At 33.9% G+C, this 115343-nt stretch carries 126 protein-coding genes and 2 pseudogenes (2 of these 128 cut by a window edge); 90 read left to right on the forward strand and 38 right to left on the reverse strand.

From position 1 onward, the window contains the following. The 7 genes from LKACC16343_RS00290 to LKACC16343_RS00320 all read left to right on the forward strand — a co-directional run. Positions 1 to 290 carry the end of a Cof-type HAD-IIB family hydrolase gene (locus tag LKACC16343_RS00290; protein WP_056952853.1) on the forward strand. The gene continues 523 nt to the left of window position 1, outside the view, so only the last 290 of its 813 coding nucleotides appear in the window; its start codon lies off the left edge, out of view; its stop codon occupies positions 288 to 290. A 159-nt stretch (positions 291 to 449) separates the two neighbouring features. Then, positions 450 to 2741, forward strand: a complete 2292-nt coding sequence (yicI, locus tag LKACC16343_RS00295) for an alpha-xylosidase (protein ID WP_056952851.1) — start codon at positions 450 to 452, stop codon at positions 2739 to 2741. Positions 2742 to 2876: 135 nt separating this feature from the next. Further along, positions 2877 to 4031, forward strand: coding sequence for an ROK family transcriptional regulator (locus tag LKACC16343_RS00300; RefSeq protein WP_056952849.1), 1155 nt, complete (start codon positions 2877 to 2879; stop codon positions 4029 to 4031). 145 nt (positions 4032 to 4176) lie between these two features. Further along, the gene (locus tag LKACC16343_RS00305) at positions 4177 to 5475 is read left to right on the forward strand and encodes a PTS sugar transporter subunit IIC (RefSeq protein ID WP_056952847.1); all 1299 of its coding nucleotides are present in this window, start codon (positions 4177 to 4179) and stop codon (positions 5473 to 5475) included. Positions 5476 to 5478: 3 nt separating this feature from the next. After that, positions 5479 to 6936, forward strand: a complete 1458-nt coding sequence (locus tag LKACC16343_RS00310) for a glycoside hydrolase family 1 protein (RefSeq protein WP_056952845.1) — start codon at positions 5479 to 5481, stop codon at positions 6934 to 6936. Between the two features lie 253 nt (positions 6937 to 7189). Then, entirely contained in the window at positions 7190 to 8446 is a 1257-nt protein-coding gene (locus LKACC16343_RS00315) for a GH25 family lysozyme (protein WP_056952843.1), read from the forward strand. 246 nt (positions 8447 to 8692) lie between these two features. Further along, entirely contained in the window at positions 8693 to 11383 is a 2691-nt protein-coding gene (locus tag LKACC16343_RS00320; protein ID WP_056952841.1) for a cation-translocating P-type ATPase, read from the forward strand. Between the two features lie 99 nt (positions 11384 to 11482). On the opposite strand, the gene LKACC16343_RS00325 is transcribed toward LKACC16343_RS00320, so the two are convergent. From LKACC16343_RS00325 to LKACC16343_RS00345, 5 genes are all read right to left on the reverse strand, one after another. After that, on the reverse strand, positions 11483 to 12166 hold the full coding sequence (locus LKACC16343_RS00325; protein WP_056952839.1) for a YjjG family noncanonical pyrimidine nucleotidase: 684 nt from the start codon (positions 12164 to 12166) through the stop codon (positions 11483 to 11485). Positions 12167 to 12273: 107 nt separating this feature from the next. Next, on the reverse strand, positions 12274 to 12681 hold the full coding sequence (locus LKACC16343_RS00330) for an iron-sulfur cluster biosynthesis family protein (protein WP_056952836.1): 408 nt from the start codon (positions 12679 to 12681) through the stop codon (positions 12274 to 12276). Between the two features lie 159 nt (positions 12682 to 12840). Continuing rightward, complete coding sequence (locus LKACC16343_RS00335) at positions 12841 to 13248, reverse strand: iron-sulfur cluster biosynthesis family protein (RefSeq protein WP_056952835.1); 408 nt, start codon at positions 13246 to 13248, stop codon at positions 12841 to 12843. 109 nt (positions 13249 to 13357) lie between these two features. Further along, the gene (locus LKACC16343_RS00340) at positions 13358 to 14488 is read right to left on the reverse strand and encodes an MFS transporter (protein WP_056952833.1); all 1131 of its coding nucleotides are present in this window, start codon (positions 14486 to 14488) and stop codon (positions 13358 to 13360) included. A 143-nt stretch (positions 14489 to 14631) separates the two neighbouring features. Continuing rightward, a complete protein-coding gene (locus LKACC16343_RS00345) occupies positions 14632 to 15054 on the reverse strand; it encodes an SLAP domain-containing protein (protein ID WP_056952830.1) in 423 nt (140 codons plus the stop codon). Between the two features lie 242 nt (positions 15055 to 15296). On the opposite strand from LKACC16343_RS00345, the gene LKACC16343_RS00350 reads away from it, so the two are divergent. After that, the gene (locus tag LKACC16343_RS00350; RefSeq protein WP_025085655.1) at positions 15297 to 15584 is read left to right on the forward strand and encodes a bacteriocin immunity protein; all 288 of its coding nucleotides are present in this window, start codon (positions 15297 to 15299) and stop codon (positions 15582 to 15584) included. A 53-nt stretch (positions 15585 to 15637) separates the two neighbouring features. On the opposite strand, the gene LKACC16343_RS00355 is transcribed toward LKACC16343_RS00350, so the two are convergent. Beyond that, the gene (locus LKACC16343_RS00355) at positions 15638 to 16996 is read right to left on the reverse strand and encodes an FAD-dependent oxidoreductase (RefSeq protein ID WP_056952829.1); all 1359 of its coding nucleotides are present in this window, start codon (positions 16994 to 16996) and stop codon (positions 15638 to 15640) included. Positions 16997 to 17150: 154 nt separating this feature from the next. Here LKACC16343_RS00355 and LKACC16343_RS00360 point away from each other — a divergent pair, with 154 nt between their 5' ends. Continuing rightward, entirely contained in the window at positions 17151 to 17852 is a 702-nt protein-coding gene (locus LKACC16343_RS00360; protein ID WP_082604538.1) for an EAL domain-containing protein, read from the forward strand. A gap of 42 nt (positions 17853 to 17894) precedes the next feature. Here the strand turns inward: LKACC16343_RS00360 and LKACC16343_RS00365 are convergent, their stop codons facing one another. Beyond that, positions 17895 to 19070: a multidrug effflux MFS transporter gene (locus LKACC16343_RS00365; protein WP_056952827.1), complete on the reverse strand. Its 1176-nt coding sequence runs from the start codon at positions 19068 to 19070 to the stop codon at positions 17895 to 17897. A gap of 245 nt (positions 19071 to 19315) precedes the next feature. Here LKACC16343_RS00365 and LKACC16343_RS00370 point away from each other — a divergent pair, with 245 nt between their 5' ends. From LKACC16343_RS00370 to LKACC16343_RS00405, 8 genes are all read left to right on the forward strand, one after another. Next, on the forward strand, positions 19316 to 19594 hold the full coding sequence (locus LKACC16343_RS00370; RefSeq protein WP_056952825.1) for a hypothetical protein: 279 nt from the start codon (positions 19316 to 19318) through the stop codon (positions 19592 to 19594). 230 nt (positions 19595 to 19824) lie between these two features. Next, on the forward strand, positions 19825 to 21066 hold the full coding sequence (locus tag LKACC16343_RS00375; protein ID WP_056952823.1) for a PTS transporter subunit EIIC: 1242 nt from the start codon (positions 19825 to 19827) through the stop codon (positions 21064 to 21066). After that, on the forward strand, positions 21056 to 21925 hold the full coding sequence (locus LKACC16343_RS00380; RefSeq protein ID WP_056952821.1) for an alpha/beta hydrolase: 870 nt from the start codon (positions 21056 to 21058) through the stop codon (positions 21923 to 21925). Before LKACC16343_RS00375 ends, LKACC16343_RS00380 begins: the two co-directional genes overlap by 11 nt. 99 nt (positions 21926 to 22024) lie before the next feature. Next, positions 22025 to 22600, forward strand: coding sequence for a hypothetical protein (locus tag LKACC16343_RS00385; RefSeq protein WP_056952819.1), 576 nt, complete (start codon positions 22025 to 22027; stop codon positions 22598 to 22600). A 79-nt stretch (positions 22601 to 22679) separates the two neighbouring features. Next, complete coding sequence (locus tag LKACC16343_RS00390; protein WP_056952818.1) at positions 22680 to 23171, forward strand: VanZ family protein; 492 nt, start codon at positions 22680 to 22682, stop codon at positions 23169 to 23171. A gap of 45 nt (positions 23172 to 23216) precedes the next feature. Continuing rightward, complete coding sequence (locus LKACC16343_RS00395) at positions 23217 to 23948, forward strand: sulfite exporter TauE/SafE family protein (RefSeq protein WP_056952816.1); 732 nt, start codon at positions 23217 to 23219, stop codon at positions 23946 to 23948. 79 nt (positions 23949 to 24027) lie between these two features. After that, positions 24028 to 25650: an ABC-F family ATP-binding cassette domain-containing protein gene (locus LKACC16343_RS00400; RefSeq protein ID WP_056952814.1), complete on the forward strand. Its 1623-nt coding sequence runs from the start codon at positions 24028 to 24030 to the stop codon at positions 25648 to 25650. A gap of 102 nt (positions 25651 to 25752) precedes the next feature. Then, a complete protein-coding gene (locus tag LKACC16343_RS00405; RefSeq protein ID WP_056952812.1) occupies positions 25753 to 25992 on the forward strand; it encodes a type II toxin-antitoxin system Phd/YefM family antitoxin in 240 nt (79 codons plus the stop codon). Positions 25993 to 26067: 75 nt separating this feature from the next. Here LKACC16343_RS00405 and LKACC16343_RS00410 read toward each other — a convergent pair whose 3' ends face one another. From LKACC16343_RS00410 to LKACC16343_RS00420, 3 genes are read right to left on the reverse strand one after another with little or no spacing between them, the layout of a single operon-like run. After that, positions 26068 to 26886, reverse strand: a complete 819-nt coding sequence (locus LKACC16343_RS00410; RefSeq protein ID WP_054643663.1) for a PTS system mannose/fructose/sorbose family transporter subunit IID — start codon at positions 26884 to 26886, stop codon at positions 26068 to 26070. Then, on the reverse strand, positions 26861 to 27664 hold the full coding sequence (locus LKACC16343_RS00415; protein WP_056952810.1) for a PTS mannose/fructose/sorbose/N-acetylgalactosamine transporter subunit IIC: 804 nt from the start codon (positions 27662 to 27664) through the stop codon (positions 26861 to 26863). Before LKACC16343_RS00415 ends, LKACC16343_RS00410 begins: the two co-directional genes overlap by 26 nt. Positions 27665 to 27670: 6 nt before the next feature. Then, positions 27671 to 28585, reverse strand: a complete 915-nt coding sequence (locus LKACC16343_RS00420) for a PTS sugar transporter subunit IIAB (protein WP_056952808.1) — start codon at positions 28583 to 28585, stop codon at positions 27671 to 27673. Between the two features lie 200 nt (positions 28586 to 28785). On the opposite strand from LKACC16343_RS00420, the gene LKACC16343_RS00425 reads away from it, so the two are divergent. The 6 genes from LKACC16343_RS00425 to LKACC16343_RS00450 all read left to right on the forward strand — a co-directional run bounded on the left by LKACC16343_RS00425 (position 28786) and on the right by LKACC16343_RS00450 (position 33774). After that, positions 28786 to 30027 carry an alpha-L-fucosidase gene (locus tag LKACC16343_RS00425; RefSeq protein WP_056952807.1) on the forward strand — a complete coding sequence of 414 codons (1242 nt, stop codon included), beginning with the start codon at positions 28786 to 28788 and terminating at the stop codon, positions 30025 to 30027. 17 nt (positions 30028 to 30044) lie between these two features. Next, a complete protein-coding gene (locus tag LKACC16343_RS00430; protein ID WP_056952805.1) occupies positions 30045 to 30767 on the forward strand; it encodes a GntR family transcriptional regulator in 723 nt (240 codons plus the stop codon). A 148-nt stretch (positions 30768 to 30915) separates the two neighbouring features. Further along, the gene (locus LKACC16343_RS00435; protein ID WP_056952804.1) at positions 30916 to 31425 is read left to right on the forward strand and encodes a VanZ family protein; all 510 of its coding nucleotides are present in this window, start codon (positions 30916 to 30918) and stop codon (positions 31423 to 31425) included. Between the two features lie 86 nt (positions 31426 to 31511). Further along, positions 31512 to 32399, forward strand: coding sequence for an alpha/beta hydrolase (locus tag LKACC16343_RS00440; RefSeq protein WP_056952802.1), 888 nt, complete (start codon positions 31512 to 31514; stop codon positions 32397 to 32399). An 85-nt stretch (positions 32400 to 32484) separates the two neighbouring features. After that, on the forward strand, positions 32485 to 33450 hold the full coding sequence (locus tag LKACC16343_RS00445; RefSeq protein WP_056952800.1) for a 2-hydroxyacid dehydrogenase family protein: 966 nt from the start codon (positions 32485 to 32487) through the stop codon (positions 33448 to 33450). Positions 33451 to 33468: 18 nt separating this feature from the next. Then, positions 33469 to 33774 carry a hypothetical protein gene (locus LKACC16343_RS00450; protein ID WP_056952799.1) on the forward strand — a complete coding sequence of 102 codons (306 nt, stop codon included), beginning with the start codon at positions 33469 to 33471 and terminating at the stop codon, positions 33772 to 33774. 44 nt (positions 33775 to 33818) lie between these two features. Here LKACC16343_RS00450 and LKACC16343_RS00455 read toward each other — a convergent pair whose 3' ends face one another. Together LKACC16343_RS00455 and LKACC16343_RS00460 are read right to left on the reverse strand one after the other, a co-directional pair. Then, positions 33819 to 34712: a sensor histidine kinase gene (locus LKACC16343_RS00455; protein ID WP_056952797.1), complete on the reverse strand. Its 894-nt coding sequence runs from the start codon at positions 34710 to 34712 to the stop codon at positions 33819 to 33821. Between the two features lie 13 nt (positions 34713 to 34725). Continuing rightward, positions 34726 to 35397: a response regulator transcription factor gene (locus tag LKACC16343_RS00460; protein ID WP_056952795.1), complete on the reverse strand. Its 672-nt coding sequence runs from the start codon at positions 35395 to 35397 to the stop codon at positions 34726 to 34728. 142 nt (positions 35398 to 35539) lie between these two features. Between LKACC16343_RS00460 and LKACC16343_RS00465 the strand changes: the two genes are divergently transcribed. The 5 genes from LKACC16343_RS00465 to asnB all read left to right on the forward strand — a co-directional run bounded on the left by LKACC16343_RS00465 (position 35540) and on the right by asnB (position 40368). After that, complete coding sequence (locus tag LKACC16343_RS00465; RefSeq protein WP_056952793.1) at positions 35540 to 36466, forward strand: ABC transporter ATP-binding protein; 927 nt, start codon at positions 35540 to 35542, stop codon at positions 36464 to 36466. After that, the gene (locus LKACC16343_RS00470) at positions 36444 to 37211 is read left to right on the forward strand and encodes an ABC transporter permease (protein WP_082604536.1); all 768 of its coding nucleotides are present in this window, start codon (positions 36444 to 36446) and stop codon (positions 37209 to 37211) included. Before LKACC16343_RS00465 ends, LKACC16343_RS00470 begins: the two co-directional genes overlap by 23 nt. Positions 37212 to 37217: 6 nt before the next feature. Next, on the forward strand, positions 37218 to 37565 hold the full coding sequence (locus tag LKACC16343_RS00475; RefSeq protein ID WP_056952791.1) for a hypothetical protein: 348 nt from the start codon (positions 37218 to 37220) through the stop codon (positions 37563 to 37565). A 326-nt stretch (positions 37566 to 37891) separates the two neighbouring features. Further along, on the forward strand, positions 37892 to 38419 hold the full coding sequence (locus tag LKACC16343_RS00480) for an SLAP domain-containing protein (protein ID WP_056952789.1): 528 nt from the start codon (positions 37892 to 37894) through the stop codon (positions 38417 to 38419). Between the two features lie 50 nt (positions 38420 to 38469). Then, positions 38470 to 40368 (forward strand): asparagine synthase (glutamine-hydrolyzing), encoded by a 1899-nt coding sequence (asnB, locus tag LKACC16343_RS00485; RefSeq protein WP_056952788.1) that lies wholly within the window; start codon positions 38470 to 38472, stop codon positions 40366 to 40368. A 51-nt stretch (positions 40369 to 40419) separates the two neighbouring features. On the opposite strand, the gene LKACC16343_RS00490 is transcribed toward asnB, so the two are convergent. Beyond that, positions 40420 to 41172: an ABC transporter permease gene (locus LKACC16343_RS00490; protein WP_056952786.1), complete on the reverse strand. Its 753-nt coding sequence runs from the start codon at positions 41170 to 41172 to the stop codon at positions 40420 to 40422. Between the two features lie 2 nt (positions 41173 to 41174). Beyond that, positions 41175 to 42074, reverse strand: coding sequence for an ATP-binding cassette domain-containing protein (locus LKACC16343_RS00495; RefSeq protein ID WP_056952784.1), 900 nt, complete (start codon positions 42072 to 42074; stop codon positions 41175 to 41177). 175 nt (positions 42075 to 42249) lie between these two features. On the opposite strand from LKACC16343_RS00495, the gene LKACC16343_RS00500 reads away from it, so the two are divergent. From LKACC16343_RS00500 to LKACC16343_RS00565, 15 genes are all read left to right on the forward strand, one after another. Continuing rightward, a complete protein-coding gene (locus LKACC16343_RS00500; protein WP_054643679.1) occupies positions 42250 to 42666 on the forward strand; it encodes a cytidine deaminase family protein in 417 nt (138 codons plus the stop codon). Between the two features lie 9 nt (positions 42667 to 42675). Beyond that, positions 42676 to 43242 carry a hypothetical protein gene (locus LKACC16343_RS00505; protein ID WP_056952782.1) on the forward strand — a complete coding sequence of 189 codons (567 nt, stop codon included), beginning with the start codon at positions 42676 to 42678 and terminating at the stop codon, positions 43240 to 43242. A 342-nt stretch (positions 43243 to 43584) separates the two neighbouring features. Beyond that, entirely contained in the window at positions 43585 to 44022 is a 438-nt protein-coding gene (locus LKACC16343_RS00510; protein ID WP_056952780.1) for a hypothetical protein, read from the forward strand. A gap of 50 nt (positions 44023 to 44072) precedes the next feature. Further along, positions 44073 to 45347, forward strand: coding sequence for a GHKL domain-containing protein (locus LKACC16343_RS00515; RefSeq protein ID WP_056952778.1), 1275 nt, complete (start codon positions 44073 to 44075; stop codon positions 45345 to 45347). A 5-nt stretch (positions 45348 to 45352) separates the two neighbouring features. Then, a complete protein-coding gene (locus LKACC16343_RS00520; RefSeq protein ID WP_056952999.1) occupies positions 45353 to 46090 on the forward strand; it encodes a LytR/AlgR family response regulator transcription factor in 738 nt (245 codons plus the stop codon). A 101-nt stretch (positions 46091 to 46191) separates the two neighbouring features. Next, entirely contained in the window at positions 46192 to 46314 is a 123-nt protein-coding gene (locus LKACC16343_RS14450) for a hypothetical protein (RefSeq protein ID WP_256970539.1), read from the forward strand. A 6-nt stretch (positions 46315 to 46320) separates the two neighbouring features. Next, positions 46321 to 46761 carry a hypothetical protein gene (locus tag LKACC16343_RS00525; RefSeq protein ID WP_143444152.1) on the forward strand — a complete coding sequence of 147 codons (441 nt, stop codon included), beginning with the start codon at positions 46321 to 46323 and terminating at the stop codon, positions 46759 to 46761. 200 nt (positions 46762 to 46961) lie between these two features. Then, positions 46962 to 47726, forward strand: coding sequence for an ABC transporter ATP-binding protein (locus LKACC16343_RS00530; RefSeq protein WP_056952774.1), 765 nt, complete (start codon positions 46962 to 46964; stop codon positions 47724 to 47726). Further along, positions 47719 to 49296: a hypothetical protein gene (locus tag LKACC16343_RS00535; protein WP_056952772.1), complete on the forward strand. Its 1578-nt coding sequence runs from the start codon at positions 47719 to 47721 to the stop codon at positions 49294 to 49296. The genes LKACC16343_RS00530 and LKACC16343_RS00535 overlap by 8 nt, the downstream gene beginning before the upstream one ends. Positions 49297 to 49308: 12 nt before the next feature. After that, positions 49309 to 49797 carry a P-loop NTPase family protein gene (locus LKACC16343_RS00540; RefSeq protein ID WP_056952771.1) on the forward strand — a complete coding sequence of 163 codons (489 nt, stop codon included), beginning with the start codon at positions 49309 to 49311 and terminating at the stop codon, positions 49795 to 49797. 99 nt (positions 49798 to 49896) lie between these two features. Next, complete coding sequence (locus tag LKACC16343_RS00545) at positions 49897 to 50205, forward strand: PadR family transcriptional regulator (RefSeq protein ID WP_056952769.1); 309 nt, start codon at positions 49897 to 49899, stop codon at positions 50203 to 50205. Between the two features lie 9 nt (positions 50206 to 50214). Further along, the gene (locus LKACC16343_RS00550; protein ID WP_411762962.1) at positions 50215 to 50859 is read left to right on the forward strand and encodes a DUF2812 domain-containing protein; all 645 of its coding nucleotides are present in this window, start codon (positions 50215 to 50217) and stop codon (positions 50857 to 50859) included. An 87-nt stretch (positions 50860 to 50946) separates the two neighbouring features. After that, entirely contained in the window at positions 50947 to 51756 is an 810-nt protein-coding gene (locus LKACC16343_RS00555) for an aldo/keto reductase (RefSeq protein ID WP_056952767.1), read from the forward strand. Between the two features lie 128 nt (positions 51757 to 51884). Beyond that, a complete protein-coding gene (locus LKACC16343_RS00560) occupies positions 51885 to 52706 on the forward strand; it encodes a Cof-type HAD-IIB family hydrolase (protein ID WP_056952765.1) in 822 nt (273 codons plus the stop codon). An 85-nt stretch (positions 52707 to 52791) separates the two neighbouring features. Continuing rightward, complete coding sequence (locus LKACC16343_RS00565; RefSeq protein WP_056952763.1) at positions 52792 to 53514, forward strand: substrate-binding domain-containing protein; 723 nt, start codon at positions 52792 to 52794, stop codon at positions 53512 to 53514. A 38-nt stretch (positions 53515 to 53552) separates the two neighbouring features. Here LKACC16343_RS00565 and LKACC16343_RS00570 read toward each other — a convergent pair whose 3' ends face one another. After that, positions 53553 to 54116, reverse strand: coding sequence for a TetR/AcrR family transcriptional regulator (locus tag LKACC16343_RS00570; RefSeq protein ID WP_056952761.1), 564 nt, complete (start codon positions 54114 to 54116; stop codon positions 53553 to 53555). Between the two features lie 136 nt (positions 54117 to 54252). Here LKACC16343_RS00570 and LKACC16343_RS00575 point away from each other — a divergent pair, with 136 nt between their 5' ends. The 10 genes from LKACC16343_RS00575 to LKACC16343_RS00615 all read left to right on the forward strand — a co-directional run bounded on the left by LKACC16343_RS00575 (position 54253) and on the right by LKACC16343_RS00615 (position 64056). Continuing rightward, the gene (locus LKACC16343_RS00575) at positions 54253 to 55956 is read left to right on the forward strand and encodes an MFS transporter (RefSeq protein WP_056952759.1); all 1704 of its coding nucleotides are present in this window, start codon (positions 54253 to 54255) and stop codon (positions 55954 to 55956) included. Positions 55957 to 56095: 139 nt separating this feature from the next. Beyond that, positions 56096 to 56431 carry a bacteriocin immunity protein gene (locus LKACC16343_RS00580; protein ID WP_056952757.1) on the forward strand — a complete coding sequence of 112 codons (336 nt, stop codon included), beginning with the start codon at positions 56096 to 56098 and terminating at the stop codon, positions 56429 to 56431. Positions 56432 to 56654: 223 nt separating this feature from the next. Further along, positions 56655 to 57233, forward strand: a complete 579-nt coding sequence (locus tag LKACC16343_RS00585) for a hypothetical protein (protein ID WP_056952755.1) — start codon at positions 56655 to 56657, stop codon at positions 57231 to 57233. Continuing rightward, the gene (locus LKACC16343_RS00590) at positions 57230 to 57520 is read left to right on the forward strand and encodes a hypothetical protein (protein WP_056952753.1); all 291 of its coding nucleotides are present in this window, start codon (positions 57230 to 57232) and stop codon (positions 57518 to 57520) included. The genes LKACC16343_RS00585 and LKACC16343_RS00590 overlap by 4 nt, the downstream gene beginning before the upstream one ends. Positions 57521 to 57531: 11 nt before the next feature. Continuing rightward, a complete protein-coding gene (locus LKACC16343_RS14225) occupies positions 57532 to 57687 on the forward strand; it encodes a hypothetical protein (RefSeq protein ID WP_156638756.1) in 156 nt (51 codons plus the stop codon). After that, on the forward strand, positions 57677 to 58975 hold the full coding sequence (locus LKACC16343_RS00595) for a glycosyltransferase family 2 protein (protein WP_056952751.1): 1299 nt from the start codon (positions 57677 to 57679) through the stop codon (positions 58973 to 58975). The genes LKACC16343_RS14225 and LKACC16343_RS00595 overlap by 11 nt, the downstream gene beginning before the upstream one ends. Before the next feature lie 15 nt (positions 58976 to 58990). After that, positions 58991 to 60160: a family 8 glycosyl hydrolase gene (locus LKACC16343_RS00600; protein WP_056952749.1), complete on the forward strand. Its 1170-nt coding sequence runs from the start codon at positions 58991 to 58993 to the stop codon at positions 60158 to 60160. A 309-nt stretch (positions 60161 to 60469) separates the two neighbouring features. After that, positions 60470 to 62398, forward strand: coding sequence for a M13 family metallopeptidase (locus tag LKACC16343_RS00605; protein WP_056952748.1), 1929 nt, complete (start codon positions 60470 to 60472; stop codon positions 62396 to 62398). Positions 62399 to 62491: 93 nt separating this feature from the next. After that, on the forward strand, positions 62492 to 63313 hold the full coding sequence (locus tag LKACC16343_RS00610; RefSeq protein ID WP_056952746.1) for a Cof-type HAD-IIB family hydrolase: 822 nt from the start codon (positions 62492 to 62494) through the stop codon (positions 63311 to 63313). Positions 63314 to 63477: 164 nt separating this feature from the next. Then, positions 63478 to 64056, forward strand: a complete 579-nt coding sequence (locus tag LKACC16343_RS00615) for a helix-turn-helix transcriptional regulator (protein ID WP_056952744.1) — start codon at positions 63478 to 63480, stop codon at positions 64054 to 64056. Here the strand turns inward: LKACC16343_RS00615 and LKACC16343_RS00620 are convergent. The 3 genes from LKACC16343_RS00620 to LKACC16343_RS00630 all read right to left on the reverse strand — a co-directional run bounded on the left by LKACC16343_RS00620 (position 64053) and on the right by LKACC16343_RS00630 (position 67757). Further along, on the reverse strand, positions 64053 to 64829 hold the full coding sequence (locus LKACC16343_RS00620) for a Cof-type HAD-IIB family hydrolase (RefSeq protein ID WP_056952742.1): 777 nt from the start codon (positions 64827 to 64829) through the stop codon (positions 64053 to 64055). The two genes, LKACC16343_RS00615 and LKACC16343_RS00620, sit on opposite strands and share 4 nt — an antisense overlap. Positions 64830 to 65006: 177 nt before the next feature. Further along, positions 65007 to 66299 (reverse strand): SLAP domain-containing protein, encoded by a 1293-nt coding sequence (locus tag LKACC16343_RS00625; protein WP_056952741.1) that lies wholly within the window; start codon positions 66297 to 66299, stop codon positions 65007 to 65009. Between the two features lie 321 nt (positions 66300 to 66620). Further along, positions 66621 to 67757, reverse strand: coding sequence for a hypothetical protein (locus tag LKACC16343_RS00630; RefSeq protein ID WP_056952740.1), 1137 nt, complete (start codon positions 67755 to 67757; stop codon positions 66621 to 66623). A gap of 319 nt (positions 67758 to 68076) precedes the next feature. Here LKACC16343_RS00630 and LKACC16343_RS00635 point away from each other — a divergent pair, with 319 nt between their 5' ends. The 7 genes from LKACC16343_RS00635 to LKACC16343_RS00660 all read left to right on the forward strand — a co-directional run bounded on the left by LKACC16343_RS00635 (position 68077) and on the right by LKACC16343_RS00660 (position 75306). After that, complete coding sequence (locus tag LKACC16343_RS00635) at positions 68077 to 68442, forward strand: helix-turn-helix domain-containing protein (protein ID WP_056952996.1); 366 nt, start codon at positions 68077 to 68079, stop codon at positions 68440 to 68442. A gap of 233 nt (positions 68443 to 68675) precedes the next feature. Continuing rightward, complete coding sequence (locus tag LKACC16343_RS00640) at positions 68676 to 70352, forward strand: glycoside hydrolase family 13 protein (protein WP_087721241.1); 1677 nt, start codon at positions 68676 to 68678, stop codon at positions 70350 to 70352. 20 nt (positions 70353 to 70372) lie between these two features. Continuing rightward, on the forward strand, positions 70373 to 71749 hold the full coding sequence (locus LKACC16343_RS00645; RefSeq protein WP_056952738.1) for an SLC45 family MFS transporter: 1377 nt from the start codon (positions 70373 to 70375) through the stop codon (positions 71747 to 71749). A gap of 73 nt (positions 71750 to 71822) precedes the next feature. Next, positions 71823 to 72824 carry a LacI family DNA-binding transcriptional regulator gene (locus LKACC16343_RS00650; protein ID WP_056952736.1) on the forward strand — a complete coding sequence of 334 codons (1002 nt, stop codon included), beginning with the start codon at positions 71823 to 71825 and terminating at the stop codon, positions 72822 to 72824. A gap of 153 nt (positions 72825 to 72977) precedes the next feature. Then, the gene (locus LKACC16343_RS00655) at positions 72978 to 74258 is read left to right on the forward strand and encodes an MFS transporter (RefSeq protein WP_056952735.1); all 1281 of its coding nucleotides are present in this window, start codon (positions 72978 to 72980) and stop codon (positions 74256 to 74258) included. Between the two features lie 45 nt (positions 74259 to 74303). After that, positions 74304 to 74723: a hypothetical protein gene (locus LKACC16343_RS14455; protein ID WP_056952734.1), complete on the forward strand. Its 420-nt coding sequence runs from the start codon at positions 74304 to 74306 to the stop codon at positions 74721 to 74723. 52 nt (positions 74724 to 74775) lie between these two features. Continuing rightward, positions 74776 to 75306, forward strand: a complete 531-nt coding sequence (locus LKACC16343_RS00660; protein ID WP_025086134.1) for a PadR family transcriptional regulator — start codon at positions 74776 to 74778, stop codon at positions 75304 to 75306. A 48-nt stretch (positions 75307 to 75354) separates the two neighbouring features. On the opposite strand, the gene LKACC16343_RS00665 is transcribed toward LKACC16343_RS00660, so the two are convergent. Continuing rightward, positions 75355 to 75927 carry a TetR/AcrR family transcriptional regulator C-terminal domain-containing protein gene (locus tag LKACC16343_RS00665; protein WP_056952732.1) on the reverse strand — a complete coding sequence of 191 codons (573 nt, stop codon included), beginning with the start codon at positions 75925 to 75927 and terminating at the stop codon, positions 75355 to 75357. A 132-nt stretch (positions 75928 to 76059) separates the two neighbouring features. On the opposite strand from LKACC16343_RS00665, the gene LKACC16343_RS00670 reads away from it, so the two are divergent. Further along, entirely contained in the window at positions 76060 to 76908 is an 849-nt protein-coding gene (locus tag LKACC16343_RS00670) for an NAD(P)H-binding protein (RefSeq protein WP_056952730.1), read from the forward strand. Positions 76909 to 76942: 34 nt separating this feature from the next. Here LKACC16343_RS00670 and LKACC16343_RS00675 read toward each other — a convergent pair whose 3' ends face one another. Together LKACC16343_RS00675 and LKACC16343_RS14460 are read right to left on the reverse strand one after the other, a co-directional pair. Then, a complete protein-coding gene (locus LKACC16343_RS00675) occupies positions 76943 to 77326 on the reverse strand; it encodes a DUF2255 family protein (RefSeq protein WP_056952728.1) in 384 nt (127 codons plus the stop codon). Between the two features lie 12 nt (positions 77327 to 77338). Continuing rightward, positions 77339 to 77422, reverse strand: a pseudogene (locus LKACC16343_RS14460) (oxidoreductase); the annotation flags it as partial. Positions 77423 to 77572: 150 nt separating this feature from the next. On the opposite strand from LKACC16343_RS14460, the pseudogene LKACC16343_RS00680 reads away from it, so the two are divergent. The 8 genes and pseudogenes from LKACC16343_RS00680 to LKACC16343_RS00715 all read left to right on the forward strand — a co-directional run bounded on the left by LKACC16343_RS00680 (position 77573) and on the right by LKACC16343_RS00715 (position 84519). After that, positions 77573 to 78448 (forward strand): annotated as a pseudogene (locus LKACC16343_RS00680) (LysR family transcriptional regulator). A gap of 131 nt (positions 78449 to 78579) precedes the next feature. Beyond that, entirely contained in the window at positions 78580 to 79392 is an 813-nt protein-coding gene (locus LKACC16343_RS00685) for an oxidoreductase (protein WP_056952726.1), read from the forward strand. Between the two features lie 176 nt (positions 79393 to 79568). Next, positions 79569 to 80393, forward strand: coding sequence for a helix-turn-helix domain-containing protein (locus LKACC16343_RS00690; protein WP_234032572.1), 825 nt, complete (start codon positions 79569 to 79571; stop codon positions 80391 to 80393). A 117-nt stretch (positions 80394 to 80510) separates the two neighbouring features. Continuing rightward, positions 80511 to 81152, forward strand: a complete 642-nt coding sequence (locus LKACC16343_RS00695; protein WP_056952724.1) for an NAD(P)H-binding protein — start codon at positions 80511 to 80513, stop codon at positions 81150 to 81152. Between the two features lie 71 nt (positions 81153 to 81223). Further along, positions 81224 to 81739: a hypothetical protein gene (locus LKACC16343_RS00700; RefSeq protein WP_056952722.1), complete on the forward strand. Its 516-nt coding sequence runs from the start codon at positions 81224 to 81226 to the stop codon at positions 81737 to 81739. Positions 81740 to 81900: 161 nt separating this feature from the next. Continuing rightward, entirely contained in the window at positions 81901 to 82776 is an 876-nt protein-coding gene (locus tag LKACC16343_RS00705; RefSeq protein ID WP_056952720.1) for an ABC transporter ATP-binding protein, read from the forward strand. Then, a complete protein-coding gene (locus LKACC16343_RS00710) occupies positions 82766 to 83497 on the forward strand; it encodes an ABC transporter permease (protein WP_056952716.1) in 732 nt (243 codons plus the stop codon). Before LKACC16343_RS00705 ends, LKACC16343_RS00710 begins: the two co-directional genes overlap by 11 nt. A 191-nt stretch (positions 83498 to 83688) precedes the next feature. After that, complete coding sequence (locus LKACC16343_RS00715; RefSeq protein WP_056952714.1) at positions 83689 to 84519, forward strand: metallophosphoesterase family protein; 831 nt, start codon at positions 83689 to 83691, stop codon at positions 84517 to 84519. A 168-nt stretch (positions 84520 to 84687) separates the two neighbouring features. Here LKACC16343_RS00715 and LKACC16343_RS00720 read toward each other — a convergent pair whose 3' ends face one another. Next, positions 84688 to 84885: a hypothetical protein gene (locus LKACC16343_RS00720; RefSeq protein WP_087721243.1), complete on the reverse strand. Its 198-nt coding sequence runs from the start codon at positions 84883 to 84885 to the stop codon at positions 84688 to 84690. Positions 84886 to 85234: 349 nt separating this feature from the next. Further along, entirely contained in the window at positions 85235 to 86398 is a 1164-nt protein-coding gene (locus LKACC16343_RS00725) for a CAP domain-containing protein (RefSeq protein ID WP_056952712.1), read from the reverse strand. 286 nt (positions 86399 to 86684) lie between these two features. Here LKACC16343_RS00725 and LKACC16343_RS14230 point away from each other — a divergent pair, with 286 nt between their 5' ends. Then, positions 86685 to 86855: a hypothetical protein gene (locus LKACC16343_RS14230; protein ID WP_156638755.1), complete on the forward strand. Its 171-nt coding sequence runs from the start codon at positions 86685 to 86687 to the stop codon at positions 86853 to 86855. A 139-nt stretch (positions 86856 to 86994) separates the two neighbouring features. On the opposite strand, the gene LKACC16343_RS00730 is transcribed toward LKACC16343_RS14230, so the two are convergent. After that, a complete protein-coding gene (locus LKACC16343_RS00730) occupies positions 86995 to 87990 on the reverse strand; it encodes an ROK family protein (RefSeq protein WP_056952710.1) in 996 nt (331 codons plus the stop codon). A gap of 115 nt (positions 87991 to 88105) precedes the next feature. Here LKACC16343_RS00730 and LKACC16343_RS00735 point away from each other — a divergent pair, with 115 nt between their 5' ends. Then, the gene (locus LKACC16343_RS00735; RefSeq protein WP_056952708.1) at positions 88106 to 88489 is read left to right on the forward strand and encodes a VOC family protein; all 384 of its coding nucleotides are present in this window, start codon (positions 88106 to 88108) and stop codon (positions 88487 to 88489) included. Positions 88490 to 88517: 28 nt separating this feature from the next. Here LKACC16343_RS00735 and LKACC16343_RS00740 read toward each other — a convergent pair whose 3' ends face one another. After that, entirely contained in the window at positions 88518 to 89741 is a 1224-nt protein-coding gene (locus LKACC16343_RS00740; protein WP_056952706.1) for an MFS transporter, read from the reverse strand. Positions 89742 to 89855: 114 nt separating this feature from the next. Between LKACC16343_RS00740 and LKACC16343_RS00745 the strand changes: the two genes are divergently transcribed. From LKACC16343_RS00745 to LKACC16343_RS00755, 3 genes are all read left to right on the forward strand, one after another. Then, positions 89856 to 90419: a winged helix-turn-helix domain-containing protein gene (locus LKACC16343_RS00745; RefSeq protein ID WP_056952704.1), complete on the forward strand. Its 564-nt coding sequence runs from the start codon at positions 89856 to 89858 to the stop codon at positions 90417 to 90419. A 60-nt stretch (positions 90420 to 90479) separates the two neighbouring features. After that, complete coding sequence (locus tag LKACC16343_RS00750; protein ID WP_056952702.1) at positions 90480 to 90776, forward strand: ArsR/SmtB family transcription factor; 297 nt, start codon at positions 90480 to 90482, stop codon at positions 90774 to 90776. 174 nt (positions 90777 to 90950) lie between these two features. Then, positions 90951 to 92324, forward strand: coding sequence for an MFS transporter (locus LKACC16343_RS00755; protein ID WP_056952700.1), 1374 nt, complete (start codon positions 90951 to 90953; stop codon positions 92322 to 92324). A gap of 49 nt (positions 92325 to 92373) precedes the next feature. Here the strand turns inward: LKACC16343_RS00755 and LKACC16343_RS00760 are convergent, their stop codons facing one another. Then, positions 92374 to 93147 carry a hypothetical protein gene (locus LKACC16343_RS00760; RefSeq protein ID WP_056952698.1) on the reverse strand — a complete coding sequence of 258 codons (774 nt, stop codon included), beginning with the start codon at positions 93145 to 93147 and terminating at the stop codon, positions 92374 to 92376. Positions 93148 to 93334: 187 nt separating this feature from the next. Continuing rightward, positions 93335 to 93868, reverse strand: a complete 534-nt coding sequence (locus LKACC16343_RS00765; RefSeq protein ID WP_056952696.1) for a GNAT family N-acetyltransferase — start codon at positions 93866 to 93868, stop codon at positions 93335 to 93337. Positions 93869 to 94031: 163 nt separating this feature from the next. Here LKACC16343_RS00765 and LKACC16343_RS00770 point away from each other — a divergent pair, with 163 nt between their 5' ends. Then, positions 94032 to 96230, forward strand: a complete 2199-nt coding sequence (locus LKACC16343_RS00770) for a Tex family protein (RefSeq protein WP_056952694.1) — start codon at positions 94032 to 94034, stop codon at positions 96228 to 96230. 55 nt (positions 96231 to 96285) lie between these two features. Here the strand turns inward: LKACC16343_RS00770 and LKACC16343_RS00775 are convergent, their stop codons facing one another. Both LKACC16343_RS00775 and LKACC16343_RS00780 read right to left on the reverse strand, forming a co-directional pair. Then, entirely contained in the window at positions 96286 to 97062 is a 777-nt protein-coding gene (locus LKACC16343_RS00775) for an ABC transporter permease (RefSeq protein ID WP_056952692.1), read from the reverse strand. Between the two features lie 17 nt (positions 97063 to 97079). Continuing rightward, positions 97080 to 98015, reverse strand: coding sequence for an ATP-binding cassette domain-containing protein (locus LKACC16343_RS00780; RefSeq protein ID WP_056952690.1), 936 nt, complete (start codon positions 98013 to 98015; stop codon positions 97080 to 97082). Between the two features lie 147 nt (positions 98016 to 98162). Between LKACC16343_RS00780 and LKACC16343_RS00785 the strand changes: the two genes are divergently transcribed. Further along, positions 98163 to 98678, forward strand: coding sequence for a MarR family winged helix-turn-helix transcriptional regulator (locus tag LKACC16343_RS00785; protein WP_056952689.1), 516 nt, complete (start codon positions 98163 to 98165; stop codon positions 98676 to 98678). 205 nt (positions 98679 to 98883) lie between these two features. Here the strand turns inward: LKACC16343_RS00785 and LKACC16343_RS00790 are convergent, their stop codons facing one another. Further along, complete coding sequence (locus LKACC16343_RS00790) at positions 98884 to 100182, reverse strand: YhgE/Pip domain-containing protein (protein ID WP_056952687.1); 1299 nt, start codon at positions 100180 to 100182, stop codon at positions 98884 to 98886. 242 nt (positions 100183 to 100424) lie between these two features. Between LKACC16343_RS00790 and LKACC16343_RS14235 the strand changes: the two genes are divergently transcribed. Both LKACC16343_RS14235 and LKACC16343_RS00800 read left to right on the forward strand, forming a co-directional pair. Next, positions 100425 to 100994: a TetR/AcrR family transcriptional regulator C-terminal domain-containing protein gene (locus tag LKACC16343_RS14235; protein ID WP_158106704.1), complete on the forward strand. Its 570-nt coding sequence runs from the start codon at positions 100425 to 100427 to the stop codon at positions 100992 to 100994. Between the two features lie 230 nt (positions 100995 to 101224). Further along, positions 101225 to 102037 carry an alpha/beta hydrolase gene (locus LKACC16343_RS00800; protein WP_056952685.1) on the forward strand — a complete coding sequence of 271 codons (813 nt, stop codon included), beginning with the start codon at positions 101225 to 101227 and terminating at the stop codon, positions 102035 to 102037. Between the two features lie 12 nt (positions 102038 to 102049). Here the strand turns inward: LKACC16343_RS00800 and LKACC16343_RS00805 are convergent, their stop codons facing one another. Further along, entirely contained in the window at positions 102050 to 102370 is a 321-nt protein-coding gene (locus LKACC16343_RS00805) for a DUF4260 family protein (RefSeq protein ID WP_056952683.1), read from the reverse strand. A gap of 265 nt (positions 102371 to 102635) precedes the next feature. Then, positions 102636 to 103856 carry a M20/M25/M40 family metallo-hydrolase gene (locus LKACC16343_RS00810; RefSeq protein ID WP_056952682.1) on the reverse strand — a complete coding sequence of 407 codons (1221 nt, stop codon included), beginning with the start codon at positions 103854 to 103856 and terminating at the stop codon, positions 102636 to 102638. A 99-nt stretch (positions 103857 to 103955) separates the two neighbouring features. Here LKACC16343_RS00810 and LKACC16343_RS14240 point away from each other — a divergent pair, with 99 nt between their 5' ends. After that, positions 103956 to 104129, forward strand: coding sequence for a hypothetical protein (locus LKACC16343_RS14240; RefSeq protein ID WP_156638754.1), 174 nt, complete (start codon positions 103956 to 103958; stop codon positions 104127 to 104129). Between the two features lie 67 nt (positions 104130 to 104196). Here LKACC16343_RS14240 and LKACC16343_RS00815 read toward each other — a convergent pair whose 3' ends face one another. Next, positions 104197 to 104376, reverse strand: a complete 180-nt coding sequence (locus LKACC16343_RS00815) for a hypothetical protein (protein WP_056952680.1) — start codon at positions 104374 to 104376, stop codon at positions 104197 to 104199. 157 nt (positions 104377 to 104533) lie between these two features. Here LKACC16343_RS00815 and LKACC16343_RS14465 point away from each other — a divergent pair, with 157 nt between their 5' ends. After that, a complete protein-coding gene (locus LKACC16343_RS14465; RefSeq protein WP_087721244.1) occupies positions 104534 to 104665 on the forward strand; it encodes a hypothetical protein in 132 nt (43 codons plus the stop codon). Positions 104666 to 104714: 49 nt separating this feature from the next. Here the strand turns inward: LKACC16343_RS14465 and LKACC16343_RS00825 are convergent, their stop codons facing one another. Further along, entirely contained in the window at positions 104715 to 105221 is a 507-nt protein-coding gene (locus tag LKACC16343_RS00825) for an aminoacyl-tRNA deacylase (RefSeq protein ID WP_056952678.1), read from the reverse strand. A gap of 156 nt (positions 105222 to 105377) precedes the next feature. Between LKACC16343_RS00825 and LKACC16343_RS14245 the strand changes: the two genes are divergently transcribed. From LKACC16343_RS14245 to LKACC16343_RS00870, 10 genes are all read left to right on the forward strand, one after another. After that, positions 105378 to 105548: a hypothetical protein gene (locus LKACC16343_RS14245; protein ID WP_169790146.1), complete on the forward strand. Its 171-nt coding sequence runs from the start codon at positions 105378 to 105380 to the stop codon at positions 105546 to 105548. Positions 105549 to 105647: 99 nt separating this feature from the next. Then, positions 105648 to 106049, forward strand: a complete 402-nt coding sequence (locus LKACC16343_RS00830) for a hypothetical protein (RefSeq protein ID WP_056952677.1) — start codon at positions 105648 to 105650, stop codon at positions 106047 to 106049. A gap of 63 nt (positions 106050 to 106112) precedes the next feature. Next, positions 106113 to 107030: a 50S ribosomal protein L11 methyltransferase gene (prmA, locus tag LKACC16343_RS00835; protein ID WP_056952674.1), complete on the forward strand. Its 918-nt coding sequence runs from the start codon at positions 106113 to 106115 to the stop codon at positions 107028 to 107030. Further along, the gene (locus LKACC16343_RS00840; protein ID WP_056952672.1) at positions 107011 to 107760 is read left to right on the forward strand and encodes an RsmE family RNA methyltransferase; all 750 of its coding nucleotides are present in this window, start codon (positions 107011 to 107013) and stop codon (positions 107758 to 107760) included. Before prmA ends, LKACC16343_RS00840 begins: the two co-directional genes overlap by 20 nt. 11 nt (positions 107761 to 107771) lie before the next feature. Beyond that, positions 107772 to 108113, forward strand: a complete 342-nt coding sequence (locus LKACC16343_RS00845) for a hypothetical protein (RefSeq protein WP_056952670.1) — start codon at positions 107772 to 107774, stop codon at positions 108111 to 108113. 176 nt (positions 108114 to 108289) lie between these two features. Further along, on the forward strand, positions 108290 to 110521 hold the full coding sequence (locus LKACC16343_RS00850) for a RelA/SpoT family protein (protein ID WP_056952669.1): 2232 nt from the start codon (positions 108290 to 108292) through the stop codon (positions 110519 to 110521). Beyond that, positions 110522 to 110959 (forward strand): D-aminoacyl-tRNA deacylase, encoded by a 438-nt coding sequence (dtd, locus tag LKACC16343_RS00855; protein WP_056952667.1) that lies wholly within the window; start codon positions 110522 to 110524, stop codon positions 110957 to 110959. After that, complete coding sequence (locus LKACC16343_RS00860) at positions 110960 to 111586, forward strand: HAD-IA family hydrolase (protein WP_234032570.1); 627 nt, start codon at positions 110960 to 110962, stop codon at positions 111584 to 111586. It begins immediately after the preceding gene. 57 nt (positions 111587 to 111643) lie between these two features. Beyond that, on the forward strand, positions 111644 to 112507 hold the full coding sequence (locus tag LKACC16343_RS00865) for a GNAT family N-acetyltransferase (protein WP_056952666.1): 864 nt from the start codon (positions 111644 to 111646) through the stop codon (positions 112505 to 112507). Between the two features lie 46 nt (positions 112508 to 112553). Next, positions 112554 to 112952 (forward strand): hypothetical protein, encoded by a 399-nt coding sequence (locus LKACC16343_RS00870; RefSeq protein ID WP_056952664.1) that lies wholly within the window; start codon positions 112554 to 112556, stop codon positions 112950 to 112952. 106 nt (positions 112953 to 113058) lie between these two features. Here LKACC16343_RS00870 and LKACC16343_RS00875 read toward each other — a convergent pair whose 3' ends face one another. From LKACC16343_RS00875 to LKACC16343_RS00890, 4 genes are all read right to left on the reverse strand, one after another. Beyond that, positions 113059 to 113586 (reverse strand): histidine phosphatase family protein, encoded by a 528-nt coding sequence (locus LKACC16343_RS00875; RefSeq protein WP_082604532.1) that lies wholly within the window; start codon positions 113584 to 113586, stop codon positions 113059 to 113061. 13 nt (positions 113587 to 113599) lie between these two features. Continuing rightward, the gene (locus LKACC16343_RS00880) at positions 113600 to 113902 is read right to left on the reverse strand and encodes a hypothetical protein (protein WP_056952662.1); all 303 of its coding nucleotides are present in this window, start codon (positions 113900 to 113902) and stop codon (positions 113600 to 113602) included. A gap of 64 nt (positions 113903 to 113966) precedes the next feature. Then, a complete protein-coding gene (locus LKACC16343_RS00885; protein WP_082604531.1) occupies positions 113967 to 114485 on the reverse strand; it encodes a histidine phosphatase family protein in 519 nt (172 codons plus the stop codon). A gap of 86 nt (positions 114486 to 114571) precedes the next feature. Continuing rightward, positions 114572 to 115343, reverse strand: the 3' portion of a protein-coding gene (locus LKACC16343_RS00890; RefSeq protein WP_056952660.1) for an N-acetylmuramoyl-L-alanine amidase. Its footprint extends 521 nt past the window's final position; only the last 772 of its 1293 coding nucleotides appear in the window; its start codon lies off the right edge, out of view; the stop codon is at positions 114572 to 114574.

The following is a 115343-nucleotide window of genomic DNA, read 5'->3' on the forward strand; positions in this document are numbered from 1 at the left end:
AGTTGCGTCTATCATCATCAGGTCCTGACAATATTGAAATGATTCCTTTAAAGACCGATAAGGCCACTGCTATTCAACAAGTTCAGTGGGAACAACGTATTGATGCAGATCATACTTTTGTCTTTGGTGATGGAATGAATGATTTAGGAATGATGCAACAAGCTAAGTATTCGGTTGCCATGGGTAATGGTGTAAGTACAATCAAAGAACAGGCCAATTATGTGACAGAAACAAATGCTAAAGATGGTATTGCTGTATTCTTGGAAAAATTCTTTAAAGATGAATTCTAAAAAATTTTAAATATCAAAACTCACAAATATTGTATTTTGTGAGTTTTTTTGATTAAGGAATTGAATTAATGAGTTATACATGTGTATAATGTAAGCGTTATCGTTAGTTTTTTGTTTAAAAAAACTAACTAAAATTGTCTTGATAGGAGGCTGTAAATAGTGAAATTTACAAATGGTTATTGGATGAATCGTGAAGAGTATCAGATTGATTCACCAATGGAAGCTTATGATGCACAAAAAGAAGGGAATAATCTAAAAGTTTTTGCACCCTTTAAAAGAGTTCTAAGTAGGGGTGACCAACTCAATTTAGGAGCAACAACTATAACTCTGAATTCCCCTATAGAAAATGTTATTGGCGTAAAATTAGAACATTTTGATTCTGAAGATCATGGTCCTAGTTTCAAAATCAATAATTTAAATCCCAAAGTAGACATTCAAGTGAAGGATAAAATGGCCTCTCTAGAAAGCGGTGATTTAAAGGTCTCATTACCGTTAAAAGATGATTTTCTGATGAAATTTACTGCCGATAGTCATTTGATCACTGAATCAGTCCAAAAGGCTCAAGGGGTCATATACAATCGTGATAAGAAACAAAGTTTCATGCGTGAACAGCTATCAATGGATATTGAAGAAAAAATTTATGGTTTAGGAGAAAGATTTGGCAATTTCGTTAAGAATGGTCAGTCGATAGATACTTGGAACCAAGATGGTGGAACTGGTAGTGAACAAGCTTATAAAAATATTCCGTTTTACTTGAGCAGTAAAGGCTATGGTATTTTTGTGGATGAACCTCAAAGAGTTTCATTTGAAGTAGCATCAGAAAATGTTGATCGCGTGCAATTTAGTACTGAAGGTCAGTCTCTACAATATTATGTGATTTATGGGCCAACACCTAAGGAAGTATTGCATCGTTATACTCAATTAACTGGAAAAATTAATCTGCCACCAGCATGGTCGTTTGGTCTCTGGTTGAGTACTTCATTTACAACGGATTATAGTGAAAAAACCGTTCTTAAATTTATTGATGGAATGAAGAAGCACAATATTCCTTTAGATGTCTTTCACTTTGATTGTTTCTGGCAGAAAGGATTTGAGTGGTGTACTTTAGCTTGGGATAAGGAACAATTCCCAGATCCTGAGGGTTTGCTAAGAAAAATTCATGAGCGTGGCATAAAAGTATGTGTATGGTTAAATCCTTATATTGCTCAGAAGTCGCCTTTATTTAAAGAGGCTAAGGAAAAGGGCTACTTGATCAAACGTCAAAATGGCGATGTCTGGCAATGGGATTTGTGGCAAGCTGGTAATGGATTCGTTGATTTCACTAATCCAGCCGCTAAAAAATGGTATCAAGATAAATTAAAAAAATTATTGGATATCGGCGTAGATTGTTTCAAAACGGATTTTGGTGAGCGTATACCTGTTGATGACGTCAAATTTTACGATGGATCCAATCCACAACAAGAACATAATTACTATACTTTACAGTATAATCAGGCTGTTTATGATATCATTGCTGAAGTTAAGGGCAAGAAAGAGGCTGTTGTTTTTGCTCGTTCAGCGACAGCAGGTTCACAATCATATCCCGTTCATTGGGGTGGAGATTGTCTATCTAACTACAATTCGATGCGAGATACATTACGTGGTGGCTTATCATTCTTAGTATCTGGTTTTGGATTCTGGAGCCATGATATTGGAGAGTTTGAAGACGGGGATGATAGACCAACACCGGATCTATATAAACGCTGGACTCAATTTGGGTTATTATCATCTCATAGTCGATACCACGGCAGTAATGTTTATCGTGTGCCATGGAACTTTGATCAAGAGGCTGTTGAGAACACCAAACGCTATGTAAACTTGAAATTATCGTTGATGCCATATCTTTATACACAGGCTGCTTATGATGCCAAATTTGGTAATCCCTTGATGAGACCGATGTTTTTGGAATTTGGGGATGATCCTAACGTTTCGGACTTAGCTACGCAATATATGTTTGGTTCCCAAATTTTAGTTGCACCCATTTTTAATGACCAAGGAAAGGCACATTTCTATTTACCAGGTGGTAAATGGACTAGTTTGTTGAATAATAAAGTTTATCAATCGCCTAAATCAGGAGAATGGCTAAATGAAATATTTGATGAATTAAGTTTGCCAGTGTTGGTACGTGAAAATACTATTTTGGTGCGTAATGAAAAAGCTATTCATGCTGAATACGATTATGCAAAAGACGTCGATATTCACTTATATCAAATTAAGAATGGAACAGTTTCAACTAATATTGTCAGTTCTAAAGGATTAGAGACAGCTTCCATTAGAGTTCAAAGAGATGGTCAACAAATTAAAGTGTCAACTATTGGCGTTAAAGGCAAAGTAAAGGTATATTTACATGAGAATGAAAAGATTATACCAAAAGATTTAATTGATAATCAGGCTTTGTTTAATTTGGAATAAAATTATATTGGCAGATTCGTTTAAAGGATGAATCTGTCTTTTTATTACTAATAGTTGCTGACTGGTCTATACATATGTAGTATGTAACTAGGATTATTAAATTGTTTATATTAAAGCCGTTGAGAAGGAATATTTATGAATAGATTAACTATTAGAAGGATAAATGAACTGAATGTATTGCGTGAAGTATTTAATCGGACACCAACTTCTCGAGCTGATGTAGCAAAGAAATTGGGTCTGACTAAATCTACGGTCTATAACATTTTTACTAAGTTAGCCAATGATAATTTAGTATATGATATTGGTCAGGGAAACAGTACTCGTAGTGGTGGGCGCAAGCCGGTTTTGACCAATTTTAATGCTCAAGCTGGGTATACTATAAATACAAAAATTAATCAGACTACGATTAGTTGTATGACAAATTGGCTAGACGGAAGTATTGTGAATTATCAAGAATTTCCTATTGATGGCAAAGATGCTTCTAAACAACTGTTGGCGTTGTATCAAGCTATCAAATTATCTACAATTGATAATGCTGATTTAATGGGGATTTCTGTAGCGGTATATGGAGTAGTTAAGGATAATCGTATCGTCAAAGCCATGAATCGTGATTTGGTCCAGTATGATTTGGTTCAAATTTTACAAAGTAGATTTAACGTACCAGTATTACTAGAAAATGAAGCTAATCTAGCAGCTTTAGCAATAAAAGATTTTTCAGGTACTTCAATTCAGGATGCCGTAGCGCTTAGTTTGTCTGATCAAATTGGAGTTGGCTCAATTATTAATGGTCAACTTTATTCAGGAAGAAACAGTCGGGCTGGGGAAATCGGTTTTGCCAAGTATTACGGTTTGGGAAATAAAAGTCCATTGCCATTAGAAGATGTTGGTTCCGATCAAGCTGTTTTTAAGCAAATTCAGGATTTAAAACAGACTTCAGTGGTTATTGCTGACATTCGTCGTTGGTATGATTTGGGTGATGAGATTGTACAAGAAGTTCTGAAAAATTTTGAAACTAGTATAATTATAATTTTGCAAAATATCTTTTTGTTATTTGATCCCGAAAAAGTAGTTATCAACTCTCGAGTATTACAAGCCATTCCTGAAACAATGAAGTATGTTGAAAAAAAATTGTCAGAAGTGATAGATCATGAAATTAACATTGAGGTCTCCGATAATGTAGGCAGTAATAGCTTATTAGGAGGATGTTCGATGATAACTAGAAAGATATTAGAACTTCCAGATGCTAATTTACAATTCAAAAATAGAACTATACCTACGGTTGGTGATTGATGAAAAAGACTGATACTGAAATATTAGTCTTTTTTATTTACAAATTTTTCGAATAGATTTATTGAGAAGGACTTGACGTTTCTTTAGAAAACGGTTACATTCTAGTTAGTTCTTTTAATGAAAAAACTAACTAGGAGGGTTACTTATGAAAAGTATTATTTCTGGATTCCAAAATAAATTTTTGCCAGCTTTAGCAAAATTTGGAAATCTGAAGTATATGGTTGTTCTTCGTGATGGAATGATTATTACAATTCCATTCACTATTTTTGGAAGTATTTTTATGATTGTCGCTAACTTACCATTTACTTGGTGGGCCGACTTTATTAAGCCTATATCAGGTTATTTGAATGCTGCCGTTACAGTTACTTTTGGTATTTTAGCTTTAATCGTGGCTATGGGAATTAGTTATCAATCAGCTAAGGCCAATAAATTGGATACAATGACAGGGACGGTTATTCCTACTGTTGCATTCTTGTTGGCAATGTTGAACAATAAGTTGACTATTGATCCAGCCGATCTTGGATCGGGTGGTATCTTTACGGCTATTGTTATTTGTATTATTACTAGTGAAATTATTCGTTTCTGTGTTGCCCGCAATTGGACAATTGAATTACCCGATTCAGTTCCACCTGCAGTTGCCAAGTCATTTTCATCATTGATTCCTGGTTCAATTGCATTGTTCCTTGTTTGGTTAGTTAGAGTTGTATTACATGTCAATATTAATTCAGTCATCCAATTGATTTTCTCACCACTTGTTGTTGGATTAGATAGCATTTGGGGTATTGAATTGGCCATCTTCTTGGTTGTTGCATTATGGGTTGTCGGTGTTCATGGTACTAATGTTATTGGAAGTATCTATACACCAGTGTTTCTAAGTTTCTTAACAGCTAATATCAATGCTGTAGCTAAAGGTCATGCTCCAGTACATATTGCTGCTGATGGATTTTTGAACTTTGGACTAACAATTGGTGGTACAGGTGCTATTTTAGGATTAGTTCTTTGCATGTTTACTGCTAAGAGCAAACGTTACAAGGCCATGCGTAATTTAGGGTTTATGCCTTCGGTATTTAATATTAGTGAACCTATTATGTTCGGTTTACCAGTTGTTTTAAATCCTACGTTGATGGTTCCATTTATTGTTACACCAATGGTTCTAGAATTTATTACATATTATCTTATGAAATTTGGTGTTATCGGAATGATTGTTGCTCAAGTTCCTTGGACAACACCTACTGTTATTAGTGGTTTTCTTATGACCGGTGGAGATTGGCGTGCTGCCGTTTGGCAATTGATTGAATTGATTATTGCTGTAGCTGCTTACTATCCATTCTTTAAGGTTTTAGATCGTCAAGAATTAAAGGTCGAAGAGGCTGAAGAAGCCGAAAAAGAAAATATGGTTCCAGATGATTCAATGAACACTGATACTTCTGTAAAGGGAGCATAATTAATGTATTATCAAAAATTAAAAAAATTTCCTAAGAATTTTTTGTGGGGAGCAGCTTCAGCCGCTTATCAAATTGAGGGCGCATTTGATGAGGACGGTAAAGGGCCATCGATTTGGGATACGTTTTCCAAAATTCCCGGTAAGACTTTCAATGGAACTAATGGTGATATTGCAGTTGATCATTATCATCGATATAAGGAAGATGTCCGTTTGATGTCAGAGATGGGATTGAAGGCTTATCGTTTTTCAATCGCATGGTCAAGGATAATTCCCGATGGTGATGGTGAAATTAATTCAGAGGGTTTAAAGTTTTATGATAATTTAATAAATGAATTAATAAGATATCATATTGAACCAATTGTTACTTTATATCATTGGGACATTCCGCAAGCTTTGCAAGATAAATATAATGGATGGGAATCTAGAAAAAACATTCAAGCATTTAAGAAATATTGTCAAACTGTATTTAAAGCATTTGGGGATCGAGTTAAATATTGGGTAACCTTTAATGAACAGAATGTTTTTACAGCGATGGGATATCGATGGGCTTCACATCCACCTAATATTAGTGACGTTAAACGAATGTATGCGGCCAATCATATCGTTAACCTCGCAAATGCTGAGGCAATTAATCTGTTTCATCAAATGGTTCCGCAAGGTAAAATTGGTCCTAGTTTTGGTTATGGTCCGACTTATCCAATTACAGCGGATCCTAATGATGTTTTAGCAGCGGATAATGCCGATGATTTTAACAATAACTGGTGGTTAGATGTTTATTGTCGTGGAACATATCCGGCTTTGGTTATGAACCATCTAAAAGATCTTGGAATTGCTCCAGAAGTGACTTTAGATGATAAGAAATTATTGAAATCTGCCAAGCCCGACTTTTTAGGCATTAATTACTACCATGGGGGGACGTTCCAACAAAATCAAATTGAACATCCTGATAAAACTAGTCAACATGAAAAAGATTTTTCTAAGACTGATCCATATTTGATGCAACCTAAAGATACCCAAGCACAAACCCCAGAGATGGCAATGTTTAACAATGTAGAAAATCCTTATTTGCATAAGACACAGTGGGGATGGGAAATTGATTCAGTTGGTTTCAGGATAACTTTACGCCGAGTTTACGAAAAGTATCAGTTACCAATAATGGTTACTGAAAATGGTTTAGGAGCTCACGATAAGTTAGAAGGTAATAATGAGGTTAATGATCAATATCGGATTGATTATTTACAAACTCATATAACTGAGATGCAACGTGCTTTGACCGATGGTGTAGATTTATTAGGATATTGTGCGTGGTCCTTCACAGATTTATTGAGTTGGTTAAATGGGTATAAAAAGCGTTATGGATTTGTATACGTTGATCGTGATGATAATGGTCCTAAAAATTTGACGCGAATACCAAAGAAGAGTTTTTATTGGTATCGTGATTTTATACAAAAAAATTCTTAAATGAAAATCTCCTAGACTGAAAAATCTAAGAGATTTTTTTGGTTATTTGATTTTTTGTATTAATTAAAAGTTATGTTTAACATAACCAATAGTTAATGCGACAAAATATTGTCAATAATTCAATAGTTATTTTTCTCTTTTTTGTTACAGTTTAATTACTATCAGTGAACAAAACTGTAACTTTCAGTCATTGTCAAGATTTCTGCTTTATAATTTGTTTTGTTGCGATGGCAACGAAAGGGAGAAGGGAATTATGGCTTTGAAAAGAAGAATTATTGTAGCTCTTACTACAGTAATGTCGATAGTTTTGTTTTTTGTGGGTGCAACAAATGTCCAAGCTGCACGTGCTGATATGGTCGATGTGTCCAATAACAATGGGGCGATGACTGTTTCTAATTTTACTGATATGCATAATAATTATGGTATCAAGGCGATTGTCACTAAGGTTAGTGAAGGTACATCATTTAAGGACTCAACAGCTGCCGGTAATATTGCAGCCGCTAAGTCTGCTGGCTTGTATGTTAATGGATATCATTATGCTAGATACAGTACTGTCAGTGGTGCCAAAGATGAAGCTGACTATGCTGCCAAGATTGCTCAAGCTGATGGTTTACCAAGTGGAGCCGTTTTAGCAACTGATGTTGAAAGTTCAGAACAACAGAATTTATCAACAGCTCAAAACGATGCTAATAATGCAGCCTTTATGAGTGAAGTTGCTAAATATGGATATCGTTCATGTATTTACACTATGGGTTCATGGGTTGGTACAACTATGACTGTAAATCAAGGTTGGATTGCCGCATATCCATATAATGCTACAGGTGTAGAAGAGTATACAACTCAACACGCATGGCAATGGTCAAGTTCATACACATTCAATGGTAGTTATGGAAACTTTGATGTTTCAGAATTATATGATAGTTACTTTGCCAGCTATACATCACCAACTGGTTCTAGCTCAACAACTACAACAACGACTACAGATAACAGTAGCTCAAGTAGTTCAGCTTCAACCGATAGTGGTTCAAATAGTGCAGGTGCAAGTGCAGATGTAATTACTGTAAAGAATTCTTCTAGTAGTTACGTTCCTCTAATGGCACTTCAAAGTGATGGTACGATGAAGAGAATCACTAATGAAGTTTTAGGTAATAATACACCATGGAAGACAGATCAAACTAAATCAGTTAATGGCGTAACTTATTACCGTGTTGCTACAAATGAATGGGTTGCAGCAAGTTATGTAACTGGAAACAGTTCATCATCTGCAACTACTAATAATAGTAGTTCAAACAGTTCATCTAGCAGTAATGTCATTAAGGTAAAGAATCCTTCAGGATCATATGTTAAGCTTCAAGCTTTACAAAGTGATGGTACAATGAAGGACATTACTAACGAAGTCCTAGGTAACAATACACCATGGAAGACAGATCAAACTAAAGTTGTTAATGGCGTTACATATTATCGAGTTGCTACTAACGAATGGGTTAGTTCAGCTTATGTAGTTGCCTAATAAAATTTAAATTTATTCAAGATGTTGTGAGTTTTCACAACGTCTTTTTTTATAGAAAAAATAGTTAACTTGTTCTTTGCTTTAAATTTTGGATTCCTTTATAATAAAATTACAACAAGGGAGTAACTTGCAGGTTGCTGTGACAAAATCGTCAACAAGACGTAGCTCTGGTTTTGTCTTAATTAGTGAGACTTGTGCGCATATTTAGCGTGCAAGTCTCTTTTTTTATAGAAGGAAGGGATACTAATGAAACAAGTCGAAGATAAAAGATTTTCTCGATACTATGCTTTAAGTAAGGAATCCTTACTAAGTAAATTTAAAACTAGTGAGGATGGATTAAGTGACCAACAGGCCGCAAAGCTTTTGAAAGAAAACGGCCCTAATGCTCTAGCTCAAGGGAAACGGAAGAATATTGTTCAACGTTTCTTAGATCAGTTTAAGGACTTCATGATTATTGTTTTATTGGTAGCAGCTCTAATATCTGGATTAGTAGCCAAAGAATGGGCAGATGCAGCTCTGATTTTAGCAGTTGTCATTATCAATGCCATTTTTGGTGTTTTTCAGGAATCAAAAGCTGAGGAAGCTATCGATGCTTTGAAAGAAATGTCGACCCCAGAAGCTCACGTAAAACGAAATGGAAAATTGGAAACCATTAGTAGTGAGAACTTGGTCGTGGGGGATGTAGTTTTACTAGAAGCTGGTGATATCGTACCTGCCGATATTCGCTTACTCGATTCAGCCTCCATGAAGATTGAGGAGTCAGCTTTAACTGGTGAATCAGTTCCTGTAGAGAAATCTGCTGAGGTATTAACAGACGAGGATATTCCCTTGGGTGATCGTAAGAACATGGCCTATATGAATAGTAATGTGACATATGGACGAGGTGTCGGAATTGTTGTTGGCATCGGTATGGACACACAAGTTGGACAGATTGCTGGAATGATCAATCAAGCTGAAGATACTGGAACACCGTTACAGGATAATTTGAATTCTTTAGGGAAAACTTTAACATGGCTAATTTTGATTATTGCGGCAGTTATTTTTGCAGTGGGTATCTTCAATAATCACGATGGTCTACCAATGAATGAACTGGTTATTAATATGTTACTGGTAGCAATTTCATTAGCTGTTGCCGCTATTCCTGAAGGGTTACCCGCTATTGTGACAATTATTTTGGCCTTAGGAACAACAAGAATGGCCAAAAGAAAAGCTCTAGTTCGTAAGTTACCAGCTGTAGAAACATTGGGTAGTACAGAAATTGTTGCTTCAGATAAGACGGGAACATTAACACAGAATAAGATGACCGTGGAAAAAGTTTATCAATACGGTAAATTACAGGATGCTTCAGAACCAATTTCAGGTACTGATAAAGTTCTACAAGTTATGACCTTTAGTAATGATACAAAGATTCAAAGTGACGGAACTCTAGTGGGTGATCCAACTGAAACTGCTTTGATACAATTTGGTTTTGATCACGATTACCAAGTAGAGGATGAGTTGGTTAAAGAACCACGTGTTGCAGAAGTACCATTTGATTCAGAACGTAAATTGATGTCAACGATTCATCGATTACCAAATAATAAGTATTTGGTAGCCGTAAAAGGTGCACCTGATATGTTATTACAACGTATTACCAAAATTCAGGTTACACCAGATGAAGTACGAGATTTTACAGATGCCGATAAGGCTGAAATTTTGAAGCAGAATAAAGGTATGGCTGTTCAGGCTTTACGAGTATTGGCAATGGGTTATAAGATAATTGACCAGGTACCAACAACAGTTGATTCTGATACTGTCGAAAATGATTTGATTTTTGCCGGATTGATAGGAATGATCGATCCAGAACGTCCAGAAGCTGCTCAAGCTGTAGCAGAGGCTAAAAAAGCTGGTATTCGTCCAATTATGATTACTGGTGATCATCAAGATACGGCTGAAGCTATTGCCGGGCGATTAGGTATTATTAAACCAGGTGATGATAACACGGTTATTACTGGGGCTCAGTTGGATCAATTGAGTGATGAAGAATTTGACAAAAAAGTTCAACAGTATTCGGTTTATGCACGTGTCTCACCAGAACACAAAGTTAGAATTGTTAGTGCTTGGCAAGACAAAGGTAAAGTTGTAGCAATGACAGGGGATGGAGTTAACGATGCTCCTGCTCTAAAATCAGCTGATATTGGTATTGGAATGGGTATTACCGGTACTGAAGTATCTAAAGGTGCCTCTGATATGGTCTTAGCTGATGATAACTTTGCTACTATCATTGTAGCTGTTGAAGAGGGCCGAAAAGTCTTCTCAAATATTCAAAAGTCGATTCAATATTTACTTTCAGCTAATTTAGGTGAAGTTTTGACTTTATTCATGATGACACTATTGGGTTGGGACATTTTACTTCCAGTTCAACTACTGTGGATCAACTTAGCAACCGACACATTTCCAGCAATTGCATTGGGTGTTGAACCTACAGAACCGGGCATTATGGATCGTAAACCGCGTGGTCGTAAATCCAGTTTCTTGGGCGGAGGAATTGGTTCTTCAATCGTCTACCAAGGAATCTTAGAAGGTCTGATCACATTAGGAGTTTATGGATTGGCAATTACATTCCCAGTTCATACCACTAATGCTGCTATGCACGCCGATGCTTTAACAATGGCTTATGCTACTTTAGCCTTGATTCAGTTGTTCCACGCATTTAACGTTAAATCGACTTATCAATCAATTTTCAAAGTACATCCATTTAAGAATAAGATGTTTAATATTGGAGTTGCCACTTCATTCATTATGGTTGCAGCGACAATTTTAGTACCAGGCTTTAATGGTTTATTCCATGTAACTGAATTGAACATGTTACAATGGTCGATTGTTTTAGGTGCTGGTGTCTTGATGGTACTTATCGTTGAAATTGTTAAGTTCTTCCAACGTCGTGCTGACAAATAATAAATAGAGCGATTCTAAAATCGTTATCTTTTATTAAAAAAAGATTATAAGCTAAAAGGGTGTTCATATTAACCGGTCTGGTTGATGTGAACACCTTTTTTATAGGTTTGTTATTTTAATTAATTGGTCTAAATCCTTGATCTCATAAGTTTCTTTGAATGTAGTTTCATTAGTAATCTCTTTAGGATTGAACCAAACGGAATCCAGATGAGCAGCATTGGCACCAGAAATATCTGCTGTTAATGAATCACCAATAACTAACATTTTTTGTTGATCAACGCCAATTTTATCGATAACAGCTTTGAAGAAATTAGGATCAGGCTTTTGGTAACCAAGATCTTCGGATAAGTATAAATCGTCAAAGTCAATCAATAGATTAGAGCGAGTTAATTGTGAATATTGCTTTTCTTTAGTACCGTTTGAGACCGCAAAGATACGGTGAGATTGATGCAAAGTGTCTAAAACTGACTTAGCGTGTGGTATAAGAATATTTTCCAGTTTAAAAAGTTCGAGATAGGTTGCATTAACTTTAATACCGTCAACTTTTTTACCAAAATGATCAAAGTATAATTCAAAACGAGTATTCAAAAGGTCGTCACGTTCAATTTCTTTGCGTTCCAATTTTTCCCAGAGGTCGTCGTTTAATTCATGCCAGTAGGCAATTTGGTCGTCGGTAAAGGGAAAGTCAATTTGCTTTGACAATTTGTGTAGAGCTTTTTCGGCGTTGGCCTTAGTGTCAAGAATGGTGTTGTCGAGGTCGAATAGTAAGATAGGATATTTCATATGATTCCTCCATAAAGATTATGTTACATACATTATACCGATAAATTTGTTCGCAAAAAAAAGACTTAGGAAAATTGTCCTAAGTCTTTTGTTTAAATGTAATTTGATTAACAGATTTGGTCACCAAGTTTAACCATCTTTTCACGACGTTCTTCAGCAGTTTCAGGTTTAACGTTTCTCCAATCAACAACTGAAAGGGCACCGTCAAGGATACCACTATTGTCTTTAAGAGCTAGAGCATTATGCCATAGTGAAATATTCAAACCATCTGTTAGTAAGTCGGCATCAGAAGGGGATGTCTTCAAATCGTAACCAGCATCATTTTCAAGATCTACGGTATATTTAGGATCTTCATCTTTTAAAATGACAATTTGAAATTTATCACCGATAGCACAACTACCACCAAGACTAGAATATTTGTTTGAACCATCATCTGTTGTAAGAATCATTGGGAATCCACTAGGAATTCTTTCTGCTAAATATGCTTGTGCTTCATCTTTAATATTAATTTTCATAGTTGTTTTCCTCGCTTATTTTTTATTTAAAAGTTCTTTTGATTGAATCTTTATTACAAGTATTACTATACATTATATTTAAGTTGATTGCAAATGAGTTGCACACAATCTTTTGCTTTGAAGAAAAAGATGCAATTCAATTACATCTTTTTTAATTTATTAGCAAATTTGATCGCCAAGTTTAACCATCTTGTTGTGACGTTCTTCGGCAGTTTCAGGTTTAACATTTCTCCAGTCAACAACTGATAGGGCACCATCAAGAATACCACTATTATCTTTAAGAGCTAAAGCATTATGCCAACGTGAGATATTCAAACCATCAGTAAAGAAGTCAGTGTATTGTTCTTCAGTACTCAAGTTGTAACCAGCGTTATTTTCGATTGGAACAGTATATTTAGGATCAGCATCTTTAAGAATAACTAATTGAAATTTATCACCGATAGCACAGCTACCACCTAGACTGGAATATTTATTAGAACCGTCATCTGTTGTTAAAATAACAGTACTACCGGCTGGAATCTTGTCTTCCAAATATTTTAGTGCTTCATCTTTAAAGTTGATTTTCATAGTTAAGATCCTTTCCATTGATAAATAGATTGTGCAATTGCTATTTGCACACAACCTTTATTACACTTATAAATTTACAGCATATATAATTTAGGCGCAAATAGTTTGCTCATGATTTTTTAGGAAAGATGGTAATAATGGAAATAATAAAGAGAGTCACTGTGATCCAGAGTAATACGTTGCTAGTCAAATTTTGAGGTCCGAAGTTTCCCAAATAATTCCAGATCAGTGGAGCAAAGAAAGCACTAATAATCGTAGAAACGGTCAAGTAACTACTTAGTGAATTAATCTGTGCTGGTTCTAGCCCTTGATTACTAGCAAAAACTAAATAGGGCCCTGTAAATGAATAAACAAAATTAAATAAAATAGCTGCTGTAATTGCAATGTAACTGGTATCGGTAGCCCATAAAATCAGAACAGTAAGGGTAGCCCCTAAATAACCCATCGTTAAAGTAAAACGGTGAATTTTCTTATGTAGAGTCCCAAACAGTAAACCAGCGACTAATCCACCTAAATTCATAGCCGATAGGGTCAAATTAATAATTTGTGGGTTACCTAATTGCTTGATTTCAAAGTAACTGGGTAATTTTAACTGTACACCCCAAATTAATAGATAAGTGATAAAGGTTAGGATAATTAGTTGCCATTTTTGCCAAGGAAGTTTGACTTTTGAATTCTTAGTCTCTATGGAAGGTTTCTCTGGTTCGGGTACGAAGAGACCAATTAGAATGGCAATAAAAATAAGAATCAAATAAAGTCCAAAAACCGCATGCCAGATTCCCACTAGTAATCCAGCTAAACCTAGTAAAATTGCATTGCCTAGAGCTGTTAAACCTGTTTGATACCCTAATAATTTGGCCCGAAACTCACCACTATAGTTGTGAGCAATTAGACTGATAGCGTGTGGTGAAAAGAGGCCCACACCTAATCCTAGAATAAAACGACTGCACATTATCAGTAGAAAATTATTACTGAAAGCAGGTATTATTCCGGCAGTAGCACTAATAAGTAGTCCAATAATAACAACTTTTTTAATACCTAATTTTCGGCTGAGAAAAGGATTAGGCAATATCGTTAGCAAAGCACTGAAATTGGCAATAGTGACTAGCCATTCAATCATGGTTGTTGGTATGTTGGGAAATTCCCGTCTTAATTGGGGAATAACTCCTGTAATAACAGTAGTTATGTTACTAACCGTGGAAAGACTAAGAATACTAATAGTTGTTCTAGTGGATTTCATAATGGCCCTCGTTAATTAATTGATAGGCGTAGTCTATCATCGAAAGTTAATCATTAGCGGACAGTTTTGAAAGTGGTTAGTGACAATTCTAAAATAAAAAACGACTAATCATAGTCGTTTTAAAAATGAAATTCATTTATTATTTAGTAGACCTCTGTCATGGGAACAAAGTGTTCAGCACCTACTTTATAATAAGTTTTCTCGGCAAATTTCTTTTGACCGCCTAATGAACAAACAGTTCCTTGTGACAAAGTGTGTGATAATTTGGTTCCTTTAAGATTGTATGTGGCAGTTTTAGGAACCAATACTTTAACCATATAATCGCTGGATGAGGTTATTTCATCCATTTCGTCTACATCATGTGAATTATTAGTAATTATTTCAACACCTTTAGCTTTAACTAGTTCATCCTTGCCAACGAGGAAGTAGAGATCTTTTTCATTGAGCTTTTTAACATCACATTCCTTAGTAGTGGAAGCTGCTTGAGCAGGTATAGTTGAAATTGTTGGAACTAAACCAATTGTAAAAAGAGAAGTTAATAATAGACATTTGTTAAATAGTTTCATAATATTATCTCCCAAAGATACATTTATCAAGTAATGAATTAATAACAAGCTACCTAATATCCTGTTATCGGAAACATAATAACGCATCATATCAGAAAGGGGATAACATGAGAGATTGTCAATTGGTATAGCTATTAATTAACAGAAATAAATTTGAAAGATTGGCAATCCGTCAACTAAGTATTGACGATAAAAAGATACTAATGTTAACCTTTACATGTTATGAAAGGGGATTTTAGATTATGGCAAATGTAGAACCTGCTGAAGCCTTGATGGAAGCAATTCATGTTGCAAGTCAAGATAAAGAAGTTCAAAAAAATTCGGAATTGATGGACCTTCTAATTAAGAGTGCTAAACAATTGAAGTCCACAAACAACTACCATCAAGTAGCTGCTAATCTAAATAAATCACTACAATATTGGGGAATGGGACATGTTGGTGGCCCAGCTGCTATTGATACTTTGTATCAAGCAACAATCAATGACACACATGGTCGTGCTTATCAAAAGTTACCTACAGGTATGGAATAAAAAGTGTAAAAAAATAAAGATACATAATCGTATCTTTATTTTTTTTCGTTGATTTAATCCATACCCCAATAATCTATTTCCTTATCAATTGCCTTTTGAGCAACTAAATTAAGGTAATTGAAGGGCTCATCAAAGTTAGGTGAGAAGAGCATATCAACATAGGCTAAATCGTCGATCGTATTATTATTTTGAATGATTACGGAAACAGTGTTGGCTGATTGTGCAACTTCATGAGAACTCATAAATTGAGCACCTAGGACACGACGACTTTTGCGGTCATAGACTAATTCGATATTTATTTTAGTATTGGTTGGCATAAAGTCAGGACGATAATTGCTTTCGAAGAAAACATGATGAGCATCATAATTAGCCTCTTTAGCAGCGTCTAGAGTGAGACCGGTACAAGCAATTGTTTGACCGAATAACAACATACCACTAGTTGCTTGACTGCCCATTGATTTACGACGACGTTTGAAAAGATTCATGCCAGCCAGAGTGCCTTGACGAACAGCATGGGATGCCAAAGGAATATACTTGGAAGTTAAAGTTGGATTGTATTGGATTTCAGTAACATCTCCGGCAGCAAAAATATTAGGATCAGATGTTTGCATGTAAGCGTTAGTGATGATGGCACCATTTTTAGCAATATTAACTTGACCTTTAAGTAAGTCGGATTGTGGAAGAACCCCTGGACTGATAGCTACCATATCGACAATATATTCGCTATTCTCAGTTGAAATCTTGATATGCTTGTCTTCAGTATCACTGAATCGAGTTACGTCGGTACCAGTCAAAACATTGACATGATTATCCTCTAAAAGTTTCTTAACTCGATCAGAAATAGTTGCGTCAACATACTCATCCAATAGTTGTTTATTTCTTTGGAATAATACAACTTCATGTCCAGACTTGACGAAACCTTCAGCTAATTCAACACCAGCATAACCACCGCCTAAAACGGCAATCTTATGGTTATTTTTAGAAGTTTCGGAAAGGTGATGGGCTTGATTGCAAGTTTTACATAACATGACTTTGGGATTTTCAATTCCTGCGATGACAGGAATACTTGTTCTTGAACCTGTTGCCATGATAAGTTTATCGTACTTATCATGAAGAAATTCACGTGTTTTCAAGTTCTGAGCCAAAATAGTGTGAGCTTGAGCATCAATTTTAATGACGTCATGTTGCATACGCATGTGAACACCTTTTTTAACAAATTCTTCTGGGATAGCGTAAAAAACGTCTCCTAAATCTTTTACAGCGCCGCCAATATGCAAGTAAGTTGCACAGGATAAATAGGATATGTCGGCGTGTCGCTCATAAACAGTAATCTCTGCATCTGGATAATATTTCAAGCATTGATTCATGGCAGAAATACCTGCGTGAGTGCATCCTATAATGGCTACTTTCATTCAATTACCACGACTTTTCTATTATTTTTACATTTATCAATTTTCATAAATTTATTTATTTATTCTAACTTATAGTATACTTAAAGTATAGACGTTTAATATCAAAATTGTAGAGAATTAATACTTTATTTTAAATTTAGAAGGCGATGTAATATTGAAACCGATTTATCGTTATTTTGTACAACCACAAATAGATGTAAGAACTCATTCTATTTTTGGTTATGAACTTTTAATCAAGCAATGGACTCCAGACGGCTGGCGACTTCCCGAATCTTTTGTCGATATTGACTTGAATGTGAACGCAAAGTTGTTGGTTGAGACAACTAAAATATTGGGGAAAAAGGTTCAATATTGTTCTGTAAATGTTAGCCGTGAACAATTGATGGATACGCAAATGGCTAAGGCTATCATTAAGAGTCAGATGCAACTGTATCCCACTAAACTTGTTGTAGAACTGACTGAAGAGCAAGGACCACAACAATATTGTGATTCCAGCCTGGTACCTTATTTACGTAATTTTATGGAACATGGCATGCAAATTTCATTGGATGACGTAGGAACTGGCGACAATAGTTTTGATAGTGTACGTAGTTTCTTGCCATTAGCTTCAGAACTAAAATTTGCTTTGCAAAACTTTCGTTCAAATATTGAAGATCCTAATTTACGTGAAAAACTTCGCGCCTGGAAAGGTATTAGTACTGAATATGGACAACGTTTAATTCTCGAAGGAATTGAAGATTCTGAGGATGATGAAATCAGCAATAAATTGGGAATTAATTTCCGCCAAGGCTATTATTATGGAAAGCCACAGTTGTTGCCGTTGATTGGTGATTCTAACGAAATGAAAAATATATAAAAATGGATCATAAGAGAAAATCTTCTATGATCCATTTTTAGTTTATAAATTATTTTTTCGTGCAATTGGCAAGTAAGCTATTAACATGATCAAACTTGTGGCAAGGATAGATAATGGTAGTGAAAGAATAGTTCCATTGTGAATGAAACTCACTAGATAAGTTAATCCACTGACGATCAAATAATAACCGAAACTGAATAAACCACTGGCACTGCCAATAACATCTTCATAACCCTTTAGAGCTAGATTTAAGGCAATTGGTAATGTCGTATTCAAGCCTAGAAAAATCAGGAAGAATCCAATAATCATTAAAAATGAGCTATCGAATTGGAGACTAATTACTAAAAGTAAGGCCGAAATACTGCTAAAAGTAAGTCCAATCAAACCGATATATTTGGCTTTGATGTACTTGGCTAGGAAGTTGACTAAAATGGCACCCAACAAACTGGCTAGTGCCAAAGACATGCCTAAACTTCCATATTGGATTGAAGAGTAGTGGAAATGTTTGGTAAAGATAAATGGTGCCTCGGAGTAATAACCGAATAAGATGCCATTTATTCCGCCAATTAGAATACTGTAAACCCACACGATTGGATCTTTTAATAGTCTAAAAGTTACTTTGAGTAGTGAGACTTCTTGAATATTTTCACGATCAATCGTTTCCGGCAGACGGTAATAAGCATAAAGTAATGTGGTCACGGCCATGGCGATTAAAAAACTGAAAACATTTTTATAACCTAGATAGGTCTGAATTAGTCCACCAATTAGTGGACCAAAAGCGGGTGACAAAGCCATTGCGGCTCCAACCTTGGAGAAAACTTTGGTACTGGCAATACCAGAAAAACTTTCACGCATGATAGTTTGTGTGACGACTGAGCCAACACTAGCTCCAAAAGCTTGAACAAAGCGGGCCACTAATAAGTAATTGAAATTAGAACTCAGTAATAAACCAAAGTTTCCTAGTAAATAAAAGATGATTCCGATTAACATAGCCAAACGACGGCCAATTTTATCAGATAATTGACCCCAAAAGAGAACTCCGATGGCAAAGGCAACAAAGTAAATACTCATTGTTAATTGAGAGGTTCCAGCGCTGACCTTCATTTGAGAACTGATTTGAGGTAGAACGGGTGTAAATATTGATTCGCTGATTTGAGGAAATCCCACAAGTACAATGATCAATAAAAGTGATGGTACGGTGTTACGGACGTTTTTCATTTTAGACTCCTAAATTTTATTTTGCTGAAAAACGTCCTGCATCATTTGCGGGCATACAAGCCATGATGTTAGTTAAATTCATGGTTTTCACCTGATTTCTATAAAGTATACTTATCATGATATAAGACTTATTGAAAACTTACAAATAAATTTATAACGGATGTATTTTCTATTCAATGTTTGAAAGCGGTTTCTAAAAATTAATGTTATATTAAATTTATTAAAGATTGAAAGGGGAAGATAGAATGGATGAAGAGACACCACGTGTTAAATCAGTTCTTTTGTTACCAAATTTTTACCTACGAGTAAATTATGATAACAATCAAGTGAGATTTGCTAAGAGTAAGATGTATTATATGGAGACTCACGTCTTCCAACGTCCACACTTGGGATTAACATCATTGACTCCGGGCTGGTATTGGATCGGTAGTGATATTAAATTATTGGATGACAACAAATTCTCTGTTAACGATGCAGTTTACGATGGTAATGAGATTTACGGCAGTAAAGTAAAACCGTATTAGGGAAAATAGAGGCAGGTAATCAGTTTTGGTTACCTGCTTCTATTTATTTTAAGTATGTTCCATGTTTATCTTGATCAACAAGATATTCCATTTTTTGTGTAATTTATTGTTAGATAAACTCATTTTTTTCAGATAATTTGGGTGTTTTTTATGGATAAAAATTGATAAGAAGTCAATAATATAAAATTGAATAACGAACATACTTTGTTGAATAGTTAAGAGGGGTAAACATGGTCACTCGTTTATTGAATTCTTTTGCTCAGATTCGTAACACTAAAGTTGCGAGTGCTGTTCGTAATACTTTAACGCTATTATTTCCGATTATGTTATTAGGCAGTTTTGCCGATGTTATTAAGTTCGCATTTTTAACTAAAACAGGTTATATGGCACAAATGTTTGGCATTACTAATTGGCTGCCATATTCACGTGAATTGAGTTGGGTTATGGAAGTAATTTTTCACTGTACAATTGATATGATTGCTCTCTATGCTGCTTATGGAATAGCTTATTTCACTGCTAAAGAGTATAAGAAGGACGGTGCCAGTGCTGGAGCTATTGGATTGTTGTCGTTTTTGATTATTTCATATCAACCAACTGAAGATGGATTACCTAATTTTAGTCGCTTCTTTATGTCGCAGGGGATGTTGATAGCTTTGATTATCGGTTATCTCTGTGGTCGACTTTGGGTTAGTTTTGATAATTCGAAGATTCAACAACGTTACAAAATTATTATTCCTGTTTTCATTGTTTTATTAGTTTCAGCAATTTTGAATTTAGCTGGATTATTTGTAGTGAAATTGGAAATACCAACTTATGTGGCTAGTTTTGTAACTGAACATTCTCCGTTCAATTCATTAGTCTATGTTTTAGGCATGGGCTTCTTAACTGACTTACTATCTTGGATGGCAGTTGGTGGTCCTTTTAGCAATAACCCTACCTTTAATGATGCGCCTTCGATGGCTAACATGAATGCGGCTTTGAAGGCCGGTTCATCTTGGAATGTACCGTATAAGTTTACCGACACAACTTTATTCCACAGTTTCGCCAATTTTGGTGGTAGTGGGGTAATGATTGCTTTGATTATTGCTATTTTGATTTTTTCAAAAAAGAATCGAAACCGTAATGTCGCCAAATGGTCGATTTTTCCAGCGGTATTTAATAGTCATTATTCTATGATGCTTGGTATACCAGTGCTCTTTAATCCAGTTTTTCTAGTACCATTTCTCATTACACCATTGTTTAATATGATAGTGGCCGCAATTTTTATTCTCTTACATTGGATGCCCGTGGCTGCTTATCCAGTTCCCTTGGGAACTCCAGGCCCATTGATTGCATTTATTGGTACGAATGGTAACTGGATAACTTTGGCTTTAGGGGCTATTTTATTAGTGATTGATGTCTTGATCTATATGCCGTTCGTCAAATTGTCAGATCGAATTAGTCAGAGGGCAGGTGACATCAATGAAAATTAAGCATTGGTTTTGGACTATCCTAGGAATCGTTCTGTCAGTAACACTGATTTTTGTTTCATTGAACTGGTCACATCAGAATACAACCGAATTAGCCAAGATTCACAATTCTAAGCTGTCACCAGTTATAATGATTCCAGGTAGTTCTGCTTCAGTAAATCGGTTTGATACGTTAGTCGATAAACTGAACAAAAATAATAAACATCCGCATAGTTTAATCAAAATACGAGTTACCACCGATAGTAAACTACATATTTCTGGACGTTTGCGTCGTGGTGATAATGAGCCGGTAATAGTCGTTGGTTTTGAAAATAATCATGATGGTTATGACAATATTAAGAAGCAGGCTAAATGGTTCAACGTAGCCTTTAAATTTTTGACAAAACAATATAATTTCAATAATTTTAAAGCCATTGGACATTCAAATGGTGGATTGATTTATACAGCCTTTTTGGAAAATTATTATTCTGAATATTCAGAACAGGTAAAAATCAAGCAATTAATGACAATTGGTTCACCATATAATTTTAATGAAAAATCGGTTCGTCATAAAACTCAAATGTTATCCGATTTTATTGACGATCGTGATAAGATTCCATCAAGTCTTAGTGTCTATTCAGTTGCAGGGATAGAGACTTATAACTCTGATGGATTGGTGCCTCTGGGAAGTGTTATGGCCGGAAAATATATCTATCAGGGACAAGTTAAACACTTTACCTCTATATCCGTTTCCGGATCTGATGCTCAACATTCTGATTTGCCTCAAAATGACCAGATTATCGATTTAATTAATCGATATATCCTTGATCCTAAACAAAGACCACAACGTCAACAAGGAGCCATCTCTTTAAATGGGCAATAGCTCCAAAGAAAAATTGAATAATGCAAACCCAATGGAGGAGTAAATGTGAGTTATAATCAATGTAAGAGTTTACATTAAAAATGAAGGGTTGTGCTGATAATGAGTTTGAGTTTTGGTCATAAGATTAATTATTTACCGTTGATGGTTTCTCTATTTGGTGGAATTATCATTGGATTTTTCTTTTACCTATTATCACGAAAAGTATTGATAGCTATTTTGTTTGGTATTGCTTGTTTGATAGCCATTGTGATGCTATATACTCTTAAAACAAGAGATAATTTAGATCAGTGGATCGTTGATAATCGGGGCATTCATTATCAGGATTACAGCACAACTGGTAAGAGGGTTAAGGCCATATTGTTTCCCAATATATCCAATGAGGAGACTGTAAAATTTAACGAAATTAAGGCCTTCTCAATCGTTGTTGGAAAAGGAATAGATTTGCCAAAGGGAATCGGACCGGATGGTTCAATTGATGCTACGTTTTATGTGGTGGATTCGGCATATCAGGCATTCAATAGTCCTTATTATCTGTCATTAAAATTGGCTAAGGGTAGGGATGTTGATTTAGATTTATCCTCCAATGGCCATGATGTGGCAGCCATAAATGAAGTTATTAAAAAGATTGAAGAAAGAACTAAGTTGCAGGTTAAATTAGAAAAGCAACGTGTATAGTGGCATAATAAGTCGACCGATGAATTATAAATGGGTCGATTTTTTATTATTAAAAAATAAGGAAGAGAGGTGTATAGCAATGCGTTGGATACCGACATTATTTATTTTGCTATTAGCAATGGTCAGTGGTTTATATATTTTTGGCAATTTAAAGAAACTTTCTCGACCATATTTTGTTCTCTTCTATTGGCTGTATTTCGTGGGATTGATGGCTGTTTTGTTCATGCCGATTTCTATTGATGGAATAACAGTTAAGATTCTGCCACCTGGTTTGGGACGCGTGAATCTATATGAATTACAATTATCCGGAATTGAGTTTTATGAAAATATTATTATGACTGTACCGTTTGGTTTCTTTATTAAAAAAGTATTTCCGAAATTTCCACTGATATTGTTGGCTATTTTGGGAATTCTGATTGGTTCTAGTTTTGAGTCTATGCAATATGTCTTGTCACATCATTTCTTGATTGATCGTACAAGCGATATTAATGATGTGATTTCTAATGCCACAGGTGTTGTTATTGGTGGCATGATGGCAATGATCTACAATTTCCTTTCAAAAGATAACTGATAACTACCTATTAATACGTTAATATATTAATATGGAGGGTATTTTATGAGTTGGATATTTGTAATGATTTTGGCAGCCACGTTAGCGGGGTTCGTTCAAGGGGTCACTGGCTTTGGTTCAGGAATTGTCTTAATGGTTTTTTTACCACAACTTTTACCGATCAATCAAAGTGCTGGAGTTTCCACGTTAACGATGTCGATTGCTATTATCATGGTGGCTTGGAAGTATCGTAAAGCGTTGAAGTGGCAAAAATTGGTTGGACCATTTTTGATTTATATCGTCATGGCCGTTTTTTCACTGCATTTGAGTAAATATTTAGCAGCAGGGTATTTAAAAATTTTATTAGGATTGTTATTGATAATTTTGGCACTGTACTACACTGTAATGAATTTGAAGTCGATATCGGTTAAGTCAATTCCATTTTATGTCATGGTGGTCTTTGCTTTGATTTCAGGATTTTTCAATGGAATGTTTGGTATTGGTGGACCACTAATGGCACTGTACTTTTTGACTATTTCTGATTCTAAAGAGAATTATTTAGCCAGTATTCAAACGTTCTTTTTAATTGATACGATTATCATGACCAGCTTACGTTTTTCAACTGGAATTCTAACAGTCGACAATTTGAAATTTGTTTTAGTAGGATTTATAGGGGCTGTTTTAGGAACAATCTTGGCCAACCGATTGGTTAGTCATTTGAATATTCGAGTTATGGAATTTTTCATTTATATTTTTATCGGAATTAGTGGCTGTTATTACTTGATAACGGCTCTATAACGAGAATATTTACTTGCATACATTGAAAATAGTCCGTATAATGCAATTTAATTATGTTTAAGAAATGAGGATTATATATTTGATTACTGTAAGTAACGTTAGTTTGCACTATGCTGATCGTAAGTTATTTGAGGATGTAAATATTAAATTTGCCCCAGGAAACTGTTACGGCTTAATCGGCGCAAATGGTGCCGGTAAATCAACTTTTCTAAAAGTGTTATCAGGTGAGATAACTCCTTCAACTGGTTCTGTTAAATTAGGACCTAATGAACGTTTGGCTACTTTAAAGCAGAACCACTTTGACTATGATGACTACACAGTCATGGAAACTGTTCTCATGGGTCATGCTGACTTGTATAAAATTATGCAAGAAAAAGATGCCATCTACATGAAACCTGACTTTAATGAAGAAGATGGTCTAAAAGCTGCTGACTTGGAAGCAAAATTTGGTGAAATGGGTGGCTGGGAAGCTGAGGGCGAAGCCTCACAAATGCTTCAAGGCCTAAATATTCCTGAAAGTCTGCATCAAGAAAAAATGGCTAATTTAACAGCCGGTCAAAAAATTAAAGTGTTGTTAGCCCAAGCTTTATTTGGTCAACCAGATGTTTTGCTATTGGATGAGCCTACTAATGGGCTTGATGTTGATTCAATCGATTGGTTGGAAGAATTTTTGATCAATTTTGAAAATACTGTTATTGTCGTATCCCATGACCGTTACTTCTTGAATAAAGTATGTACATATATGGCTGATTTGGATTACAGTAAGATTCAACTATATGCTGGTAATTACGATTTCTGGCAACAATCTTCAGAATTAGCTCAACAAATGAAACAAGATCAGAACTCTAAAAAAGAAGAAAAAATCAAAGAGTTACAAGACTTTATTGCTCGTTTCTCGGCGAATGCTTCTAAATCTAAACAGGCCACTTCTCGTAAGAAGATGCTTGATAAGATTACGTTAGATGATATTCAACCAAGTTCACGTCGTTATCCATTTATCAAGTTTGTTCCTAACCGTGAAATCGGAAATGATTTATTACAGGTGAAGGATTTGACGATTTCTATTGATGGAAAGACTGTTTTGAAGAATGCTAACTTTATTTTGAATAAAGATGATAAAGTAGCCTTTTTAGCCAAAAATGATATGGTAACAACAGCCTTATTCAAAGTATTGACAGGTGAATTAGAACCAGATTCAGGTACAGTAACTTGGGGTGTTACAACTAGCCAAGCATACTTACCAAAAGACTTTAATTCAATGTTCAATGAAGACACGCCGATTATTGATTGGTTACGTCAATTTGCTGAAAAAGGTGAAGATGACGATACTTTCTTGCGTGGTTTCTTAGGAAGAATGTTATTCTCTGGGGATGATGTTACAAAGAAAGTTAACGTTCTATCTGGTGGAGAAAAAGTTCGTGTCATGTTATCAAAAATGATGTTATTGAAGGCCAATGTTTTACTACTTGATGATCCAACTAACCATTTAGATTTGGAATCAATTACAGCCTTGAATGATAGTTTGATTGACTATAAAGGTTCAATTATCTTTGCTTCACATGACCACCAATTTATTCAGACAATTGCTAACCGTTTGATTTACTTAACAGCAAATGGTGTGATTGATCGAGCAGATACTACTTATGATGAATTCAGAAGTAATGATCAAATTGAAGCACAAATCAACGAATTAGATAAATAAGCAAAATCCCGATTCCAAAATGGAGTCGGGATTTTTTTGTAATGATTACACTAGAATATAATGATATTATGTATTCAAATTTACTTGAGAGGAGTGGGTGTAATGTCAGAGGTAAGGCCAATTTCAGCTCTAAAGGAATATACAAAAGTGTTTAGTGAATTAAGAGAAGGTAATCCAATAACTTTTACAAAAGATGGCAATGAAGTGGGAATCTTAGTTAATTCAAAAGAATGGAATAAGATACAAGCTGAAATAAAATTGTTGAATGGATTGAATCATGAAGATAATTCGTTTGATGGTATGCCGTTGAGTGAGTTTAGAAAGTTACATGATGGAAAATAATTAATAAAAAAGAACCTGTGATTGATCAGGCTCTTTTTTATTATTAATGATAGAAAATAGTTAATGTTCAAGAAGTTACTTACTTAAAATACCTAATCCACCAAGGATAATTCCAACAATTAAAACAGAAACGATTAGTCTTGTTGAATTCATTTTCTTTTTACCTAATAGCCAATAACAAATTGCCACTAAAATGACTGGTACAAGAGAAGGCATAATTTGATTCAAAATAGATTGGGCTTTAAGAACAACCTTACCGGTTTTGAAGACTAAGGGAACTTTAACTGATACCACGGTTGGAATCAATGCGCCAACAACAGTAACACCAAGCAAGATTGCTGAATCGGTAATTTTGTTTAGTTTGTCACCGGCAGCGTAAATTAATTTTTCACCTTGAGAATAACCTAATGGTAATAATGAAAATCTTAAGAATAATACGGCAAAATTAACTAAAAGCCAGATAATTGCGCCAATTGGATTTCCGTGAAGTCCCATATAAGCACCAATTGATCCAAAAATGGTGGGAAGAATAACTCCAAAAATAGTATCACCAACACCTGCAAAAGGCCCCATTAAGCCAGTCTTTAATCCAGCAATCGTATCTTTCGCTTTTATTCCTTCTTTTTCCTCAATAGCCATATCCATACCAATGATGAAACCACCAACGTAGGCATTGGTATTAAAGAATTGGTTGTGCATCTTCATCATTTCTACACGATCGTTATCTTTTGAATAAAGTTTTTTAAGTGTTGGAAGCATGGTATATAGGTAACCAGTAGACATCATTCTTTCATAATTCCAACAAATTTGACTTGACCAAAGCCAACGCCAGTTAGCTCTGAATAAATCTTTTTTTGTAATGACTTTATTAGTTTTCGTATTCACCGAGTTCATTTTCAGTTTCCCCCTCACGTGTAGTATTATCTGAGTTTGAATTATTACTATTATTACCTTGTTTGTAATGCATAATAGCTAAGGCTAGACCTAGAAGGGCAACTCCAAGCATTGGAATTTTGAGATATGAAGCTGCAATAAAGCCTATTATTAAGTAAGAAATAAATTTCTTTGTTGGTAAAAATCTCAATAAAATGGCAATACCGACGACTGGTAGAATACCACCAGCTACATTTAATCCATTTGATAGCCAAGTAGGGATGGCATTAACAATTTTAGTTACAACGCTATTACCAACAATCAACATAACAAACACAGGGATTGATCTAGATAGTCCCCAAGGGAATACACCATAGATGATATTTTTTGCTACATTTGTTGTGTCATTTTTGTCGATATATTTATCGACTTTATGTAAGAAGAAGGTATTTGTGAACCTTGCTAACACATCAAGCTGAACCATTAATAGTCCAACAGGAACGGCTAATCCAATGGCAAAGTTGACTCCTTTACCTGTCATAACCGCGTAGGCGGTACCAATGATGGCACCGGTCATAAAGTCAGGCATACTTGCACCGCCATAAGTACCAACTCCTAAGACCATTAATTGAAGCGTAGCACCTACAACTAGTCCAGTTTTTAAGTCGCCCATTATAATACCCGAAACAAATCCAATTAATAATGGATAATTACATAAGATACCAACAGTAATTTGATCGATAATCATCCAAAATGATAAACAAGTCAGTAATAATATTTGCCACCAAGCAATACTCATAATAATTTATTCTCCTTTATCCAATAATGTCATGAAATTTTGCTTTTTATCATTCGGCACCATTTGATGATATAAATTGATTCCTTTACTATTTAAATCGTTAAAGGTTTTTACATCTTCCTCTGTAACGGCGACACTTTTAGCAACTTGTCGAGCACCTTGTTTCATTGAAATATTTCCAACATTTATTTCTTTCAACTTAACTCCATCATCTGTTAATTTACTTAACACGGCAGGATTTCTAACAATGATGAATACCCTTTGTCCAGCGTATTGATTTTCTTTTATCCGTCTTGCTGCACCATCAGTAGTTAAAATACTTAAATGCACACCACCTGGAACAGCTGTTTTCAAAGTCATTTTTTGAACGTTGCTTTTCACAATACTATCGTCAATTACCATAATTCGGCTAGCGGATAAACTACTTGTCCACATGGTAGCGACTTGACCATGTATCAATCGAGCGTCAATTCTGACATTGATAATTGGATCTTTACCAGGCATCTTCTTAGGCGATTCTTTTCTTGCTATCTGTTTCTTAGTAGTTGCTTTATGTGGATCTGATGGATCGATTTCTACCAAGAATTTTTTATTTTCTTCAAGAGCATTTTCAATAGGAGTACCTGTTGCAATTGATAAAACTAATCCAAAAGAAAGTCCCGAGAATACTCTAACTTTTTTATGCGTTCCTTTAAAAATTAAAGCGGAGTTAGCTGGTGTTCCACTTTTGATATCACAAATGATGTAGAAGAAATCATCATTATTTTTTTCATATAATCCTTGATATTTTTTTACTACATCATCAATTCCCATTGGATCTTTAAAAGATACTATTTGGAAATCATTTAACTTACCAGTAATCATTTCACAGCTACTCAGAGTTTCTTTTGAATAATTACCATGACTAGCTAATACATACATAAAGATTCACCTCCGACATATTTAATGTGTTAACTTAATTTTAAAATCAGCTTAACACATTAAGTAAGCGAATACAATTACATTTTAAAAATACAATTAATCCCTATGTATCAATGATTATCATTGTAAAAGTGTCATTTGAAAAAATGTAACCTAATGTGTTATCCTAATGGCAAATATCCAAAAAGGAGTTTGTAATGATGAGTATGCCTGTAGAGAGAATTAAAAATTATGAACATATGGGACTTGGACTGTTTATTCATTGGGGGCTTTATTCTCAAATGGAACAAGGAGAATGGACAGAATTCATCCATGACATTGATCAAAGAAAATATGAAGAATTAATAAATACATTTACTGCAAAAGATTTTAATGCGGAGTCAATTGTTAAAAAAGCTAAAAATATGGGTGCTAAGTACATTGTTTTGACTACAAAGCACCACGAAGGATTTTTCCTTTATGATACAAAAGGGTTAAGTGATTTTGATGTAATGCATAGTCCAGCAAAAAGAGATTTAATCAAAGAATATGTTGATGCCTGTCATAAATACGATATTAGTCCATTTTTTTACATGGCATCCTATGATTGGCATAACCCCTTGTATAAAGATGACTTCAATAAATATTTAAAGTATTTACAAAGATCAGTAGAGTTATTATGCAAAAATTATGGCAAGATTGGTGGTCTTTGGTTTGATGGTAATTGGAATAAAAAAGATGCCGATTGGCATCTTGATGAATTGTATGGAACTATTCGTAAATATCAACCAGAAGCGATTATTATCAATAACACTGGATTAAAGAATATGGGGAAAGTCATTAATCCAGAAATTGATGCTGTGACTTATGAGCGTGGAATTCCTGACACAATTAATCATGGAGAAAAAGGCCAAAAATATGTTGCAGGAGAAATGTCAATTACTTTAAACAAACACTGGGGTATCGCTGCTAATGATATTGATTATAAATCTCCAGGGGAAGTGATTGAAACCATTTGTCATGGGAAAAAAGTTGGTGCAAACGTATTAGTGAATATAGGTCTTACAGGTACCGGGGAAATTCCGATTATATCTCAGGAATATATGAAAATGATTGGTCTTTGGATGAAGTTTTATGGTCAAGCCATTTATAGTGCAAAACCAACGCAAATAAAAGCCGCGGAAGGACTAAGGGATTTTGTATTAAGTGATGGTAAAAGCGATTATTTATTTATTTATGATATTAAGGTCACTGGAAATAGTAATGTAGTTTTGGGTGGTGAAGGTACAAATCCACGCTCATTCGTTGGAATTGATAAGAAGGTAAAGAAAATAACCTGGTTGGATAACAATGAACAATTAAAATTTTTGCAAAATAATGATATGCTTACTGTTAACGCAACCGGTTTCAGGTATGGGACTGATTTGATAGTCCGTGTTGCCAAGGTTGACTTTGAAAATTAAGGAGAAAATCTCGGTAAATGTCAGTACCTAAGTATAAAGAAATAATAGATGTCTTAAACGAAGAATTAGGTGGTGGAAAATTACATCAGGGAGACAAATTTTATAGTGAATCTGAAATTTGTAGCCGATTTAATGTAAGCTCAACCACGGCCGTAAAAGTATTAAATGTTTTACAACAACAAAATAAAGTTACTAGAATCAAAGGGAAGGGTACTTTTGTTGCCAAGGAAAATCATAAAAGTGTCGTCCTTTACACTGATCTAAATATGTCTAATGGTCATTCAGAAGGAGTTAAGGTTTTAAATGTTGAAATCAAAGATGACAAGACAGTATTAAAAAAAATGGGGCTTCATTCAAGCGACAAGTATTTAAAAGTAACAAGGATAAGATGTATTGGAGAAAAAACATCTCAATATTCTGTAAGTAATATTCGCTTGGATTATATTGATAAGAACAAATTAGATGATGATAGTAACTTTGACTCTGTTTATAGCAGAATTAAGGAAGATGTTGGTCTTGATCCCTATAAGTTGCCGTATACTCAAAAAACAACTATTAGTAAAGTGAAAGATTCCAATATTTTAAATTATTTTAATAGGACAAATAATTTATACGTATATCAGGAAAGATTAACTTATTTACCTACCGTGGATAGTTCTATTCTAGAGTATGCATATACTTATAAATTACCAGAATTTTGGGGTATGGAAACTGAATCGGTTTTTGGTGGAAATATTTAAAAATAACTATTCTGATTAAATTAGAAATAAACAAAAAACACAATAACTTCATAATTTCGTCAATCAATTTTAAGTTTGCTTAAATAAACAAGTTTTAAAGTATAAGTATCAATTAGCAAATGGACAAATTATGAAGGGAGTGTTGGTTATGCGTTTTATACCTTTACTAATAATATTAACTATTTCGATAATCAGTGGTTTAATCATCAATCATAATATTAAGGAATTCGAGAAGCGTCATTTCTATCTAATAAGTTTAGTTTATTTAACTTTTCTAGGGATGATTCTCTTTACGCCAATTTCGTTCGATGGAACATCGGTTTATGTGATGTCAGCGGGAACTGGACGGGTAAATCTGCATCAACTTGATATAATTGATATCGGTTTTGCGGAAAATATTATTTTGACGGTGCCATTGGGATTCTTAATTAGAAAATTTTTCCCACATGTATCGATACTTTCAATGGCCTTCACTGGGTTTATGATTGGTGGTGGAATTGAAACGTCCCAGTATTACTTATCACATATATTCCTGATCAATCGGACTAGTGATATCAATGATGTTTTAGCGAACGCTTTAGGTATCGTCGTTGGTGCCATCTTGATGGTGGTCTACGAATATATCACTAATAGGAAGACAGTTGTTGCAACTAAATAAAACAATTAATAGGTTAATATCGACAGAATTAATCTATTAATTGTTTTTTTATGCTAAAATTTTAAGTATATGGGGGCGCTTACAAAATGGGACAAAAAATAATTGATGCAATAATGGATTTTAGAAAAGGAGCTAAGGCTAACGACGACAAACGTGATGAAGGACTTCCAACTGAAGTTGAAGGTGTTAAACGTGTTGACGATATAGCTTATGGATCAGATCCAAAGTGGAATTTGTTAGACCTTTACTTACCAGAAAATGTTGAAGGACCAATTCCTACTATTATAAATATCCACGGTGGTGGCTGGTGTTATGGTACTAAGGAAACCTATCAATTTTATGGATTGAATTGGGCACAACGAGGATTCGCGTTCGTAAATCCTAATTATCGTTTGGCCCCAGACGTAGTTTTTCCAGAAGAATTGGATGATGTCAACCGCTATATTCATTGGGTAGCCGATCACGCAGCTGAATATGGTCTTGATACCAATAATGTTTTCTTAGTAGGTGATAGTGCCGGTGGACAAATGGCTGAACAGTATACTACTATTTTGACCAACGAAAAATATCGTCAAATGTTCAACTATGAATTAACTGATCTGCATTTCCGTGCTGTGGCTTTAAATAGTTCTGCTAATTTTATGTTTGATCCGGATACAGTTAGAAATGTAACACAGGCTTACTTTACCGATGAATTATTGAAAAGTAAACATGATCAACTGAATACGGAAGAGTACATTCAAGATAACTTTTTACCAACATATATCTGTACCGCTAATAACGACTTTATCCGCAATAATTCTGTTAAATTCGACGGCTTCTTGACGGCCAAAAAAGTTCCACATGTTTTCAGAATGTACGGTGATGAAAAGAATCCACGTGAACACGTCTTCTTGATCAATCAAAAAGATGCAATTGCTAAACAAGCTAATGACGATGAAATGGCATTCTTTAAGAAATATTTGGTTAAATAGACTTGTTCGGTATTAAAAACTTGTCAGAGAAATTATCATATATCATACTAAAATAAAGAGTTATTTATATGATGGAGGTTCAATAATGGCAAAAGTTTTTATTGCTGGCAAAATTCCAGATAAAGCAGCGGCCTTACTAAAAGCAACTGACTTAACAATTGATATGTACACTGATGACAAGCTAATTGGTGCAACAACTTTAAAGCAACATGTGGCTGATAGTGATTTTTTGATTACACCACTGTCAACGCCAGTCGATCGAGATGTGTTAGATCACGCTCCTAAGTTAAAGTTAATTGCTAATTTTGGTGCCGGAACGAATAATATCGATACAGCGTATGCGAAGGAGTTAGGTATACCAGTAACCAATACGCCAATTGTTTCAACTGTTTCAACGGCCGAATCTACTACTGGTTTAATTATCAGTTTGATGCATCGTATCGCTGAAGGTGATCATTTGATGAGGACCACTGGCTTCAATGGGTGGGCACCACTATTTTTCTTAGGCCATGAATTACAAGGTAAGACCTTAGGAATCATCGGATTAGGTCAAATTGGACAAGCCGTTGCTAAAAGGATGCATGCGTTTGATATGCCAATTCTTTATACTCAACATCATCGTCTTCCAGTTAGTCGTGAAGTTGAGTTAGGAGCCAAATTTGTATCTCAAGCTGAACTTCTAGAAAAGTCCGATATCGTGACATTACATTTACCACTCAATGGACATACCAAACATCTATTAGGTGCTAAGGAATTCGCTCAAATGAAATCCAGTGCAGTTTTGATCAATGCTGCTCGTGGCCCCATTATCGATGAAGTGGCTCTGACGAAAGCATTGAAGGAACACGTTATTGCTGGTGCAGCTTTAGATGTTTACGAACATGAACCAGAAGTATCTGATGAATTGAAACAGATGCAAAATGTCTTACTCACACCACACTTAGGCAATGCTACTGTTGAAGCACGTGATGCTATGGCAACAATTGTTGCTGAAAATGTTATTGCGGCTGTTTCAAAGCAACCAATTAAGTATATTGTCAATGGACTATAAAGTGATGGAGGGAAAGCTATGTTTGCTAATTTAATAAATGAGAGCAGTCAAAAACAGTTAACCGTCAAAGTAGGCTTTTCTTGGACTGAAATGTTTTTCGGCTTTTGGACACCAGTATTTCGCTCTGATTTCAAATGGGCTGCCATCTTGGTTCTGGCGGAAATATTATTTGGTTCATTCACTTGGGGTGGTGGAGCATTTCTAGTGACACTTGTCTTTGCGTTCTTTTACAATCGTCTTTACGTGAAAGACATGGTAAATCAAGGCTACAAACCGGCTGATAAAACATCCGCTGATATATTAAAGAGTTATGGTTATATTTAAAATGACTTCATAATAAAAGCTAGGCAAATCTAATATAGAATTACCTAGTTTTTTTGTGTTTGTAAATGTTTAAAAATTAGAGTGATTTTGAAATTGTTATGATTCGTTTCCAGATTGACTCTACCGCCAAGCGTTGTAACAAGGGATTGCACAATACTCAATCCTAGACCAACACTGTGATTGGTACGAGAATTGTCAGCCGTGTAAAAACGATTGAGCAATTGATTACTATCGTGAATGTTTTCGTTGGTTTGATTTTCAAATGAAAGTTGAATGATACCATCTTCATTTTTTAAAGTAATAGCCATGTTGTTTGAGGCGTATTTCAAAATATTACCGATAAGATTTTGAAAAATACGTTTGAACATCATCTCATCACTATTCACAATAACTTTAGGGGCAATTTCTATTTGCGCGTTGATTTGTTTGGCGGTGAGTTGGTCGTAATAGTTGAACAACTCTTTTTGTAAAGTATCGGACAAATTAAATTGAGTGACATTGAGGTTTTTGCTCTTCTCTCGAATCAAATTGAAATCCATTAAGTAGTGTAGGTAGTAGTTAACTGAGTCGAGGTTGTTCTGAACTCGAACTAGATCACGTTGATTTTTTCCAGTGCTCTGTTGTGTTAATAGCTGGACGTAGCCAATTGAAACAGTTAGCGGTGTTTTGATATCATGAGTCAAATTAGTCAGCATTTGATTGAATTGTCTATTTTGAATTGCTTGGTTTTCCTTAAGTTGATGAGTCTCGTTAAGATTGAAATTACAAGCTTGAGCTAATTCTTTAATAATAGGCAAACTAGTTCCAGTTGTGACTTCACCATTAGTGCCATTTTTATTGATATAGTTTAAATCTTTAGTAATTCGTTTGATATCGTGCAAAATAAGACTAAGAACCAAAATTAGAATGAAGCAGATAATTGTTAAAAATATAATCATTAAGGAATCCTCCTCAGACCAAACGAATGCCGATGCCCCAGATAGAAACAATATAATTGTTACCAGTGGCCTCGGTTAATTTATGACGTAAATTGCTAATATGAACATTTAAAGTGTTGTCGGAACTTTCAAAGTATTCTTCATGCCAAACCATTTGAAATAGTTGACTTTTTTCATAGACTTGATGGGGATGGGCCAAGAGAATTTGTAGTAAATTGAATTCTTTTTTGGATAACACCAGTGGTTGGTTATTGGCAGTAACCTCATGAGTTTGGTCATTCAAAGTAATATTGTCATAGGATAATAAATGATTGTCGTCAGGTTGAGTCTGATTTCGTAATTGTACAGAAATACGAGCTTGCAATTCAGCAATATCAAATGGTTTAGTCAAATAATCATTAGCGCCGTCGTTAAGTAAAGCGACGGTTTTTTCTTTACTTTGAATGGCAGTCAAGACAATAATGGGAATTTGTGATTGATTACGAATGACTTTTAAAACACTTTCGCCATTGATCTGTGGCAACATTAAATCCAAAATAATCAAATCTGGTTGAACGTTTTTGAATTCATTGATGCCACTGACACCGTCAAGGGCTTTATAAATTAAATAATCATTTGAAAGAACATCGAATAGAAGCGCCTGAATATCTTCATTATCCTCAATTATTAATATTTTTGAATGCATACTTTAACCCCTAATTGTTTGTTAACTTAATTTTATCGTATAAAAAAGTTGGTTTCTTTAGAATTAATAATTAATTAAGGTTTATTTATATCTCAAATTAAGTAACGTTTTTTACTATATTAATTGAAGGGGAGGGATTGTTATGATGAAAACAATTCTATCAGTGAATAATATCAGCAAGTCATTTGGCCGTTATAAAGCCATCGACAATGTGAGTTTCAGTTTACAAAAAGGTGATATTTACGGTCTGATTGGTTCCAATGGTGCCGGAAAAACCACTATTATGCGTTTGATCACACAATTATCGCCACTCAAAGTTGGTGAAATTAAGCTATTTGATCAAAAAAATAATCAGCAAGCACTTAAACATGTGGGAGCCGTTATTGAGACTCCAGCCGCTTTTGGCAAATTGACAGTTCAAGAAAATTTGAAATTAGTTGCCATACAGCGTGGTATCAATGACTCTAAGAAGATTACAGAAATAATTAAATTCGTTGGTTTGACGGAAAAGGTTCATACGGAGGCTAAGAATTTGTCACTTGGTCAAAGACAGCGATTAGGGTTGGCAATCGCTATTTTGCCTGAGCCAGACCTACTGATATTGGACGAGCCAATCAATGGACTTGATCCATCAGGAATTATTGAATTTAGAAAATTATTAAAGAAATTAAATCAGGAAAAACAAATCACCATTTTAATTTCCAGTCATATTTTGACAGAGTTGTATCAAGTGTCGACACGATTCGGCTTTATCTATAATGGACAATTGATTAAAGAAATTACCAAAGAGGAGTTGGATAAGGCTAATCAATCTGGTCTTGTTTTGACAGTCGATGATGTTTCAAAAGCAGCACAAGTGATTGATCAAAAGTTTATGGAAAAATTCACGGTAGTTGACGATAAAAATATCTTGATCCATTCATTAGGGATTGATTCTTCTAAATTGAATCGAGAATTAGTTGAAAATGGTATCTCAGTTATCAGTTTAACTAAAGAGGAAAAATCATTAGAGGATTATTATACAAATTTGATAGGAGGGATTAAGAATGCTCAATCAATTAAGAACTGACTTCTATCGTTTGAGTCACACTTTGGGAATTTATTTAACATTACTCTTTGCTATTGGGTATTCAGCCGTTATTACTGGTAAAAATATTGTTGGTGGAATCATGGTCACGACTGATTCAATGGCAAAACTGGATTCATCAAAGCTTTGGACATTAAAAGACGGTATTAATGCCAGCACCTTATCATCAAGTCTTCTGGTATATGCTTTTATCGGTATTTTTGTAATGACAATTGGCTACGAATTTAGTCAAAAGACGTATAAAAATACATTGGTTTCAGGGATAACTCGAACACAATTTATTATTTCTAAATATTTGGTTATGTTAATAAATATTTTTGTGTTAAGCCTAGTCTACTTTTTTACTAGTATAGTTACAGGGATGTTATTATCTCGTTCTGTAGGTACGAGTTGGTCAAAATTGTTAGCAACAGTTTTTAAGACATCCTTAGTAATTGCCTTTTTCATTAGTGTGATTTTTGGTTTAGCCATTTTAGTATTACTTTTAACTTCGTCAATCGTAATTGGTTCAATTTTCATTGTGATTTGTCCAATTCTAGTAACAACAGTGCATAACATTGCTAATTGGAGTTGGTTAAAGTACTTTGATTTCTTCAGTGTTGCAATGAAGATTAGTTTAGGATTGATTCCTAATAATCAGTTGTGGAATTACATTTCAGTCAGCTTATTAGTACTTTTGGTTACCATTGTGTTGTCGGTAGTAGTGATTAGAAACAAGGAGATGTAATCTGACATGAAGAAGAAATACCTTATTGGAGTAGTGATGGTCATTGTTGTGGTAGGAATTTGGATTGTTAAAAGTCCTCACGAACTGACTACTACCCAGGTTTTGGAAAGGTTCAGTTGGGTTGTAAAACAAAATGGTGATAAAAAAGGTGTAGCAAAATTTACGAAATCAAAGATGAAATTGAAAAATGGTTTATATCAGCAAATTTACAGGTATAAAGTTAATTATGATGACGTATTAACTATTAAGAATGGTCAATATCGGGGAAGTTACGATATGAGAATGGAAGCAACAGATTATAAATTAGTTCCAAAAAAGCACGGTGTTTCATTATCATTGATTAGAAACGATTGATGAATATTACGAATAAAGGCAATCACATATTTAATATAATGTGGTTGCCTTTTTTGTATGAACAGACATATTTATTTTATTATTTTATATCTCGCAGTTATTGAACATGATATAGATTCAAATTTTGATCTTTATTGATATGACAATGAAATGCCGAAAAATTATATTTAAGTATTAATAAATATAATTAATTCTGTTGGGGATTTTTAAACTATTAAATTTCGTCAAATAAATGGGCCAAATAAACTTGAAAAAATGTCTTTCTTTATTTCGAAGTTATTGATAAATTCTAAGCATTAATGATGGAAGTGGAAGGAATAAACGTAATGGGAATTAAAAGATTTATGTCTCTAAGTCTGGCTGTAGCAGCATCATTATCAATTGTCGTGACAAACATTAATACAGTCTCAGCTGATGGTACCAGTTCTTTTATACCGTCAAAAAATAGTCAATCATCAATTACCGGATTTGCTAGTGGCGTAATGGTAAATGAAAAATCTATTCCACTATATGATGTTAATGGGAAGCAACTTCCACGTTTCTTAGGAGAAGGCACTTCGTGGCGAGTCGATATTCAAAATGCTGTTGGTGGAAATATCTATTATCGTGTGGGGAATAATGAATTTGTAAAGGGTGAACAAGTTGTTCTTTACAAGAATGATACAGGTAATATCAAGATTAGTAGTAAAACACCAGCAAGTCTTTATAACAGAAGTGGCGTTAGAATCTCACGTTCTTTAGCACCTAACACAATTTGGCATACTGATCGATTCATAACGATCAATGGAATTTCCTATGTAAGAGTAGCAACGAATGAGTATGTTCAAACGGGTGACTTTGTAGCAGTGGATTAAATTTTTGAATCTTAAAATAATATTTATTTGAATGATTAGGGAGAAAAATTATGTGCGGAATTGTTGGCTTTGTCGATGGAAAGATTGCCGATAAAAAACCAGTTTTGAATTCAATGATGGAAGCAATTAGACATCGTGGACCCAACAGTGCGGGGACACTTCAAGATAAGAATGTAGCGATTGGTTTTAGACGTTTGAGTATCATTGATGTTAATAATGGGATGCAACCAATCTACAATGAAGATAAAACAAAAGCTGTTGTTTTTAACGGTGAAATTTATAATTATGTAGAATTACGAGAAGAATTGAAATCTTTAGGACATGTTTTTAATACTTCTACAGATACAGAAGTATTGGTACATGGATTTGAAGAGTGGGGTATTGACGAGTTATTAAAGCAAATTCGTGGTATGTTTGTTTTTATCATTTATGATTTTGAATCAGGTGAGATCACTGGTGCAAGAGACTTTTTTGGAATTAAACCTTTGTACTATTACAATCATAACGGTACCTTTCTATTTGCTTCTGAAATCAAAGCATTTTTACGTCATCCTAATTTTGAAAAAGAATTCAATGAAAGATCATTGAAGCCGTTTTTAACTTTCCAATATTCAGCGACTGACGAAACTTTCTTTAAAAATGTTTATCGAATTCCTGAAGGTCACTATTTTACATTTAAGAATGGTCAATTAAAGATTGTTAAGTATTGGGATATGAAATTTTCTGAAGAGAATTTGTCGTTAGAGGATGCTGTAGATCAAATTGATCAGGCTATGCATGATTCGGTTAAAAAACATTCTGTTAGTGATGTGCCAGTGGGCTCATTATTATCTAGTGGAGTCGATTCCAGTTATGTGACAGCTATCTTTAAACCACAACATACCTATTCTATTGATTTTGATACGAATACCTATGAAGAAGGTAGCGCTGCTTCAGCGTTGGCTTCTAAATTAGGTTTGGAAAATACCAGAGGAATAGTAACTAGAGAAGAAGCTATCAAATCGATACCGTTGATTCAGTATCATATGGATGAGCCAGAAGCTAATCCATCTTGTGTTCCGTTATATTTTTTGACCAAATTGGCTAGTAAAGATGTGACAGTGATACTTTCTGGTGAGGGAGCCGATGAATTATTTGCTGGTTATGCTAACTACGGTTATCACTCACATTCCAAAGCAGTCCGAATTTTAGGAGAAAATTTAAAGAAGTTGCCAAAAGGAATAAGATACAATCTAGCACGTGGATTAAAACACGTTCCCAATTTTCAGGGTCGATTGCACTTATATGAATCAACTGCTAAGGCAGAAGAATTCTTTATTGGACAGGCCAGGGTTTTCAATGAAACTGAAGCTAAACAAATATTGAAGTCTGAGTATCAAGATTCAGAATCAGTTTCAGAAATAGTGATGAAGAGTTATCAAAAAGTTAGTCAATCTGAAGATGAAGTCAAGAAGATGCAATATCTAGATTTACATCAATTTATGACCAAAGATATCCTTTTGAAAGCCGACCGAATGAGTATGGCTAATTCAACTGAATTACGAGTACCATTCTTAGATACAGAAATGGCAGAGATAGCAGCGAAGATTCCTACTAAGCATCTGTTAAATAGTAAAGATAGTAAATATGCTTTGCGAGTAGCTGCCGAAAGAAATCTTCCTAAAGAATGGGCTAAACGAGAAAAATTAGGGTTCCCAGTTCCGATTAGAGATTGGATCAAAACAGATGATGTATATCTAGAATTTCGTAAATTGTTCTCAACTGATTTTGCTGAAAAATTCTTTGACCGGTCACTAATTATAAAAATGTTGGATGATTGTCATGAAGGAAAGAATGATGATCGTCGTAAAGTATGGACAATTTATATTTTCCTAATTTGGTACAAAGTATTTTTTATTGATGGTGGTAAGAAACCTGATGTTGATCCACAAGTACTACTTCAAGCGTAAATAAAAAGTCTAGTAAAGATGGAATTATTTTCCAAATTTACTAGACTTTTCTTATACGGATTTTTTACAAAAACTATAAATAGCTAGAATAATAAAGATTGCAACATAGATGATATAACCAATGGAAATCTGTGTTAATGATAGTTGAGTCATTTGATGAAGACCGTGACTTTGAATTTGTTCGCCAAGATTCATCATATTTAAGGGATTCCACTTGAGCCAATCGAATTTAGCAATTAATGCAAGTAACATTTGATTAAAGACGTTGATGACGAAGTAACCAATGATACCAATCATTAATGCAAGATTAGAACTATTGAGCAAAGTTCCTAATAGAATGACTAGACTCATTAAGAACAACAATGTTAGAAAGTTGTTGAGATTAGTTAGTAACCAAGTTTTCCAAATTTTATGGGTTAAATCGAGATTATTAGCAAAGATGAATTTGAATGCTAAGCTGACCAGTGAGTTACCTACAAAAAGTAAAATAGTGAAAGTTAATAATGTGATTATCTTACTAGTGATGATTTGAATGTAGGAAAATTTTCGATAGAGCAGAGAACGCAAAGTTCCAAATTGTCGTTCTTTAGTGATGACTGTACTACAGATGGCAATGATAAAAAATGTAATTAGGATAATAGCCATGTAATTGTTAAGAAAGGCGTCTTTATCGCTTAAGAATTTAGGGTACTTTTTGGAACAAAAGACGACTAGTAGTTGAAAAAGGAATAATCCGATTAAAAATATTTGCGTACTACGTTGCTTCATGAGTTTATAAGATTCTTGTCTAATTAATGTTTTCATGCTTATTTACCTTCACTATCTAAGACCTTCAAGAGTGATTCTTCGAGGTCTCCATCTTGTTGTTTAATATCGTTAATCGTGATGTTGTTGGACAACAATAGCTGTAAAAGATTGTTGATTGAAAAGTTATCGGTAATAGGAATTTCTAAAGCTGATTTATTTTCAACTTGATAATTATTTCTTAATAATAAGTCAGAAGCCATTTCATTGTTGCTGGTTTCGATTAAGTAGAATTTCTTATTAGCAGCTAAAAGATTGTCCATAGTTGTTGAAGTAACGATTTCACCATGATTGATGACAATCACATCGTCAGCGATACGTTGCAATTCACTAAGAATGTGACTGGAGATTAGGAAGGTAACACCATTCTGTTTTTCTTGGACGATTAGATCACGTAATTCTTTTGTAGCCTTAGGGTCGAGACCATTCATTGGTTCATCTAGAATGACAAACTGTGGGTTGTTTAAGAGTGCCAAACCAACGCCAAGTTTTTGTTTCATACCGAGTGAATAACCCTTAGTCTTTTGATCGGCAAAGTGATCCATTCTCAATTTATTGATAATACTGTTAACTTTTTGTTCACGATCTTTACCAGTGGAGAAGAGTCTAAGTTGTTCTCGACCGGTCAAATAAGGGTAGAGTCCTGGATATTCAATCAAGGCACCAACTGATTGTAGTGGTCGATGTTGATGTATGGAGACTTCCTTATCACTAATAGTGATTTTGCCATTGAAAGGTAAAATACCTAGGATAGCTTTCATAATAGTTGTTTTACCAGCACCGTTGGCACCAATCAAACCAATAATATGACCTTGTTGGACCGTGAAATTAATATTGTTCAATACCTTTTTGTTGCCAAATGATTTGTTTAAATCTTGGATTTTTAAAAGTGTTGTATTCAAAGAAATTCTCTCCTTTATTGTTCGCCTGTACCAGTACACTAATACAGTAAAACAATAATCACAAAATTTCAACAAGAATTAACAATTAAACTATAATTAGTTTTTAACTAATAAAATTAGCGATAGATTAAAATGGTGATATACTTATATTCATATTACTTAAAGGAGCTTTTTTATGGATATTTGGGAAAAATTATATTTAGCAGCGAAACCATTGTATAAGCCAGCCGAATTGAATGACTTTGTTTATGCAAACAATGTCGTCTGCGCTTTAGAAAGTAAATCCGGAAAAATTTATACGGGATATTGTATTGAAATGGCTTGTGGTACGATCAATCTTTGTGCAGAAAGAGTCGCTCTTTTGAACATGTTGCAAGACAGTGGCGAAATGGAAGTTAAGCGAATCATTGCGTTTAGAGATACACCACCATCAGGATTGGATGGATTACCATGTGGAACTTGCCGTGAAACTTTGATGGAATTCTCTAGCAATAATAAAGATACAGAAATTATGGTTAATTATGATAAAAGAGAAACTACTACACTAGGAGAATTGTTCCCTAATTGGTGGGGAAGCATTAAGACAAAATAGAGGCAAACAATGGGATCAAGAATTATGCATTACTCAATGGCAAAAGTATTGGCCGACAAACATGGATACAATCAAGAATTTTTATTAGGTAGTATTGCACCTGATGTTAATAAGGATTCTAAAACTCCCAAGGCATTGACACATTTTATTCACGGAAAAAGAAATATTTGTCCTGAATTATTTTTTGAAGAATATGGACCAAATCTAACACAATTTCAATTAGGATATTATTTACATTTATTGGGGGACAAATTGTGGCTAGAAACAGTCTTTAAAAAATATATTCTTAACAATAAAAGTTATCCTAAAGCAGAATTATTAGAGGAGTATTATGCTGATTTCACAGTACTAAATCATGATTTGATTCTAAGATATGGCTTGTCTGAACCAAACTTATCTTTCCCAATTGTTACCAATGTTAAAGAAATTGAAGATACTGATTTACCGCTATTAGTTGCTGAATTTAAATCAGATTTCACTGTGGCGAAGAATGAATCCTTAAAAGTATTCAATAAAAACGATATTTATCAGTATATAAACGATGGTATCAGGCTTTTTGAGTCAAAAAAGATTTGAGATAATGATGGCATTTGTGGCTTTTAAGATAAAAGCAGCTATAATTTTCATGGTTTTGTAGAATATAAACGTAGATTGATGGGAACCCCCTTACCTCCCACCAGTCGAAGAAGTGCTGAAATAAATATTTTATTTTCTCGATACATGTATTTTATAATGAACTCATTCTAATTGAATATTGTCTAGGGTGGAATCAGTAATTATGGCTTTGAATTAATGGTTCATCTAAAATACATAAATAAAACCTCTAACAACTAAACTATTCACAGTGGTATTTATTGACGCGCAACTGAAAATCTCGACCGATTGTAAAATTGGTCGAGATTTTTTTAGGAGATTATAATGAATAATAAAGTAGCAAGAATAATTTGGATCATCTGTATTTTAATAATTATGGGAGTTGTAGGAATTCCTAAGTTATATCAAAATTATCATTCAGCACCGTATTACAATTCCACTAATAAAACGATAATATTAGAGAATGAAAAAATTCATCGACTCAATAAATATCAAAAAAGACAATTTACAAAGATAGCAAAAAAGGCCATCAATGAAAAAGATGAACCTTTTAATTGGCAAAATTGTCGCATTAATTTACGAAATGTGTGTAAATTAAGTAATAAGCATGAATATAAAATAATTGTAGAAATTCGATCTACGCTTAATGTTAAAATTGTTAATTCGATGATCATTAAGTTAAATAACCGTGATCTAATTAATCCATATGATTTCTCAGTTAAAGAATATTCATCGGGCTCGCCAGGAATAGGAAAAGTATGAAGAAATGAAACTGTGTTGGGATTTTTATAAGATAAAATGAGGAGATTTTTATGGCAATACTTTTTATTCAATTACTTTTGTTTTTTTTGAATACTAAGGTGCTTATTAAGGATTTACGTTTTAAGAGAGTAGATTTATTTTACTTATTTGTTAATATACCCGTAATGTTTGTTTTGGCCGAGTATGGCCAATTGGCTACAATAATTGGAATGATGGGAACACTTTTGACATACTTGTTATTGTTAACAAAAAGTTTTAAGATTTCTATCGCCATTGCTGCAATAGATTACAGTATTGGAGTTTTATTAGATCATGTAATTGATATTATTTTTCGAATAATGAAATTAGGAAACTATAGTTGGTTTTATAACTCTTCAATATTAATTTGGGGAATAGTTTTGGCTGTAGGATTATATTATTTTCTACAAAGTGACCTAGAAAATAATTTGCAGAAAGATTATCAATTTTCTAGTACAGAAATAATTTTTACATCTATTATGCTGGTTGTAACAATGAGCTTAATTACTGTCACAGAAGCAATGAACGGTAACAAATTACAAAATGTTATTTATAATTTTGTAATTGTTTTACTCTTTGTTATTACTTTTATTGTTGTTCACATAGCTCGAACTAAAACGATAAATAAGGATTTGCAGTTGCGTGAACAAAAAGTTCGGAATGAGAGTACTAACCGATATCTTATTCAAATAGAACAACATTATAATGAATTGCGAAAATTTAGACATGAATATCAAAATACTTTATTATCTTTAGAGGAGTATTTAAGAACTGACGATTTTGAAGGATTAAAAAAATATTACAATAATTCTATTAAACCTATCTCAGTGGATTTGAATCAAGAAAAGTATAAGTTTGAGGATCTTAGTCGCATCGATAATAAGGAGATTAAAAGTATTGTTTTTAACAAGCTCTATGCTGCACAATTAGATGGTATTAAGGTATCATTTGAAGCTAAGGATGAGATTAAGAGTTTTCAAATGGATTCACTAGATTTAGCTTTAGCATTGGGAATTATCTTGGATAATGCGATTGAGGAAACGAGAGATCAAGAACATGGGACAATTCAAGTTGGCTTTATTAAAGAAGTTGCAGCGATTATAATCATTGTTCAGAATTCACTTATAAAAAATAATATTCCCGTTTGGAAAATGAAAGAAAGAGGCTTTTCTTCTAAAGGTTCTAATCGTGGGTTCGGTTTGAAAAATCTAAGCGAAATAATCAATCGGAACAACCGAGCAACACTAGAAACAATGAAATTGAATAATTATTTTTTGCAAAAGATAACGATTAATACGAAGGGATGATGCCAGTGATTGATATCTATGTCTGTGAAGACGATCCAAAACAATTGAGTCAAGTCGTTGAATATATTAAGAATTATCTTCTAATAGAGGATCTTGATATGAGAGTTAGAATCGCGACAGATGATCCTAATGAAATCTTGGATTATTTAAATAATAATGAGATTGATAAAGGATTGTATTTCATTGATATCGACTTAGGTGAGAATAAAATCAACGGCATTGAATTAGCTGCAGAAATTAGAAAAATCGATTTTGAAGGTAAAATTGTCTTTATCACGAATCATTCAGAAATGGTATTTTTAACCTTTAAGTATCAAATTGAAGCATTGGACTTTATTCTAAAAGATTATCCAGAAAAAATTCAAGGTCGAATTATTGAGGATATTGATCTTTGCAATAGGCAATTTGAAGAAAGTGCTTCAGATAGTGAGGAATACTATCAAATTAAAACCGGTGAACTAGTTCGATCAATTAAAGTCAGTGATATTTTGTTCTTTGAAAGTTCGCCTGTACCACATAAAGTAATTGTTCACTTGAAAGATGGACAATTTGAATTTTACAGTACGATTAAAAGAATTGAAGATGAGAATGAGTCCTTCTTTAGATGTCATAAATCTTATGTGGTTAACGTTGATAATGTTGAATCAGTCAATAAACATACACGTGAGGCTACCATGATAGACGGTGAAAAGGTTCTCTGTTCGGTGTTAGGCACCAGAACTCTAGTTAAATTAAAAAAATAAAACTTCAGTTGATCTTTTTTGATCAACTGAAGTTTTTTTATAAATTTACAGTAAACGCTTACTCGAAAGAACTATACTTAGTTTAAAAGGGGATGATGGTTTTGGAAGTTAGTTTTGGTAAGAAAATTAATTACGTACCATTACTGAGTTGTTTAGCATCAAGTATCATTATCGGCTATGCAATTTTTTTGATGTTCAATAATGTATCAATCAGTCTTCTGTAGGGAATTTTGTCTTTAGTAGTGATGATCATGATTTGTACTCTGAACTTAACTAAGAATTATGGATATTGGGAAGTTGATAAACAAAGTATTAGATACAGTGATCTCTCTAGCACCGGGCAAAAAGTAAAGGCAATACTCGTACCCAAGAAGACTAAAGAAAGTCTTATTAATTACTCTGAAATTGAAGCCGTTAAATTAGTGGCAACAGCAGGAATTAAGGCACCATCAATGGTAAAGGAAAGTGGTGCTCTTTTTGCTTATAGTCCGGATACTGTTTTGGACCGTTTCCCATCTGACTATTATCTGACAGTAAAACTAAAGAATGGATATGAAATTAATCTAGATTTATCCAGTTCTGTTTCCGATACGTCCGATATTGCGGAAATGATTGAAATAGTTGAAAAAGAAACTCACCAAGATGTTGCACTAGTGAGACAAGAGAACTAAATAGAAATCATAGAACGATTTAATTGTCCTATGATTTTTTGTTAATTGTATTGGATGAATAATGCAATACAGGAAAAGATAATTCTTGTCAATTTATATTGATAAATTTTTCAAAGAATAAATTACTAATTGTCTATATTGAAAAAACGGGAATTGTTATACTTATTGAATCAAGAGATTACTCGACGGGAGATTAATTAATGATTGAAATTGAGGATTTAAGTAAAAATTATGGAGATAAGAAGGCTTTGCAGCATTTGAATCTCAAAATTAAATCAGGAGAAATTTTTGGATTTCTAGGTCACAATGGTGCTGGTAAATCGACCACAATCAAAAATTTAGTCAGCATTATTGAACCAACTAGTGGTTCTATCAAAGTTGACGGTCTAGATTTACAAGAGCATCGTCAAGAAATCAAAGAGAAAATTGCCTATGTTCCTGATACCCCGGATATTTTCTTGCAACTAACAGCAGCGGAATATTGGGACCTTTTAACGTCAGCTTATAATTTGTCGGTAGCTGATGTACAACAGAGACGCCAAGAATTAGTAACTTTATTTAATATGTCTGAGCACGTTGATGAAACACTGGCTAGTTTTTCTCACGGTATGCGTCAAAAGACAATTATAATTGGAGCTTTGTTGCCTGATCCGGATGTTTGGATTCTAGATGAACCAATGCAAGGATTAGACCCTCAGGCAGCTTATGATTTAAAGCAATTGATGAAAAAACATGCGGCTAAAGGTAAAACAGTTATCTTTTCAACTCATAATTTAGATACAGCTCAACAATTGTGTGATGAGTTAGCAATTCTGAAAAAAGGTGTTTTGATCTATAACGGTTCAGTACAAAATCTTTTGGATCAGAATAACGATGAGTCACTTGAAGAAATCTACTTGAAAATGGCAGGTCGCCAAAATGGTGATGGCTTAGTTGATGATATTGAAGGTGATTCCCATGAATAAGGATCAATTCAAGAATCTGTTGGCTGTTAACTTGAGACTATTGAATCCTCAAGTAACCGACCGTTTGCGTAGGAAAGGTAAGAGTGGTGTTGAGTTAACAAATAAATTGAAGATGCAATTTTTGCTTAATGGACTGATATTTTTCCTTATTTACGGAACGGTAATGTTACCAATTAATTTAGTTGAATATCCTGATATGTTCACTTATTATGTCGTTTTATTTGTTCTGCTAGCTATTTCTCAAAGTATTTCCGGTATATACAGTGTTTTCTTTGCTGGTAAAGACTTAAACAATTATTTGCCATTACCTTTTAAACAAAAAGAGATCTTTCTCAGCAAGGTGACCGTAGTTGCCATGAATGTTATACCGTTTGTTTTTCCATTATTCATAGCCTTTTTTTCAACGGCATGGCATGCTGGAGTTATGATTCCAATAGCACTTTTGTTATCCGTAATAGCTTTTTGTATTATTTTGACAATAATTTTGTTTGCTTGTGCGATTATTGTCTTTGCCTTAACTAAAACTAAGATCTTCCGTAAACATCAAAAAATGGTTATGAACGGTTTAATGGCTGTTACTTTAGTAATTGCTATGGCCGGAATCCTTTTGGTGAATAATAGTGATTACATGGCAGGGAAGCATCAAGCTATCAATCCAATCATATTGCCACTTTTCAAAACTTTTGTAGAACCAATGTCAGTAATAAGCCTGTTGAACTGGGCGGGATTGATCATTGTGTTGCTGATTCTAGGTTTTATTTTGAAACGTTCTATCTTACCTCATTTAGGTAGTCAATTGACAAGTATTAATTCACAGATGTTGTCTGCTTCTGGTAAACGTAAGCACGTTGAGCGAAAGAATCTTAATGCTATTTTGGATGCTTATAATCGTCAAGTATTGAAAGAATCAAATATGTTATTACAGGTACTTGTTAATTCAGTTGCACTACCTTTGATTTTTATTATCAGTTTTGCATTCACACAAATCCCTAATGATTTACCTTTGAAATGGGTGGGAGTTTTCTTCGTTGGTGGATTAGCTTTTAGTGCTTTTACAACTAATTCGACGACAGTGGTTGCTAATATAATTTCTTTAGATCGAGGTAGCTTAGAATTTGTCAGTTCATTGCCAATATCAATGAAACAGTATTTAAAACGTAAATTTCTTTTAGGGTTTATTTTCCAAATAATAATTAATCTGGCATTGATCATAGTGATGATTATTGTGTGGAAATTGAATCTTTATTTGTCCTTATCTATGATTCTCAGTACTATTTGGGGAACTTATTTGGTAAGTTTGTACTATTTTAGTCGTGATTATCGTTTGCGTATAACAAATTGGACTAATGTTACAGAGTTATTTAATCGTGGTGGCGGAAATATGGCAATTGTTTTGAAGATGTTAATCGTCATGATTCTTAGTGTTGGTATCATAATACTTTATAGTTTTTTAATCGGTACTGGTAAACCGACATTTATAGTTAATGGGACAGCGGCCCTTCTAATAATTGCTTTATCATTTATAGTGGTAGAGCATTATCGTCAGAAATTTTGGCAAAAATTTGAATAGGAAGTAAAACTAATGTTGAGAGCAATCGTCATTGGTAGTCCGGGTGCTGGTAAGAGTACTTTTGCAAGAAAATTACGTGATAGAATTGGATTGCCATTATATTATTTAGATATGTTGTGGCATAAGTCAGATCAAACAACGCATACTAAAGTTGAATTTGATGCGACTTTGCGACAGATTCTACAAAAGGATAGTTGGATTATTGATGGAAATTATCAACGTACGATTGAAGAGCGTTTAAAATATTGCGATACCGTTTTTCTTTTGGATTATCCAGTTGACGTTTGTTTGGCTGGGGCCGAATCTCGTGTTGGTAAAACTCGTGAGGATTTGCCTTGGACAGAGACTAGTTTTGATCCTGAATTCAAGCAATTTATTGAAAATTTTGCTCAAGATGAATTGCCACAAATTTATACGTCAATCAATAAGTATAAAGATAAGGTAAACGTGGTTATTTTTAAGTCACGTGCCGAAGCCAATAATTATTTAGACCACATTTGAAAAAATGTGGTTTTTTGTTGCCATAAATCGAATATACAGTTACACTGTATATAGCTTAAAAATATAAAGCTGAACTGTATATTAAAAGGAGCTTCTCCTATGAGAAATAAAAACTTACCCTTAACTGAAACAGTTTATTACATTCTCTTAGTCTTGAATCAACCACTGCATGGATATGGGGCAATTCAAGAGATTGATCGACTGAGTAATGGGGATGTCAAAATAGCTGCCGGAACTATGTATGGAGCCATTGAGAATTTGTTAAAACTACGATGGATTAAAGAAGTTCCTAGTCAGGACAAACGTCGTCGGGTCTATCAAATAACTGAAGATGGCAAGAATATTTTGGAATTGGAAACACAAAGAATGCAACAACTGGTTAAAGTAGCAAATAAATTTGGATATTAGAGGTCAATTATGATGAAAAGATTTAAATTATTTCTATCTTTAAATACAGAAGAAAAATGGATTAATTTAGTTCAGGAGACAGGCTATCGTTTAGTTAAGGTCAATCCCTTTTTACACATTTATACATTTGAAAAGTTAAATTCAAAAGCTGATTTTAATCCGTATACGCGTATCGACTTTCACAATGAAAATATGAGCACCGGTAAGTATTTAGATTACGTAACAATGTTTTCAGATAGTGGCTGGAAGTTGGTGTATGGAAGTCGTCATGGTGGGGCACAGTATTTTCAACAAAAGGATGCTCAATCACCGAGAGATATTTTTTCAGATTCAGAATCTAAAAATTTGCCCCGAAAACGATTCACAAATTTTGCGATAACTTATGCAATTTTATTTTTCACTGATTTTTTTGTTCTTATACAAGCAGGATATTTCAATTGGAAAAATCTATTTGACTTCAAAAGCTGGTATTTGACACCAGGTTTGTGGAATATGCAAGGAAGCGTATTTTGGAGAGCCTTTTTATTTGAGACGCCATTTGCTTTGTTACGATCTGTCTTTTTCTTATTCTTTTTGGCTATGGGCATCTATTACATTTTAAAAGCTATCGTAAATGGTAATGATGTTAGAGACAGTGCAGTTAATAATAAGTAAATTGATGTAAAAATATGAATGGATAAGTTAGTATCTTTGAAAAAGCGTATATAAGTGTAGTTTAATTAAAGGTAGGAGGAATTTAATATGCAATTTAAAACATTAAGTAATGGAGTTTCTATCCCTATGTTAGGATTCGGAACTTATCGTATTGATAATGCTGATATTCCAGCTGCTATCCAAGGTGCTTTGGATGCTGGTTACCGTCATTTTGACTGTGCTCATATTTACGGCAATGAAGCTGCTATTAGTAAAGCCTTTAAGGATGCTGGCGTTAAGAGAGAGGATCTTTTCATCACATCAAAGGTTTGGAATGCTGATCAAGGCTATGACAAGACATTGGCTGCTTTTGAACAAACACTTAAAGACTTGCAAATGGATTATCTAGATCTTTACTTGATTCACTGGCCAAATGAAGAGGACTTCAATTTGACATTGGATACTTGGAAAGCTTTGGAAACACTGTATGATCAAGGTAAAGTTAAAGCTATCGGTGTATCAAACTTCTCTGAGAAACAACTTAAAGAAGTCTTTGCAATGGCAAAAGTTAAACCTATGGTTAACCAAATTGAACGTCACCCTTACAAGACACAAGTTGAATTGGGTAAATTTGACGAAGACAATGATATTGTTAACGAAGGTTACTCACCAATTGGACATGGTCACTTTATTCTTGAAGATCCAACAATCAATAAGATTGCTAAGGCGCACAATAAGACAGCTGCTCAAGTTGTTTTACGTTGGCACATTGATACTGGCTATGTTATTTTCCCTAAGTCATCAAAGGTTAGTCGTGTAAAGGAAAACTTTGACATCTTTGATTTTGAACTTACAGCTGATGAAATTAAGGCTATCAATGGTTTAAATAAAGATGAACATCTTAACTACGATAACTAAAACAAAAAAATATCTAAATTAATAAAGCCCTCAAACGTTATACGGATTGAAAAATTTGTAAATCGTTTGAGGGTTATTTAATTTGTGATATCATGGAAAGATGATTTTTACAGTAAGGTAGAGAAATTATGGCAATCAAATTAGTAGCATTCGATATGGATGGAACCTTTTTAAACGATAAGAATACGTATAATCATCAACGTTTCAGTGAAATATTGGAGCAGTTACGTGCCAAAGATATTCGGGTAGTAGCTGCCAGTGGTTCGCAATATCAACGTCTGCAGGATCAGTTTGCGGAGTTTAAAGATGAAATGGATTTTGTTTCCCAAAATGGAGCAGCCGTTTATAGTAACAATCAACCACTTTTAATTCGTGCTATGCCAGAAGAGGCAGTAACGGCTACTTTGAATGTCATTAATCAGCAATTTGATAAGAAGGATATCGTTGAACACTTAGTAGTTGGTGTGAAATCTGCTTATGTAGATCAGTCAATTTCTCAACCAATTTACGATTTAACGTATCATTACTATAATCATTTAAAGCGAGTTACTGATTTGGCAACAGTGACACCACAACGCTTGCAAGATCAAATCACTAGTATCGGTATAACTTTCGATGAACATGTAGATTTTGATGTTGCAATGAATAATCTTCGTCAATCATTACCAGCAGAATTATCGAGTCAAACGTCTGGTTATAATACTGAACTAATTAGTGAGAGTACAGTTAATAAAGCGGCCGGTTTGCACGAATTACAAGAAAAATATGATATTGCTGATGATGAAATTATGACTTTTGGTGATAATGAAAACGATTTGGCAATGTTGAAATTGACACCTTATGGTTATGCGATGGATAATGCCGTTGACTCAGTTAAAGCTCAAGTCACTCATTTTACGGATTCCAATAATGACGAAGGTGTTCTGAATATCTTAAATAAATTGATATAATATCTTCGTTAACTTTTTATAAAGAAATCGAGCTACTCTATCCTTGTAGAACATGAGATAATATCGCCCAAGGATGGATGATAAAATGAAAAAAATACTGATTGCTTTAATAGCTTTAATATTTGTTTTACCTTTAGCTGCATGTGGTAATACGTCTGAAGACGCTGCTATAAAAGAAAATGCCAGTAAATGGCACAAGACGATTTCTGATTTAGAAGTCGTTAAAACTGACAAGATTGGGAATAACCGTGGCTACATTGCCCAAACAATGAAACAATTGAAAAAAGTTAACAAGTCAGTTATTCAAGGAACGGTTTACGATATGTCCAAAATGGATAATCTTGATAATGGTGCCTACACTAAGGTAACAGTTTACGTTGATAAAGTGATCAGTGGTAAGAAGTCACTTCAAGGTAAGAAAATTGTGTTAGTGATGAATGGTGGAATTACTACAACTAACAGATGGTACAAGAATCAAAATCAAACTCGAGAAGCAAATCATGATATTCTGGTTCAATATAACGAGGCACCACTTCCTAAAGTTGGTTCCAAAATAATTGGTGGAATCAAGCCGATTGGAAAAACTGAACCAACGGTTTATATGAAGACCATCAAGAAGAACAATTTGGCGAACACAAATACCTATGATTTAGATATGCCAGCATTTAATTTTTGGATTAAGGATTCTAAGGATAAGCAATACCACTTGAATAATCCGAAAGCTACCAAGGAATTAAAGGCTAATCCCGAAATGGCTAAAAGTATTAAGAATTTAACTGATGAATTGAATCAGAAATATAATAATTAGAATTAAGTAAAAAGAGTGGCTAATATAGCCACTCTTTTTTAGACCAAATTTTTAATGATTTCAATCGTTTGTTCAGCCATGGCTTCAGGTGTTTCCTTACATCCAGTAGCAATCCAATAAATAATGACATTTAGAAATCCATAGAAGGCAAAGTGAATACCAATTTGTTTTTGAAGTGGTGTCTGCCATTGTCTCCAAGTACGAATATTGTCCTGAATTCCTTCAGCAAATTGGCGAGTCAGTTTATCGGATAGATAACCAGTTAAATGAGCGCCTACCATAATGCTGATATAGTCGTGGTTGTTGCCGAAATATTGAAAACAATAAACTAATAAACCATGCAGATCAGTAATATTTTTTTGATTAAACTTTTCTTTATAGTCCAACATAATATCGGTAATCGCATCATCAAGGACCTCTTTCTTAGATGAATAATTACGATAAAAGGTTGGTCGAGATATTTTAGCGGTTAAAACAATCTGTTTGACAGTTATGTCGTCAAATGAATATTCTTTCAACAATTGCATGAGTGCATCTTTGATCCAGATTCTGGTTTGTAATTGCATACGTGTTACATTTTTACCATTTGTGTCTCTAGTCATAACATTAACTTCCAATCCATTAAAATCAGGCGATTTAAATATATTTACAAGCTGAAATGTTTAATAATGTTCTTGTTGAAACAAGTGTATCAAAAAAATACATAAGTTACAGCATAAAGACTTGAAGGTGAATATTATGACAATGAAAAAGAAACTGATTATCTTAACTTTATCGGTTATAGGTTTCTTAGTAATTTTGGATACAAATATTATGAATATCGCTATTCCGGAAATTCAATCAGGATTGCACGTATCTTTAACCGATTTATCTTGGGCTATTAATATCTATACAATTCTATTTGCTTCCTTTTTAATTCCATTTGGTCGAATTGGCGATATTGTTGGACATGTCAAGTTATTGAATATAGCTTTGATAGTATTCGCTATTGGATCAATGATTAGTGGTTTAGCTTCATCCTTGAATGTATTATTAATAGGCCGTTCAGTTCAAAGTATTGGTGCAGCAATAATGTTACCGTCAGGGATGATTTTAGGCTTCAGACAAGTTGAAAAAGATAGACGTAATAAAATAATTGCTATCTTTGCTGCTACACAAGCTTTAGGTGCCGCACTTGGACCTACAATTGGTGGTTTTATTTCTCAATATTTTGGTTGGCACTGGGTCTTTTTAATTAATATTCCATTAGTAGCAATTGTTTTAACAATGAATTTACTGTTACTTTCAATGAAGAATGAAGAGGTTAAGAAAATTAAGATTGATCTCAGTGGAACAATTTTAATTGCTGGATTTTTATTCTTGTTAACTTTATCGTTAGTAGAAGGTAAAAATTGGGGTTGGATCAGCTTTGAAACCATTGGTTGTTTGGTTTCGTCCTTACTATTATTCATGATTTTTCTTTATCATGAGCAACATAGTAGTGAGCCTATTATTCCATTGAAATTGTTTAAGAATCGCAATTATGTTGGTGCTAACGTAGTAATTTTGATTACCTTTATTGTTATGGCTAGTTTTATTGGCATCATTCCAACCTTTTTAACTAAAGTTATTGGTGTTTCAGAACTTCATGCTGCTTTATTAATTACTCCCATGTCAATTACGTTATTGTTCTCAACTCCAATCGCAACCAAATTGGTGGGGAAAGTTAACAGCAGGGTATTAGTAGGATTCGGTATTATTATTTTAGGCATCGCAGTATATTTTATGGGTCATTTAAATTTGAAAAATAGTTATAATCAACTTTACTTAGTTGATATCTTATTGGGCTTAGGCATTGGTTCAATAGCTGGGCCTGCCATGTCGATTGCAGTAGGTAGCCTAGAAGGAACAGAATTGACGGCAGCACAAAACGTACTGAATGTTGTTAGAAATATTGGTGTGATTATTGGTATTGCACTCTTTCTATCATTATTAGATGGCAATATTGATTCGGCCAAACAAAATGTTCATTCTTATGCGACTGATAGAATAGAGGATTCCAAGTTACCTAAGACAGTACAAAATAAAATGATTAATAGAGTTAAAGAAAATGATAGTACCAGTCAAATTAATTCACAAAGTATCAAACTACCACAGATAGGAACTGATCAAACAGTTAAATTGGCAAAAACTCAAACGAAAATCATTATCGGTACTAAATCCGATGCTGGTATAATTTTGCCAACGAAAATTAAGCAACAATTGTATCAAAAAGTTTTAATAGCAACACAGAATAAAGTTAAAACTATCAATCATGAATTGAAAGGCATCTTTAAGGATGTGAAGCAACATATTCATAATCAATTAACAGATGCATTTTTAAAGTTATATAAATGGGAATTGCCTTTTATCGTATGTGGATTTTTGACCATATTTATTTTTAAAGAAAAACAATACAAATAAAATAACGATTAATCTATATTTAAAATATATGAAAAATTCAATTAGTGTATTCATTGCTATTAATGTATATCAACAACAATAATTAGAATGTATTCAAATTTTTTGTTCGAAAAATATATTCTAATGGGGAAATATACGAATGAATAAGACGGAAAAACAAAGAGAATTAAGAGAGATAGATTTAAAACTTTTGGATCGATTAGAGGATGCTTACAATGGTCTTGAGGTTGAAAGATGGACGAAATTAAAAAAAGTACTTGGTCAATTTATTAACGAATTAAAAAATCAACAGAATATTGATCAAATTTCTTCATTAATATGTAAATACATTGCTAGTGAGTATATGAAAGACAGTGAGAACTTTCCTAAAGCTTTGATTGATTTATACTATGAAGCCAGAAGAATCAATTCTAAGTGTGAAGGTATTGAATGGAGTGCTACGCAAGCAGGTCTAACTTGGTTCGAAAGAATTTAATGGATACGGATAAATTAATAAGCCAACCACAAAACTATTGTTGTGGTTGGCTTTTGTTTTATAATAAATGAAGTGGTTCAAAAAATAGAAAATTAAAGTTATTTTTAGTAGGTCAATTTTTTCCAAATGTGGTAGACAATCATTTTGACAATGCCTAATAATTATTGTTAACTAGATTGATTGGAATGAATTGATAAATATTTTTATAAATGAGGATGAGTGAATGAAGTTTAAATCAGTCGACAACATGGTCTTTGTGGGGATGCTCCTGATATTGATTTATCAGTATACCTTATTGTACTTAAGTGTCATTGATGGATCATGGTTGAACTTCTTGATTGTATCGTTAGTATTCATTTTAGGATTACTTTTGGGACGGACAACATACATTATCTTAGGAAGTGTTCTGTCATTTGTCAGCATGTGTGCTGGAGGATTAATGTTGATGATTCCCTATACTAGAGAATTGTACTTGTGGCCAGCGGTTGCTTTATTGACAATTACACCATTAACTACCTACTTAATGTATTTATTAGATCACCAATTATTGAAGCGGAAAGCTTTGGCTGCTGAATTAGCACAGTTACAACAGGAAAAACCTGATTTGGAAGTGATTACGGGCGCTTTGAATGCACGAGCCTTAAATATTGCTGTTGCTAGAGAGTTGAAACTAGTCTTCTATCATGAAGAAGATTATCGTTTTACTTTAACGATGGTCAAAATAGATTTTCTTGAAAACATAGTTAATTCTTGGGTAATCAAAAATTCAATCGTTTGTTACGAGCAACTGCAGAACATTTGAATGGAATGTTATTTACGGTTGATCATTTGTACTATATTGGTGCTGGTAGATTTGTTATCTTATCACCAATGTTGGGTGCTGATAATGCACCAATTATGAAGAAAAAAATTAAGAGTCACATTGATGATATTGCTGAAGAATTTGGATTGGCTAGAAACGCGTTGGTGTTAAGAATGGGACAAATAACTTATTCTAGTCAAGATAGAGTTAAGAATCGTAATGTTGAGGATACGTTGACACAATTGGAACGTAGTGCAGAAACAGATATCGTTAAAGAATATCTCTGAGGGAGAATTAGATGGTCTTAGGAAGCTTAAATTGGCTCTTTTCATTCAGTTTAGTAGTTACAATTATTTTTGGAATTGTCATTGTTATCTTATCGATCAGTTGGTGGCAAATCTTTAAGTTAACTATCCGTCGTTTTAATACGGAGGATAAACAGCATGATCGATAATTTATATGTCATCGCAATAATTACCATTTGGTTATCGATTTTTATGACCGTAGTTACTTTAAGTGGTGGGGTAATTTTTATTTTCAAACATTTACAGCATACTAATATTGATAATTTACCGCCATTAAAACGTTATCCAAGGGTAACTTTAGTAGTACCAGCTCATAATGAGGAATTGGTAATTCAAGATACAGTACAATCAATTTTGCGTCTAAATTATCCACTTGATCGGTTTGAACTGTTAGTCTATGCCGACAATTGTAATGATCATACAGCTGATAGAGTTCGTGAATTAAAACAGATCAAAGAGTTTAAGAATCATAATTTTCGAGTTATTGAAAGAACTGGTACTGGTGGGAAAGCTGGAGTCCTAAATGATGCCTTAAAAGTGTCGACAGGTGAGTATTTGGGTGTTTACGATGCTGACGCGGCACCAGAAAAGAATGCACTTTATTTTCTAGTTCAGAAGGTTTTAGAGAATCCTGAACGTTATGCTGCGGCATTTGGTCGTAACAAGACACGTAATTACCAGCAAAATTTCTTAACTCGCTGTATTAACTTGGAGATCGTCAATACACAAAGAATTCAACATACAGGTCTTTGGCAGCTTTTTAAAATTGGTCGAATACCGGGAACCAATTTCATTATCAATAAGAAAATAGTTCAATCGATTGGTGGTTGGAATAATGGTGCCTTAACAGAAGATACTGCTATTTCGTTTAGTTTAATGCGTTCTGGAAAATTGATTGCTTTGGCACATCGAGCTGAAGCTTTCCAACAAGAACCTGAAACGCTTTTTGCTTATTACAATCAACGTAAACGTTGGGCTCGTGGTAATTATGAGGTCATTTTGGATAATTTAAAGCATCTGTTTGATCGCACATCTTGGCGAATCAAATTGGAAGTTTTCTATTATGTTTGTACATTTTTCTGGTTCAATGCCGCAATTATTATTTCAAATACGATTTTTATTTTGAATATGATCTTAGCGGGAGTGCAGACTATCTTTCCACAAGTTCATCAATTGGTATCGCTGGGAACACCGCTATCAGTTCTATTTATGGTTAACTGGCTAATGATGTTTTTCCTATATTTGTTACAGATGAATATTGCCTTAGCAAGTGATTATGGACAAGAGACGGTGAAGAATTTCTTCTATACGTTAGTCTCATACTTTACCTATGCGCAACTATTTATCATCGTTTCAATTGCAGCCTTTTGGGCCATTTTACGAGATAAAATTACTGGTAAACGTCATACGCAATGGTATAAGACACAAAGATTTTAATGGGGGAAAAGTAATTTGAAGGAACATAAGTATCAGTGGCTGCTTAGTGGACTGATTATTTTGGTTGCTTTCGCAATTGGAACCGCAATTTATAATACTCAGTCACCACAGAGTACCTCGAATGTTAGTACGGCAACTATTAAGTCTCGTTATCGTACTTGGAAGAAAGCTTATTTAAAAGGTTCTGGTCAACAAAGGTATGTTAAGACTAATACTGCTAAGAAAGCACAGACTCTTTCTGAGGCTCAGGGTTATGGGATGCTGATTACTGTTATGGCAGCTAAACAAGGCTTTGGGAGTCAAAAATCGTTTGATCAGTTAACTCGTTATTATTTAGCCCACCAGATTAGTACGGATAATCCTTTGATGTCATGGCGTCAAAATCAAAAAGATGGCAAAATGCTCAGCACTAAGGCAGAACAAACTAGTGCGACTGACGGTGATTTGGATATTGCTTATGCTCTGATTTTGGCAGATGAGAAGTGGGGCAGTAAAGGTGATTTGAAATATAATCAATTGGCTAATCAGCTGTTGAGTGCTATTAAGAAATATGAGATCAATCCTACGACGAATTTGCCACGAGTTGGTGATTGGGCAACTGCCAGTAAATCAGCTGATTTGGTTAGAACATCTGATTTAATGACGGCTTATTTCCGTAAGTTTGCCAGTTATACTAAAGATGGCAGTTGGACAAGAGTAGTTCAAAGTAGTCAGAATGCCTTAAAAAAATTGAGCAATCAACATAAAACTGGTTTGATGGCTGATTTTGTTACTGTTAAAGGTAAACAATTGAAATTAGGTAGTGTTAAGGCTAACCAAGTAGCATCTCAGTATGATGCCCAGTATGGATTTAATGCCTGTCGAATACCGTGGCGAGTGGCTTATGATTATCAATTGAATCATAGTCAGACAAGTAAAGCCATCGCTCAAAAAATGTGTGATTTCTTTGCATCAAAGAAGAAAATTACGGCAGTTTATACTTTAAATGGTAAGGCAGTCGAGGCTTATACTAATATCGCTTTTACAGCTCCAGTGGCTTATGCATCTCAAGTACTTTCTGATCAGAAATTAAAACATAATTATACAAAATATTTAACAGCTGAAATACCGACAAATAATTATTATCCAGCTACTATTCAGATGATGATGTTATTGGCTAGCGGTAGTATCGGTCAGAATAAATAAGTATCATAATTGAATTTTTAGTAAAATTAAAAGACTAGACCAATTGTTTTGCAGTGTTAAAAAAGCTCAGTGTAGTGATCATTAAAAATGGTTACTATACTGGGCTTTCTTTGTGTTAATATAATTATGTTTCAATTTATAATTTTGAATTATTTAGGCATATACCAATTATACTTTATTTTTTAAGTTTACCTAATAATATTTATTAGAGAAATGTTAATTAAATTAATTATTCCTAAAATTTGTACTATTTTATTCCTAATTTGATGATATAATATAACAAAATTAGTTTAAGCGAAGGTGAATCAGGTGTTAAGAAGCAATATAATTGGAGGAGCCGGTAACATAATTAGTACCGAATCAACTAGCCTTAAAGATGATTTATATTTAGCAGTCAATGGTCATTGGTTAAGAAAGGCAGTTATACCTAAGGATTACCCACGTGTGGGTACCTTTCCCAATTTATTCTTTAATGTTGAAAAGAGTTTAAGAAGTGATCTGAATGGTTTCTTGTCAGGAACTGAACGCATTCAAGATAAAGTTATACTCCAGGCAGTTAAATTATATGAAATGGCATTGGAATTAAAAAAATCCAACGTTATTAAGAATGATTTAGAAAAAATAAATAATATGAATGATTTGAATGATTTGAGTAGTGAATTAAATTTTTTTATTGAAAATGATTTTATTTTGCCCTTAATTATAGAAGTTCATGAAAATATGAAAGACAATTCTCAGAAGTCATTTTATGCTGCCGGGGCTAAATTGATTTTGCCAGATAAAACTTATTATGATGCCGGTAATTCAATCGGTAAGCGATTACTGGATTTATATTCCCAAGCGGCTAAAGATTTACTGATCAAGTTAGGATATGATGATACATTTGTTTCTCAAACGGTTGAGAAGGCCCTAAAATTTGATCGCAGATTATTGCCAATGGTTAAGAATCCGGAAGAATGGGCAGATTATCCTAATATTTATAACCCTGTCTCTTTTATAGATTTTGGTAAAAAATCGAATTACATAGATTTACAAGCAATAATTAAGAATTTAATTGGTGATGAACCAAAACAAATAATTATTGGGGAACCACGTTACTTTAATCATTTTAATGAATTGGTTAATGATGATACATTTGATGAAGTTAAGGCATGGATGCTAGTTAGCTTTTTAATGAAGAATGCCGATTTGATTGATGAACCTAGTCGGCAGATTATTAGTCAATACAAAAGTGCATTGATGGGGGTTAACGGTGTAGAGAAGCGTGAAAAGTATGCTTGTCGCTTAACTACCAGTCTTTTTAGTGAACCAATTGGTATTTTTTATGGAAAAAAGCATTTTGGTAAAGGTGCTAAGAAGGATGTTCTTAGTATGGTTGCTAAAATTATTGATACATATAAAAAGAGATTGGCACAGAATGAATGGTTGAGTGAGGCTACTAAGAGAAATGCTATATTAAAATTAGATAAGATGATCGTTAAAATAGGCTATCCGGAAAAACTTGATTCACTTTACAATAAATTCATTATTGATACTGGAAAATCATTATATGAAAATGTTCGTCATTTAAGAATTTTAGAAATCCAAAATATGTTTGAACAATATTATAAGCCCTTTGATAGAGCCAAATGGAATATGTCTGGTTATGAAGTTAATGCAAGTTATAATCCCTCAGCCAATGATATAACGTTCCCGGCGGCCATACTCCAAAGACCATTTTATAATTTGAAACAAACCGTTAGTCAAAATTATGGTGGAATAGGCTCGGTAATAGCGCATGAAATTTCACATGCTTTTGATAACAATGGCGCTAAATTCGATGAACTAGGGAATATGAAGAACTGGTGGACTTCAAGGGATTATGAAAATTTTCAAAGTTTAACTCAGAAGATGATTGATCAGTTTGACGGTATTTCATATATGGGTAAAAAGGTTAATGGAGCTTTGGTAGTGAGTGAAAATATTGCTGACGTCGGGGGATTGGCCTGTGCTTTGGAAGTAGCTAAAGCACAACCAAATTTTAATTGTAAAGTGTTTTTTGTTAATTGGGCGCTTAATTGGCGAATTAAGTCAACTAAACAGGTTAATGAGATGCTTTTGTCGGTAGATGTGCATTCACCAGCACCCTTACGTTGTAATATTATTGCGCAGGATATGGATGATTTATATAAAGCTTTTGATATTAAAAAAACAGATGGCATGTGGTTGGATAAAACACAACGTCTGAATATTTGGTAATTTGACTCCCATTTTTTAGGAAAGCGTTTGCTTTTACTTACTCACTTCGATAGAGTGAATAGGTAAGCTTATAACTGAGAGGGATTTAAAAATATGTATAAAATGATTGTTTGTGATTTAGACGAAACTTTAATGAATGATGATGGTAGTTTGTCTGCTAAGAATGCAGAGGCCATTCAAGCTGCTGCAGCTAAGGGAGTTTATTTTGTTCCTAATTCAGGTCGAAGCTATACTTCTTTCCAAAATGATTTAGAGACAATGCACTTAAGAAATCAACCTAACCAATATTCAATTTCTTATAATGGTGGATTGATTTTGGAAAATAAGGATAATCGTCCTATAGCTATTAATGCGATGCCATTTGAAGTTGCTAAGACTGTTTTTGAAGCGGGAGCAGCCAATAAAAAGGCCGCTACACACGTATATACACAAGATAAGCTTTACATTTATAATCCAGTTCCTGAAGATTCAGCTTATTTGAAGAATCGCGGTGTTAGTTTCCAAGAGATGAAAAATGCTGATTTTGATCAATTCAAAGATGACAACATTATGAAAGTTATTATGGCTCTACCAACAATGCCTGAACGTAAACAAATGCGTGCTGACGTTGAAGCAAAAGTTGATCCTAAGAACTTGGCTGTAACTTATTCATCAGATCGCTATGTTGAATTCAACCCAGCCGGAATCGACAAAGGTAGTGCTTCAGTTCAATTAGGTGAATTATTAGGTATTAAACCAGAAGAAATTATTGCTGCGGGTGATAATAGTAATGATTTACCAATGCTTAAAGCTGTTGGTTTGCCAGTTAGTGTTGCTAACGGAATTGATAGTGTCAAAGAGGTCGCTAAATACATAACAGAAGCTGACAATAATCATGATGCTTTGGCTGAAGTTATCAATAAATTTGTTTTGTAATCAAAAAATGGAGGTAGGAATTGAAAAAATTCCTATCTCTATTTTTTAGTTTCGATTAAAATAATATAACACCGTTATGTCTTTAAAATGGTCGATGTCAAATAACTTTGATAGTGGAATAACTCCCGACAGTTTAATCTAAATAATTAAGGAGGTAGGAGTTAATGAAAGTACATGAGCAAATCAGAAAATATCGAAAGCAATTTAACTTTTCCCAAGAAGAATTAGCTGATAAGATTTATGTTTCTCGGCAAACAATTTCTAATTGGGAGAATAACAAGAGTTATCCCGATATTGAGAATCTACTTATTTTGAGTACATTATTCCATATCTCTATAGATGAACTGATAAAAGGGGATGTCGGAGTTATGCGAAAAGAAATCGATAATCATACTATGGATGTTTGGACGGGCGTCATGCTAATCTTTCTAATTTTAGGAGTAGTGGTTGGAATTCCACTGACCTACACTTTGTCATGGTGGGGCCTTGGTATAACCATTGTCTTATTAGCAATCGGTATGGGGGCTTCTATTAAAGTGGAGCTAATTAAGAAGAGACACAATATTAAGACCTTTAAAGAAATTGTAGCCTTTACAGAGAATAAGAGCCTTAATCCTGAAGAAAGGTTAAAGAGTCAAAAAGGTTATTGGAAAGAGCAGCTTTTGATGATAGTTGGATCAACAATTATTACTTTAGTATTGGCATTAGTTGTTTTGATTGTCACAAAATTGATTACGAATTAAATCAGATTGAAATGCTTTAAACCTTTCACGATGCCACCATTAATGTTTTCAGTAGTAATGTAAGTCGCGATGTCTTTAACTTCATTAATGCCATTTGCCATTGCAATACCGTAGTCAGCAAATTCAATCATTGGAATATCATTAGCACCATCACCAAAAGCATAGACTGTTTTATCTTTCATATTTAATTCTTCAAGTAAGTGTTTGATACCGCTCATTTTAGAGACACCTTTGGCAACTGTATCGAGCGAATGGTAGCCAGTATTATAGATTTGAAGTTCAGGAAATTCTTTTTGATATTTTTTACCGTCATCATCAGTAATGACAACGAACATTGGAATAGCGTCTTTCTTGTAGAAATCAGGATCAATTTCAGGAATTTCTAGTTTTAGTGCATGAAAGAACTCTTTAATAAAGGGCGTTTGAGCACTCAAAGAGTTTCTAGTGTGTGCATGCATAAAGAGGGAATCGCCATTTTTATGAGCCATATCTATTATATTTTTGATTACGTCAGGTTTAATATCATTGCTATAAATGGTTTTACCTTGAGATTCGACCAAGGCACCGTTTAAGGTAACGTAAGTATCAATACCAGTAACACTTGTGGCTGCTTCAATTTCAATAGGCGCACGTCCAGTACAGATAACAGGTAAATAATCATTTTCCTTTAACTGACGAACAGCAGAAGCAACTGAATCTTCGACTTGAGATTGGTTATTTAGTAGGGTTCCGTCTAGATCAAAAAATACGTTTCCTTTATAATTTGTTTGCAAAAGATCACCAACTTAATTTTTATTTGTGTACTCGTAATATCTTAACATATGGAAAAATGATACCGAGGGCATTTATTTCAGTTCAAAATAAAAAACAACATCAATTTTGATTGCTTAATACATACAGAGTGTATTGAGTTTTCTAAAAAGATGCTGTTTTTCATAGTGTGTTAAAAACTATTTAATTACGTCAGTAGCAAAAGTTGGTTCAATCGCAGCAGCATACTTTAAGCCACTTACAATTGTATTACCACCAGCATAATCTTGAATCGATCCGTCATTGAAGGGGAGCCATTCGTTAGTTGAAACTTGAACAAAGTATTGACCCTTACTATTTTGAACGGAGCGGTTAACTCTCCAAGAACTACCTTTTGGAAGTGTTCTAGTTAACGAGTTAGTTGAAGTGTCATACAGTGTAATATCTTTATTTAGAGTAATGGTAATAGGACCGTTGGAGTAGATACTATTGGAACTGCCTTCATAGCCACCGTTAGTTACCCATTGATTAGTTGCGACACGATAATAGATATAATGATTCATTGTCTTTTTCTGATCAGTATGCCATGAAGAGCCAGCTGGTAGAGTTTTACCAGTATTATTACCATTATCATCAAGAATGTATGAAGCACTGTACAAATTGATAGTTGTATTTACAGGGGTACTTTGTCCAACGGTATTTGAAGTACCTTTGACCTGAATATTTTTAACAGGTACGTATTCATTAGTAGCAACTTGATAATAGTTATTCATACCAATACCGATAACTTTGCCTAACTTCCAAGAAGAACCAACAGGTAGAGTTACTCCAGATAAATGACCAGTTTCGTCTACAATTTGTGCAGGGTAAGTTACCGTACCAATTTGACCTGAAGCGTTAGTATCAGTACTTGTGTTAGTGTTGCTTTGGTTGTTAGCAGGCTTAGCAATGCTTGTTTTAATGCCATTTTCAAGTGCATATTCGTTATTTCCAACTTGATAGTAGGTATTCATGCCAATATTGTACATGTTGCCTAATCTCCAAGATGAGCCGGCAGGTAAAGTTCTACCAGTTGGATTTCCTTGAGCATCAACTAATTTAACGGCATAGCTCAAAGTACCGATTTGATTATCAACAGCTGGTTTAACCATAGTTGGATTTACAACGGGCATACCATCAGTAAGAGTAATGTGTTCGGAACTAATGTAATTGTTAGTAGCAACTTCATAATATCTTTGTCCATTGATAAGAACAGATTTACCTAATTTCCAAGATGATTTACCAGAAAGGAAGAGACTTGTTTGCTTACCATTGGCATCAACGGTGTAGGCACCACCATAATCAACAGTACCAATTGGATTTTTAATGGTATTGTCTGTAGTAGTTGTGGCAGCTTGAACTGGAGTGGTTGTATTATTTGAAATGTTTCCTAAAACTGTTGGTGCTATTAAAACAGCTAGTGTTGAAGCTAAGATGATTCTTTTCTTATTCATTTTTGTATCCCCTTAATGTGAAAAATATAATTTCTAAAAAATAAATAGGTGACCCTGTAACTTACCCTTTATGTCTATGATTTTAGGTGAAATATAGTTGGATAATGATAAATCTTTCATTTCTTTAATAATTCTTAGACAATAAATGATAACTTAGAGGTCGATAAAATCCAGTTCCATTAATCACCCTTTCCATATATATTTTATGCAACGAATAGGTAATTAATGCATTTTGTCGTAAACGATACTTTTCATATCATAAACAGTAATTAGACGAAAAGGACACATAATCTATTTACGGATTATGTGTCCTTTGACAGTTTATTGGGCTACTTGTTCGTTGATAATTTGACCAGCCTCAGAATCAGTTAAATATTTAATACTGGAACTAATACCGACAACAGAGGGACCCGCTTTAGTAGTTATGGTTGAAGCAGCATTTTTAGGATTGGCAGTATCAACTCTAGTGAAAATATCGACTTGGTTTTGTGGTAGATCAGTTGAAGAAATAGTGTCACTTGTTTTTTGGTATTTTGTTGTTTGACCAGCGCCGATTCGGATCAATTCTTTTTTGTTAGTAAAGAGATATAAATAACCAAGACTATCACCACTAGCGACAGTGTCACGTGATAACTGATACCCAGCTTGAGCAGCTTCTCTTTTTTGTAAGGCATAAGTTGAATTTTGATTTAAAGAGATTAGTGAATATTTACTCAAATCCTGAATAGCTGAACGTTCAAAACTACTATAACGGTGTTGATAAAGGTAACCATCCTTTACTAAAAGCTTTCCAGAATCATTGGCACTAGTCGTTGTTTCAGGAGCAATCCAAGTTCCATTAAGATTGCTTACATCTAAATGTTTAGCTGATTTTTTGTTTTGGGTGTCAACAAAGGATTTACCACGTTCAATAGTGGTGGTTTGCTCAACATCCATGTATTGAATATCAATGGCATATAGTTTGTGACCTTTAGCAACAAATGCCTGATTTAGCATTAAATCACCAATTTCAGGTTTTAGAAAAATAAGATCAGTCATCTTACTAATTTCGAATTTAGCACCTAGAGCTTTCAGAGCTTCATTAACTTGTTTGACAGACATATAGTGAAGCTTTTTTTGGTATGATTCCATATATTGTTTACGTGATAGTTTCTTCCATTCGGAGAAAGATGTTTGTTTGTATCCTGTAGCAATAGATTTGAATTCACCTTTTGAAGTAGTCCATAAATCTAAATCATTGGCTTTAGTTACGACGGAAGTATCCATTTTGCCGGAAACTCCAAATCTGGTTTGTTTAGAATTAATGGCTTCGTTGAAAATCCAAGTTTTGGAATCAGCATTGATGATTTTTTTGGTGTTCGTTTTAATATCATAGGAAGTGGACTTATGTTTAGCAATACTACACCCAGAAATAAAAAATAAAATAAAGGTTAAAATAAATAGACTTGATTTACGCATAGAGACTCCTAATAATTTATTACAAGTATTATCGCTTTATTATAAGAATGATGACAGGGTCAATTTAATATAAATTAATATGGATATATTTTTTTAAATTAGATAAATGATATTGTAACGACGTTATGCATGGTGCAACTTAGAAAGCAAACCATCAAAGTCTGATTTATCAGCATCAATAATTAGTTCCGCAAACTAAAGTTGCGCTAGTTAATGATTTTTAAACGCAAATATGATTGATTTTTTGCTTGTTTATGGTTAACGGCTATACGAAAATATAATTATGAAGATGAAATTTGTGTAGAGGGCGGGATTGAAGATGATTGAGTTTTCAAATCAATTAAAGAAATATAGAACTGATCGTGGAATTACCCAAGATGAGTTGGCCGGTAAATTGTATGTGACTAGACAAGCTATTTCGAAGTGGGAGTCAGGTGAGTCGACACCTGATATGAATAACTTAGTTAAGTTATCTGATATATTTAATGTTAGCTTAGATGCTTTGGTTTTAGGAAAGCAGGAGAATTCAAAGATTGATCCAAATGAATTCACGTTTGATCCGATTCATAATAAGTATGTCAGAAAATATGGCAAAATGAATTTTTGGGATTTTTTGTCGAAGAATCCTTGGGTGATTGTTTTGTTAGCCATTGTTCTATTTTGGGGAGTAATGTTTATACACTGATTCATGTTTTTACCCATGGTAACGTGATACGAGAAATTCTATTGAATTCAAATTACTAGATAAAATTATTTTTATAAAATAAATAATAGCTCGCGGCTAAGCACCGTGGGCTATTTTAGTTTTAAAATTGTCTTTTTACGCAAACGTTTGCTTGACAAAATATCTGCAAGGGCTTACATTAAATTACGCAAACGTTTGCTTTGCTAAAATAATTAAAGCGAGGATGATTGATTTTGAATAAATGGTGGCAAAATGCAGTTGTATATCAAGTATACCCAGCTAGTTATCAAGATAGTAACGGCGATGGAATTGGAGATTTACCAGGTATTACTAAACGATTAGATTATATTAAAAAGCTAGGCGTCGATATTGTGTGGTTGAGTCCTATTTATAAATCACCTCAAGTCGACAATGGTTATGATATTTCGGATTATAGAGCAATTAATCCTGATTTTGGTAACATGGAAGACTTTGATAAATTACTCAGCAAGGCTCACAAATTAGGCTTGAAGATTATGATGGATTTAGTTGTCAATCATACATCAGATGAACATAAATGGTTCCAAGAATCCCGGAAGGGTAAAGATAATCCATATCGTGATTATTATATTTGGCGTGATGGTAAAGATGGAAAAGCACCAAATAATTGGGGTTCATTCTTTACAGGACCAGCATGGAAATATGATGAACAAACTGGTCAGTATTATCTACACTTGTTTGCTCCACAACAACCCGACTTGAATTGGGAAAACAAAAATGTTCGTCATTCCGTTTATGACATGATGAACTGGTGGGCTGATAAAGGGGTAGATGGTTTCAGAATGGATGTTATCAATTACATTTCTAAGCCAGAAGGATTACCTGATGTTAAGAAAGCACCTGATGAATTATATGGAAATCCAGAACCAGTCGTTGCCAATGGACATCGAATTCACGAATTTTTACAAGAAATGAATCAAAATGTCATGAGCAAACATAAGATGGTTACGGTTGGTGAAGCGCCAGCAGTTACAACGGACGAGGCTAAAAAATATTCCAACCTAGATGGCAAAGAATTGGATATGGTTTTCCAATTTGAACATGTGGGTTTAGATAGCAATTCCAATCCAGCACTGGGACGTTGGTCCGATAAAAAGACGTCACTTACTGATCTTCGTGAGAATTTGACGAAATGGCAAACAGCATTAGCTGGTAAAGCTTGGAATTCATTATATTGGAATAATCACGATCAACCAAGAGTTGTTTCACGTTTTGGTGACGATAGTACTGAAGAGAAACGTGTTTTAAGTGCCAAGATGTTAGCAACTATGCTTCATTTCCAGCAGGGAACTCCTTTCGTATTTGAAGGAGAGGAAATTGGAATGACAAATGCTTACTTTGATAAATTAAGTGATTACGTGGATCTTGATAGTATTAATGCATATCACCAAATAGTCGATGAACAACATCTTCTAGATGGGAAAACAATGTTGAAGTATATGGGAATGCACAGTCGTGATAATGCTAGAACTCCAATGCAATGGGATGACAGCAATAATGCTGGATTCTCAGACGGCACACCATGGGAACACATTAATAAACAATATAAAGAAATTAATGTAAAGAAAGCTTTGACTGATCCGGATTCAATATTCTACTATTATCAAAAGATAATTAAGCTACGCCATGAATTACCTGTCATGGTTGATGGTAGTTATGCTTTGGTTAAAGACAATCAAAATGATCCTGACGTATATGCTTACACTAGAAAAGATAATGATACAACATTGTTGGTAGTACTAAATTATACGGATAAAAAACTAAAGAGACATTTTGATGTTCCAGAAGATGCCAAGATACTAATTAGCAATTATGCCGATTCTCAAGGTGATACATTGCGTCCATATGAAGCAAAAGTTTATCAATTTTAATAAGATAGAAGGAACTAGATATGGAGTCAACAGAAAAAGTAAAAACAACTTCGGCTAAGAAAAAAGAAAAATCATTAGGCTTCGATAATGCTTTGCCAAAGTTGCCAATGAAGACAATCCTTGCAATGACCTTTGGTTGTATTGGTGTCAATATGGCGTTTACATTGCAAGGTTCACAAATGAGTAGAATTACTCAAACAATTGGTGTTAATCCTAATAGTTTGGGATGGTTCTTCTTGTTGCCACCACTATTAGGGATGTTTGTTCAACCATTATTAGGTAAGTATTCTGACAGTACTTGGACTCGCTGGGGCAGAAGAATTCCCTACTTAATTGTAGGTGCTCCGATAACGGTTGTTGTTATGGTATTACTACCATTTACCGGATCATTTGGATTCGGATATGGATCAATGACAGCACTGATTTATGCGGCTATAGCGATTGCATTAATGGATTTATTTAGTAATGTTTGTTTAGCACCATACAAAATGTTAGCCGGAGATATGGTTAACGAAGATCAAAAGAACCTTGCTTGGTCATGGCAACAAATATTTAGTTATGCCGGTGGTATTTTAGCAGCCTTGTTACCATTTATACTTACAAAAATGGGTATCGCAAATACTGCTGCTAAAGGACAAGTTCCATTAACTGTTATTTGGGCATATTTAATTGGTGCCGCTATGTTATTGATTACTAGTGTGGTAACAATTCTCAATGTTAAGGAATATAATCCTGAAACATATGCTAAGTATCATAAGATTAAGTCAGATGCACAAAAAGTTACACCAAGTTTATGGAAATTATTGAAGAAAGCTCCAAGAGCATTTTGGGAATTATCAGTAGTTCAATTATTTAGTTGGATCGGTATTATGTACACTTGGACATACGCAACAGGTGCCATGGCCAATAATATTTGGCACACAACTAATCCAGCATCTGCCGGATTCCAAGCAGCTGGTAATTGGTATGGTGTTATGACAGCCTTTTATAGTGTTGCAGCTTTGATCTGGGGACTATTTTATGCCAAAACAAAAGCTAATCAACGTAAATTATGGTATTCAGTAGGATTGTTTGCTGACGCTATCAGTATCATTATTGTTGCCACTACGCATAGTCAGTGGATTGCATTGATTGCCTTTGCATTATATGGAATTGGTAACTTTACTATTAATACATTGCCATTTACTATGTTAACAACATCATTAGATGGTAAAAATAATGGATCATACTTAGGATTATTCAATATTGCGGTTTGTTTACCACAAATTATTGGTTCATTAGCAAGTTTCGTTATCTTCCCAATGGTCGGTAGTAGCCAAAGCATGATGATGATTATTGGATTTGTAGCTATGGTAATTGGTGGCTTTTCAGTAGCTATTGTCCATGAAGGTAAATAGTAAAAATTCACTATTCAAAAGTGAAGTAAACGATTAAAATATTGTTGTAAGCAAATACAAAGAGGGTGGATGAATGTCAGCGACAATAAAAGATATTGCAAATAAAGTTGGAGTAGCACCGTCCACTGTCTCTCGGGTTTTGTCTAATAAGACTAAGTATTATAATTCTTTGACGGCTGAGAAGGTAAAAAAAGCCGCAGAGGAATTAGGATATAAAAAAAATCAAGCGGCCGTTGAGCTGGTAAAAAGAGAAAGTAACGTAATTGCAGCAGTAGTTAGTTCTGTAAAAACCAATTTTGCTGGGGAAATAATTGATGGAATTCAAGAAGAAGCACTAAAGCATGGTTATGATTTGATAGTAGTTTATGCCGGAAGTGCCGATTCTGATGAACAAAAAAGAGCTCTATTAACGGTCATTGAAAGACCCGTGATGGGAATATTATTACTTTCGATAGCGCTTGGAGAAGATAATCTGAAATTATTGAAAGAATCACAAATTCCTTATTGCTTCTTATCAATGGCTTTTGATGATAAAAGGCCTTTCATCAGTTCAGATGATGAAGAAGTTGGTTATAAAGCAACAAAATTATTAATTGATAAAGGTCATCGAAAAATTGGCCTAGCTGGAATTGATAAATATCCCTATACAGGTCGTTTAAGATTAAAGGGTTATAAGAGAGCTTTAGATGAAGCTGGTATTGTTTCAAAAGAAGATTGGATACAGACTGGTGATTACAGTTATCTATCTGGCGAAAAGGCGATGGATCAATATGGAAAAGATACTGACTTGACTGGTATTGTTGCTGTCAGTGATATGGTGGCAATTGGTCTATTGAATAAAGCTAGAAATTTAGGATTGAATGTTCCTGAAGATTTATCTATCGTAAGTATTGACGGTACAGAAATGTGTAGGATCGTACAGCCACAATTGACAAGTGTTTCTCAAAATTTCTTTGAAATGGGCAAGAGTGGAGTACAAAGAATTGAAGATATAAAGAAGCATAAGAAGTTGGCACACCTTCAACAGATGATTCCAACTCGTATAGAAGAACGACAAAGTATCAAAGGTATCTAAAAGGAGTAGTTGTAACCTAAATGGTTATAACTACTCCTTTTTTGTGTGATATATTTTATGCAATTAATTTTTCATATTGACAAGTATAGTATTAACAATTATAGTATGAACATCAATTGATATTATACTTGTTAATATGAAAAGAGAATAAAGATGAAAATAAAACAAATATTATTAATTTTGACAATGTGTATTGGAACTTTTCTGTGTATGCTTGATACAACAGTTATGAATATTGCTTTACCGGCAATTCAATCTAGTATGAATGTTCCTTTGACAAGTTTGTCTTGGGCGTTAAACATTTATACTATTACTTTCGCAGCTTTAACAATTCCTTTATCAAGATTGGCAGATATTTGGGGACGGAATAAAATTTATTTAGTAGGGTTATTAATTTTTGCAAGTGGGTCCTTTGTTTCAGGAATAGCAAACGTCCCAACTGTTTTAATCATTGGCCGTGGTATTCAAAGTATTGGTGCAGCAATTGTTTTTCCAACTAGTATGACGATTGCCATTGATACGATTGATCAAAAACATCGTAGTAAAGCACTTTTAACAATTGGATTGACACAAGGATTAGCAGCAACCTTGGGACCAACAATTGGTGGTGTGGTTACCCAATTCATGGGATGGCGTTGGGTGTTCTACATCAATTTACCGTTAGTGGTTTTAGCAATTGTCGGTGTTATTTTACAATTGCCATTGAGTCATGAGAAAAAGATTGATGCCAAAATTGATGTTGGTGGCATGATATCTTTGATGGTGACATTGTTTTCATTAGCTTTGGGGTTAACACAAGGAAATGATTGGGGATGGATGAATTATCGAATTATTTCTTTAACGTTAATAACAATTGTCAGTTTTATAATATTTATTATTATCGAAAAAAGAGTCACTGATCCTATGATCCGACTAGATTTGTTTAAGAATCGACAATTTTCTGGCTCGGCATTAACAGTAGTTTTAGCAGGGCTTTTATTAGTAGCTGTAATGGTTATTATGCCAACGTTTTTTACACAAGTACAAGGAAAGACTGAATTGATCGCTGCTTTACTAATAACACCAGCATCACTAATGATATTCTTAGTATCCCCAATAACAGGAATAATAGTAGAAAAATTTGGACCGAGATTAATAATTTTTATTGGATTCTTAAGTATGTCAATGGGATACGCTGTTTTAGGATCTGTTAATTCTGAATATTATTGGCAAATCCTTTTGGGATTAATCTTAATAGGTTTTGGTTACGGGACCGTGATTGGACCCATAACGGTTTTAGCGGCATCTGATTTCAAAGGAGAAAAATTGTCGGCATCTCAAAGTGTCATGGGAGTGTTACGACAAATTGGTAATATAATTGCAGTGGCAATTTTTGTATCTATGTTGACAACTAATGTCAGCAAAGCTAAGGAAAATGCTTGGACTGACGCTTAGAAGCTGATTAGTACAAGTGAATTAACATCAACTTCTAAAAAAGACATGTTAAAGGTAACTCATAGCCATTTTGAATCTAGTGATGCCAAAACAAATGGAAATGATGAAAAAGGAATATCTGAAACTAAGGAACAGCGATTAATTCAAGCCAATGTTGCTGAGGCATTAAGAAAGGCTAAAATTAGTCAGTTGTCGGATCAACAAGGAGAACAGGTTAAAGAACAGATTACATCTGAAGTTACTAATGAAATTAAGGAAATGGTAAAAAAGGATAATCGAATAATCAATCGAGATGCTAATAAAATCAGTAAAAATGCTAACCATTTAATCAGTAAGGCATTTTTGAGCCTCTATTTTATGGCATTACCATTTACAATAATGTTTATACCAGTCTGTTTGTTATTTTATAAACGTGATGAATATAAAAAAATATTAATGAAGAGTAAGAGAGATATTAATGATTAATTTTAATCCGTGTGTTAGTCTAAAATTATTAATGAAGAGGAGCTAGATCATCGTGAAGAGTCGACAAATTGTGCTAGGAATTTTAATGAGATCACCACAAACTGGATATGATATAACTCAAATGTTTCAAACAAGTTTTGCCTTCTTTTTCGATAGTTCATCGGGAATGGTTTATCCAGTACTTCGCAAATTAGAAAAAGAAGGAAAAGTTACTAAAGAGGTCGTTCCACAAGATGGAAAACCAGATAAAAATCTTTACACTATTACTCAAAAGGGAAAAGAAGAGTTTACTGAATATTTAAGTTCTCCAGTTGAAAGGCAAATAAAAAAATCTGATTTTCTGGCTCGTTTGATGTTTGGTGACTATATGGAACCAGATCAGCTACGAGAGATAATCGAAGATTATGTTCGAAAAGAAAAAGAAGAAACTGAGTTGCTTAGTGAACGTTTAGAAAAGTACATCAATAAGTCAAGCCGTAAAATGACGGATACGGAGACATTGGCTTACGAGTATGGTGTCGAAGCAAATAAATTTCAAGTGGAATTTTTCGAGAAATGGCTTGAGAATCATCCTAAAATATAAAATTAGGCAATAAGAAAGAACCCTGCTAACTAATTTAGCAGGGTTCTTTTATTTGAAGATTTTTGAATTTCTAAAAGAATAATTTTGATAAGCCGCTTTCAAAAATTCAGGCGTGTGTTGATATTGGAAAGTGGCTAATTCTTCTATAGTAATAGAAGATAAATTATTGAGCCATTCGTTGAATAGTCCCATACTGCCGTACGAGTGGTACTTAATAGCATATTCTTGTTCAGATGTTAATTTAGTTTGATAAAAATCTTCTACGGCTGCTTTAGCCGAAACTATATTGAATTTCTGAATATATTGATTTATCGAATTTTGAGAGTGATCGGTATAAGTTCGTTGGTAAAAAGTTTTTCGCTTTTCCATTTGAATTAGGTTTCTTTTAATACTGGCAATCGAATATTCCGGTTCTTTGTCTCCATAAATTAAAGAGAAATCATATAGAAAAATCCAAGCTACTAATTCATATTTATCATGAAAATGGTAATAAAAAGTTTGAGGAATGGTGTCGCATCTTTTGCAGAGATTGACGATTCGAATTTTATCCATGGGGATGTTTTTTAACATTTCTTCTAATTTTTTGGCGAACAATAATTTAGTTTGATTTTTAAGCGTCATGGTTAACCTTCTATTTATATAAAAGTGTAATTATATCTAATTTTTATACATTCTGGCATTTTTGTATAATGAAAAGTCTTAGGAATGTCGTTAGTATTATCAACATGTCAAAAGTAAGAAGGAGAAATTACTATGAATATTATGATAACCGGAGCAAGTGGTGAATATGGTAATTATGCCATCGATTACTTGAAGAAATTTGCACCAGAGGCTAATTTGTTTGGATTGGTTAGAAATGAGACTAAGGGTGAGGTGTTAAAAGCTAAAGGTGTTAGTGTCAGAATTGGTGATTACACGGACGCCAATTCTATGATTGATGCTCTTAAAGGAATTGATCGTCTACTTTTTGTGTCAGTCTCTAGACCTAATATTCAACAAAATGTTGTTCAAGCGGCTCAAGTCAACCACGTAAAATATATTGCTTATACAAGTATTTCTCATCCTGAGTATTCAAAATTTGGATTAGAAACTATTCATAAACAAACGGAGAATTGGATTAAAGAAACAGGTATTCCTCATACCTTTTTACGAAATAGTTGGTATACGGAGTTAAATCAAGCTTTATTCGATTATGCTGTTAAAACAAGACAATTTCCGTATTTCGCTAAAGAAGGTAATCTGTCTTTTGCTTTAAAGAGAGAGTATGCCGAAGCTGGGGCTAGAGTTATTGCTAACGGAAATTATGGTGAAGTACTTGATTTAGCAGGTGAACCTAAATCTTATCACCAAATAGCCTTTGCCACTCAAGAGGCCTTGAATACAAAATTAGATATCGAAGAGATTCCAGCTAGCAAATTTGTTTCCACACTAGAAAGTTCCGGAATTCCTGCACAGTGGGTTTCGGTTTCAGAAGCTTATCAGGAATATACACTAAAGGGCAATAATGGTGAGGATAAGGCTGATACAGCAGATTTCGAAAAGATATTAGGTCATCCGTTAATGAATTTGTCATCAGCAATTAAAGAATTAATCAATAAATAGAAAAAATCCCCTAGATAAAATCTAGAGGAATTTTTTATTTGGGAATAACTTCAATAGTAGTGCTACGAGGTCCTGCCTGAATCATTGGTGGAAAGTAAGGACTATTTTGATATTTATCGCGATAACCTTGATCCACCAAATCATTAATTTTATCATTATGTAACTTTTCAAAAATCACTTCATGATTGGAACCAGCTAAGAAAATTCGTCCACCTTGTTGTTGAATAGCAGAACGATACCAACGGGAATTTTGACCATTCCAAGCGCGGATAAATAATTTATCGTCGACAACGACCGACCAGATCCAAGTTGGTGTTCCGTAGGTTTTACCATCACTATAAAATGGCGAGACTCTAAAATCATCAGCTTCGGCAAAATTTTGTAACTGTTCGAATGTCCATTTGTTTTCACTCGTCATAATTTTACCTAATTACCAAGGTTGGTTTGTTGGACCAACGGTAAACTCACTAACATTAGTATCTTCTGGTTGATTGATAGCAAAGGCAACATGATTGGGTCCAATTTGATATTAACCATATTTATACTTCTCCTTGAGTTAATCAATTTGCTTACGTGTATTAGAGTAAGACTTGAATTAGGCAATGTCTAATGCTTATAATGTATCTAAAATCATACGATATTGTAATAGTAAGGAGAAATAAAAATGGAATTACGAGTTTTGCGTTATTTCCAGGCTGTGGCATCAGAATTAAACTTTAGTCGTGCTGCCGAAAAATTACATGTTTCTCAACCAACCATTTCCAGACAATTGAAGGATTTGGAGGATGAAGTGGGCGTAACCTTGATAAAAAGAGGTGGACGTTCAATTGAATTAACTAGTGAGGGTGAATATTTTTCTAATCAGGTCAATCAGATTCTGGCCTTGACCGATAAGACACTTGATAATATGTAGATAGGTCAGGATATTACCGGATCAATTGTTATCGGTAGCGCTGAAACAAGAAGTTTCATTAGTGTAGCTCAGTCAATCAAAGTATTAAGAAATAAGTACCCACATATTAAAGTTAATATCGTCAGTACCAATGCTAACGATGTTAGAAGAAACTTGGATTCAGGGAATTTTGACTTTGGTATTGTAGTAGATCCGGCCTCAAAGAAGGATTTCGAGTTCATTCACTTATTAGGTGAGAGTCGTTGGGGAGTCTTGATGCCACGTAGTTCTGATTTAGCTAATAAAGATCATATAACACTGGATGACCTAGAGAATCGTGACATGATTGTCACACAACAGAACGGCTTTTTGGATACTTTAAAGGATTGGTATGGTGAAAGCACTAAGAAATTTAATATCGTAGCAACTTACAATCTACTTTATAACGCATCATTACTAGTATCAGCTGGAGTAGGTTATGCTCTGTGTGTTGACGGGATTATCAATACTAATCAATCCGATTTAATTTTTGTGCCATTGGAACCACGTCGAACAGCGGGAACAAATCTAGTTTGGCAAAAGGGACGAGAACTTTCTCAAGCCGCTGAAGCCTTTTTGAAACAAATATCTAGTGATATTAATAAATAAAAGCTGCTGGTTTAAAAATCCGGCAGTTTTTATTTGGCACAATAAGCTAAGTACATGTCACTTTATGCCATTAAGATTGACGTCATTTGTCGGTATTATAGGTACATAAATTGAGACACGGAGGCAGACAGATGTCAGTTATTTTAATTACAGGTGCAAGTAGTGGGATTGGTTATCAAACAGCAGAGTTGTTAGCATTACAAAATAATATTGTATATGGTGCAGCTCGTAGATTAGACAAGTTAAATGAATTGAAAAAATATAATGTCCGTCCACTGGAATTGGATATTACTAATGAAGAATCTATTAAAAGTGCCGTTAAAACTATTATCAAAGAAGAAGGACGTATTGATGTTTTAATCAATAATGCTGGTTATGGTTCTTATGGAGCAGTTGAGGATGTCTCAATTGAAGAAGCCAAGCGACAATTTGATGTTAACTTATTCGGAATGGCACAATTAACCCAATTAGTATTACCATATATGAGAAAACAACATGAGGGACGAATCATTAATACTTCTTCCATGGGAGGACGTTTAGTTAGTTATATGGGAGCATGGTATCACGCTACTAAGTATGCTGTAGAGGCTTTTAGTGATGCATTAAGAATGGAAACTAAGGAATTTGGAATTAAAGTTTCCATTATTGAACCCGGTGGTATTAAAACAAATTGGGGCTTCATTGCGGCTGATAAGTTACAAAAATCTGCTCAAGGTGGTGCCTATGAAGGGCAAGCCGACAAAGCCGCTGCAGGAATGAGAAAACAATACTCATCCAATATGATGTCTAACCCTAAAGTGGTTTCCAAAGCTATTTTAAAAGCAGTTAGCTCAAATCGTCCCAAAACTAGATATCTTATCGGCTTTGGAGCTAAGCCATTAGTATTTGCTAAAACAATCTTACCAACAACAATTTTTGATTTCATAATGAAGCATGCTAGTTAATAGATAGGAGCTGTTCAATCAATGAAACTGAGTATTTCTAGTCAATTCCAAATTTTTATGAATAAAATGGGCCTCGACATTAATGATATATTGCAGGAGGCGGGAATCAATAAGGTTCTGTGGAAAGAAACCATTGAGCTTAATAAAATAGTGAGTACTGGCGTTTATTGGATGTATTGGATAATAAAACATCTGATCAAAATATTATTTATTTGTCCCAAATAGAAAAGATGAATACTTTTATGCCATCATTTTTTGCAGCAATGACAGCCCAAAATGGGTTAGAGGCTATAAAGCGGCTGGCTGAATATAAATTTCTAATAGGTCCAGTGAAATTAACAATCATGACTAATGAAAAAACCACCTCTATTCATATTTCGGGGATCGATTTACAATTAGAATTGCCCCGTTTTACTGTCATGCTAGAACAACTTTTGATACTTAATCTGTTGAGAACAGGTACTTCGAAGACAATCGTGCCCATTAAAGTGGGGAGCAAGTATGATTATGGAACGGATATAATTGATGTTTTAAAAATGACTCCGGAAAAGTTAATGGAGAACGAAATTATATTTGACAATAATGACTTAGCCCGACCCTTTTTATCTTCAAATAATGTTATGTGGACATTTATACGTCCTGAATTGGATCGCAAGAAGTTAGAAGTAAAGAGTAATAAATCATTGGAAGAAAATATACAGGCGCTTTTGATAAAAAGAATTCCTAGTGGTGATTTTGGAATAGATGAAGTATCGAAGAGTTTAAATATTAGTAAACGAACTTTACAGCGGAATTTGAAAACATTGAAAACCTCTTTCAATGAACAAGTAAAGTATGCTCGGCAAAGTCTAGTTAATCCTTTAATGAAAGATGAAACTTTAACATTGATCGATATAAGTTATTTATTGGGATATTCTGATCCGGAGTCCTTCTCACGAGCCTTTAAGAATTGGTATGGTATGAGTCCGTCGACGTATCGAGAAAAAATACTGCTTAAGTAATTAAAATAAATGATATGCTTTTTAAGCATAGATACATATTAGATAGAGGTATTAGACATCTTTTATAAGTGAACATAGAATATTCTAGTAAGCTAATCAGAAAGCAGGAATAAATATATGAGTACAGTAATGATTATTGGTGCCAATGGTGGTACTGCTAGGATATTAATTGAACGCATTTTAAAGGAAACAGAGAATAATTTGATTCTTTTTTTGAGGAAGGCTGAAAGATTGAGTCAATATCAAGGAAATGACAGAGTCACAATTGTGGATGGGGATGTCCTCAAAACACAAGATTTAGCAAAAGCTATGAGGCCAGCCGATATTATCTATTCAAATGTTGGAGGAACTGATTTAGGTGCTCAAACTAAAAGTATTTTGGCTGCAATGGAAGAAGAGGGAAAGAAGCGTTTAATTTTCATTAGTGCTTTAGGTGCTCATCATGAAGTACCAGGTAAGTTTGGTGAATGGAATGAGCAAGCTATTGCTGCATTTTTACCAGGGTTTAGAGAGTCAGCTACTCTTTTGGAACAATCAAACCTTTACTATACTGAAATTCGTCCAGCATGGTTAACCGATAATGATGAAATTGATTATGAGGAAACAACTCAAGATCAACCGTTCAAAGGAACTGAAGTTTCACGTGCTAGTGTAGCTGATTTTGTACTAAAATTAATCAATAATCCACGTCAAGACCTACGAGCAAGTGTCGGATTGAACAAACCCAATACTGATGGTGATAAGCCTAGCTGGATGTGATTAAGGCCTATCTTGAAATGTACGTTATGGTGTAACATTATTCGTACATAGAAAGTTAGGAGAATATTTCCATGTTAAAACTGAAAGTAATCATATCTGCTGTGTTGGTATTAATCAGTATTATAATTTTTATTTTTAAGGCTTTACCTGAAATTAAACGAATTCGTAAGTACAATAAAACGGTTAATGGACCAAAACTATATCGCTGGACCGCTGATATAATGGAGGAATATCCACAAGAATACAAACGTATGAAACGGAGTATGTATATTTGGATATGTCTTTATTTGTTACTTATCTGTTCCATTGTATTAGGAGTAACTGGTTTTTATGTGGTTCTTAATTATTATGATTATTCTTTGATAAAGATATTTGCCATTTTGATGATAGTATTTTCTTTAGCTTATTTGTACACATATAGATTGTATGCTCAGAATCGAATCAGGTTATATCAACTCATTTTGAAAAAATCTTCGGATCAATTTGTTGAGGACAGGTCAAAAATGGTTAAAGGTTCCGAAATCGGTAATAGATATCACATGCTGGGTATGATAATGCTTGGTATAGCTTTAGCGATTGTTTTATAGAAGACGTTCAGATATTGGATTTATATTCAATATTTGAACGTTTTTTTTGTTTGATAGTTTCATTGTAAATTCTTTGTAAATAGCTTGATTATTTATATCTTGAAATTATTAATTGTGATAATTTTTGTTCTGTAAAATATGATTTCAAAAGGAAATTTAAAATGAATGAGGTTATTAGGTGTAAGAATATATCAGTTAAGTTCAGGAAAAAGTTTTTACAATTAGAAAATAATTATGCCCTACAGGATATTAATTTTGAAATTAAAACTAATGAAATATTTGGTATTATAGGTCCTTCTGGAGCAGGGAAAACCACTTTATTGAATGTTTTAACAAATCAAGTTTCTTTTAAAGGGGAGCTTGACATAGATGGAATTCCTGTTGAGAAAAATGATAAAGTGTTTGAACAAATTAGTCTGTGTGCTGTTGATAGTGGATTATATGACGAGCTAAGTGTGATAGATAATCTTTTGTTATATGCCAATATTTTTGGTAAAGGTCCCAAGAAAGTTAAAAAGTTATTGCGGTCAGCTGGTTTACATGATTGTCAAAAAATAAAAATGTCCAAACTATCAACAGGTATGAAAAGACGAGTGTCTTTGATTAGATGTTTTCTGAATAATGCTGGAATAGTTTTATTAGATGAACCTACCAGTAATGTCGATCCCATAACTAGTAAAAAAATCAGAAATTTGATTTATAAAATTAAAAAATCAGGAAAAACAGTGATATTAACAACTCATAATATGAATGAGGCCGAGAATTTTTGTGACCACTTAATATTGATGAATGAAGGTCGGATTATTGAGCAGGGGAGTCCAGAGAATATCAAAAATAAATTTGCTGGTATAAAAATAGAAGTAACTTGTTTTACGTTTGATAATAGATCAGATATCTTTGTGTTGCCTAAGCAAAATAGTGAATTAGCAGACTTTATTTTGAACAATAGAATAAGAAGTATTCATTCTAATGAACCTACTTTAGAAACAGTGTTCATTCAATCTATTGAAAAGAGAAATATATCTAATGAAAACTAATAATATTCCTGTCTTATTAAAAGTTAAATTTAAGTTATTAATTAAAAATTTTTCAGCTATGGTAGGCTCTATTCTAGCCATATTTTTCAGTATATTATTTAGAACTACTTTGCCAAATATATCGTTTGATGGTCAAAAGGCACCATTCATTTTGATGATGGTGGTTATGTTTAATTCAGTTATGGCATCAATTATGATGATTAGTATCCCTATGGCAGAAGAAAAAGAGAAAAAAAGTTTGAAATTATTAATATCTTCGTCGATTAGTCAAACTGATTATGTAATTGCAACGATTACACCACCATTCGTTGTCATTATGATTACAAACTTTATTTTGCCTTTCTTAAGTGGCGTTAAACTACAAATCATGAGTTACCTTATTTATATTGTTATTAGCATGGTTATGACCTTGATGAGCATGATTGTTGGGTTATTAATCGGAATTTTATGTCGAAAAGTATCGGACACATCATATGTTGTATTGCCAGTAATACTGCCATTAATCTTGATACCTCAATTTGCTACTTTTAATCAATCAATGGCAAAAGTATCCAATTACCTTTATACAGGAATTCTTTTGAAGATGTTAAGGGCTGTTTCATTGAATCAGTCGATTCAATTATCGCTTCAATCATTGGGAATCATTCTATTGGAGTTTATTTTATTGTTAGGCTTTTTCTTCTATCTATACAATTCAAGAGGTATACGTTTAGAAAAATAGAAAATAAAGATATTAAAATTTGTAGGATTTAATTTGATAAAACTAATCTTAAAAATCGTTGATAAATAGTAGAAGCTAAGTCTAGACAAATCGATAATAGCATTGGGATATAAAATGGATTACAATAATGGTTATTATTCTTATGTAAACTGCAATGTTAAAGTGGTTTATGAACTTAGGGGATGTTGAAGATGATACACAAGATTGCAGTTTTTTCTGATGTTCACGGTAATGTGTCTGCTTTGGATGCTGTTTTAAGAGATGCTAAACAAAATGGAGTTACAGATTATTGGTTTTTAGGAGATTTATTCTTGCCTGGTCCTGGAGCTGAACGGCTTTATGAAACTATGGAATCTTTACATCCAGTGGTTTGGCTACAGGGAAACTGGGAACAAGAGATTGATAGTATTATTAAAGGGGATGCTGATTTCGATGATCCTTCTGAGGTTTATTTATCAAGATTGACTGAATACTTAATCAATAACTTAAGCTCTAAACATTATCAGGAATTGATTCAAAGACCAATTTCCACAACGATAACTGTTAATGGATTAAATTTTGGTTTGTCACATAATCAAGCTGAACGTTCGACGGGACATGATTTATTTCCATCTGAGGCACAAGCTAATTTTGATCATTTAGCCGGCGATAAGGATGTTTTATTGTATGGACATACACATCAACAAGTAATGCGTACTTCCAGTAAAGGACAATTGATTATTAATCCGGGAGCTACAGGTCAGCCATACAGTCCTTATGCCAAATTGATGGCCGACCAACGAGCTTGCTATACAATTTTGACAGTTGATGATGAAGGTAGAATAGATGTTTCTTTTAGAAAAGTTTTCTATGATATTGATGAGGAAATTAAACTAGCCCAAGATTTAAATCTTCCTTATATTCATTTATACAAACACTTACGTAAAACTGGGTTCACAGTAACCCATGATCAAAAGTTATTGAAGAAAGTGAATGCTGAATATGGTTATGAACAAGAAGTTCGTAAGTTTTTCAATAAATAATTATTAGTCGTTTTTAGTGAAAACTGAATAACGACTATTTTTATGCAAAAAAGGAGCTACACTCTGTCGTATTAGTAGAATTAATCTACCAATACGATAAAGTGTAGCTCCCTTAATATTTAAACTTTTAATGGTTAAGAATGTGTTTGGAACCTACAAGAATTTAAGCTACTTTTTCAAGAAAGCAAGCACTTTTTTCTCATTTGGTTTCATGCTTCCTGCTAAGAATGCAACTATAATTGCAACAACAGAAGCTAAGAATTCCCATACTGACCATTTAAAGACTAATGTTAAAATCAACATGATAAAAACTGAAATCAACATAACTCCATCTCTGGGGCCTAATTTCAAATAAGGAAACATCATAAGAATCACTTCTTTCATCATTTGATATACATTGAATAAGCTCAACCAGGATTTTATCGTGTATGCAGAATTTCTAGGTAGATTTTTGTTTCCATTTGGATCGTAGCTTTAACTGCGTATCTATTTCTAATAGGAAGCAGTCTAAGAGTAATTCAAACATCCATTTAGTTCCTAAGAATATTATAGCACTTCTTTCGTTTATTATGAAAACTGTTTCATAAAGACGTTTGGGCAAAATCTTTGGGAGAAAGGACTTGATGGTAACTGATTAATCAAGCAAGATCACTAGTGACTAATTTGGATTGCTTGGCGACTCTAATCGGACAAAAAAAGATACCCGAAGGTATCTCTAATTTACATTCACTTGATTTTCTTGAAGCCAAGAATTAGTAGCAATATGGTACATTTTTACTTTTGTCTTGGGATTAACAGCACGTCGATCCATGATCCATTTACTGTCCTTAGGTACGATTTTGCCTGTGAAATTACCATTGTTATCGTAAACCTTGGCATCGGTGGTTGCTGTAACGCTGGAGCCATATAGGAACTTGGCCCATGGCAAGACATCAGCGGCCGAAACGAAACCATTGGTGCTAACGTGATAGTATTTTTTACCATTGATGGTGGCAACAATATCGGAAATCCAATCAGAATTTGGTGCAAGTTCTAAGTCCTTATTTCTGTTTCCATAACGGTCATAAACAGGAGTAGCGTAATTTTTAGTTGTCACGCCACCACGTATGTCAGCTGTGACATAATCTTTGCGTTGAGTATAGTCAGCACCTTTACGGTCGGTATCGGCCAGATCATATTTGGAAGGATTAGCGTAATCATTATATTTGGTCATATAGTAGTCTTTGACAGCACTAGGATCGTATTTACTATATGACTCTTGATCATTACCCATTTCTTGAGAAAAATAAATCATACCAGTATTTGATACACTGACACCAATTCCGACATAGCTTATATATGGATTGAGCATATTCTTTCTGTGACCATAATCGGGGGTAGAATCATATGTTTCGCTGTAAAATTCATCAGTGATTTTTTCAGCAATAATTAGGGGATCAGTTGAGCCAATCATTGAAAAAGGCATTTGAGCAATATTTTCTTCAGCAGTGTAGTTGTATGGATACATATTTGCCGAATGCCAATTGGAGTGATCATCAACACCGCCAGAAGTGATAAAAGAATCAGTTCTAGCTTGAGCGTAGTTGTTGAGAATATCAATTGAAGTTAGTGGCTCTAAATTGTTTTGAGACCTGAGACGATTAAGCTCATTTAGCATAGCAAGTTTAACAGCGGCAAGGTTGATATTTTCATAACCAGCTTGCGTTTTAGTGGTTGATGAAGAAGTATCAGTTAATTCAGTAGAGTTTGTAGTAGTTGAAGCTGAATCATTGTTAGGAGTGGAATCAGTGTCAGCAAGGACAATTGTTCCACCCATACTTGTAGATAAAAGGGCACCTGTAGCAATTAAGATTGCTGTTTTTTTAATTTTAGAAAACATAATAATATTTCCCCCGTTTCTCATAGATCATGACACATTAATTATAATGAACATTTTATATTACTTCCATTAATTAAAACAGATAAGTTTGACAAGTAATTAAGAAATTTATAGAAATTACTTTTGATATTCAGAATCACTGACATTGTAATTGTTATTATGCAGTATAAATCCTTGATATAGAGAGTGTCCCACAATAAAAAAATACTTTTAGTATATAGTGGTTGCTGTAAATGATTATATGTTTTATCTTTTAATCGTTAAGTTACGAAAAAGGGAGGAGAATATGGAACAAAGTAAAGAGGTTACAGTTCTAATGGACCAACTGAGTCGAGCATATACTGATCCTGAAATTAAAACAGACTATTATCTAGCTAAATTCATTTTGAAATGTGCTAAAGTTTTAGATAAAACTAATGATGTTAATCTGGTTTCGGCAGGATACATTGCTATATGAATAGTTATATTTTCTATTTGAGAACTCAAAAAAAGAGTCTTCCTAAATCTGCGGTTGATTTGTATTATTCGTGTAAAAAGAATAATGGGAAGTATGATCCTTCAGAGCTTGATATTTACTTTAGTATGATGAGATTCTATTAAATATTTTTAATTATACTTTCAAAAATTTTTTCTCTACCATAATTTATTAAACCGTTTTGATAAGCTTGATCAATATTCTCATCAAAATCAATTGTGGTTTCCGATATCTGCTGAATTCGGTCATGCAAATTCCTTAATAGTTTATTCCTATCGATTTTTCTATCGGGAGAGAAGACTACTATTTTGTCGGGGTCTAGTAGCGCAATCATGCTTTGAAGATCATTTAATAAATATTCCTCAAAAATATCTTGCTTCATTGGGTAGTGAGTATTTTTATAAGATGGTCCCAAGGATATCTCTCCAGCCGCTCCTGATTTGCCTAAAACAAGATTACCGGAGATTAATAAGCCGACTCCTGGAGCATAGTTTTTGGGATAGTAGATTCCTATAATATTATCTTTTTGATTATTTCCGTTGACTCCTAAAACCATAGCGTTAACGTCATTAATTACTTTGACGGTAATATTAGTGTGTTCAAAAAGATATTGTTCCAAATTTACTTCGGATAATCCGGGGATGTCGCTTAGAATCATTTTTTGAGCTGACTCTACACCGGAGGTTCCTATGATAATTAAATTTGGCGTTATCTTTTGCTTTTGCAACACTTCTTCAATGGACTGTAATAGATCTTCGGGATGTACGATTTCTCTTTGCAAATTGTTGTTAGAGATAATGCCTCCATTTAAATTGATGATTTCTAATTTTGCTATCATTTTTTGATCTATTTCTAAAATACGAATGGTTAATAGATTAAAGTTATTGCCATTAATGGTATATTGTATTGCCCGTCTACCACCAGTTGAAACTTTTTGCAGACTGCTAGTGACAATTCCTTTTTCGGTAAGAATTTTAATTAATTTATTAATGCTGACGACACTTAATCCGGTGTTGTCAGCTATTTTTTTAGATGAAAGAGGACCATTTTGAATGATGGTTTGAATAATGACATTAAAATTTCTTTCTCTCATAAGTTCGGGGACATTTTTATCCATGAATTTTACTCCTTGGTTCTTCTAGACAATTCCATATATCAATGGTATATTAATTTTGCAGCTTAGTAAACTAAGTTTATAAAGATAATTAAAAAACTTTCTGGGGAGTAATAGTATGAAAATTGAACACGTTGGACTTTTTGTTAATGATTTAGAAAAAACAGTCTCATTTTATGAAAAATATTTTGGAGCAACTGCTTCTGAAAAATATCATAATGTTAAAACTACTTTTTCTTCAAGATTTTTAACATTCGAAGATGGAGCAAGACTGGAAGTATGTACCCGTGAGGATTTGAATCAAGATAAGTTAAATGGGTATCCATTAGGATACATGCATATGGCTATGTCATTGGGTTCAAAAGAAAAAGTTGATGAAGTATCTGCACGTATAGAAGCCGATGGATACACTCATTTGAGTGGCCCAAGAGTAACAGGCGATGGTTATTACGAAAGTGTTATTCTTGATCCTGAAGGAAACCAGATTGAATTGACTGTTTAAAATAATTGTATGAAAAAAGGAAATGAGATTAATTCTCGTTTCCTTTTTTAGGTAGTAAAAGACAAACGGCTGATAAAGCTAGTAGTATCATCGATACAATATATGCTAAGGCAGGATTGATTAAATTGTAGATTAGAACGATACCAATAGTACCTAAAGGCATTGAAATAATTGAAACTGTATTCATTAGTCCAGTTAAACTACCGATAATTTCTTCATCAGCAGTTTTCAATAGGGCGGCCGTTAATTTGGGATTAGCTTGACCCATACAGAAACCACCAATAGCCATAGAAATAATGATAAGGATAAAACTCTTTAAACTTAAGAGATTAATATAGAATAGTCCCAATGTTGCGACACAAGTGATCATGACTGACCTGAAAGATAAATTTTTAAACCATCCAGAATGTAAAACACTTCCTAACACTGTTCCAGCTACGAGAACAGTGTTGATAATTAGTACACTTACACTGAAGGGAAGAGGTAATTTATTTCCCTGATCAACTAGGTAGAGATTAATAACGGCATCTAGACTGGACCCAACAGCATTCATGAAGAAAATACTGCCCAGTAAAGCCCAAGCATTAGTGTCCGAACCTTTTTCGAGCGCCTGTTTCATTTGGGCCAAAAGTTTATGAATGGAAGGTGACTTATGTTTAATTTGTTCAACTTTGAGAGAATCGTACCCAAAAATTAGAATAATACCAGCAACTAAAAAGGTTAAAGCATTGATATAGCCGGCCAGTTGATAGTCATTTGTTAAGGCTAATAAGCTGACGCCAATGGCTTGACCGACAGTTTGCATGATAGTCAAGATACCTTGAGTGATACCCATAGCTTCTTCTTGAAATTCACGGTCAATCTTAGTTTGAATAATTGGCATACGTAAACCATTGCTGTACATACCGATAATATCTGAAAAGATGTTAATTAGGATAATAATCATTAGTAAGAAGACTTGTTTTTGAGTAATTAATAGAGCCAAAAGTAAATAGAGTCCAGCTTGAATAAATTTGGTACTAGCTAGCCAAACACGTTTGTTAGAAGTTCGGTCAGCAATTTGTCCGGTAACGATACCGAGGACACCAGGCATAACTGTTGCAACTGAAACAATGGAAACCATGATACTGGCGTTAGCAAAGCTACGTGCATAAGTTAATAAAATAATATTGAATAAGCTCGTACCGATAGTTTCAAAAAAGTCAGCACCAGTTAAGGTCATAAAAGCTTGGTTCTTAACTAAATTTTTCATATTATCACGTCCATCTAAAATTATTGTACGTTTAAATTAATTTAAATGATAAATGAATTTTAATTGTTTGATTTCAATTTGTCAAACATTTATGCTGATAAAGAGGTGAAAATAATGTCCAAAGTTACAGTAGATCAATTTGCCAAATTAATGGTCGACGACAAAGTTGGCAAAATTTTAAAAGCCACTAAAGCTGAAGAGGGACTAACTCCCAAACAGATTTCAAAGGCCACTAAAATCCCCAATAATCAGCTATATTACACATTGAATAAAATGATGGATGCTGATCTTTTAAAAATTGTTAAACAAGAGAAAATTAAGAATTTAACTGAGAATTATTATTCCAGTTTGTTTCTGAATCAAAAAACAAAATATATCGCGGATGATGATAATGTTTTAAATTTCTCAGATGATTGGATTAAAGAACACGCTGAACAAACACTTCAATTAGTGATGTTGCAACATCATGAATTCATTAGCGCTTTGAGAGAAACTATAAACAGTGAAACCGATGAAGACAATACTACTTCAGCACATGGGGAGATAGATTTATCTCCAGAAGGTGAAAAAAAGGTCATGACAGATTTGTTCAAGGTATTAAATAACGCCGAAAAAAATGACCCTAATCCCGATTCAAAAAATAAGCGCCATGTTAAGATTCAGTTGGAAAAATGGTAGACAAGATTTTTTGAGCTAACGTCTTGAATAACCGATTAAATCTCAAGTAAAATAACAAATATGGTAAATACTAAATTGAAAAATCAAATAGATGATAGACAAATTCAAATTTTTAAAGCACTAGCTGACCCGATTCGTTTAGAAATTATTGAATATCTGAAACATACTGATCACGAGATAGCCTGTGGTGAAGTGGGAAGAGCAGTTGATATCAGCAAAACTTCTGGCTCGTATCACTTCAAGTTGTTGGAATCTGCGGGATTAATTAATACACGACGAGAAGCTCGTGAAAAATACGTTACTTTGAACAAAAGTACGTTTGATAAATATGTGACTGATTTCTATCGGAATATTTAAATATTTATCCTAAATGGCTGAATTCATTGGTATCTTTGAATTACTCAAAAAATGACGTTTTAATGACGTCTTTTTTTTATACGGTTTTTATTGTCACAAATTTTACTGAATGATAATGTTAAATAGTTCAAAAATATTTGAACTATTTTAAAATACTGTACAGAGGAGATTCAAATGGAAGCAACCACTGATAAAAGGATTAGTTCCACCTGGATTTTGATATTAACGTCACTAGGATTTTTCATGTCGATGATGGACTCAATGATTGTCACGACAGCCTCAACCGCAATTAGAACAGATTTTCATATTTCAGTGAATACTTTGCAGTGGGCTTTGAATGCTTACAATATAACAATTGGTGCCGTATTGCTGGTTGGTGTTTCCTTGGGTGAAAGAATTGGTCGCCGAAGAATTTATAATATCGGTATTTTCATTTTCACTTTGGGTTCGGTATTTTGTGCATTGTCCAGTAATATTAACGTTTTGATTGTTGCTCGAATAATTGAAGGAATCGGTGCCTCAGTCATGACGCCGATGTCTATGGCAATTTTAACCCATGCGTTACCGGCTTCAGAACGAGGTAAAGCATTAGGAATCTGGAGTGGAATTGGAGGTTTAGCACTGATTGTTGGGCCATCATTAGGTGGCCTAATTGTTGCTAAACTAACTTGGCAATGGATTTTTTGGATCAATGTTCCTATTGGACTAGTTGCAATTTATTTATCAAAACGGATATTGCCAGAAAGTACTGGTAATAGTGACAAAATTGGACTGTTGGACTCCTTATTAGTCATTTTCGCTTCAGCGGGTATTATCTGGTCCTTGTCAGAAATAACTGCTGCCAGTTCAAAAGTTATATCAGCCTTGGTTGGTATCTTAAGTTTAGTCTTAGGGATCTGGTTTATTGTTCGTCAAAAAAATGAATCGAAACCGATGATTCCTTTAAAATATTTTCGTTCAAAGGTGTTTACCGGTGGGAACGTAGCAACTTTTCTGTTGTATGCAGCAATGTATGGCGTGGTATTTTTTTTACCGCAGTTTCTTCAAGTTGTTGGGCGAGCAGACTCTTTAACTGCAGGTTTGGAAATTTTACCTTGGACTGGAACTTTAGTTGTAGTGGCTCCTTTTGCCGGTAAGGCAGTAGATAAATTTGGAGAAAAGTTGATAGCGACTTTAGGACTTATTTTGCAGGGAATAGGTTATTTGTTGCTTTCAATTTTGGTTACTGAACAAAGTTCTTATTTAATCATGATAATTCCGTTGGCGTTGGCTGGTATAGGACTTTCAATGGCAGGACCAGCCTTACAAAAATCTGTTTTAGGAGCAGTTGATCCTACATCTATTGGTAAAGCATCGGGAATTTATAATGTTTTCCGATTGATGGGTGGTGCCTTAGGAACCACTATTTCAGTAATTGTATTTTATAGATTTGGCAATACTATAGATGTTAGTTCATTTACCAATGGTTTTCGTGCTGCCATGATGTGTGCTGGTTTGATGTCACTCATGGGTATTCTATTCTCGTTTTGGGTCAAGGATAATAATTGAAATAAAAAACTTCCGAGTATACTGGCCCGGAAGTTTTTCGTTATAAAGATTAATTATTATATTCTTGATTTATTTCATCAGTCATATTTTTTTCAATGATGATTGGGGATGCATCTTGTTTATTCTTAATCAAAGAATTATTCAAAACAAATTCTTTAGCACCAGGTTCTTTGACCCAGAAATGAATGTTAGCCATGACCGGTTGGAAAGTGGTGTCTTCTTTAAAACCATTTTCATCTAAATGTTCATAGCTAGAATAATATGGCCAATCAACACTTTGAATGGCTAGAATAATTTCAGAACCAATTTTAGGTAAGGGAGCGTTATCGTCCTGTATTAATACGGGATGGTCGAATTTCTTAATTCCCTTGTTGGATGTAAATGAAAAACTATTATCTTTGGAAGTTATACCACCCCAAAAGACAAGATTGATTATTTTTTTGTTCAGCTTGTTACTACCACCAATCACTTGATCTACTTTGACTTCGCCACGTGTAAAAACTGGTGGTAATTCTGAAGCAGAGTGTTTTTTATTAATAACTTTGCCTAAATTGAGTACCTTTGCCTTGATAACCCAAGTTTCTGAATTAATTTTCTTAAAGTCGGCGACTGAATGAACACTACCAGCGTAGTCGTCAGAATATTGTGAATTATGAACTACGGCTAGGTCCTTAGTTTGCTCTTCCCATTTCTTTGAATTAACAGCTATCTGTTGGCTTTCAGGTAACTTTTGTGGTTCTGATACTTTGGTTCTTTTACTTGAGCAAGCACTAAGTGGAAAGATGATTGCTAGAAGCATAATTAGTAGCAAAGATTTTTTCATGTATTTCTCCTTAAGTAATAATATTAAAAGTATTACTTAAGGAAAAATCTCTAGCAACAAAAAACAGTAAAAATTTTTATTCGTTAGATTATATATAAAGATATTTGTATTTGGCCTCGAAGACAATACAAAATAAATAGGATGTAAATTTGATTAACCTCAAATTCACATCCTATTTTTGTACAAATTATAGATTCAATTCAAAAGCCAAACGAGCATTATCCTCGTGATTGGCAGCGGGTTCACTAACATAAATTTTTCCACGATGAACGTAACCGGCACTAGTAGCCAAGTGTTGCATTCTTTTGTTCAATTTATGAGTATCGATTCTAAAGTTATGAACGCCGTTTTGATAAGACTGACTAATAAGATTAGAAACAAAGATTTTACCCAAATGTTGACCAGCAAAATCACCACTAATGGCGATACGATGAATAGTTGCATAAGGGTCAGTATTGTTTTCCCATTGACCATCAGTAATTTCACGATAATTAGGATCATCGGCAACAATTAAAGTTGCTGTTCCGGCAACCTTGTTATCGACCATTAGGACCCAACATTGTTGAGCCATAATATCATTTTTTAAAGTGGCGGTATCAGGATAACCACTTTGCCATTGAGGACTACCGTCTGCTTTCAACATTGCTTGAGCTTGACTAATAATGTTCATTATTTCCTTTAAATCTGTAATTTGTGCACGCTTGATGTAGATTGAACTCATTTTGGTCCTCCGTATAAATAAGATAATTTAATTTTATCACTTTAATTTTTCTTGACGATATTTGGATGAAATTTTAGGTGTAGGTGAGCGACTGAATTATGAATTGACCATGGTATAATTGAAGACGCGTTTAATCCAAGTAGTAACAATAATGGAGGATCACATGGCAACAAAACAAGAAGAAAATAACATGGTTGATCTGGCCAAACCAGTTCACCAACAATTAAATCAGTATCGTGTGCAACAGATTCAAGCAGTTTTAACACTTTTAGATGAAGGCAATACAGTACCTTTTATTGCCCGTTATCGTAAGGAACGAACAGGAACTTTGGATGAGGTCGCTATTCGTGATATTGAAGATGAAGCTCATCGGCTAATGAAATTAAATCAACGTCGTGATGATGTGTTGAAATTGATTCAAGAGCAGGGTAAGCTAACGCCTAATTTGAAACAACAATTAGAACAGGCTACAGTTTTGCAACAAGTTGAAGATTTATATCTTCCATATAAACAAAAGCGCCGTACCAAGGCTACCATAGCTCGTGAAGCAGGATTGGAACCATTGGCTAAGTGGTTAATGACTTTTCCTGAACGTGGACTTGATGCTAAAGCAAAAACTTTTATTTCTACAGATAAAGATTTACCCGATCTGACATCGGTTTGGGCTGGAGTTAACGAGATCTTAGCCGAAGATTTCAGTGAACGAGCTGACTTCCGTGAATGGATTCGTGGTTATACATGGGCTCACGGAGAACTAACTAGTAAACTCAAACGAGGCGCTAAGGATAAAGATGAACAACAGGTTTATGAAACTTATTATGAATTCACGCAAGCTTTGAAACAGGTTCCACCGTATCGTGTTTTAGCAATAAATCGTGGTGAACGTGAGAAGATTTTAACAGTAGGAATAACAGTTGATGATACTTCAATCTTGCATTATGGAGATTCACATTTAGTCAGACGTCATAAAGGACCAGCAGTAGAAAAAGTTGAAGTAGCCTTTGCTGATGCTTATAAACGTTTCATTGGTCCATCGATTGAACGTGAACTTCGCCGTCAAATATCCGATAAGGCTGATAAACATGCTATTCAAGTATTTGGTAACAACTTGTACCATCTTTTGATGCAGGCACCTTTAAAAGGAAAAGTAGTCATGGGATTTGATCCGGCTTATCGAACAGGCTGTAAATTGGCAATTATGGATGCAAATGGTCGCTTTTTGACTAAACAAGTTATCTATCCACATAAACCCGCTAGCAGTAAACAACGTGCTGAAGCCGGTCCAGAGTTCAAAAAATTACTGGAAAAATATCATGTAGAAATGATTGCTATCGGTAATGGAACTGCCAGTCGTGAATCTGAAGAGTTTGTCAGTGAAATTTTGAAAACTTTAGATCATCCGGTTTATTACGTGATTGTTAACGAAGCTGGAGCATCCGTTTATTCTGCTAGCGCCAATGCTCGTAAGGAGTTCGCTGATTTGCATGTTGAAGAACGTTCGGCTGTCAGTATTGGGCGTCGCCTGCAAGATCCGTTAGCTGAATTGATCAAAGTTGATCCGAAAGCTATTGGTGTTGGTCAATATCAACACGATGTACCTGAAAAGGAACTGGATGAACAATTGGATCGTGTTGTTGAGACTGCTGTTAACCAAGTAGGGGTCAATCTAAATACCGCAAGTCCTGAACTGTTAACCCATATTTCTGGATTGACCGCCACTACTGCCAAAAACATTGTGACTTATAGAAATGAAAATGGTTCGTTCTCTAAACGTCAAGATTTAAAATCTGTTCCTCGATTGGGACCTAAGGCTTATCAACAGTCGGTTGGTTTCTTGAGAATCATTGCTGGTAGTGATCCATTAGATAATACAGATATTCATCCAGAAAGTTATGCTGCTACTCGAAAATTGTTGTCAGGTATCAATGTAACAATTGATTCTATTGGAACACCGGAGCTACAACAGAAATTAGGTAAGCTAGATCAAAAACAGTGGGCTGAAAAGTTAGATATCGGTGAATCAACTTTGGCAGATATTATCGCTGGTTTGAGTAAACCGGGACGTGACTTGCGTGATAGTATGCCAGCACCATTGTTACGTCAAGACGTTTTGACTATGGCCGATTTGAAACCAGGGATGGAACTTCAAGGTACCGTTCGTAATGTAATTGATTTTGGTGCTTTTGTTGATATTGGCGTTAAGCAAGACGGACTAGTTCACATTTCACAATTATCAGATCATTTCGTCAGTGATCCTAGTACCGTGGTGACAATTGGTGATATTGTTACTGTCTGGGTTCTTAGTGTTGATCAAGATCGTAATCGAATTCAATTAACTATGCGTAAAGAAAATCAAAAATAATAAAATAAAGGATCAATGCCGGTTTATAGACCAACATTGGTCCTTTATTTTTAAATTAATTTTGTCTGTTATATGCCCAGACTGTTAAAGAAGCAAAAATTAGTACAATACCTAAATCAAATAAAAGAACAATCCATGCGGCATTTGAAAAGGCTCCTGTTGCCAAAATTTGTCGAATAGCGGTAATCACATGTGTCATCGGATTTAAATTAGCAATTATCTGTAAAAATTTAGGCAAAGTATTGATCGGTATAAAAGCGTTTGATAAGAATGATAATAGTAACATCGTCATTAAAGAAATGCTTTCCACCATAGTTGCACTTTTTGCCATTAAACCGATAAATGCATAGATCCACGATATAGCCCAGCCAGTAAAGACAGTGATTAATATGATGACAATAATCCATCCAAATGCTACATTTGGACGCCACCCCATGAGATAACCGGTTGTAAGTGATGCAATAACTGCAAGGACCAATCGTAAAATATCTGCCAGCAATTGTCCAGCAAGGGGAGCAATATGGGCGATGGGTAATGTTTTGAAACGGTCAAAGATTCCCGTTTCCATGTCTTCTTTGAGTTGTGTACCAGAACCTGAAGCGGCAGATAGAATAGTTTGTATTAATATTCCCGGAACGATTATTGGCAGATAGGCATGGACTCCTCCAGCAATGGCGCCACCGAATAAATAACCAAAAAGTATCATAAACATAACTGGTTGAATTAGAACATCCATTAAATGATCAGGATTATGTAGAGTTTTTAGAAGATTACGATAGGCCATGGTATTAATATTTTGCATTATGCTAATACGATTTTTTTTAATTTCCATTATATTTTTCTCCGTATTTAATTTTTACCAATTGTTAGAGCCATAAAGACATCATCTAGGGATGGTTCCTGAATGGTTAAATTTGAAACGTTTATTTTGGCTGTATTTAGTTGAGATAGTCCATCAATTATTTGTTCAGTCATTTTGAATTTCATAGTAATAGTATTGTTGAGTATCTGTGGCTTCGAATTCAATGCGTTTTGAAGGATTTTGGCAGCAAGAAGAATATCGTTATTCTTTATTACCTTTAAAGATACTCTTGATTCACCTGTTTCCTTTTTTAATTCATCAGGTGTACCAATTCTAATTAATTTACCATGATCAATCACTGCAACTCGATCAGCTAAATTATCAGCTTCCTCAAGATATTGTGTTGTCAAAAAAATTGTTGATCCATGGTTTACCAAGTTTCGAATTGTATCCCACATTTGCGTGCGTGTTCGTGGATCCAAACCAGTTGTAGGTTCGTCTAAGAAAATTATCTCTGGTCGTGTGATTAGGCTAATTGCTAAATCCAATCTACGGCGCATACCACCAGAAAATTCTTTAATTGATTTATTGGCACTTGCTTCAAGTGAGAACTCTTTGAGTAACTCATCAGTTCGAGCTTGTGATTCTTTTTTTGTTAGACCATTCAATCTAGAAAAAATTAGTAAATTTTCTTTAGCAGTAATATCTTCATCCACGGCAGCGTATTGACCAGTTACTCCAAAAGTTGATCGTGCCAGTTTACTTTCTTTTTTGATATCATGACCAAAAATAGTTATATTACCAGTAGTTGGTTTTAATAGAGTAGTTATCATACGAAGAATAGTGGTTTTACCAGCTCCATTAGGACCTAATAATCCAAAAACTTCTCCTTTTGTAACGGTGAATGAAACATCATCGACTACTTTTTGATTGTTGAATGCTTTAGATAAATGTTCTACGTTAATGGCAGTGTTATTTTGCATTTTAATGACCTCTTCAAAAGTTAATCAGGTATACCTAATAAAAACAGATTATAAGGTCTACCTGATTAAAAATCAAGAAAAATAATCAGGTGGACCTGAATTAAATTGAATATTCACGTATAATAAGAAATTGGAGGCTACATAACGATGACAAATTTAATTGATCAGGGAAAAACGGCAGGTAAGTTGGTTGAATTTAGCATGTTACAAAACATTGCTGAAGATGACGTGCAACACAAAAATGATTATAAAATGTTATTTCAAGGTCAGGGAAAGATACTGTTAGCATTGTCAGACGATAATAATTTGCCACAAAAAGTTTTAGCAGATAGACTTAACATGACGCCTCAATCGATGGCCGAATTTGTTCGTAAACTTGAAAAGAGAGGCTTGGTTTCGCGTAAAAAATCAAAGAATGATAAACGTGTGACGATTGTTAGTTTGACTGATAATGGTCAATTGGAAATTGAAAAAAGAATGCAAGTAATTCCAAAATACTTAAGAGCTTTAGATGATGAGGAATTGTTACAGCTTAATAATATTTTGGATAAAATAAATGAACAAATGTATCTTGATATTAAAGATGCTGATCCAACTTTGCATAATAAATATCATCAACTTATGTTGAATCACGTATTGACCAAAATTCATACAGATGATTAAAGTGTTAACTCAAAATTGGTGATAAATATATGTTACAGAATACTTAATTAACATAATCTGGGGATAGAAGAATAGTTATTTACTGAAGTGCATCATTAGATAGATTAACTGATTTAAAATTTGGATGGAATTTTATTGGTAATTACAATAATAGGTCGCAAACTTAGAATTTTAAGTTTACGACCTATTATTTTGGAACTTTTTATTAAATTTCAAGTGGTTCATGAAGCATTACGAAGTGAAATTTGGCAATCGATAGGGCATTAAATCCAATGATCATGGCAATCATTATTAGAATATCGGATTGAATACTTAAATTAGTAGAAATGGTTGAACGTAATGAATCGATAAGATAAGTCATTGGTAACCACTGATTCATGGTTTGAGCAAAATGTCCAACTAATTGCATTGGATATAATCCTCCAGAAGAAACTACTTGGGTGACTAAGATAATTGATACCAACCAAGTACCAACACCTCCCAGAAGTGTACTTAAACAAAAAATCAATGATTGAAATAATAATGAACCCAAGATCAACTCACCAAATAAATTAAATTGAGAATTAACCTGTAAATTATTCAATTTTGTCAAAGTGAAAAATAGAATAACTGATTGAACGATGCCAACTGTTGTGACAACAGAGGCCTTAGATAGCCACCAACCCAAGGCTGAAGTTGGTTTCTTACGGGGATCATTGTCATACATGGTTCCTAAAGCAATTCCTCCAACATAGAGGCCAAGTGCGATTGCAAATGGAGCCATTCCAGTACCGTTATTAGGTACTTTATTAATATCGGTTAAATGTTCAGAGATAGGAGTTGCCAAATGATCGGCTGTTTGGTCATTTTTAGAAATTGTATTCAATCTGGCGGCTCCGCTTAGCAAAGCTCCTGATAATTGTTGAGTTCCGGCCTTTAATTGAGGAGATGGTGATTGACTGGATATCTGATTAGTAGCTGTCCCAGCTTCGACCATACCATTTTGAGCACCACTTAGAGCTTTGAGAATAACTTTTGAATATGTAGATGTTACTTGTTCAGATACCTTTTGATTAACATTGGTTGCGGCTCCGGTAGTTATTTTAGAAACAATAAAGTTCTGACCAGAATTGATTTTATAATTAATTTTCATTTTTTGAGGATGTGATGAAAGTAAAGTGGTTGCATTTTTAGAAAAGTCTTTGGGAATAATAATGGTCATATAGGATTTACCTGAATGCAACCGCTGTTCAGCCTTTGTTGAACTTGTCTCTTCAAAATCAAAGGTATCTTTATCCTTGAGACTTCTTGTTAAATTATCACCAATCGTAATTTCTTTGCCATTGAAAACTACTGATTTATCTTCGTTAACAATGTTTACTGGAATATGATCTACTTTCCCATAGGTATTCCACATTGAAGAGAGATAGATATAACAGTAAATGGCAGGAATTAAAGCAATTGCCAATAACACTATTAAAAATTTTTTATTATTTATGAGGTATTTCCATTCTGATTTAAACATGATTGAAATCTCCTTCAATAATTTTTTATACAACCGCATAATAGATTTTTAATATTGAGGGAGCAATATGCAAAAACAGATAAAGTGTTGAGTGGATATGACTGTATTTTTAAATAAATCCAAATATGCTTGTGTTGTATCGGTGACAAAAATACGAGAAGTGTTTATTTATTGAATTTAAATTATTTTGGATTATTATCGACTTTAAATAAACAGTCAGTTCATTTAAGAGGTGTTCTCTGATGGAGTCTAATGAAAAAAGATTAAAAACAGAAATGAAAATTCAACGGGCCTTTATCAAAATTGTTAGTGCTGAAGGATTTGATAAGTTGGCGATTAGCGCTTTGATTAAAGATGCTAAAATCAATCGTGGAACCTTTTATATTCACTATTTGGATAAATATGATTTGAAATCTCAATATGAAAAAGAAATAATTTTGGATATCCAAAATATATTTTCAAATTATAAGAAACCAAGTTTAGATAAATCATTGAATAAGAATAATGCTTTTTTACAATTATTCAAATATCTCTATCGTCAAAAAGAATTGTCTATATTGTTGTTGAAGGATTATGATTCCAAATTTGTTAAAGATATTAAAAATTTAGTGCTATCTATTGCATCTAATGCCACAGAAAATGATGATAAATTGCCAAAAAATTATGCTAATGAACTCCTGTCGCAGGGGATATTGGACTTTTTGATCTATTGGCTTGAAGGTACTCCTGTATTAAAGCCTCAAAAAATTTACGATATTTTTATCTATACGAGAACATTGAATCCTGAACAACTTTCCAATCGATGCAAATAAGGCTAGACAAATTTATAACGAATTTGTCTAGCCTTATTTTTTATAAATGAACAGTTTTAATTCATGAAATTGTCTATAAGCAACTGATTAATAAACGGTTTAAAAAATTATTTAATCAACAGAGTGTTCATCTTTGATTATTGTTGAATTAGTATCTAGGTTTTATTATCTGTACTGAAATAAGAAAAGTTATCTTTCAATATTACTTATCAAGGTTGAGGTAATTAACGATGCTTAAGAAAAATATGAAATGGATAATTTATTTTCTTTTTTTTATTTTATTAGCTAGTGGCTTTGTAGAACAATCATCAAAGATAATGCAGATATTCAATTCAAATTATATGTCGCCGATTGTCATGGTTCCTGGTTCATCGGCGGGAGAAAATCGATTTGATTATTTAATTTCCAATCTACCAAGAGAAAAGAATCATTTTAGACATAGTGTTTTAAAAGTCGAAGTGGACGAGAACGGTAAAATGAAATTTCATGGTGGAATTTTAAGTATAGATAATCAACCTATCATAGTGGTGTCCTTTCAAAATAATCGTGATGGATATCGGAATATCAATCAACAGGCTAAGTTGCTTGGTAAAGTTATGCAAAGTTTACAAGCTAGGTATGGCTTTACAAATTTTAGGGCTCTTGGACATTCGAATGGTGGTTTAATCTGGACATTAGCAATTGAAAAGTATATTAAAATTTCAAGAATGCATCTCGATTGTTTGATGACGATTGCGACACCTTATAATTTGCGTGGATCAAAAATGTTGGGTGAGCTAATTCATAACCGCAATAAGATTCCTTATAATACTACAATTTATTCAATTGCTGGCGCTAAAAACTATTCGACCGATGGTCTAGTCAAGGTAGATTCTGTTTATAGTGGGAAATATATTTATCAATCTCAGGTTAGATATTTTACTGAGATTACCTTAACCGGAGAAAACACTAGCCATTCAGATTTGCCAGAAAATAGACAAGTTATTGGGATTGTTTCTAACTATTTATTTAATAATTTGGCTGAAACCAAAACATTTTACTAATTGAAATCTGAACTACATTGTTTTTCTTGGAAATAAATTCCAGCCAAGAGTTCGATCTATCGAAATATGGAGTAACCAAATAATCATGCTACTGGTAAATAAGTTATTTGATTTAGTTATTAAGTTTACGGATAACAGAATAAGTGGTAAGAGTAACGTATGAGATAAGTTATAAGCTTTCTCACCTGTCTTGGTGGAAATGAAAAATCCCAATGCAGTAATATCGGGAATTAAATATTGAATAGGTATCAACCCCCAATTTCCCATGTGGCTATAAACGATTAATAGAGTAATGGATAGTGAAGCGTATTCATAACGATAGATTTTCGTCATCAAGAACATCTCCTATGAATTTATTTAAAAATAAAATAACATGGGACCTAACAACCAAGTCAAATAAAGGAATTAGGCAGGAAAAAATATGAATACTTCAGAATTTACAAAATATAAGTTATTGCTTTTCGATATTAAAATAAAACATGAAAATCATAACTAAGGACTGTCATGAAAAAGTATCCTATTTAGATAAAAAAACTACTAACCCTCAAAAATTTATAGGTTAGTAGTTTTTTGTAATATAAAGTACATTTTAAATGGATTAAGCAAAATACTTTTCAGCAAGAGTCTTGTAGATATCAATATATTGCAAATAGTCGTCTTCAAAGACAAATTCATTAATTTGATGAGCACTTTCATTACCAGGTCCGGCAACAACGACATCCAAATCGTGGTTAGCTTGAACAAACTTAGAAGCATCAGTACCACCAGGTGCACCTACGGTCAAAATGTTGACACCAAGCACATCTTTATAGCTATCACGCACTAATTGAATGAAGTCTGAATTGATATCAGTCTTAACGGGCCAGTTGCTACTCTTCAATTGAAATTCAAGATTCATACGTGGATTCTCTTGGTTCATCTTGTCGATCATATCTTTTAATTCGGAAATGATTTTGTCATTACCATATTCAGGAATTGTTCTGATTTTAACTGTCATTTCTGCATAATCTGGAATAGTATTTTCTTGTTTACCGGCATTCATAACAGTTACTGATGGTTTAGTTGTACCAAGAACGTCATCCTCGGTAACTACTAAATTCTTGAAGTATTCAGCTTGTTTATTATAGTAGGTAATTAAGTTGTCTAAGGCATTGATTCCCACTTCAGGCATTGAACTGTGAGCAGCTTTACCATGTGAAACAACTTTATATGTAACTGATCCTTTATGGGCACAAAAAGCTGCAATTCTAGTTTCAGGTTTAGCACCATTAGTTTCAACTAATCCGTTGTCAATCAATTGTTCCATAACTAGACGGGAAGAAGAGTTACTTGGTTCACCAACAACAAGGGCATTTAAGTCATCAGCATAGCCTTCTTTAGCAAGTTTTTCGGAACCAATTTCTCCAACTTCTTCACCGACAGTTGCAATGAACTTGATATTTCCGTTAAAATTAGGATCATCATTTAGTTCAATCAAAGCGATGGCAAGACCGGCAAGACCACTCTTCATATCAGAAGAGCCACGACCAAAAATTTTACCATCGATATGTTTAGGATTGAATGGTCCGTAATTCCACTTACTGTCATCAACTGTTGCGACAACATCTTCGTGACCAGTAAAGCCAAGGATAGGGCCATCATTATTTTTGATGGTTGCAATTAGATTATAACGATTATCGGCGTATTTATTTAATTCAACGTTGATACCATGTTTTTCAAATAAATCTTTAAGATAGTTAGCGACGATTTCTTCACGATCATTAACTGTCTCTAGTTTGATTAAGTCATCTAGAACACTGAGTCTTTGTGCTTTGTCCATTTTTAATCCTCCAAGATAATGTATAATGTTCTTAATAAATGTTTCACTTACTATTTTAGTATTCTTTATTTGAAAATAATAATAAAAGGGATGTATTAAATGAAATTATTAATGAAATTAGACCTTTGGTTGGGAATTTTGCTATTAGTTATTGCAGTATTAGGTTTTATCTTTAAGTGGTTCAGCAATTCCAACCTGATTTCGGCAGCGGTAGCAGGGGCAGTATTACTTTTGATTGCGGCTACATCTGATGTTGATAAAGTAGAGAAATAAAAAGATCCCATTGTAGTAGCCTTGTACAGCTATTGCAGTGGGATTTGTTTGTTTTTAAAATGTATTTTTAATTAACTTTTTTACGTCCCTCAGGGGTATATTTGTCCCTTTGGTGTTTCTTGTATAGGTAGTGAATTCCACCAATAATAGCCAAGATAACGACCAATGGTAAAATTATATGAATGAAAAACGAAAATAGTAGCAAGGCTATAAAGAAGCCTAAAACATACTTCCAAATATTGTTCATTGAATTCTCCTTTTTTATTGTAAGACAATTCTTATTCATAATTGATTTAAAGTCAAGTGAGACACTTTGGTTGACTTTAAATTCTATAGCCTGTATTATAATCCACAGTCGCTACCCTCTATAAGAAACACGGAACATAAAGGAGGCGTGAATAATTATGAAATACAGAATTCTATTAGATCTAAACGATCAATTATTCACAGCAGTTGATATTAATGATAGCAATCGTTATGGTAACGGTACAACCATTCAAAAAGCAATTGCTAATTTAAAACAAAAAGCTGCATAATAATTTTATAAATTATCTAGTCGAGATGATATTCATCTCGGCTTTTTTGTTATTCTGGATTATCAACCGCAAAATCACCAAATTCGGCATCAACGGCTTTAGCCAAGTCGTGAGGTTCAACTAGTAAGGATTGACCAACTTTCCCAGCAGATACGATGATCTTTTCAGCTTCGTCAGCTTCTTTGGAGAAGTAGATAGGATAATTGTGCAGTGAACGGATGCCGACAGGACTGTTAGCACCATGTTCAAATCCACTGGTTTTAATCAAGTCTTTAAGGGGAACCATGCCAACTTTTTTATTACCAGAGATCTTAGCTAATTTCTTGTAGCTTAGATGTTTATCTAATGGCAACATGCCAACTAGTGGGCCAGTCTTATTACCAGTCAGAACTAATGTCTTGTAAATTTTATAACCGTCGCGCGTACTTTCATCAGTAACCAACTCTTGAGTATCACCGTCGGTTTCAGTTGCAAAGGTCATAGGTTCATAATCAACTTTTTTCTTATCCAGAATTTTTTCTACTAATGTTTTTTGTATTTTCTTCTTTTTACTCATTTTTTCGTCACCAATCCCTAAAACTTAACTCTTACTTAGTATATAATAACAAAGCTATTAATTTTTGAAAGCAATCAAGAATTGTTGGCATAAAAAGATTGTTTTATTTTAAAGCTATTGTTATATAATTAAGCAACAGGATAAGGAGCGATTAGTATGAGTTTGTTTAAAAAACATCAAGAAGATCCTGCCGAAAATGATTTTAGTAAAATTTCACAAGAAATTAAGAATAGTCCTAAAAAATTATCTGAGGCTCAAAAATTATTTAAAAACAATGAATCTTTACGTAAGATGGTCGTTGACAAAAAGGAACAATCCGAGAAATAAGGATTGTTTTTTTTTATAAGTTTCTTTATTAATTAAAACTAATGCTTTTCATAAACAAAAACATATGATATTATATTGAAAACGAAGTGAGGTGTAATCATGGGAGCTATTAATAATAATTATCGCTTATTAGAAACAAATGTTTTATTGGATCGTTTTCTGACATATCGGGAGGTCTTTACAGAACATTTCAAGACAATGAAAGTAATTGAAAGGGGAGAAGCTTTGCGTTATGAAACTTATTCTCGCTTAGCCGATAATTACATTTCAAATGTTCATCGCTTTATTGATCTATGTGAGAGTTATATTGCAAAATATCACCTGGAAAATAGTCAACTAACAGAGAAACTTAATGATTATTTGGTGGAAGTGATTGATGCTATAAGTTGCTTGGATACCGACCGCAACCGAATTGATCATATTAAGTTAGAGCAAGCCAAACGAAAAATTCATCAAAAAGAAATAGAATTTATGAATGCAATTGGACTTTTAGCAAATTAAGCTGCTAAACGTCTTTTTTTTATGGTCGAATTTTAGTAATCTTATTACTAATGGAGGAACACTATGATTTGGAAAAAAGTAACAGTTGCAATACCAAATGATTTCGACCCTGAAATTATTTCCGAAGTTTTCATGCGCGTTGGTGCTAATGGAACGGAAATGGTCGATGATGAAAATAAAGATGTAAAAACAAAAATTAATTCCTATTTTGATGAAGATACATATGATGAAAAGATTGTTAATGAATTACAACAACAAATTAATAAATTGACGCAATTTGGTTTTAATATCAATGGTGTTGAAGTTTCTGTCAGTGAGTTAGACGATAGTAGCTGGCAAAATGAATGGGAAAAGTATTATCATCCAGTTAAGATTAGTCGCTATTTGACAGTTGTTCCTAATTGGGTCGATTACCAACCTAAACATGCAGATGAACATATCATTGTCATGGATCCAGGCAAGTCCTTTGGGACAGGAACACATCCAACAACGTATTCTTGTATGCAAGCTTTAGAATTGATTTTAGGCGATGCCAAGTCACTTTATGATGTCGGAACTGGTTCAGGTATTTTGTCGATTCAGGCTCGACAATTAGGTGTAAAGGATATTCAGGCGTTCGATCTTGACCCAGTTGCGGTTAAAGCAGCTAAAGAAAACATTCAATTAAATCCTGGATGCGAAGATATTGAAGTTTTTGAGAATTCATTATTAGATGGTGTTGATGGAAAAGTAGATGTGATCGTTGCTAATATGTTGGCTGATGTCATCTTGCAATTTATTCCGCAAATTGATTCTCATTTAAATGATAACGGATTTGTAATTTTATCTGGTATTATTAATGAAAAAGAAGCGTTAATCACTGAAAAGATGGCAGAACGTGGATTTGTTGTATTAGAGGTTTTCCACCTCAAAGGCTGGTCAACTCTAATTTGCAGAAGAAAAGAGGAATTCGAGGCAGAAGATGGAGCAATACTTCGTTAAAGAAACAATTGAAGAAGATAAGTTTGTTATTAATGATTTAGAAAGTTACAAACATATCGTCAAAGTTTTACGTCACAAAGTAGGCGATGTGGTTTATTTAGTAGATAATACTGAAAGTCTCTTTAAGGCCACTGTTACAGAAATTGATAATGATAATTCTAATTTGACAGTAGCAATTGAAAAAGACAATCGTTCTACAACTGAATTACCAATTGGGGTAACAATAGCTTGTTCATTGTCCAAAAAGGATAAAGTTGAATGGATCACTCAAAAAGCAACCGAATTAGGTGCTAAGAAGATTATTTTTTTCAACTCAAAGTATTCTATTATGCATTGGAAGAATAATGTCGTTGAAAAGAAGTTAGTTCGTTTACAAGAAATTGCTAAAAATGCTGCACAACAATCTAAGAGAAGAATCATTCCAGAAGTAGTTTATCTTGATAAGCTAGATAAATTGGTTGATATGAAAGAAGATACCAACTTAATTGCCTATGAAGAATCAGCTAAAAAGGGAGAAATCAGTCTTTTAGCGCAAACTTTACAAAAAGAACCAAAATCAATTATGTGTACGTTTGGACCTGAAGGTGGTTTTGCTCCCGATGAAGTTGATTTCTTGAATCAACAGGAATTCCTATCGGTTGGATTAGGACCAAGAATCATGCGTGCAGAAACAGCACCCATGTACTTTCTATCAGTGCTATCATATAAATATGAATTAACAGTAAAATGAGGAAATAGAACGTGAAAAATATTTGGAAAATGGTTGAAAAGTCGAAAACGACTTATATCACTTTGATCTCTATTGTTTTGGTTTTTATTATGCCAATTTTGTTTAATTTGTTTCATTTAGGTAGAACAAATCGTATTATTTGGCTATTCTTTATCATTAATATTTTGTTTGCTGGCTTTATTGGTTGGTTTTCAAGAAAATATGGATTGTCTTTCTATAATTTAGTCATCTTTCCAGTAGTTTTTGTTATCAGTGTTTTTGTAAAGTATGGAAGATATGGCTATTTCTTAGCTGGAATATATTTGGTATTAAGTATCTTGATATATTTCTTGTTTGAAGATGAACAAAAATAGTTCCAAATTAAATAGTCCACAGTCATATGATTGTGGACTATTGTTATATAATAGACTTATAGTAATTTTCAATATTTCGGTAAAACGATTTGTAATTTGACTATAAAATACTCATAATAATATATAAATTAAAAAAGCACTCATTGAGTGCTTTTTATTGTAGCGGGGTGAATTCAATGAAAAAAATTAAGGATTATACGCCAGAAGAAGTTTTAGATATTTGTCGTGGTTATATGAATGATGATCATGTTGAGTTTGTTAACAAGGCTTATAATTTTGCGGCCTACGTTCATAAAGAACAAAAACGTGCCACTGGTGAGCCATATATTATTCACCCAACACAAGTCGCTCAAATCTTGGCTTCTTTAAAAATGGATCCTTATACAGTCGCTGCTGGATATTTGCATGATGTTGTCGAAGATACAAATATCACGTTAGGGGATGTTCGTGAGTTATTTGGAGATCAAGTAGCTACTATCGTTGATGGCGTAACTAAAATCAGTAAATATAAATATCATTCACATCAGGAACTTTTAGCTGAAAATCACCGTAAGATGTTATTGGCAACAGCTAAAGATTTGCGTGTCATTATGGTTAAGTTGGCTGATCGTTTGCATAATATGAGAACACTTAAAGCTTTACGTCCTGACAAACAACGTCGTATTGCTAATGAGACTTTGGAGATCTATGCTCCATTGGCTGATCGTTTAGGTATTAGTAAGATTAAATGGGAACTAGAAGATCTTTCACTTCACTATATTAATCCGCAACAATATTACCGGATTGTTCATTTGATGAATAGTAAACGTGATCAACGTGAAGCTTATATCGCCGAGGCTATTGATTACATTAAGAAGAATGTTGACGCTTTGAATATTAAGTATGATATTTATGGTCGTCCTAAGCATATTTATTCTATTTATAAGAAGATGCGTGATAAGCATAAGCAGTTCTCCGAGTTGTATGATTTGTTGGCTATCCGAATTGTGGTCGAGTCAGTAAAGGACTGTTACGCTGTTTTAGGCTCAATTCACTCTAAGTGGAAACCAATTCCCGGTCGTTTCAAGGATTATATTGCCGTACCTAAGGCTAATGGCTATCAATCATTGCATACCACAATTATTGGACCTGGTGGACAGCCACTAGAAGTTCAGATTAGAACTTTTGCGATGCATCAAGTTGCTGAATATGGTGTTGCGGCTCACTGGGCTTATAAAGAAGGTAATTTTGAGGGAGTTCACTTGGATGACGATGAACAAAAAATCGATGTCTTCCGTGAAATTCTTGAATTACAGGAGAATTCTGACAATGCTTCTGACTTTATGAGGTCGGTTAAAGGTGAAATTTTCAATGATCGCGTCTATGTGTTCACACCGGAAGGTGAAGTTATTGAATTGCCAAAGGGTGCGGTTACTTTGGATTTTGCTTATCAAGTTCATACTGAAGTCGGAAATCATTCAATTGGTGCTAAGATCAATGGCAGAATGGTGCCTTTAAATTATCAATTGAAGAATGGCGACATAGTTGAAATGTTGACTAATTCCAGTTCTTCGCCAAGTCGTGACTGGGTGAATGTTGTCTTCACTTCTCGTGCTAGAAACAAGATCAAACGTTACTTTAGAACAAAAGATCGTGAAGAAAATATTGTCCTAGGTCGCGAACAGATTGAAGAGGAATTAAAGAATCGTTCCTTATCAGGTAAGAAGTATCTTGATAAGAAACATTTGGAAATTGCAATGAAGATTTTTAACTACACTGAACCTGATGAGTTGTTCAATGCGGTTGGCTATGGTGAGCTTTCACCAATTAACGTGGTACATAAACTCTTAAACGAAGATCCTGAAAAGAAACGTGAAGCTGAAAAGAAGGAACTTGAAGATCAGGTTATCACTGAGACAGATGAGAAACCTAAGCAACCACAAACTGAAAGTCCTAAGCTTCAAAAAGAACGTAATAATGCTAATAATAGTATTTCGGTTCAGGGAATCGATAATTTATTGATTCGTTTGGCAAAGTGTTGTAGTCCTATTCCTGGGGATGATATTGTCGGTTACATCACTAAGGGACGTGGTTTGACGATTCATCGTGCTGATTGTCCAAATGTTCAGAGTGAAGAGGCTAAGAGTCGTTTTATTGATGTTAGTTGGGATAACGTTACGAAAGAAAAACGTTATACAGCTGAATTGGATATTTATGCCTTTAATCGTAATGGATTGATCAATGAAGTTTTACAAGTCATCAATTCAAATACGAATACCCTTAATAATGTTATTGGTCGTCTAGATAAAGAGAAGATGGCAATTGTTCATGTCAGTATTGGTGTTAATAACAAGGAACATTTGGATAACATCATTTCTAAATTGAAGAACATCCAAAATGTTTATGAGATAAAGAGGACGGTAGCTTAGATGAAAGTTGTAATACAACGAGTTTCTGAAGCTAAAGTTACTGTAGATCAAAAAATCCTTGGTCAAATTGATCAAGGATTTTGTTTGTTAGTAGCTTTTGCGGACGAAGACAACGATGAAACTATTAATTATATGGCACGCAAGATAGCTAATATGAGGATATTTTCAGACACAGATGATAAAATGAATTTATCAATAAAAGATGTAAAAGGGTCAATTTTGTCGATCTCGCAATTTACTTTGTACGCCGATACCAAACATGGTAATCGACCAAGTTTTACGGGAGCTGGTAATTTTGAAACTTCTAGCAAAAAGTACGATCAATTCAATCAAGCTTTGAGAGATTATGATCTAAAAGTTGAAACTGGTGAGTTTGGAGCCGATATGCAAGTATCACTCACAAATGATGGACCAGTAACTATTTTAATGGAGCGATAAATGATGAAAAGTATTGTTTGGGATTTTGATGACACGATTGCTAATGGTTATCCGGGAATTGTGTCTGCTACTCAGAGATCACTACGAGAAAATTTCGATATTAGTTTGTCAAAAGATACTATTTTTAAGGAATCAAAGAAGACTTCAGTTCGTCAATTCGTAACTGAATTGTTAAAGGATCAAGAGGATCTTAAGCAAGCGGTCGACTTATTTTATAGTGTTTATCATCGATATGAAAAAGAATATCATGATAAAATCACGTTGGTTCCTCACATTAAGAATGTTTTGAAGTATTGCGATGAAAAACATTATATGCAATTTATTGTGACACATCGTGATCAATCTATCTACGATTTAGCCAAATCATTGGGTATTGAACACTATTTCAAAGAAATTATTAGTGTTGAAAATGGATATAAACGTAAACCTAATCCAGAGATGCTAGAATATTTGATAGAAAAATATGGCTTATCGAAAGATGATCTTTGGGTAGTTGGTGATCGAGAAATTGATGTTAAATTTGGTAAGGGTGTTGGCGCCCATACTATTTTACTCAATGATCAAGAAGTGGATTTTGATTATGAGAATCGAGTTAGTGATTTATTAGAAATTGAAAAAATTATTTAAATATAAAATCTCGACTGATCTTGAATTGGTCGAGTTTTTTATTTTTTGGAGGATAAAATGACTTATCAATTGATTAGGCAAGTGCGAGATGATTTGCCGTTGAGAAATAGTTTTATGGATTTGGCTAAGTCAACTTTTGATTTATCTTTTCAGGATTGGTATAAAAAAGGGTATTGGTCAAATAATTATATTCCATACTGTATAGTTGATCATAATCAAGTGGTAGCTAATGTTTCAGTAAATTTGATGGACTTTTCTTGGAGAGGACAAAGAAGACAGTATCTTCAAATTGGAACGGTTATGACTAACGAGAAGTATCGGTATCAGGGCTTATCTAGGAAGCTGATAAAGACTGTGTTGGGTGATTGGAAGTCTAAAGTTGATGCAATTTATCTTTTTGCTAATGATTCGGTATTAGATTTTTATCCTAAATTCGATTTTATTGAAGCCAAAGAGTATCAGCGCCAGATAACTGTTCAGCCAACTGCTGGAGACTTTCGCCGGTTGAGTATGAAAAGTAATTCTGATAGGAAATTGTTACAGCTCTTTTATAAGCAATCGAATCCATATTCTGCTTTTTCAATGGATGATAATTACGGTCTATTGATGTTTTATTGTGATGGTTTTCTAAGAAATAATCTATATTATTCTGAACGAAATCAGGTTATAGTGGTGGCAGAACAGGATGAATCGATTTTTACGTGTTGGGATGTTTTTGGCTCGACACAACATTCATTACAAGCTATTTTGAGTCAATTAGTTAGTAAAGAAACGACTGTTCAGTTAGGCTTCACACCAGTAATCAAGGATTTGCAATTTCATGTACGTGAAGAAAATGATGAAACTTTATTTGTTTATCGTACTGCTGAAAATTTATTTTCTGATAAGAAGTTGATGTTTCCATTGCTATCACATGCTTAGGGAATGTGTTATTCTAATAAAAAATATAGATAATGAGGATATATCTTTGGATACTGAATTAGTAAAATTAACGTATGATCAAATTGTGGCATTGCATTTACAAATTGAATCTGGCGATGAGATTGTTTTTAGTGAAAAAAGATTAAAGAGTAATCTTGAATTTTTAAATCAGTTTAACGATTTGGAACTCTATGCAACACACTTAATTTGCACAATGATCTGTGATGATATTTTTGAGAAATACAATCAACAGACGGCCTTAGTGGCTTTGGATTTCTTCTTACGTCAAAATGGACATGAATTAGATTTAGACAATGAATCAGAAAGAAACCAATTGTCAGAATTAATGAAAAAGATTAAAGAGGCTGATCAATTGAAGAAAGATGATTTAGAGGAAATTAGATTAGTATTGAGTAGTTGTATTCACACTAGTACAAACGAGTAAATAGTTTTTTTGAATAAAAATACAGCATCTATTTAGGAGCGTGGGCACAGAATCGTTAATTTTTGTGCGAGTGCATTTTATCCTAAATAGATGCTGTTTTGCATTATTAGTAATTTATTTGATAAATACCACAGTACGGTATGCTGGAAGTCATATCCATACCTGTCATCCAGCGAATAACTTGACCATGGGTAACACAACCAATGCAATCATATTTATCTTTATACTTGTCGAGTACTGAACTAACACGATCAATTATTTCTGGACCTGTTTCATAGTCGAAACCTGATAAATGAGTACCATTTAGATAATCATTATGAATTTGTTTCAATTGTTCGTAATTTTCTAATTTTCGACCGGGCTTATCAGGACGCCATTCGTGAAGTAATAATTCTACTTGTGTAGGAATAGTGGGATGTTGTTTGACTATTTCTAAAGCTGTTTCCATCGTTCGAGTATATGGAGAAATTAAAAGTAGTTGGATATCATTGAAAATTGGATTCTTAGCAGCATTTTGAGCAATTTTAATACCATTAGGTGTGATACGGCTAAGGTCACGACCATAACCAACGTAGTTATGACTATCGACCTGTGAAAAATCTGTTTCTGAATGACGAATTAAATAAACTTTCATAAGAAATTACTCCTTATTCTTCAGTTATTTTTTTGTACTGTTGACGATATTTCTTCCATTCAGGTTTGTCCATGAGAAAGGTTTTACCGGTGTCAAGGTTTCGAACGTTCAGTACGTAGGAAAAGACATAAAGATCCAGTAGAGAAGCGACTAGAAATAAGATTCCAACTCCTCGAATCATCAATGTAGCCAAACCGATAAATAATTCAAAATATTGTCGTTTATTATAAGTTCTGAATAACTTAGGCAATTTGCCATCTTGATCATACAATTCAGCGGTGCTTTTTTTAGTTAGTAAGTTTTTAAAATTACGCATATAAAAGGTCCCCTCAGTGATTCATTAAAGGTATTATAACAAAATTAAAATTATATTAAATGACTTACTTGTAATTAATTTCGTAAATTCCGCAGAAAGGAGTCATGCGGTCACCTGTGTATTGAGTCATCACGCCACCATGAGTAACACAGCCGATGCAAGAGTATTTATCCTTATAGCGGTCAAAAACGGAATTGACTCGTTGCATAACTTCCTCACGTGTTTCAAAGTCCAAATCTGATTTGTGAGTGCCATTTAAATAATCTTTGTAAGCTAAAGCTAGCTGTTTTTCAGTGACATCCATTTTACCAGATTTATCAGGACGCCATTCATGAAGTAACAGTTCGACTTGGTTGGGAATTTGATGATATTTTAAAATCTCTTGTGCTGTCTGCATAGTTCGAGTGTAAGGGGAGATCAGTAACATTTGAATTTCATTAAAAGCAGGGTCTTGCGCAGCTTTGTCAGCAATCTCGATACCTTTTGGCGTCAATCTGGTGAGGTCACGTGCTAATCCTGTGTAACCTGCAGCATCGACTTGGGAAAAATCTGGTTCTGAGTGGCGAATTAAGTATATTTTCATTTTGATGTCTTCTTTAGTGTTTTCTTTTACTATACCAAAAAAACTCTCTCAATCATTAATTAGATTGAAAGAGCTTTCTTTTTAATTTATTTGAAATATTCTTTTAAACCATTTGTGACATCTTGGGCCACTTGTTCACGGTATTTATCAGAATTAATGTACTTATAGTCACTGGTTGAGTTGATATAACCTAGTTCGATTAAGATAGAAGGTTGACTGTTATAATGCAAAACATACAAATCCTTTTGAGCAGTACCACGACTGCCAATAGACAAGCCCTTCAATTGACTATTAATGTCATCAGCCAATTTACCATCTTTATTGTGATTATAGTAATAAGTTGTGACGCCAGAGCCAGAATTAGCTTGGGCACTAGAATCAAAATGCAAACTGATAAAAGCATCGGCTTGAATCTTGCTGGAGAGACGGGCACGTTCACCAAGTGATTTACTATCATCACCGGAACGAGTCATGACAACACGAGCACCAGTTTTTTCAAGTTGTTGTTTAATGGCTTTGGCATATTTGAGAGTAAAGTTCTTTTCAAATGTGTCTTTCTTTGATTCAGCACCAGAGTCGTTGCCACCATGACCAGGATCCAAAACGATTGTAGCTTCAGAAATATTTGTAGCTGCTGATTTAACGGCACTCTTAGTTCCTGAAATAGTTACAACCCAACTGGCAACATAACCAACAGTACCATCAGAATCACGGACTTTGTACCATTTGCCATCTTTACTTAAATAGTCGAATTTCTTACCAACTTTAACGGATTTAACAACACGTCCATTTTGATCTGGCTCAATTCTAACTTTAGTATTTGGTTGTGTGACAGTCACTGTCTTAATATCATTATCA

It is taken from the genome of Companilactobacillus bobalius, assembly GCF_002179915.1.
Lineage (GTDB): Bacteria > Bacillota > Bacilli > Lactobacillales > Lactobacillaceae > Companilactobacillus > Companilactobacillus bobalius.

Bases quoted from the DNA above. Each gene is read 5' to 3' on its own strand.
- LKACC16343_RS00300 (WP_056952849.1), top strand. From the start codon at position 2,877: ATGAATAGATTAACTATTAGAAGGATAAATGAACTGAATGTATTGCGT.
- LKACC16343_RS00305 (WP_056952847.1), top strand. From the start codon at position 4,177: ATGAAAAGTATTATTTCTGGATTCCAAAATAAATTTTTGCCAGCTTTA.
- LKACC16343_RS00310 (WP_056952845.1), top strand. From the start codon at position 5,479: ATGTATTATCAAAAATTAAAAAAATTTCCTAAGAATTTTTTGTGGGGA.
- LKACC16343_RS00315 (WP_056952843.1), top strand. From the start codon at position 7,190: ATGGCTTTGAAAAGAAGAATTATTGTAGCTCTTACTACAGTAATGTCG.
- LKACC16343_RS00320 (WP_056952841.1), top strand. From the start codon at position 8,693: ATGAAACAAGTCGAAGATAAAAGATTTTCTCGATACTATGCTTTAAGT.
- LKACC16343_RS00325 (WP_056952839.1), bottom strand. From the start codon at position 12,166: ATGAAATATCCTATCTTACTATTCGACCTCGACAACACCATTCTTGAC.
- LKACC16343_RS00330 (WP_056952836.1), bottom strand. From the start codon at position 12,681: ATGAAAATTAATATTAAAGATGAAGCACAAGCATATTTAGCAGAAAGA.
- LKACC16343_RS00335 (WP_056952835.1), bottom strand. From the start codon at position 13,248: ATGAAAATCAACTTTAAAGATGAAGCACTAAAATATTTGGAAGACAAG.
- LKACC16343_RS00340 (WP_056952833.1), bottom strand. From the start codon at position 14,488: ATGAAATCCACTAGAACAACTATTAGTATTCTTAGTCTTTCCACGGTT.
- LKACC16343_RS00345 (WP_056952830.1), bottom strand. From the start codon at position 15,054: ATGAAACTATTTAACAAATGTCTATTATTAACTTCTCTTTTTACAATT.
- LKACC16343_RS00350 (WP_025085655.1), top strand. From the start codon at position 15,297: ATGGCAAATGTAGAACCTGCTGAAGCCTTGATGGAAGCAATTCATGTT.
- LKACC16343_RS00355 (WP_056952829.1), bottom strand. From the start codon at position 16,996: ATGAAAGTAGCCATTATAGGATGCACTCACGCAGGTATTTCTGCCATG.
- LKACC16343_RS00365 (WP_056952827.1), bottom strand. From the start codon at position 19,070: ATGAAAAACGTCCGTAACACCGTACCATCACTTTTATTGATCATTGTA.
- LKACC16343_RS00370 (WP_056952825.1), top strand. From the start codon at position 19,316: ATGGATGAAGAGACACCACGTGTTAAATCAGTTCTTTTGTTACCAAAT.
- LKACC16343_RS00375 (WP_056952823.1), top strand. From the start codon at position 19,825: ATGGTCACTCGTTTATTGAATTCTTTTGCTCAGATTCGTAACACTAAA.
- LKACC16343_RS00380 (WP_056952821.1), top strand. From the start codon at position 21,056: ATGAAAATTAAGCATTGGTTTTGGACTATCCTAGGAATCGTTCTGTCA.
- LKACC16343_RS00385 (WP_056952819.1), top strand. From the start codon at position 22,025: ATGAGTTTGAGTTTTGGTCATAAGATTAATTATTTACCGTTGATGGTT.
- LKACC16343_RS00390 (WP_056952818.1), top strand. From the start codon at position 22,680: ATGCGTTGGATACCGACATTATTTATTTTGCTATTAGCAATGGTCAGT.
- LKACC16343_RS00395 (WP_056952816.1), top strand. From the start codon at position 23,217: ATGAGTTGGATATTTGTAATGATTTTGGCAGCCACGTTAGCGGGGTTC.
- LKACC16343_RS00405 (WP_056952812.1), top strand. From the start codon at position 25,753: ATGTCAGAGGTAAGGCCAATTTCAGCTCTAAAGGAATATACAAAAGTG.
- LKACC16343_RS00410 (WP_054643663.1), bottom strand. From the start codon at position 26,886: ATGAACTCGGTGAATACGAAAACTAATAAAGTCATTACAAAAAAAGAT.
- LKACC16343_RS00415 (WP_056952810.1), bottom strand. From the start codon at position 27,664: ATGAGTATTGCTTGGTGGCAAATATTATTACTGACTTGTTTATCATTT.
- LKACC16343_RS00420 (WP_056952808.1), bottom strand. From the start codon at position 28,585: ATGTATGTATTAGCTAGTCATGGTAATTATTCAAAAGAAACTCTGAGT.
- LKACC16343_RS00425 (WP_056952807.1), top strand. From the start codon at position 28,786: ATGAGTATGCCTGTAGAGAGAATTAAAAATTATGAACATATGGGACTT.
- LKACC16343_RS00430 (WP_056952805.1), top strand. From the start codon at position 30,045: ATGTCAGTACCTAAGTATAAAGAAATAATAGATGTCTTAAACGAAGAA.
- LKACC16343_RS00435 (WP_056952804.1), top strand. From the start codon at position 30,916: ATGCGTTTTATACCTTTACTAATAATATTAACTATTTCGATAATCAGT.
- LKACC16343_RS00440 (WP_056952802.1), top strand. From the start codon at position 31,512: ATGGGACAAAAAATAATTGATGCAATAATGGATTTTAGAAAAGGAGCT.
- LKACC16343_RS00445 (WP_056952800.1), top strand. From the start codon at position 32,485: ATGGCAAAAGTTTTTATTGCTGGCAAAATTCCAGATAAAGCAGCGGCC.
- LKACC16343_RS00450 (WP_056952799.1), top strand. From the start codon at position 33,469: ATGTTTGCTAATTTAATAAATGAGAGCAGTCAAAAACAGTTAACCGTC.
- LKACC16343_RS00455 (WP_056952797.1), bottom strand. From the start codon at position 34,712: ATGATTATATTTTTAACAATTATCTGCTTCATTCTAATTTTGGTTCTT.
- LKACC16343_RS00460 (WP_056952795.1), bottom strand. From the start codon at position 35,397: ATGCATTCAAAAATATTAATAATTGAGGATAATGAAGATATTCAGGCG.
- LKACC16343_RS00465 (WP_056952793.1), top strand. From the start codon at position 35,540: ATGATGAAAACAATTCTATCAGTGAATAATATCAGCAAGTCATTTGGC.
- LKACC16343_RS00470 (WP_082604536.1), top strand. From the start codon at position 36,444: ATGCTCAATCAATTAAGAACTGACTTCTATCGTTTGAGTCACACTTTG.
- LKACC16343_RS00475 (WP_056952791.1), top strand. From the start codon at position 37,218: ATGAAGAAGAAATACCTTATTGGAGTAGTGATGGTCATTGTTGTGGTA.
- LKACC16343_RS00480 (WP_056952789.1), top strand. From the start codon at position 37,892: ATGGGAATTAAAAGATTTATGTCTCTAAGTCTGGCTGTAGCAGCATCA.
- asnB (WP_056952788.1), top strand. From the start codon at position 38,470: ATGTGCGGAATTGTTGGCTTTGTCGATGGAAAGATTGCCGATAAAAAA.
- LKACC16343_RS00490 (WP_056952786.1), bottom strand. From the start codon at position 41,172: ATGAAAACATTAATTAGACAAGAATCTTATAAACTCATGAAGCAACGT.
- LKACC16343_RS00500 (WP_054643679.1), top strand. From the start codon at position 42,250: ATGGATATTTGGGAAAAATTATATTTAGCAGCGAAACCATTGTATAAG.
- LKACC16343_RS00505 (WP_056952782.1), top strand. From the start codon at position 42,676: ATGGGATCAAGAATTATGCATTACTCAATGGCAAAAGTATTGGCCGAC.
- LKACC16343_RS00510 (WP_056952780.1), top strand. From the start codon at position 43,585: ATGAATAATAAAGTAGCAAGAATAATTTGGATCATCTGTATTTTAATA.
- LKACC16343_RS00515 (WP_056952778.1), top strand. From the start codon at position 44,073: ATGGCAATACTTTTTATTCAATTACTTTTGTTTTTTTTGAATACTAAG.
- LKACC16343_RS00530 (WP_056952774.1), top strand. From the start codon at position 46,962: ATGATTGAAATTGAGGATTTAAGTAAAAATTATGGAGATAAGAAGGCT.
- LKACC16343_RS00535 (WP_056952772.1), top strand. From the start codon at position 47,719: ATGAATAAGGATCAATTCAAGAATCTGTTGGCTGTTAACTTGAGACTA.
- LKACC16343_RS00540 (WP_056952771.1), top strand. From the start codon at position 49,309: ATGTTGAGAGCAATCGTCATTGGTAGTCCGGGTGCTGGTAAGAGTACT.
- LKACC16343_RS00545 (WP_056952769.1), top strand. From the start codon at position 49,897: ATGAGAAATAAAAACTTACCCTTAACTGAAACAGTTTATTACATTCTC.
- LKACC16343_RS00550 (WP_411762962.1), top strand. From the start codon at position 50,215: ATGATGAAAAGATTTAAATTATTTCTATCTTTAAATACAGAAGAAAAA.
- LKACC16343_RS00555 (WP_056952767.1), top strand. From the start codon at position 50,947: ATGCAATTTAAAACATTAAGTAATGGAGTTTCTATCCCTATGTTAGGA.
- LKACC16343_RS00560 (WP_056952765.1), top strand. From the start codon at position 51,885: ATGGCAATCAAATTAGTAGCATTCGATATGGATGGAACCTTTTTAAAC.
- LKACC16343_RS00565 (WP_056952763.1), top strand. From the start codon at position 52,792: ATGAAAAAAATACTGATTGCTTTAATAGCTTTAATATTTGTTTTACCT.
- LKACC16343_RS00570 (WP_056952761.1), bottom strand. From the start codon at position 54,116: ATGACTAGAGACACAAATGGTAAAAATGTAACACGTATGCAATTACAA.
- LKACC16343_RS00575 (WP_056952759.1), top strand. From the start codon at position 54,253: ATGACAATGAAAAAGAAACTGATTATCTTAACTTTATCGGTTATAGGT.
- LKACC16343_RS00580 (WP_056952757.1), top strand. From the start codon at position 56,096: ATGAATAAGACGGAAAAACAAAGAGAATTAAGAGAGATAGATTTAAAA.
- LKACC16343_RS00585 (WP_056952755.1), top strand. From the start codon at position 56,655: ATGAAGTTTAAATCAGTCGACAACATGGTCTTTGTGGGGATGCTCCTG.
- LKACC16343_RS14225 (WP_156638756.1), top strand. From the start codon at position 57,532: ATGGTCTTAGGAAGCTTAAATTGGCTCTTTTCATTCAGTTTAGTAGTT.
- LKACC16343_RS00595 (WP_056952751.1), top strand. From the start codon at position 57,677: ATGATCGATAATTTATATGTCATCGCAATAATTACCATTTGGTTATCG.
- LKACC16343_RS00610 (WP_056952746.1), top strand. From the start codon at position 62,492: ATGTATAAAATGATTGTTTGTGATTTAGACGAAACTTTAATGAATGAT.
- LKACC16343_RS00615 (WP_056952744.1), top strand. From the start codon at position 63,478: ATGAAAGTACATGAGCAAATCAGAAAATATCGAAAGCAATTTAACTTT.
- LKACC16343_RS00625 (WP_056952741.1), bottom strand. From the start codon at position 66,299: ATGAATAAGAAAAGAATCATCTTAGCTTCAACACTAGCTGTTTTAATA.
- LKACC16343_RS00630 (WP_056952740.1), bottom strand. From the start codon at position 67,757: ATGCGTAAATCAAGTCTATTTATTTTAACCTTTATTTTATTTTTTATT.
- LKACC16343_RS00635 (WP_056952996.1), top strand. From the start codon at position 68,077: ATGATTGAGTTTTCAAATCAATTAAAGAAATATAGAACTGATCGTGGA.
- LKACC16343_RS00645 (WP_056952738.1), top strand. From the start codon at position 70,373: ATGGAGTCAACAGAAAAAGTAAAAACAACTTCGGCTAAGAAAAAAGAA.
- LKACC16343_RS00650 (WP_056952736.1), top strand. From the start codon at position 71,823: ATGTCAGCGACAATAAAAGATATTGCAAATAAAGTTGGAGTAGCACCG.
- LKACC16343_RS00655 (WP_056952735.1), top strand. From the start codon at position 72,978: ATGAAAATAAAACAAATATTATTAATTTTGACAATGTGTATTGGAACT.
- LKACC16343_RS14455 (WP_056952734.1), top strand. From the start codon at position 74,304: ATGTTAAAGGTAACTCATAGCCATTTTGAATCTAGTGATGCCAAAACA.
- LKACC16343_RS00665 (WP_056952732.1), bottom strand. From the start codon at position 75,927: ATGACGCTTAAAAATCAAACTAAATTATTGTTCGCCAAAAAATTAGAA.
- LKACC16343_RS00670 (WP_056952730.1), top strand. From the start codon at position 76,060: ATGAATATTATGATAACCGGAGCAAGTGGTGAATATGGTAATTATGCC.
- LKACC16343_RS00675 (WP_056952728.1), bottom strand. From the start codon at position 77,326: ATGACGAGTGAAAACAAATGGACATTCGAACAGTTACAAAATTTTGCC.
- LKACC16343_RS00685 (WP_056952726.1), top strand. From the start codon at position 78,580: ATGTCAGTTATTTTAATTACAGGTGCAAGTAGTGGGATTGGTTATCAA.
- LKACC16343_RS00695 (WP_056952724.1), top strand. From the start codon at position 80,511: ATGAGTACAGTAATGATTATTGGTGCCAATGGTGGTACTGCTAGGATA.
- LKACC16343_RS00700 (WP_056952722.1), top strand. From the start codon at position 81,224: ATGTTAAAACTGAAAGTAATCATATCTGCTGTGTTGGTATTAATCAGT.
- LKACC16343_RS00705 (WP_056952720.1), top strand. From the start codon at position 81,901: ATGAATGAGGTTATTAGGTGTAAGAATATATCAGTTAAGTTCAGGAAA.
- LKACC16343_RS00710 (WP_056952716.1), top strand. From the start codon at position 82,766: ATGAAAACTAATAATATTCCTGTCTTATTAAAAGTTAAATTTAAGTTA.
- LKACC16343_RS00715 (WP_056952714.1), top strand. From the start codon at position 83,689: ATGATACACAAGATTGCAGTTTTTTCTGATGTTCACGGTAATGTGTCT.
- LKACC16343_RS00720 (WP_087721243.1), bottom strand. From the start codon at position 84,885: ATGATGTTTCCTTATTTGAAATTAGGCCCCAGAGATGGAGTTATGTTG.
- LKACC16343_RS00725 (WP_056952712.1), bottom strand. From the start codon at position 86,398: ATGTTTTCTAAAATTAAAAAAACAGCAATCTTAATTGCTACAGGTGCC.
- LKACC16343_RS14230 (WP_156638755.1), top strand. From the start codon at position 86,685: ATGGAACAAAGTAAAGAGGTTACAGTTCTAATGGACCAACTGAGTCGA.
- LKACC16343_RS00730 (WP_056952710.1), bottom strand. From the start codon at position 87,990: ATGGATAAAAATGTCCCCGAACTTATGAGAGAAAGAAATTTTAATGTC.
- LKACC16343_RS00735 (WP_056952708.1), top strand. From the start codon at position 88,106: ATGAAAATTGAACACGTTGGACTTTTTGTTAATGATTTAGAAAAAACA.
- LKACC16343_RS00740 (WP_056952706.1), bottom strand. From the start codon at position 89,741: ATGAAAAATTTAGTTAAGAACCAAGCTTTTATGACCTTAACTGGTGCT.
- LKACC16343_RS00745 (WP_056952704.1), top strand. From the start codon at position 89,856: ATGTCCAAAGTTACAGTAGATCAATTTGCCAAATTAATGGTCGACGAC.
- LKACC16343_RS00750 (WP_056952702.1), top strand. From the start codon at position 90,480: ATGGTAAATACTAAATTGAAAAATCAAATAGATGATAGACAAATTCAA.
- LKACC16343_RS00755 (WP_056952700.1), top strand. From the start codon at position 90,951: ATGGAAGCAACCACTGATAAAAGGATTAGTTCCACCTGGATTTTGATA.
- LKACC16343_RS00760 (WP_056952698.1), bottom strand. From the start codon at position 93,147: ATGAAAAAATCTTTGCTACTAATTATGCTTCTAGCAATCATCTTTCCA.
- LKACC16343_RS00765 (WP_056952696.1), bottom strand. From the start codon at position 93,868: ATGAGTTCAATCTACATCAAGCGTGCACAAATTACAGATTTAAAGGAA.
- LKACC16343_RS00770 (WP_056952694.1), top strand. From the start codon at position 94,032: ATGGCAACAAAACAAGAAGAAAATAACATGGTTGATCTGGCCAAACCA.
- LKACC16343_RS00775 (WP_056952692.1), bottom strand. From the start codon at position 97,062: ATGGAAATTAAAAAAAATCGTATTAGCATAATGCAAAATATTAATACC.
- LKACC16343_RS00780 (WP_056952690.1), bottom strand. From the start codon at position 98,015: ATGCAAAATAACACTGCCATTAACGTAGAACATTTATCTAAAGCATTC.
- LKACC16343_RS00785 (WP_056952689.1), top strand. From the start codon at position 98,163: ATGACAAATTTAATTGATCAGGGAAAAACGGCAGGTAAGTTGGTTGAA.
- LKACC16343_RS00790 (WP_056952687.1), bottom strand. From the start codon at position 100,182: ATGTTTAAATCAGAATGGAAATACCTCATAAATAATAAAAAATTTTTA.
- LKACC16343_RS14235 (WP_158106704.1), top strand. From the start codon at position 100,425: ATGGAGTCTAATGAAAAAAGATTAAAAACAGAAATGAAAATTCAACGG.
- LKACC16343_RS00800 (WP_056952685.1), top strand. From the start codon at position 101,225: ATGCTTAAGAAAAATATGAAATGGATAATTTATTTTCTTTTTTTTATT.
- LKACC16343_RS00805 (WP_056952683.1), bottom strand. From the start codon at position 102,370: ATGACGAAAATCTATCGTTATGAATACGCTTCACTATCCATTACTCTA.
- LKACC16343_RS00810 (WP_056952682.1), bottom strand. From the start codon at position 103,856: ATGGACAAAGCACAAAGACTCAGTGTTCTAGATGACTTAATCAAACTA.
- LKACC16343_RS14240 (WP_156638754.1), top strand. From the start codon at position 103,956: ATGAAATTATTAATGAAATTAGACCTTTGGTTGGGAATTTTGCTATTA.
- LKACC16343_RS00815 (WP_056952680.1), bottom strand. From the start codon at position 104,376: ATGAACAATATTTGGAAGTATGTTTTAGGCTTCTTTATAGCCTTGCTA.
- LKACC16343_RS14465 (WP_087721244.1), top strand. From the start codon at position 104,534: ATGAAATACAGAATTCTATTAGATCTAAACGATCAATTATTCACAGCA.
- LKACC16343_RS00825 (WP_056952678.1), bottom strand. From the start codon at position 105,221: ATGAGTAAAAAGAAGAAAATACAAAAAACATTAGTAGAAAAAATTCTG.
- LKACC16343_RS14245 (WP_169790146.1), top strand. From the start codon at position 105,378: ATGAGTTTGTTTAAAAAACATCAAGAAGATCCTGCCGAAAATGATTTT.
- LKACC16343_RS00830 (WP_056952677.1), top strand. From the start codon at position 105,648: ATGGGAGCTATTAATAATAATTATCGCTTATTAGAAACAAATGTTTTA.
- prmA (WP_056952674.1), top strand. From the start codon at position 106,113: ATGATTTGGAAAAAAGTAACAGTTGCAATACCAAATGATTTCGACCCT.
- LKACC16343_RS00840 (WP_056952672.1), top strand. From the start codon at position 107,011: ATGGAGCAATACTTCGTTAAAGAAACAATTGAAGAAGATAAGTTTGTT.
- LKACC16343_RS00850 (WP_056952669.1), top strand. From the start codon at position 108,290: ATGAAAAAAATTAAGGATTATACGCCAGAAGAAGTTTTAGATATTTGT.
- dtd (WP_056952667.1), top strand. From the start codon at position 110,522: ATGAAAGTTGTAATACAACGAGTTTCTGAAGCTAAAGTTACTGTAGAT.
- LKACC16343_RS00860 (WP_234032570.1), top strand. From the start codon at position 110,960: ATGATGAAAAGTATTGTTTGGGATTTTGATGACACGATTGCTAATGGT.
- LKACC16343_RS00865 (WP_056952666.1), top strand. From the start codon at position 111,644: ATGACTTATCAATTGATTAGGCAAGTGCGAGATGATTTGCCGTTGAGA.
- LKACC16343_RS00875 (WP_082604532.1), bottom strand. From the start codon at position 113,586: ATGAAAGTTTATTTAATTCGTCATTCAGAAACAGATTTTTCACAGGTC.
- LKACC16343_RS00880 (WP_056952662.1), bottom strand. From the start codon at position 113,902: ATGCGTAATTTTAAAAACTTACTAACTAAAAAAAGCACCGCTGAATTG.
- LKACC16343_RS00885 (WP_082604531.1), bottom strand. From the start codon at position 114,485: ATGAAAATATACTTAATTCGCCACTCAGAACCAGATTTTTCCCAAGTC.